The sequence below is a fragment of the Mycobacterium sp. genome, from assembly GCF_025933915.1.
Taxonomy (GTDB): Bacteria; Actinomycetota; Actinomycetes; order Mycobacteriales; family Mycobacteriaceae; genus Mycobacterium.
This window is the reverse complement of sequence record NZ_JAICZA010000002.1, coordinates 1-81,712: the sequence shown is the minus strand read 5'-3', so window position 1 is coordinate 81,712 and position 81,712 is coordinate 1. Positions and strand designations below refer to the sequence as shown.

59 protein-coding genes, 2 tRNA genes and 2 pseudogenes are annotated in these 81,712 nt (G+C 66.7%); 46 read left to right on the top strand and 17 right to left on the bottom strand.

Features of this window, described 5'->3' with window-relative positions:
- From Q0W90_RS00625 to Q0W90_RS00615, 3 genes are all read left to right on the top strand, one after another.
- On the top strand, nucleotides 1-2,598 hold a 2,598-nt coding region (locus Q0W90_RS00625), incomplete at its 5' end, for an NAD-glutamate dehydrogenase domain-containing protein (protein ID WP_297772627.1).
- The gene (locus Q0W90_RS00620; RefSeq protein WP_297592550.1) at nucleotides 2,595-3,008 is read left to right on the top strand and encodes a thioesterase family protein; all 414 of its coding nucleotides are present in this window, start codon (nucleotides 2,595-2,597) and stop codon (nucleotides 3,006-3,008) included. The genes Q0W90_RS00625 and Q0W90_RS00620, both read left to right, overlap by 4 nt.
- The gene (locus Q0W90_RS00615; RefSeq protein ID WP_297772624.1) at nucleotides 2,996-3,667 is read left to right on the top strand and encodes a hypothetical protein; all 672 of its coding nucleotides are present in this window, start codon (nucleotides 2,996-2,998) and stop codon (nucleotides 3,665-3,667) included. The genes Q0W90_RS00620 and Q0W90_RS00615 overlap by 13 nt, the downstream gene beginning before the upstream one ends.
- A gap of 22 nt (nucleotides 3,668-3,689) precedes the next feature.
- Here Q0W90_RS00615 and Q0W90_RS00610 read toward each other — a convergent pair whose 3' ends face one another.
- The 3 genes from Q0W90_RS00610 to Q0W90_RS00600 all read right to left on the bottom strand — a co-directional run bounded on the left by Q0W90_RS00610 (nucleotide 3,690) and on the right by Q0W90_RS00600 (nucleotide 6,792).
- Nucleotides 3,690-4,706: an FAD-dependent oxidoreductase gene (locus Q0W90_RS00610; protein WP_297772635.1), complete on the bottom strand. Its 1,017-nt coding sequence runs from the start codon at nucleotides 4,704-4,706 to the stop codon at nucleotides 3,690-3,692.
- 87 nt (nucleotides 4,707-4,793) lie between these two features.
- Nucleotides 4,794-6,359, bottom strand: a complete 1,566-nt coding sequence (locus Q0W90_RS00605) for a glycoside hydrolase family 13 protein (RefSeq protein WP_297592555.1) — start codon at nucleotides 6,357-6,359, stop codon at nucleotides 4,794-4,796.
- 37 nt (nucleotides 6,360-6,396) lie between these two features.
- Complete coding sequence (locus tag Q0W90_RS00600) at nucleotides 6,397-6,792, bottom strand: globin (RefSeq protein ID WP_297592557.1); 396 nt, start codon at nucleotides 6,790-6,792, stop codon at nucleotides 6,397-6,399.
- Between the two features lie 144 nt (nucleotides 6,793-6,936).
- On the opposite strand from Q0W90_RS00600, the gene Q0W90_RS00595 reads away from it, so the two are divergent.
- The 3 genes from Q0W90_RS00595 to Q0W90_RS00585 all read left to right on the top strand — a co-directional run bounded on the left by Q0W90_RS00595 (nucleotide 6,937) and on the right by Q0W90_RS00585 (nucleotide 8,342).
- Nucleotides 6,937-7,584, top strand: a complete 648-nt coding sequence (locus Q0W90_RS00595) for an HNH endonuclease (RefSeq protein ID WP_297592559.1) — start codon at nucleotides 6,937-6,939, stop codon at nucleotides 7,582-7,584.
- A gap of 67 nt (nucleotides 7,585-7,651) precedes the next feature.
- Entirely contained in the window at nucleotides 7,652-7,888 is a 237-nt protein-coding gene (locus Q0W90_RS00590; RefSeq protein ID WP_297697643.1) for a hypothetical protein, read from the top strand.
- Nucleotides 7,875-8,342: a DUF5130 domain-containing protein gene (locus tag Q0W90_RS00585; protein ID WP_297592561.1), complete on the top strand. Its 468-nt coding sequence runs from the start codon at nucleotides 7,875-7,877 to the stop codon at nucleotides 8,340-8,342. Before Q0W90_RS00590 ends, Q0W90_RS00585 begins: the two co-directional genes overlap by 14 nt.
- A gap of 66 nt (nucleotides 8,343-8,408) precedes the next feature.
- Here the strand turns inward: Q0W90_RS00585 and pepN are convergent, their stop codons facing one another.
- The gene (gene pepN / locus Q0W90_RS00580; protein WP_297772619.1) at nucleotides 8,409-11,012 is read right to left on the bottom strand and encodes an aminopeptidase N; all 2,604 of its coding nucleotides are present in this window, start codon (nucleotides 11,010-11,012) and stop codon (nucleotides 8,409-8,411) included.
- A gap of 91 nt (nucleotides 11,013-11,103) precedes the next feature.
- On the opposite strand from pepN, the gene Q0W90_RS00575 reads away from it, so the two are divergent.
- From Q0W90_RS00575 to Q0W90_RS00565, 3 genes are all read left to right on the top strand, one after another.
- Nucleotides 11,104-11,727 (top strand): DsbA family protein, encoded by a 624-nt coding sequence (locus Q0W90_RS00575; protein WP_297772616.1) that lies wholly within the window; start codon nucleotides 11,104-11,106, stop codon nucleotides 11,725-11,727.
- Nucleotides 11,728-11,788: 61 nt separating this feature from the next.
- Nucleotides 11,789-12,268, top strand: coding sequence for a ribose-5-phosphate isomerase (locus Q0W90_RS00570; RefSeq protein ID WP_297592567.1), 480 nt, complete (start codon nucleotides 11,789-11,791; stop codon nucleotides 12,266-12,268).
- An 18-nt stretch (nucleotides 12,269-12,286) separates the two neighbouring features.
- Nucleotides 12,287-13,093, top strand: a complete 807-nt coding sequence (locus tag Q0W90_RS00565) for an Fpg/Nei family DNA glycosylase (RefSeq protein ID WP_297772611.1) — start codon at nucleotides 12,287-12,289, stop codon at nucleotides 13,091-13,093.
- Nucleotides 13,094-13,459: 366 nt separating this feature from the next.
- On the opposite strand, the gene Q0W90_RS00560 is transcribed toward Q0W90_RS00565, so the two are convergent.
- Nucleotides 13,460-14,650: a serine hydrolase domain-containing protein gene (locus Q0W90_RS00560; RefSeq protein WP_297592571.1), complete on the bottom strand. Its 1,191-nt coding sequence runs from the start codon at nucleotides 14,648-14,650 to the stop codon at nucleotides 13,460-13,462.
- 32 nt (nucleotides 14,651-14,682) lie between these two features.
- Nucleotides 14,683-14,753, bottom strand: a tRNA-Gly gene (locus tag Q0W90_RS00555).
- A gap of 147 nt (nucleotides 14,754-14,900) precedes the next feature.
- Here Q0W90_RS00555 and Q0W90_RS00550 point away from each other — a divergent pair.
- The 19 genes from Q0W90_RS00550 to proB all read left to right on the top strand — a co-directional run bounded on the left by Q0W90_RS00550 (nucleotide 14,901) and on the right by proB (nucleotide 38,252).
- A tRNA-Pro gene (locus Q0W90_RS00550) sits at nucleotides 14,901-14,977 on the top strand.
- 65 nt (nucleotides 14,978-15,042) lie between these two features.
- Complete coding sequence (gene tig / locus Q0W90_RS00545; RefSeq protein WP_297592573.1) at nucleotides 15,043-16,500, top strand: trigger factor; 1,458 nt, start codon at nucleotides 15,043-15,045, stop codon at nucleotides 16,498-16,500.
- 126 nt (nucleotides 16,501-16,626) lie between these two features.
- Nucleotides 16,627-17,217, top strand: coding sequence for an ATP-dependent CLP protease proteolytic subunit ClpP1 (gene clpP1 / locus Q0W90_RS00540; RefSeq protein ID WP_297592592.1), 591 nt, complete (start codon nucleotides 16,627-16,629; stop codon nucleotides 17,215-17,217).
- A complete protein-coding gene (gene clpP2, locus Q0W90_RS00535) occupies nucleotides 17,214-17,849 on the top strand; it encodes an ATP-dependent CLP protease proteolytic subunit ClpP2 (protein ID WP_067171181.1) in 636 nt (211 codons plus the stop codon). Before clpP1 ends, clpP2 begins: the two co-directional genes overlap by 4 nt.
- A 511-nt stretch (nucleotides 17,850-18,360) precedes the next feature.
- Nucleotides 18,361-19,641: an ATP-dependent Clp protease ATP-binding subunit ClpX gene (clpX, locus tag Q0W90_RS00530; protein ID WP_297697631.1), complete on the top strand. Its 1,281-nt coding sequence runs from the start codon at nucleotides 18,361-18,363 to the stop codon at nucleotides 19,639-19,641.
- 359 nt (nucleotides 19,642-20,000) lie between these two features.
- Entirely contained in the window at nucleotides 20,001-21,956 is a 1,956-nt protein-coding gene (locus Q0W90_RS00525; RefSeq protein ID WP_297595405.1) for a 2-oxoacid:acceptor oxidoreductase subunit alpha, read from the top strand.
- A 49-nt stretch (nucleotides 21,957-22,005) separates the two neighbouring features.
- A complete protein-coding gene (locus tag Q0W90_RS00520; protein WP_297595399.1) occupies nucleotides 22,006-23,106 on the top strand; it encodes a 2-oxoacid:ferredoxin oxidoreductase subunit beta in 1,101 nt (366 codons plus the stop codon).
- A gap of 25 nt (nucleotides 23,107-23,131) precedes the next feature.
- A complete protein-coding gene (mobA, locus tag Q0W90_RS00515; RefSeq protein ID WP_297595403.1) occupies nucleotides 23,132-23,725 on the top strand; it encodes a molybdenum cofactor guanylyltransferase in 594 nt (197 codons plus the stop codon).
- 982 nt (nucleotides 23,726-24,707) lie between these two features.
- Entirely contained in the window at nucleotides 24,708-25,229 is a 522-nt protein-coding gene (locus tag Q0W90_RS00510) for a transglycosylase family protein (protein WP_297595397.1), read from the top strand.
- A 102-nt stretch (nucleotides 25,230-25,331) separates the two neighbouring features.
- Nucleotides 25,332-26,591 carry a trans-acting enoyl reductase family protein gene (locus Q0W90_RS00505; RefSeq protein WP_297595395.1) on the top strand — a complete coding sequence of 420 codons (1,260 nt, stop codon included), beginning with the start codon at nucleotides 25,332-25,334 and terminating at the stop codon, nucleotides 26,589-26,591.
- Nucleotides 26,592-26,649: 58 nt separating this feature from the next.
- A complete protein-coding gene (locus Q0W90_RS00500) occupies nucleotides 26,650-29,298 on the top strand; it encodes a valine--tRNA ligase (RefSeq protein WP_297772604.1) in 2,649 nt (882 codons plus the stop codon).
- On the top strand, nucleotides 29,295-30,740 hold the full coding sequence (locus Q0W90_RS00495) for a folylpolyglutamate synthase/dihydrofolate synthase family protein (RefSeq protein WP_297595389.1): 1,446 nt from the start codon (nucleotides 29,295-29,297) through the stop codon (nucleotides 30,738-30,740). Before Q0W90_RS00500 ends, Q0W90_RS00495 begins: the two co-directional genes overlap by 4 nt.
- Nucleotides 30,737-31,123 carry a DUF4233 domain-containing protein gene (locus Q0W90_RS00490; RefSeq protein ID WP_297595387.1) on the top strand — a complete coding sequence of 129 codons (387 nt, stop codon included), beginning with the start codon at nucleotides 30,737-30,739 and terminating at the stop codon, nucleotides 31,121-31,123. The genes Q0W90_RS00495 and Q0W90_RS00490 overlap by 4 nt, the downstream gene beginning before the upstream one ends.
- A 63-nt stretch (nucleotides 31,124-31,186) precedes the next feature.
- Nucleotides 31,187-31,597, top strand: coding sequence for a nucleoside-diphosphate kinase (gene ndk / locus Q0W90_RS00485; RefSeq protein ID WP_297595383.1), 411 nt, complete (start codon nucleotides 31,187-31,189; stop codon nucleotides 31,595-31,597).
- 343 nt (nucleotides 31,598-31,940) lie between these two features.
- Entirely contained in the window at nucleotides 31,941-34,808 is a 2,868-nt protein-coding gene (locus Q0W90_RS00480; RefSeq protein WP_297697623.1) for an Rne/Rng family ribonuclease, read from the top strand.
- Nucleotides 34,809-35,022: 214 nt separating this feature from the next.
- A complete protein-coding gene (gene rplU / locus Q0W90_RS00475) occupies nucleotides 35,023-35,334 on the top strand; it encodes a 50S ribosomal protein L21 (RefSeq protein ID WP_297595379.1) in 312 nt (103 codons plus the stop codon).
- Between the two features lie 13 nt (nucleotides 35,335-35,347).
- Nucleotides 35,348-35,614: a 50S ribosomal protein L27 gene (rpmA, locus tag Q0W90_RS00470; RefSeq protein ID WP_297595377.1), complete on the top strand. Its 267-nt coding sequence runs from the start codon at nucleotides 35,348-35,350 to the stop codon at nucleotides 35,612-35,614.
- 89 nt (nucleotides 35,615-35,703) lie between these two features.
- A complete protein-coding gene (gene obgE, locus Q0W90_RS00465; RefSeq protein WP_297595374.1) occupies nucleotides 35,704-37,152 on the top strand; it encodes a GTPase ObgE in 1,449 nt (482 codons plus the stop codon).
- Nucleotides 37,149-38,252: a glutamate 5-kinase gene (proB, locus tag Q0W90_RS00460; RefSeq protein ID WP_297595372.1), complete on the top strand. Its 1,104-nt coding sequence runs from the start codon at nucleotides 37,149-37,151 to the stop codon at nucleotides 38,250-38,252. The genes obgE and proB overlap by 4 nt, the downstream gene beginning before the upstream one ends.
- A 63-nt stretch (nucleotides 38,253-38,315) precedes the next feature.
- On the opposite strand, the gene Q0W90_RS00455 is transcribed toward proB, so the two are convergent.
- Nucleotides 38,316-38,972, bottom strand: a complete 657-nt coding sequence (locus tag Q0W90_RS00455) for a TetR/AcrR family transcriptional regulator (protein WP_297697619.1) — start codon at nucleotides 38,970-38,972, stop codon at nucleotides 38,316-38,318.
- A gap of 105 nt (nucleotides 38,973-39,077) precedes the next feature.
- On the opposite strand from Q0W90_RS00455, the gene Q0W90_RS00450 reads away from it, so the two are divergent.
- Entirely contained in the window at nucleotides 39,078-40,355 is a 1,278-nt protein-coding gene (locus Q0W90_RS00450; protein ID WP_297772595.1) for a cytochrome P450, read from the top strand.
- Here the strand turns inward: Q0W90_RS00450 and Q0W90_RS00445 are convergent.
- Together Q0W90_RS00445 and Q0W90_RS00440 are read right to left on the bottom strand one after the other, a co-directional pair.
- Nucleotides 40,352-41,185: an NAD-dependent protein deacetylase gene (locus tag Q0W90_RS00445; protein WP_297595401.1), complete on the bottom strand. Its 834-nt coding sequence runs from the start codon at nucleotides 41,183-41,185 to the stop codon at nucleotides 40,352-40,354. The genes Q0W90_RS00450 and Q0W90_RS00445 overlap by 4 nt on opposite strands.
- 110 nt (nucleotides 41,186-41,295) lie before the next feature.
- Entirely contained in the window at nucleotides 41,296-41,835 is a 540-nt protein-coding gene (locus tag Q0W90_RS00440) for an isochorismatase family cysteine hydrolase (RefSeq protein ID WP_297595367.1), read from the bottom strand.
- A gap of 59 nt (nucleotides 41,836-41,894) precedes the next feature.
- Here Q0W90_RS00440 and Q0W90_RS00435 point away from each other — a divergent pair, with 59 nt between their 5' ends.
- Nucleotides 41,895-43,943, top strand: a complete 2,049-nt coding sequence (locus tag Q0W90_RS00435; protein ID WP_297772591.1) for an NAD(+) synthase — start codon at nucleotides 41,895-41,897, stop codon at nucleotides 43,941-43,943.
- 16 nt (nucleotides 43,944-43,959) lie between these two features.
- On the opposite strand, the gene Q0W90_RS00430 is transcribed toward Q0W90_RS00435, so the two are convergent.
- On the bottom strand, nucleotides 43,960-44,838 hold the full coding sequence (locus Q0W90_RS00430; protein WP_297595365.1) for a ribokinase: 879 nt from the start codon (nucleotides 44,836-44,838) through the stop codon (nucleotides 43,960-43,962).
- 151 nt (nucleotides 44,839-44,989) lie between these two features.
- On the opposite strand from Q0W90_RS00430, the gene Q0W90_RS00425 reads away from it, so the two are divergent.
- The 10 genes from Q0W90_RS00425 to Q0W90_RS00380 all read left to right on the top strand — a co-directional run bounded on the left by Q0W90_RS00425 (nucleotide 44,990) and on the right by Q0W90_RS00380 (nucleotide 55,894).
- Nucleotides 44,990-47,179 carry an adenylate/guanylate cyclase domain-containing protein gene (locus tag Q0W90_RS00425; RefSeq protein ID WP_297595364.1) on the top strand — a complete coding sequence of 730 codons (2,190 nt, stop codon included), beginning with the start codon at nucleotides 44,990-44,992 and terminating at the stop codon, nucleotides 47,177-47,179.
- A complete protein-coding gene (locus tag Q0W90_RS00420) occupies nucleotides 47,179-48,582 on the top strand; it encodes a mechanosensitive ion channel family protein (protein WP_297595363.1) in 1,404 nt (467 codons plus the stop codon). The genes Q0W90_RS00425 and Q0W90_RS00420 overlap by 1 nt, the downstream gene beginning before the upstream one ends.
- A 94-nt stretch (nucleotides 48,583-48,676) precedes the next feature.
- Nucleotides 48,677-49,960 (top strand): glutamate-5-semialdehyde dehydrogenase, encoded by a 1,284-nt coding sequence (locus Q0W90_RS00415; RefSeq protein WP_297595362.1) that lies wholly within the window; start codon nucleotides 48,677-48,679, stop codon nucleotides 49,958-49,960.
- Nucleotides 49,961-49,994: 34 nt separating this feature from the next.
- A complete protein-coding gene (locus Q0W90_RS00410; RefSeq protein WP_297595361.1) occupies nucleotides 49,995-50,882 on the top strand; it encodes a MoxR family ATPase in 888 nt (295 codons plus the stop codon).
- A 10-nt stretch (nucleotides 50,883-50,892) separates the two neighbouring features.
- Nucleotides 50,893-52,341, top strand: coding sequence for a VWA domain-containing protein (locus tag Q0W90_RS00405; RefSeq protein WP_297595360.1), 1,449 nt, complete (start codon nucleotides 50,893-50,895; stop codon nucleotides 52,339-52,341).
- A 136-nt stretch (nucleotides 52,342-52,477) separates the two neighbouring features.
- Nucleotides 52,478-53,146: a nicotinate-nucleotide adenylyltransferase gene (gene nadD / locus Q0W90_RS00400; RefSeq protein ID WP_297595359.1), complete on the top strand. Its 669-nt coding sequence runs from the start codon at nucleotides 52,478-52,480 to the stop codon at nucleotides 53,144-53,146.
- On the top strand, nucleotides 53,143-53,538 hold the full coding sequence (gene rsfS / locus Q0W90_RS00395) for a ribosome silencing factor (RefSeq protein WP_297595358.1): 396 nt from the start codon (nucleotides 53,143-53,145) through the stop codon (nucleotides 53,536-53,538). Before nadD ends, rsfS begins: the two co-directional genes overlap by 4 nt.
- Nucleotides 53,535-54,209: a glucosyl-3-phosphoglycerate phosphatase gene (gpgP, locus tag Q0W90_RS00390; RefSeq protein ID WP_297772586.1), complete on the top strand. Its 675-nt coding sequence runs from the start codon at nucleotides 53,535-53,537 to the stop codon at nucleotides 54,207-54,209. The genes rsfS and gpgP overlap by 4 nt, the downstream gene beginning before the upstream one ends.
- Nucleotides 54,199-54,999, top strand: a complete 801-nt coding sequence (gene octT, locus Q0W90_RS00385; protein WP_297595354.1) for a diglucosylglycerate octanoyltransferase — start codon at nucleotides 54,199-54,201, stop codon at nucleotides 54,997-54,999. Before gpgP ends, octT begins: the two co-directional genes overlap by 11 nt.
- Before the next feature lie 58 nt (nucleotides 55,000-55,057).
- The gene (locus Q0W90_RS00380) at nucleotides 55,058-55,894 is read left to right on the top strand and encodes a DegV family protein (protein ID WP_297772584.1); all 837 of its coding nucleotides are present in this window, start codon (nucleotides 55,058-55,060) and stop codon (nucleotides 55,892-55,894) included.
- Here Q0W90_RS00380 and Q0W90_RS00375 read toward each other — a convergent pair.
- From Q0W90_RS00375 to Q0W90_RS00365, 3 genes are all read right to left on the bottom strand, one after another.
- A complete protein-coding gene (locus Q0W90_RS00375; RefSeq protein ID WP_297597737.1) occupies nucleotides 55,891-58,797 on the bottom strand; it encodes an MMPL family transporter in 2,907 nt (968 codons plus the stop codon). The two genes, Q0W90_RS00380 and Q0W90_RS00375, sit on opposite strands and share 4 nt — an antisense overlap.
- Nucleotides 58,794-59,258 carry an MmpS family transport accessory protein gene (locus Q0W90_RS00370; protein WP_297772582.1) on the bottom strand — a complete coding sequence of 155 codons (465 nt, stop codon included), beginning with the start codon at nucleotides 59,256-59,258 and terminating at the stop codon, nucleotides 58,794-58,796. The genes Q0W90_RS00375 and Q0W90_RS00370 overlap by 4 nt, the downstream gene beginning before the upstream one ends.
- Nucleotides 59,259-59,423: 165 nt before the next feature.
- A complete protein-coding gene (locus tag Q0W90_RS00365) occupies nucleotides 59,424-60,482 on the bottom strand; it encodes a dihydrodipicolinate reductase (RefSeq protein WP_297772580.1) in 1,059 nt (352 codons plus the stop codon).
- 578 nt (nucleotides 60,483-61,060) lie between these two features.
- Between Q0W90_RS00365 and Q0W90_RS24485 the strand changes: the two are divergent.
- Both Q0W90_RS24485 and Q0W90_RS00360 read left to right on the top strand, forming a co-directional pair.
- Nucleotides 61,061-61,354 (top strand): annotated as a pseudogene (locus Q0W90_RS24485) (ParB/RepB/Spo0J family partition protein); the annotation flags it as partial.
- A gap of 570 nt (nucleotides 61,355-61,924) precedes the next feature.
- Nucleotides 61,925-62,056, top strand: a complete 132-nt coding sequence (locus Q0W90_RS00360; RefSeq protein ID WP_297597745.1) for a hypothetical protein — start codon at nucleotides 61,925-61,927, stop codon at nucleotides 62,054-62,056.
- A 24-nt stretch (nucleotides 62,057-62,080) separates the two neighbouring features.
- Here the strand turns inward: Q0W90_RS00360 and Q0W90_RS00355 are convergent, their stop codons facing one another.
- Entirely contained in the window at nucleotides 62,081-63,172 is a 1,092-nt protein-coding gene (locus Q0W90_RS00355; protein ID WP_297597747.1) for a PE-PPE domain-containing protein, read from the bottom strand.
- Nucleotides 63,173-63,295: 123 nt separating this feature from the next.
- Nucleotides 63,296-64,702: a condensation domain-containing protein gene (locus tag Q0W90_RS00350; RefSeq protein WP_297597749.1), complete on the bottom strand. Its 1,407-nt coding sequence runs from the start codon at nucleotides 64,700-64,702 to the stop codon at nucleotides 63,296-63,298.
- Nucleotides 64,703-65,031: 329 nt separating this feature from the next.
- Between Q0W90_RS00350 and Q0W90_RS00345 the strand changes: the two genes are divergently transcribed.
- Entirely contained in the window at nucleotides 65,032-76,116 is an 11,085-nt protein-coding gene (locus tag Q0W90_RS00345; RefSeq protein ID WP_297772578.1) for a type I polyketide synthase, read from the top strand.
- Between the two features lie 87 nt (nucleotides 76,117-76,203).
- Here Q0W90_RS00345 and Q0W90_RS00340 read toward each other — a convergent pair whose 3' ends face one another.
- Complete coding sequence (locus Q0W90_RS00340) at nucleotides 76,204-77,310, bottom strand: acyl-CoA dehydrogenase (RefSeq protein WP_297772576.1); 1,107 nt, start codon at nucleotides 77,308-77,310, stop codon at nucleotides 76,204-76,206.
- Between the two features lie 7 nt (nucleotides 77,311-77,317).
- On the bottom strand, nucleotides 77,318-78,478 hold the full coding sequence (locus Q0W90_RS00335) for an acyl-CoA dehydrogenase family protein (protein ID WP_297601980.1): 1,161 nt from the start codon (nucleotides 78,476-78,478) through the stop codon (nucleotides 77,318-77,320).
- A gap of 199 nt (nucleotides 78,479-78,677) precedes the next feature.
- On the opposite strand from Q0W90_RS00335, the gene Q0W90_RS00330 reads away from it, so the two are divergent.
- The 3 genes and pseudogenes from Q0W90_RS00330 to Q0W90_RS00320 form a co-directional block, all read left to right on the top strand.
- Nucleotides 78,678-79,535, top strand: coding sequence for a ComEA family DNA-binding protein (locus Q0W90_RS00330; RefSeq protein ID WP_297601978.1), 858 nt, complete (start codon nucleotides 78,678-78,680; stop codon nucleotides 79,533-79,535).
- 50 nt (nucleotides 79,536-79,585) lie between these two features.
- Nucleotides 79,586-81,100, top strand: a complete 1,515-nt coding sequence (locus Q0W90_RS00325; RefSeq protein ID WP_297772630.1) for a ComEC/Rec2 family competence protein — start codon at nucleotides 79,586-79,588, stop codon at nucleotides 81,098-81,100.
- A 30-nt stretch (nucleotides 81,101-81,130) separates the two neighbouring features.
- Nucleotides 81,131-81,712 (top strand): annotated as a pseudogene (locus Q0W90_RS00320) (DNA polymerase III subunit delta); the annotation flags it as partial.

Genomic DNA, 81,712 nt, shown 5'->3' with positions numbered 1-81,712 from the left:
TTTGTCACGCACGAGGGCTCGGCCCGGGCCCGCAACGTGCTGGCCATCAAGCTGGACGCCCAGCTGGTCGACGAGCTGCCACTGCCGCGCCCCAAATACGAGATCTTCGTCTATTCGCCCCGGGTCGAAGGCGTGCACCTGAGGTTCGGCCCGGTGGCCCGCGGCGGCCTGCGCTGGTCGGACCGCCGCGACGACTTCCGCACCGAGATCCTGGGTCTTGTCAAGGCGCAAGCGGTCAAGAACGCCGTCATCGTGCCGGTCGGCGCCAAGGGCGGTTTCGTCCTCAAGCGCCCACCGCTGCCCACCGGGGATGCCGCCGCCGACCGCGACGCCACCCGCGACGAGGGTGTCGCCTGCTATCAGCTGTTCATCTCCGGGCTGCTCGACGTCACCGACAACGTCGACCACGCCACCGGGAACGTCAGCCCGCCGCCGCAGGTGATACGGCGCGACGGCGATGACGCGTACCTGGTGGTGGCGGCGGACAAGGGCACCGCCACGTTCTCCGACATCGCCAACGACGTCGCCAAGTCCTACGGGTTCTGGCTTGGCGACGCGTTCGCATCGGGCGGGTCGGTCGGCTACGACCACAAGGCCATGGGCATCACGGCCAAGGGCGCCTGGGAGGCCGTCAAACGGCACTTCCGGGAGATGGATGTCGACACCCAGACCGAGGACTTCACCGTGGTCGGCGTCGGCGACATGAGCGGGGACGTCTTCGGCAACGGCATGCTGCTGAGCAAGCACATCCGGCTGCTCGCCGCCTTCGACCACCGGCACATCTTCCTCGACCCCGACCCCGACGCGGCGGCCTCGTGGGAGGAGCGCCAGCGGATGTTCGACCTGCCGCGGTCCAGCTGGGACGACTACGACAAGTCGCTGATCAGCGAGGGCGGCGGGGCGTACAGCCGCGAGCACAAGTCCATTCCGGTCAGCCCCCAGGTCCGCGACGTGTTGGGCATCGACGGTGACGTCACCGAGATGACCCCGCCCAACCTGATCAAGGCGATCCTGCAGGCGCCGGTCGATCTGCTGTTCAACGGTGGGATCGGCACCTACATCAAGGCGGAGTCCGAATCCGACGCCGACGTCGGCGACCGCACCAACGATCCGGTGCGGGTCAACGGTTCTGCGGTGCGCGCCAAGGTGATCGGCGAAGGCGGCAACCTCGGCGTGACCGCGTTGGGCCGCGTCGAGTTCGATCTTGCGGGCGGCCGGATCAACACCGACGCGATGGACAACTCGGCCGGCGTGGACTGTTCGGACCACGAGGTCAACATCAAGATCTTGATCGACTCCCTGGTCACCGCCGGCAAGGTCAAGGCGGAGGAGCGCAAACCGTTGCTGGAGTCGATGACCGACGAGGTCGCCCAACTGGTGCTCACCGACAACGAGGACCAGAACGACCTGATCGGCACCAGCCGCGCGAACGCGGGAAGCCTGCTGCCGGTGCACGCCAGGCTGATCCAGTACCTGGTGGACGAGCGCGGCATGAACCGGGAGCTGGAAGCGCTGCCCTCGGAAAAGGAGATCCAGCGGCGGGCCGATGCAGGCATCGGGCTCACCTCACCGGAGATGTGCACCCTGATGGCGCACGTGAAGCTGGGCCTCAAAGAGGAGATGCTCGAGACCGAACTGACCGAACAGGATGTGTTCGCATCCCGGTTGCCGCTCTACTTCCCGAAACCGTTGCGGGAACGGTTCACTCCCGAGATCCGCACGCACCAGCTGCGCCGCGAGATCGTCACCACCATGCTGATCAACGACCTGGTGGACGCCGCCGGCATCAGCTACGCCTTCCGGATCGCCGAAGACGTCGGAGTCGGGTCGGTCGACGCGGTGCGCACCTATGTCGCCACCGACGCCATCTTCGGCGTGGGGGAGATCTGGCGGCGCATCCGCGCGGCGAATCTGCCGGTGCCGCTATCGGATCGGCTCACGCTGGACACCCGGCGGTTGGTCGACCGCGCCGGGCGTTGGCTGCTCAACTACCGTCCGCAGCCGCTGGCCGTCGGCGCCGAGATCAACCGGTTCGCCGCGAAGGTCAAGGCGCTGACGCCGCGCATGTCGGAATGGCTGCGCGGTGACGACAAGGCGATCGTCGAAAAAGAAGCCGCGGAATTCGCCTCCCAGGGCGCGCCCGAAGACCTGGCCTACACCGTGGCCGCCGGCCTGTACCACTTCAGCCTGCTCGACATCATCGACATCGGCGACATCAACGACATCGAAGCGGCCGAGGTCGCGGACACCTATTTCGCCCTGATGGACCGGCTCGGCACCGACGGCCTGCTGACGGCGGTATCCGAACTGCCCCGACGGGACCGGTGGCACTCGTTGGCGCGCTTGGCGATCCGTGACGACATCTACGCCTCGTTGCGGTCGCTGTGCTTCGACGTGCTTGCGGTCGGGGAGCCCGACGAAAGCGGTGAAGAGAAGATCGCCGAGTGGGAACACCTGTCCGCGTCCAGGGTCGAGCGGGCCCGCCGAACACTGATCGAGATCCAGGAAAACGGGGAGAAGGATCTCGCGACGCTGTCCGTCGCCGCGCGACAAATCCGTCGCATGACCCGCACGAGCGGAAGAGGATCATCGAGTTGAGCATCGGCTTCGTCGCGCCCGTGCTGGTGCGCTGGTCGGACATCGACATGTACCAGCACGTCAACCACGCCACCATGGTCACGATTCTCGAAGAGGCGCGGGTCCAGTTCCTGCGCGAGGCATTCGAGGTCGACATCAGAACCATCGGGTTGCTCATCGCCGAAGTCACGGTCACCTACAAGGGCCAACTGCGGCTGACGGACTCACCGCTGCAGGTGACGATCTGGACCAAGCGGTTGCGAGCAGTCGACTTCACCTTGGGCTACGAGGTGCGCTCGGTCAACGCGGATCCGGAGTCGAAGCCCGCCGTCATCGCCGAGTCGCAACTGGCCGCCGTCCATATCGAGGAGCAGCGGCTGGTGCGGCTCTCGCCGCAGCATCGGGAGTATCTGCAACGGTGGATCAGGTAGCCGACCGCGGCCTGTGGCTGGGGGCGCCGTCGAGGGCCGAGCACCGCAGGGATCTGGCCGCGTTCCTCGATCGCGCGCTGCGACTCGATGAGGCGGCGATCGTCCGCCTGCGGACGCGACCGCAGGGGCTTCTGACTGCCTGGTTCGCAACGGGTTTCGACGTTCTGGCCAGCAGGGTGGTGGCAGGTGAAGTCCGGCCCGGGGATCTGTCTGTGGGTGCGGACGCGCTGGCGCGTGGCCTGTCCGCGATGGACGACTCGGGCTACGTCGATCCCGGGTTCGCGATGGACTCGGCGTGGCGCGGCGCGTTGCCCCCGGAGTCCGGCTTCATCCACCTCGAGGACTTGCCGGCTCGGGTGGTGCTCGACCTGGCACAGCGCGGCGCGCGACTTGCCAAGGAGCACAGCAGTTCTCAGGGACCCCCGGTTTCGCTGCTCGACCAGGAGGTCATTCAGGTGAGCGCCGCCGATGTGCAAGTGGGGTTGCCCATGCGCTGCGTGTTCGCGCTGACCGCGATGGGTTTCCTGCCGCAGTCACCCGATGCCGTCGACGCCGACGAATTGATCCGGGTCCGCATCCTGCCGACGTGGCTGCGTCTGGACGCCCGCTTCGGTTCGGTGTATCGCCGCCGGGGCGATCCCGCGCTGCTGCTGGGCTGATGCGGGCGGCGCATCCGGTTGATCAGGGGCCATAGCGCAGCCACAGCGGGAGAACGGCATCCAGATGGTCCATGAATTTCTTCAGCCCCACCCGGAATTGCCCGTACCCGTACGGGTCTCGCGCATATTGAGGAAACGCAATGCCCACCCCGAACAGGCCGGGAGCAAGGATTCCATTGGTGCGGTTGCACTCCAGCCGGCCCCACTGCGGTGTCTCGGGCAGGCTTCTTCGTTCGAAGCCGACGGTATAAACCGCCCGGTCGCACCGGGCCAGTTGCTCGGAGAACTCCGGGCTCGATGTCCAGCACCTCTCCAGTCGTTCCGGAAGCACCCCGTCGATGTTCGCCCGCGCCCATTCCGCCGCCTGCCCCTTCAGGCCGGTGTCGTCAAAGAGAATCCAATCATCAAAATACACAGCGTATTTCAGTGGATTACGGTAAAAGTTGATCACTTGTTTGACCGGATGGCGCAGTAAATTCGGCAACACGATCATGGACGAGTGCGATGAGCCGAAGACGGCGATCGTCGCGCCCTGCAGCGGCTCCCGCGCGAGCTTCTCGGGATCGAGAGCGACCTCCACGGGAATCTCCTCCAGCCCGGGGTGGCACAGCTTCTTCGGAGCCGCGCCGACGGCCAGGATCACGTTTTTGGAGAGAATGTCGTCCCGCTCCGTGTGGATCCGCCACCGCCGGTTCTCCAGGTACAGCGCGGTGGCGGTCGTCGTGAACGTGACGACCTGCTCACGTAGTTGCCCGGTGATCCACACCAACGGTTCGGCTACCAGGCCCAGTGCGCAGGTCTCCCGGGGGTCGACTTCCCGCAGCGGCATGGGTGGCGCTTCGGCGAAGCGAAATGACTTGGAGCCGTTGAAGTATTCGAGGAAGAGCCCCACGTGGGTGTTGCTCGACACCGACCGCCACTTTTGGCCGATGTCTCCGCCGGCGAAGGCAGGATCGATCCAGGCGATGCGTGCGGCCGCGACTCCGTGATCCAGCAGCCTCCCCACCGCGGCGATGCCCGCCGGCCCGGCACCGATCACTGCCCACTCGTAGGAAGCCATGCTCAACTTATAGAGCAGTCAGCGGCGAAACGCCCACCGGGATTCAGCCGGTGGCGCCCGAGCCTGCTACGCCAGCCAGGCCGCGGCGTCCGGCGGGAGTTTCCCGTCGACCAGCGGCGCGCTGGCCAGGATGAGTTCTCCCGCCGGCAGCGTCGCCGGTTGTTCGCCGCTGTTGAGCGCGCACACCAGGCCGCCGGGACGCCGGAAGATCACCGCGTCGTCGGACGCCTCCAGCCACTCCACACCGTCGCCGTCGAACTCGGCTCGGCGCTTGCGCAATTCGAGCGCGCGACGGAAGAACGACAGCGTCGAGTCGGGATCGCCGCTCTGCTTTTCGACGGTCAGCGCCGCCCATTCCGTGGGCATCGGCAACCAGGTGTCGGCAGCGGACGAGAACCCGAACGGGGGATCGGAGCCAGACCAGGGGATCGGCACCCGGCATTTGTCGCGGCCGCGCTCGGTGTGCCCGGAACGTTCCCACGTCGGGTCCTGCAGCACCCCGTCGGGCAGCTCCACATCGGGCAGCCCCAGTTCCTCGCCGTTGTAGATGAACACCGCGCCCGGCAGGGCGAGCATCACCATCGCCATCGCGCGGGCGCGGCGCAGGCCGAGGTCGCCGCCCCCGTAGCGGGTGACCTCCCGGCCCACGTCGTGGTTGGACAGCGTCCAGGTCGGGATGGCGTCTTCGAGGGCGGTGGCGGCCAGCGAGTTCTGGATCGCGTCATGGATCTCGGCGGCGTCGAAGTCGATCCTGGTCAGCCGGAAATTGAACCCGAGGTGCAGTTCGTCGGGTCGCAGGTATTCCGCCCAGCGGGCGTTGTCGGTGACCCAGACCTCGCCGACGGTCACCGCCCCGGGGTAGTCGTTGATCACCCTGCGGATGTCGCGGTGGATGTCGTGCACGCTCGGGTTGTTGAAGCGCGGGTCGTCGTCGGTGTGGTGCAACACCTTGGACTCGACGTCGGGCGAATCGGGCAGGCCGGCCGGCTTGGCCATGCCGTGTGCGACGTCGATGCGGAAGCCGTCTACGCCGCGTTCCAGCCAGAAGCGCAGCGTCTTTTCGAAGTCGTCGAAGACGTCCGGGTGCTCCCAGTTCAGGTCCGGCTGCTCGGTGTCGAACAGATGCAGATACCACTGGCCGGCATTGCCGTCGGGTTCGACCACCCGGGTCCACGCCGGCCCGCCGAACACCGAGGTCCAGTTGTTGGGCGGCAGCTCCCCGTCCGTGCCGTGACCGTCGCGGAAGAAATACCGTTCCCGTGCCTCGGTGCCGGGGCCGGCGGCCAGCGCCGCCTGAAACCACCGATGGGCCGAACTGGTGTGGTTGGGCACCACGTCCATGGTGATCTTCATGCCCCGCCGGTGGGCCGCGCCGATCAGCCGTTCGATCGCGGCCATCCCGCCGAACAGCGGGTCGATGTCGCGCGGATCGGCGACGTCGTAGCCGTGGTCGGCCATCGGGGAGACCGTGACCGGATTGAGCCAGATCGCGTCCACGCCGAGTTGCTCGAGGTATTCCAGGCGGGCCGTCAGCCCGTCCAGATCGCCGACGCCGTCGCCGTCGCTGTCGGCGAAGGACCGCGGGTATACCTGATAAAACACCGCGCTCGACCACCACGCTGCGGGGCTCATACCGCTCCGTTCAGTTGCTGGGCATTTGGGCTAGAGATCAAAGAGGGGCGTTCACGAGGGAGTCTGCGGCCGCCTCCAGATAGGCGAGCAACTCGCGACGGTGCTCGTCGTCGAGCGTCCTCGAATCGATGGAGGCGATCGCCGTCTGCATGCACCGCAGCCACGCGTCGCGCGCCAGGGGAGTGATCCGGAACGGGACGTGACGCATCCGCAGGCGAGGATGTCCGCGCCGGTCAGAGTAGGTGCGCGGGCCGCCCCAATACTGCTCGAGGAACATCCGCAGGCGTTCTTCGGCGCCCTCGAGATCGTCCAGCGGATACAGCTCGCTCAGGATCTCGTCCTCGGGAACCTGAGCGTAAAAGCGCGACACGATCGCGTGGAAAGTCTCGGCACCGCCGACAGCGTCATAGAAGGACTGTCCTACCTCATCCATCGCGGTCCATTGTGGGGCATCGTCGCGGTGGCACGCGGAGGTGGCCCGATCCCGCTCCCGCTGTTCATCGGTTCGAGGCGGCGTTTCACCTGCCATAGGGGTGCGATTGGCGACGAATCATGGTGGACTGTTCGCGGAGGATTTATGGCGCAGGGCAAGAGACGCCGCAGCCACCGCAGTCAGGTGGCCGCGGCAGGGTTAACCGGGCCCACAACCGCGTCATCGTTGCACAGTGTTGACATCCATCCGCCGGCCCGCCCGGAGAGCGCTTCCATTTGGAGTCGCCGGCGGGTGCTGCTGCTGAACTCCACCTACGAGCCACTGACCGCGCTGCCGATGCGGCGCGCGATCGTCATGGTGATCTGCGGCAAGGCCGACGTGGTGCATCACGACCCGGCCGGCCCGGTTATCCACTCGGCGACCAGCTCGATCGTCGTTCCCTCGGTGATTCAATTGCGGTCTTACGTTCGCGTTCCTTACCGGGCGCGCGTCCCGATGACCCGCGCCGCGCTGATGCACCGAGATCGCTTCTGCTGCGCCTATTGCGGGTCGAAGGCGGATACCGTCGACCACGTGGTGCCACGCAGCCGCGGTGGCGATCATTCCTGGGAGAACTGCGTCGCCTGCTGCTCGACCTGCAACCACCACAAGGGCGACAAGCTGCTCAGCGAGCTCGGCTGGGCACTGCGCCGGCCGCCCATGCCGCCGACGGGGCAGCACTGGCGGCTCTTGTCGACGGTCAAGGAGCTCGACCCCGCGTGGGCCCGATACCTCGGTGAAGGTGCTGCCTGAGCAACAATCTGGTGTCCGGGCGCACCGGTAGATCGCTTGGTGGGATACGGTTTGCGTCGTGAGCCTTCTGCAAATCCACTTGTACTTCCTCGGAATACCCCTGCTGCTGGTGGTCGTGCTGTCGGTGCTGATCTGGTCCCACAAGGGGCCGCACCCGGCGACCTACAAGCTGGGGGAGAAGTGGGCGCATCCGCCGATCCTGTGGGCCGCCGTCGGTGAAGAGGTCGGCCACACCCATGGCGGGCATGGTGGACACGGCACGTCGGAATTCTCAGTGGGAGGTGGCGCCAGTGGCACGTGGTGAGGTAGCGACGAGGGAGCCCGCCGAGCTGTCGTACGGCTCGGTGATCACCACCAGCGGACGGATCTCCGCGGTCACCGAGCCCGGCGAATTGTCGGTGCATTTCCCGTTTCCCACCAAAGACCTCGTCGCCGTGGACGACGCGCTGAAATTCGGGTCGCGGTCCTCCAAGACGCGTTTCGCGATCTACCTGGGCGACCTGGGCAGCGACACCGCCGCGCGGGCCCGCGAAATTCTGGCCGACGTGCCGACACCGGACAACGCGGTGCTGCTGGCGGTCTCACCCGACCAGAAGGTCATCGAGGTGGTCTACGGTTCCGCGGTCCGCGGTCGCGGCGCCGAGTCGGCCGCACCGCTGGGTGTCGCCGCGGCTTCCTCGGCATTCGAGCGGGGCGATCTGGTGGACGGGCTGGTCAGCGCGATCCGCGTGCTGAGCGCCGGAATCTCCCCGGCTTAATCCGCGGGCGTGCGCAGTTGTACGTCAGCTGCGGCGTGTCGGTGCACAAACACGCACGCTCGCGCCCTATTCAACCGCGTCGAACCGGCGCGCGCGCAACGCACGCTTCACCCCGGCCTGGCCCTCCAGCACCAGGCGACGCAGCGCTGCCGGCACCTCGGGGTCGGACAAGAACTTGTCGGCCGCGGCGATGCCGTCGTCGCTGATGTCCCAGTGCGGGTACAGGCCGATCACGACCGTCTGGGCCACTTCGCTGGATCGGCGCGCCCACACGCCCGAGATCGCCTCGAAGTAGCGCGCGGTGAACGGCTTGAGCAGCTCGTGCTGCGCCGGCGGGGCGATGCCCGCGATGATCGCGCGGGCCGTGATGTTGGCCAGGGTGTCGTCCTCGACCACCGTCGTCCAGGCTTCCTCCTTGACCTTTAGCTGAGGTCGCGCCGTCGCGGCCTGGGCGCCGTGCCGCTTGCCGGCGGCGGTCGGGTCGCGCTGGACTTCGGCGTCGATGAACGGTGTGGCGGGTCCGTCGGCGTCGATGTCGCCCGCGGTGGCCAGCGCCGTCACGATCCGCCACCGCAGGTCCGTGTCGATCTCGAGGCCAGGCAATCCCAGATCCGCCGGGTCGCTGTCGGCCAGCGTCGCCAAAGTCTCCACGTGCCGCGCCGACAGCACCGAGGAGCACAGCGTGTTGACGAAGGCGAGCTGGTGATCCGATCCCGGCTGCGCGGCGCGCGCCAATTCCAGTAACCGGTCGGCGAACTGCGGCCAGCCGTACTCGTGTGCCCAGCCGGGTTCGGCGTAGGACGCCAGCGCCGTCTGCGCCTGCAGCAGCAGCCGCTGCGCCACCCCGACCTCGGTTTCGGCGTGCACGCCGCCTGCCACCAGGGCCACGAAATCGCGGGCCCGCAGTTCGGCCTCGCGCGTCATCTCCCAGGCCGCCGACCAGACCAGCGAGCGCGGCAACGGCTCGGCGATGTCGGCGATGCGCTGCAGCGCGGTGCGCAGCGACTCGGCGTCCAGCCGCAACGAGCAGTACGTCAGGTCGTCGTCATTGACCAGAACCAGTTGGCCCCGCGAAACACCAACCAACGCAGGAACTTCCGTCACCGGGCCCTCGATGTCGAGTTCCTCGCGGCGTACCCGGACCAGCTTTCCCGACCCGTCGGAAGCATCCAGGTCGTAGATGCCGATGGCCAGCCGGTGCACTCGGGTCTCGCCGGCACCCGGCGCGGCGCCGCTCTGGGTCACCGCGAAGCGGGTGAACTTGCCCTCGGCGCCCGGGCCGTCGACGTCGAAGTCGGGCCGCAGCGTGTTCAGCCCGGTCGTTTTCAGCCACTGCTGACCCCAGTCGGAAAGGTCGCGTCCCGACGCTTTCTCCAGCGCGGCGACCAGGTCGTCGAACGTGGCGTTGCCGAACGCGTGGGTGCGGAAGTAGTCGCGCAGCCCGGCGAGGAAATGCTCCAGCCCGACGTAGGCGACGAGCTGCTTGAGCACCGACGCGCCCTTCGCGTAGGTGATGCCATCGAAGTTCACCTCGACGGCTGCCAGGTCCGGAATATCGGCGGCGATCGGATGGGTCGAGGGCAACTGGTCCTGGCGGTAGGCCCACGACTTTTCGACCGTCGCGAACGTCGTCCAGGCCTCCGTGAATTCGGTTGCCTCGCTTTGGCACAACACCGAGGCGAAGGTCGCGAAGGACTCGTTCAGCCACAGGTCGTCCCACCAGGCCATCGTGACCAAATCCCCGAACCACATGTGCGCCATCTCATGCAGCACGGTCTCCGCGCGGCGCTCGTAGGAGGCCCGGGTGACCTTGCTGCGGAAGACGTAGTCCTCCAGGAAGGTCACCGCGCCCGCGTTTTCCATTGCGCCGGCGTTGAACTCGGGGACGAACAGCTGATCGTATTTTCCGAACGCGTAGGGCAAGCCAAAGTTCTTGTGGTAGAAGCCAAATCCCTGCTTCGTCTGGGCGAATAGCCGCTCGGCGTCCATGTGTTGCGCCAGCGACGCCCGGCAGTAGATGCCCAGCGGGATTTCCCCGTGTTCGTCGGTGTAGGCGTCCTTCCACTCGGCGTACGGACCGGCGATCAACGCGACCAGGTAGGTGCTCATCCGCGGGGTGGTGGTGAAGGTGTGGAGGCCGTCGCTCACCGACACCGTCGCGCCGTTGGAGATCACCTTCCAATGCGAGGGCGCGGTCACCCGCACGTCGAAGGTCGCCTTGAGGTCGGGCTGGTCGAAGCAGGCGAACATGCGCTTGGCGTCGGCGGTTTCGAATTGCGAGTACAGGTAGGTCTCGTTGTCGACCGGGTCGACGAACCGATGCAGACCCTCGCCGGTGTTGGAGTAGCGGCAATCCGCGTCGACCACGACGACGTTGCGGTCGGCCAGCCCGCGCAAGGCGACGCCGGTGGATTCGTCGTATCCGGAGACGTCGAGGTCGCGGCCGTTGAGCGTGGCGCCGCGCACGGTTTCGGCGGCGATGTCGATGACCGTGTCGGCGTCGGCGAGCGCCTCGAAAACCACCGTGGTGACCGAGCGGAAGGTCCGTTCGCCGGGAGGGCCACCGGGACCGGAACCGTCGGTGAGATCGAGGTCGATCTGGTAGCTGGCGACGGTGATCAGGGAGGCGCGCTCGACGGCTTGTTCACGGGTGAGGTTGGGGAGTGCCACGGGTCCAACTTACGGGTCGGGCGAACCGGGAACAGGAGCGAGAGGCCTACGGTTGTGCACATCAGACTTTCCACCGACGAGAGGACCCGCCATGGCTGACCAGGCGCCCGCGAAGAACAAAGCCGATTTCTGGTTCGATCCCCTGTGCCCGTGGGCGTGGATCACCTCGCGCTGGATCCTCGAGGTGGAAAAGGTGCGCGACATCGAGGTGAACTTCCACGTGATGAGCCTGGCGGTGCTCAACGAAAACCGCGAAGACCTGCCGGAGAACTACCGTGAGAACATGAAGCGGGCCTGGGGTCCGGTGCGGGTGGCGATCGCTGCCGAGCAGGCGCACGGCGCGGAGGTGCTGGGGCCGCTGTACACCGCGATGGGGACCCGAATCCACAACGAGGGCAACAAAGAGCTCGAGGAAGTGATCAAGCTCGCGCTGGATGACGCCGGACTGCCGGCGGACCTGGCCGCGGCGGCCGACAGCGATGCCTACGACGAAGCGGTGCGCACGAGCCACCACGCCGGGATGGACGCGGTCGGCGATGATGTCGGTACACCGACCATCCACGTCAACGATGTGGCGTTCTTCGGACCGGTGCTCTCCAAGATCCCGCGCGGCGAGGAAGCGGGCAAGTTGTGGGACGCGTCGGTGGCCTTCGCGTCCTACCCGCACTTCTTCGAGCTCAAGCGCAGCCGCACCGAAAAGCCCGAATTCGACTGAGCGGTAGGGCGGTGACCCGCCCCACCCGGCCGGGCCGCGCGCCTGTGTAAGGATTGCGGGCATGCGCGTCTACCTCGGCTCTGACCACGCCGGATTCGAGCTCAAGCAGCAGATCATCGAGCACCTCGAAAAGTCCGGCCACGAGCCGATCGACTGCGGCGCCTTCAGCTATGACGCCGACGACGACTACCCGACGTTCTGCATCGCCGCCGCGACCCGCACGGTGGCCGACCCGGACAGCTTGGGCATCGTGCTGGGCGGGTCGGGCAACGGCGAGCAGATCGCCGCCAACAAGGTTCCCGGCGCCCGGTGCGCGCTGGCCTGGAGCGTCGAAACCGCGGCGCTGGCCCGTGAACACAACAACGCCCAGCTGATCGGCATCGGCGGTCGCATGCACACCGTGGCGGAGGCGCTGGCCATCGTCGATGCTTTCGTGACCACGCCGTGGTCGAAAGCCGAACGCCACCAACGGCGTATCGACATCCTCGCCGAATACGAACGCACCCACCAAGCCCCGCCGGTACCCGGCGCGGCGGGTTGAGGCCGGAAGGGTCCGCACATGCCCGAAGGGCATACCCTGCACCGGCTGGCCCGGCTGCACCAACGCCGCTATGCCGGCACGCCCGTGGCGGTGTCCAGCCCGCAGGGCCGCTTCGCTGATTCCGCCGTGGCGGTCGACGGCCGGGTGCTGCAGCGCACGAGTGCCTGGGGTAAACACCTATTTCATCACTACGCCGGCGGCCCGATCGTGCACGTGCATCTCGGCCTGTACGGCGCCTTCACCGAATGGGAACGTCCCGGCGACGGGTCGTTTCCCGATGCGGTCGGGCAAGTGCGGATGCGCATGATCGGCGCCGACTACGGCACGGACCTGCGCGGCCCGACGGTGTGCGAAGTCATCGACGAAGGACGGGTCAGCGACGTTCTGGCCCGGCTGGGTCCCGACCCGTTGCGCGACGACGCCGATCCGTCATGGGCGTGGAAACGGATTGCCAAGTCTCGCAGACCTATTGGCGCGCTGTTGATGGATCAGACCGTCATGGCCGGCGTGGGCAACGTGTACCGCAGCGAGTTGCTGTTCCGCCACGGCATCGACCCGTTCCGCCCGGGCCGCGACGTCGGTGAGGCCGAGTTCGAGGGGGCCTGGACCGATCTGGTTGCGCTGATGAAGGTGGGCTTGCGCCGCGGCCAGATCGTCGTGATGCGGCCCGAACACGATCACGGCGCGCCGCCGTATCGCCCCGACCGGCCCCGCACCTACGCCTACCGGCGTGCCGGCGAACCCTGCCGCGTGTGCGGAGACCCGATCCGCACGACCGTGCTGGAGGGCCGCAACGTGTTCTGGTGCCCGACGTGCCAGAAATGACGGCGAAAGTGTCGGCGTCTCCGGTTTGAATTCAATCGGCGCGGGCATTGCTGTCTTCATGAGGACTTTCGCTCGATCAGCTGCAACGATTTCCGCGATAGCAGGCCTCGGTCTGGCAGGGCTGGGCTTCGCGTCCGACGCGCAGGCGCAGCCCGGCCCCTTCCCGCGATGGTGCCCTGGGGATTTCTGGGATCCCGGCTGGGGCGACAACTGGGACGCCGGGCACTGCCACGACAACTGGCGCGGACCCGGACCTAATCCGTACATCGGCCCGGGGGGATCCGGTGGACTGGGTGGACCCGGTGGGCCCGGTGGACCTGGCGGTGGCGGACACGGCGGCGGAGGCGGCGGCCACTGACGCCTTCGCTAGATGACACCGAGCACGGAGTAGACCTCGTTACTGAGGACCAGGCTGCGCGGGTCCGCGTTGGCCTTGGTGGGGTCGAAGTGATTCGCCACATAGGCATAGCCGATGCGGTGCTCGAGATCGACGAACCCGAACGAGCCGCCCAGCCCGCCGTGGCCGAAGATCTTCGGGTTGGGTCCGTTAACGCACCGCTGGTTGAGCATGTACCCGAGACCCCAGCCGTGGTCGGCGACCCGAGGCCCCAGTACCAGATCGGTGTCCAGCCCACCCTGACAGACCCGCACCAGGTCCATGTGCTCGCGGCTGAGCACCTTCTCCTGGGCGAGCGCGTTGTAGAACGTCGCCAGCCCCAGCGCCGACACCTGCCCGTTGGTGCCGGGGAACTCGAGTTCGCGCCACAGACTCAGGTCGTGTGAGCCGAGTTCGTCGTCGGGGGCGAACCCCATCGAGATGGACAGCCCCGCCTTCGGGTGCTCGGCCAGGCTGGTCGGGTAGCCGGGGGCCTTCGCGTCGGCCAGCAGGTCCCGCGCGTGCGGCTTGTTGATCCGCTCGGCGCAGCGGTGCTGTTCGGCCAGCGGCAACCCGATGTGGACGTCGGCGCCGAACGGTTCGGCGATCTCGGTGCGCAGGTACTGGCCGATCGTGCGGCCCGTGACCCGGCGGAACACCTCGCCCATGATGAAACCGAAGGTGGTCATGTGGTAGCCCTGGGCGGTGCCCGGCTCCCACCACGGCTCGGCGGCGGCCAGCTGTTCGCAGACGAAGTTCCAATCCGCGACCTGTTCCCAACGCATCCGGGTGCGCGGGCCGATCACGCCGGAGCGGTGGCTCATCACCATCGCGAGCGTGATGTCCTGTTTGCCCGCCTGGGCGAACTCGGGCCAGTAGTGGGCCACCGGGGCCTGCAGGTCCAGCTCGCCGCGGTCGGCCAGCTGATGCACGCAGGTGGCCGACAGGCCCTTGGTGCCGGACAACACCGTGGTGAGGGTGTTCTGCTGCCAGGGCCGGGTATGGGCGGCGTCGGCCCAACCACCCCACAGATTGACGACGAGAGACCCGTCCACCCACACCGCGACGGCCGCGCCGATTTCGTCGCCCAGCGTGAAATTGCGCTCGAACGCGTCGCGAACCCCGACGAAGTCCGACGCGCATGAGCCATGGATCGACGCGTCCGTCGTCAGGTCGCTCATGGCGCCTCTCTATCGAGCAGATAGCTAGCCCGAGCGGGCGACGGGAATCGAACCCGCGTAGCTAGTTTGGAAGACTAGGGCTCTACCATTGAGCTACGCCCGCATGTATTAGTCGAGCGTGACTGTAGCTGGCGACCAAGGTCAAATCTAATCGACGCGGCCTTGTGATCACTCCGTGAGGTCCGCGAGGTCGCTGCCAAGCCTGTGACGGACCCGGCTTTGCGGGGCCTTAGGATCATCGAGGTCAGCGCGGGGTGTAGCGCAGCTTGGTAGCGCATCCGCTTTGGGAGCGGAAGGCCGCAGGTTCAAATCCTGTCACCCCGACCAGCACGACCGGCCTGCGCTGCGCGCGGGCCACCGACCGCCAGGAACGAGTACCGAGGAGCGCATCCGTGAAGAGCACCGTCGAGCAGTTGAGCCCCACCCGGGTGCGCATCAATGTGGAGGTCCCCTTCTCAGAACTCGAGCCCGACTTCCAGCGTGCCTACAAAGAGTTGGCCAGGCAGGTGCGCCTGCCCGGCTTCCGGCCGGGCAAGGCGCCAGCGAAGTTGCTGGAGGCCCGTTTCGGCCGGGAGGCCATGCTCGATCAGGTCGTCAACGAGGCGCTGCCCGCGCGGTACGGACAGGCGGTCGCCGAGTCGGAGGTGCACCCGCTGGGCCAGCCCGAGATCGAGGTCACCAAGAAGGAGTACGGCGAGGAGCTGGCGTTCACCGCCGAGGTCGACATCCGCCCCAATCTCACCCTGCCCGACCCAGGCTCCCTGACCATCTCGGTGGATCCGATCGAGGTCAGCGACGACGACGTCGACGCCGAGCTGCAGTCTCTGCGCGCCCGATTCGGCACCCTGACCGGGGTGGAGCGCCCGGTCGCCGATGGCGACTTCGTCTCCATCGACTTGTCGGCCACGATCAACGGCGAAGAGGTTCCGGGTGCCGCCGCGCAGGGGCTGTCCCACGAGGTCGGCTCGGGCCGGCTCATCGCGGGCCTCGACGAGGCGCTGGCCGGTCTGTCGGTCGATGAATCCCGCGAGTTCACCGCGCAGTTGGCGACGGGCGAGCACGCGGGGCAAGACGCGCAGGTGACGGTCACGGTTAAGTCGGTCAAGCAGCGCGAGCTGCCCGAGCCCGACGACGAGTTCGCCCAATTGGCCAGCGAGTTCGACACCATCGAGGAGCTGCGGTCGAACCTGCGCGACCAGGTCGGGCAGACCAAGCGCGCTCAGCAAGCCGAAAGCGTTCGCGACGCGGCCATCGACACGTTGCTCGAGCAGGTCGACATCCCGCTGCCCGAAACGATCGTGAAGGCTCAGGTCGACAGCGCCATCCATAACGCGCTGCACGGCCTCGACCACGACGAATCCAAGCTCGAGGAAGTGCTTGCCGGGCAGGGAAAGTCTCGCGAGGAGTTCGAGACCGAGACCCGCACCGCCGCCGAGACGGACGTCAAAAGGCAGCTGCTGCTCGACGCGCTGGCCGACGAGCTGCAGGTCCAGGTCGGCCAGGACGACCTCACCGAGCGGCTGGTGGCGACGTCCCGCCAGTACGGCATCGAGCCCCAGCAGCTGTTGGCCTATCTTCAGGAGAACAACCAGCTGCCGGCCATGTTCGCCGATGTGCGCCGGGCGCTGGCCATCGCCGAGGTGATCCGAGCGGCGACGGTCACCGACACCGCCGGAAACACCGTCGACACCGACGAATTCTTCGGCAAGCGTGCGGAGGCTGACGCAGCCGAGCCGGCTGGCGAGGCGGAGGAGGCCGACAATTCGGCGCCGGAGGCTGACGCAGCCGAGCCGGCTGGCGAGGCGGAGGAGGCCGACAAATCGACGCCGGAGGCTGACGCCGAGGAGTGACCGCGCTATGACGCTGTGAGCGAACGCGCCCGTTTCAGGGGTGCGTGGCCGCGAAACGGCAAGCTCGGTTGGTTAGTGTCGGTGAAGACAGATCTCGAGAAAGCAGGTAACCCGGTCGTGACTGACATGCGTTCAAACTCGCAGGGTCTCAACCTCACGGACTCCGTCTATGAGCGCTTGCTGTCCGAGCGCATCATCTTCCTGGGTTCGGAGGTGAGCGACGAAATCGCCAATCGCTTGTGCGCGCAGATTCTGCTGCTCGCCGCCGAGGACGCCACCAGGGACATTTCGCTGTACATCAACTCGCCCGGTGGATCGATCAGCGCCGGAATGGCGATCTACGACACCATGGTCCTGGCGCCGTGCGACATCGCCACCTACGCGATGGGGATGGCCGCCTCGATGGGTGAGTTCTTGTTGGCGGCGGGCACCAAGGGCAAGCGTTACGCGCTGCCGCACGCCCGCATCCTGATGCACCAGCCGCTCGGCGGGGTGACCGGCAGCGCCGCCGACATCGCCATCCAGGCCGAGCAGTTCACGGTCATCAAGAAGGAGATGTTCCGGCTGAACGCCGAATTCACCGGCCAGTCGATCGAACGCATCGAGGCGGATTCCGACCGCGACCGCTGGTTCACCGCGCCGGAAGCCCTGGAATACGGCTTCGTCGACCACATCATCACCCGCGCCGCCCACATCACCAATGGAGAAGCCCAGTGAACCCCGAAACCCAGCCTCAGGCGCGCTACATCCTGCCGTCGTTCATCGAGCACTCCAGCTTTGGGATCAAGGAATCCAATCCCTACAACAAGTTGTTCGAGGAACGCATCATCTTCCTCGGCGTCCAGGTGGACGACGCGTCGGCGAACGACATCATGGCGCAGCTGCTGGTCCTCGAGTCGTTGGACCCCGACCGCGACATCACCATGTACATCAACTCGCCCGGTGGCGGATTCACCTCGCTGATGGCGATTTACGACACCATGCAATACGTGCGAGCCGACATTCAGACGGTGTGCCTGGGACAGGCCGCCTCGGCGGCGGCGGTGCTGTTGGCCGCCGGGACCCCCGGCAAGAGGATGGCACTGCCCAACGCTCGGGTGCTGATCCACCAGCCTTCGCTACAGGGCGTGATCCAGGGACAGTTCTCCGATCTGGAAATCCAGGCCGCCGAAATCGAGCGGATGCGCACCCTGATGGAGACCACGTTGGCGCGCCACACCGGTAAGGACGCCGCGACGGTCCGCAAGGACACCGACCGCGACAAGATCCTGACCGCCGAAGAGGCCAAGGACTACGGGATCATCGACACCGTGCTGGAGTACCGGAAGCTGTCGGCGCAATCCGCCTAGCCCCACAGGTCGTTCGCCGAACGTGCACTCACGGCGATTTTTCGCCGGCCTATTTTTCGCGCTGATTACCCGTTCGGCGCAGCAGGTTGCCCACCTCCGCGATATCGCCGGGGCCAAGCCGCCATCGAGCACCACGGCTGCGCCGGGCCGGGCAAAGCTCACGGCCGACCACGTGGCCACGGTAGGGTGATTTCTGGGGGTGCGCCCGGTCCTCGTGTGATCGTTCGGGTTGGGTCGACACCTCCACCGGAGGCAGGGTTTGACGGCCGCCAGACTCGATCGCATTACAACCGCGACACGCCAAAGACACGCAAAGCGCGTCGTTCGCGAGTGACGGGCACCGTCTGCCTATATCTTTCCTCCATAGGGAATGAGGCATGAGCTCCCGCAAATACCATGGGCGCGATTCGGCGTTTATGGTCGCGGCGGGCCCGATCAAGCGGGTAGCGTCGGTGAATACATGCGGGGACAGGGAAGACCAACGGCGAATAGGAAGTAGGCCCTCAGCACCATGGCGCGCATCGGAGACGGCGGGGACCTGCTGAAGTGCTCGTTCTGTGGGAAGAGCCAGAAGCAGGTGAAGAAGCTCATTGCCGGCCCCGGTGTGTACATCTGCGATGAGTGCATCGATCTCTGCAACGAGATCATCGAAGAGGAGCTCGCCGACGCCGACGACGTGAAACTCGACGAACTCCCCAAGCCGATGGAGATCCGGGAGTTCCTCGAGGGCTACGTCATCGGGCAGGACACCGCCAAGCGGACGCTGGCGGTGGCCGTCTACAACCACTACAAGCGGATTCAGGCCGGTGAAAAGGGCCGGGACTCACGGCACGAGCCGGTCGAGCTGACCAAGTCCAACATCTTGATGCTCGGACCGACCGGATGCGGCAAGACCTACCTGGCCCAGACGCTCGCCAAGATGCTCAACGTCCCGTTCGCCATCGCCGATGCCACCGCGCTGACCGAAGCCGGCTACGTGGGTGAGGACGTCGAGAACATCCTGCTCAAGCTGATCCAGGCCGCCGACTACGACGTCAAGCGCGCCGAGACGGGCATCATCTACATCGACGAGGTCGACAAGATCGCCCGCAAGAGCGAGAACCCGTCGATCACCCGCGACGTCTCCGGGGAGGGCGTGCAGCAGGCCCTGCTGAAGATCCTGGAGGGCACGCAGGCGTCGGTTCCCCCGCAGGGCGGCCGCAAGCACCCGCACCAAGAGTTCATCCAGATCGATACCACCAACGTGTTGTTCATCGTCGCCGGGGCGTTCGCCGGCCTGGAGAAGATCATCTACGAGCGCGTCGGCAAGCGGGGCCTGGGCTTCGGCGCTGAGGTGCACTCCAAGGCCGAGATCGACACCACCGATCAATTCGCCGACGTCATGCCCGAAGACTTGATCAAGTTCGGCCTGATCCCCGAGTTCATCGGCCGGCTGCCGGTGGTCGCCTCGGTCACCAATCTGGACCGCGAGTCGCTGGTCAAGATCCTGTCCGAGCCGAAGAACGCACTGGTCAAGCAGTACCTCCGGCTGTTCGAGATGGATGGTGTGGAGCTCGAGTTCACCGACGACGCGCTGGAAGCGATCGCCGATCAGGCGATCCACCGCGGCACCGGAGCTCGTGGCCTGCGCGCGATCATGGAAGAAGTCCTGCTGCCCGTGATGTATGACATCCCGAGCCGCGACGACGTCGCCAAGGTCGTGGTGACCAAGGAGACCGTGCAGGACAACGTGTTGCCGACGATCGTGCCGCGCAAGCCGTCGCGCACCGAGCGTCGCGACAAAAGCGCCTAACCAGATCCTGGAGCGCCCCAGCACGCCCGCGACGGCGTGACGTGATCCGCGGTTCGTCGGGACGCCGAAAATGTGGCAATCGGAGGCCGACTCGGTATCGGCAACAGTAGCTAACGTCCAAGACGTGACCAACAACACAGTTTCGTATGGTCTGAACGCCTGTCACCTGGCTGACTTGGACTTTTAGTAATTTTTTGCCCGCGTGTAACGGGGATGGGATGGCGATGCCCACCCAAAATCAGTGCCATAATTGGTACCGCCAGTGACATAAAACCGTGATGGCCGGAGGCTCCCTTCGCCGACGCGTAACGTGAAGCTGCGCGAACTGTCTGTCCGGTGAACAAATGGAGGGCAAAGACGTGGATCCGAACGGCAGCGGAGCCGGATCAGACTCACAGAACGGGACTTCCCCTAACGGATCTGCCCGTCAGCGCCTGGAACAAGTCGTCATTCGTTTCGCCGGTGACTCCGGTGACGGCATGCAGCTCACCGGTGACCGGTTCACTTCGGAGGCAGCGCTTTTCGGAAACGACTTGGCGACCCAGCCGAACTACCCCGCCGAGATTCGCGCCCCCGCAGGCACTCTGCCCGGCGTCTCGTCCTTCCAAATTCAGATCGCCGACTACGACATCTTGACCGCCGGCGACCGGCCCGACGTTCTCGTCGCGATGAATCCGGCTGCGCTCAAGTCCAATATCGGTGACTTGCCCCGCGGCGGCATGGTGATCGCGAACTCCGACGAGTTCACCAAGCGCAACCTGACGAAGGTGGGTTACGTAACCAACCCGCTCGAGACCGACGAATTGTCCGACTATGTCGTGCATTCCGTCGCGATGACCACGCTGACGCTCGGGGCCGTCGAAACGATCGGCGCGTCGAAGAAGGATGGCCAGCGCGCCAAGAACATGTTCGCGCTGGGGCTGCTGTCGTGGATGTACGGGCGGCCGATCGAAACCAGCGAAAAATTCATCCGGGAGAAGTTCGCCCGCAAGCCCGAGGTCGCCGAGACCAACGTGCTGGCGCTGAAGGCCGGCTGGAACTACGGCGAGACGACCGAGGCGTTCGGCACCACCTACGAGGTGTCCCGGGCGACCCTGCCGACGGGCGAATACCGCCAGATCTCGGGCAACACCGCACTGGCGTACGGCATCGTCGCCGCTGGTCAGCTGGCGGACATCCCGGTCCTGCTCGGCAGCTACCCGATCACCCCGGCCTCCGACATCCTGCACGAGCTGTCCAAGCACAAGAACTTCAACGTCATCACATTTCAAGCCGAAGACGAAATCGGCGGCATCTGCGCGGCGATCGGCGCCTCGTACGGCGGCGCGCTGGGAGTCACCACCACCTCCGGGCCGGGCATTTCGCTCAAGTCCGAGGCGCTCGGCCTGGCCGTCATGACCGAACTGCCGTTGCTCGTCGTCGACGTGCAGCGCGGCGGTCCGTCGACCGGGCTGCCCACCAAGACCGAACAGGCCGACCTGCTGCAGGCGTTGTACGGCCGCAACGGCGAGTCGCCGGTTGCGGTGATCGCGCCGCGGTCACCGTCCGACTGCTTTGAAACGGCGCTCGAGGCGGCGCGCATCGCGGTCTCCTACCACACGCCGGTGATCGTGTTGTCCGATGGCGCAATCGCCAACGGGTCTGAGCCGTGGCGCATTCCGGACATCAGCACGCTGCAGCGCATCACACACACCTTCGCCAAGTCCGACGAGCCGTTCCAGCCTTACGCCCGCGACCCGGAGACGCTGGCCCGGCAGTTCGCCGTCCCCGGCACCCCGGGACTTGAGCACCGTATCGGCGGTCTGGAAGCGGCGAACGGCTCGGGCGACATCTCCTACGAGCCGGTCAACCACGACCTCATGGTGCGGTTGCGCCAGGCCAAGATCGACGGCATCTCCGTTCCCGATCTGGAGGTCGACGATCCGACCGGCGATGCGGAGCTACTGCTGATCGGGTGGGGCAGCTCCTACGGTCCGATCGGCGAAGCCTGCCGGCGCGCGCGGCGCAAAGGCATCAAGGTGGCGCACGCCCACTTGCGTTATCTGAACCCCTTCCCGGCGAACCTGGGTGAGGTGCTGCGGCGCTACCCGCAGGTGGTGGCGCCCGAAATGAACTTGGGCCAACTGGCGTTCGTGCTGCGCGGCAAGTACCTGGTGGACGTGCAATCGGTCAGCAAGGTGCAGGGTGTCGCATTTTTGGCCGACGAGATCGGTCGCGTCATCCGCGCCGCGCTGGGCGGGACATTGGCCGAAATCGAGAACGACAAGACGATGGTCGCCAGGATGGCGGCGGCAACGGTTGGAGCCAGCGCATGATTCGCGCCGGTGCCAACGTAGAGCGAAGCGATGAGGAGGAGCGGCGCTCGTGACTGATCTGATCGGCAATTTGGCGGGCAAAGACCTCGGTGTGACCGCGAAGTTGACCAAGAACGACGGGGTCCCCACGTTGTCTGCTGAGGACCAGCCCCAGAAGTCCAAGGACTTCACCAGTGACCAGGAGGTGCGTTGGTGCCCGGGTTGCGGGGACTACGTCATCCTCAACACTATCCGCAACTTTCTGCCGGACCTCGGCTTGCGCCGCGAGAACATCGTATTCATCAGCGGTATCGGCTGCTCGAGCCGGTTCCCGTACTACCTCGAGACCTACGGGTTTCACTCGATCCACGGCCGCGCGCCCGCCATCGCCACCGGCCTGGCGCTGGCCCGCGAGGACCTGTCGGTGTGGGTGGTCACGGGTGACGGTGACGCGTTGTCCATCGGAGGCAACCACCTGATCCACACGCTGCGCCGCAACGTCAACATCACCATCCTGCTGTTCAACAACCGGATCTATGGGCTGACCAAGGGGCAGTACTCGCCGACCTCGGAGGTCGGCAAAATCACGAAGTCGACCCCGATGGGGTCGCTCGACCACCCCTTCAACCCGGTGTCGTTGGCCCTCGGCGCCGAGGCGACCTTCGTCGGCCGTGCGCTGGACTCCGACCGCAACGGCCTGACCGAGGTGCTGCGCGGCGCCGCTGGCCATCGGGGTGCCGCCGTCGTCGAAATCCTGCAAGACTGCCCCATCTTCAACGACGGGTCGTTCGACGCGCTGCGCAAGGAAGGCTCCGAGGAGCGGGTCATCAGCGTCCATCACGGCGAGCCAATTACGTTCGGCGCCAACGGCGAATACTGCGTGGTGAAGTCCGGCTTCGGCCTGGATGTGGCCAAGACCGCCGACGTGTCGGTTGACGAGATCGTGGTGCACGACGCGCACAGCGACAACTCGGCCTACGCCTTCGCCCTGTCGCGGTTGTCGGATCAGAACCTCGAGCACACGGTGCTGGGCATCTTCCGCGATGTCAGCCGGCCCACCTACGACGACGCGGCGCGCTCGCAGGTCCAGGCGGCCCAGTCGGCGAAGCCGTCCGACTCCGCGGCGCTGCAATCGCTGTTGCGTGGCCGCGACACCTGGACCGTCGACTGACGTGGACAAGCAGGTGCCCGACACAATGAAACAGGCCGGGTTGCTAGCGGGGATAGTGCTGGCCGGTGGCGAATCGCGGCGGATGGGCCGTGACAAGGCAACCTTGCCGGCGCCCGGCGGGGCCACCACGCTTCTCGAGTACGTCGCCGGCGTCGTCGCACAACGCTGCGACCCGGTCTTCGTGATGGCCGCGCCGGGGCAACCGCTACCCGAGGTGCAGGCGCATGTGATTCGCGACGAGGTGCGCGGCCAGGGGCCACTGCCGGCGACCGGAGGCGGCCTGCGTGCCGCCGCGGCGGCGGGCGCTCGGTTCGCCTTCGTCTGCGCCGTCGACATGCCGCTTCTGTCAACGGGATTGATCGACGACCTGGTGGCGCTGGCGACCGAGACCGACGCCGAAATCGTGCTGCCGTGGGACGGTCGCAGCCACTACCTCGCCGCGGTCTACCGGACCGATCTGGCGGAGCGGATCGACGGCCTGGTCGGCGCCGGCGCCCGCTCGATGCGCGCCTTGATCGATGCCTCCGACTCCCAGCAGATCGTGCTGCCGGAATCGCGTTTCCTGGCCAACGTCAACTCGGAGAGTGACCTGCGCGCTCTGGCGCAACTCCAGGCCTGAGGCCCGACGCTGCGCCGATCGGGTCCCTAATGGGCCCGCGTTGCCCATGGCGATCTGTTGAGTACTTTCGCAAAGGCCGACTGCGCCAAGGGACACCGTGATCTGTTGGCGCTGCGGCGATTTGAGGCTCCGTGAAGAGCCGCCCTGGTACGCGGCCGTGGTCTTCGTGGCAAATTTCGACTGCGTGAAACCCGAGGTGCGGATGAGCGCCGCCCATTGACGGGTTTAGAGTGGGCGCCGATGGGTTGTGATGCGTAGCCGGCCGATCATGAAATGCTTTGTCGCAGTGCGATGTTCAATGAAAGACATTGTCGGAAAAGGTAATACGCATCATCGAATCGGCCAACTCGGGGTTAGGCGAGTCTGTGCTTAGCTAATAATGTTGTGGGACACAATAATCCGTCGCAGAAATGATTGACGCTCGCTCATCTGGCGTGGCGACCTGAGAAACGGCTCGACTTGCGGTACCTTGCGCCGGCCCGATGGCAAGCGACGGCGGATCCGTTGTGGCTGCGGCGAATCGGCAATAACGCCCCAAATAAACGTGCGCCAGCTCACAAAATATGGGTGATTAGGCTCACCATTTGTTTGTGCGTGCGATCGGCGTGCCGTCGCCGAAAAGTCCGCGGTGACCTGCACGAATGGGGTCGCGATCGCGGCGTGATCGGCTCGTTACCGAAACGAGATACGCGATTTCCGAAGATGACGAATGGCTCGGCGTCTTCTACGGTCGGTCCGTGTTAGCCCGCAACGGGTTACGGAAGAGTAATCAAAAAAATTGAATCCACGGACCCGCGTGTGAGCGGCGCTACGGACGGCGAGAGCCCGACCGTGGACGGTGGGTGAAAACCCGCCGGGCAGACCTGGCCCGCCGCTGTCGTGCCTGACCCAGACGGCACGTTCCAAAGCAGGCATTCAACCAAACACCTTCAGCCCACCTGCGTGGGCTTGCTTTGGCGCGCGCACCGCGAAAGGAAAGATATTGAAGAACGTCCGTAAGACGCTCATGCTTGCCGCGGTTACGAGCACGCTTGTGACCATCCCGTCGGCCTCCGCCCACGCAGACGAAGCGGTCTTCGACCCGAACCTGCCGGCCGCCGGGCCCGCCCCGGACGCCCCGGCTCCGGAGGCGCCTCCGGCCCCGGACGCGCCGGCTCCGGACGCTCCTCCGCCTCCGGCCCCGGACGCTCCGCCGCCGGCACCCGTGGGTTTCGACCCGAACGTTCCGCCGCCCCCGGGCCCGGACGTTCCGCCGCCTCCGCCCGTTAGGGCGTACAGCGTGAACTGGGATGCCATCGCGCAGTGCGAGTCGGGTGGCAACTGGGGGATCAGCACCGGTAACGGCTTCTCCGGTGGTCTGCAGTTCACCCCGAGCACCTGGCATTCCAACGGCGGTAGTGGCTCCCCGTCCGGCGCGAGCCGCGAGGAGCAGATCCGGGTTGCCGAGAACGTGCTGCATTCGCAGGGCATCGGCGCTTGGCCGGTGTGCGGACGCCGCGGCTGATCGACGGCTTCGCAGACACACATAAAGGAGTGCCGGGCCGCTGTGCCCGGCACTCCTTAGCTCCAGCCGTCGCCGCCCCCGCCGTCGGGTAGCGTCAGGCTCGTGACCGCAACGCCGCGCGAATTCGACATTGTGCTGTACGGGGCGACCGGCTTCGTCGGCAAGCTCACTGCCGAATACCTGGCCAGCTCGGCACCTGACAAACGGGTCGCGCTGGCCGGCAGGTCGCCCGACCGATTGCGCGCCGTCCGCGACACGCTGGGCGAACCCGCGCAGTCGTGGCCCGTCCTGAACGCAGACGCCTCCTCGCCCTCGACGCTGAACGAGATGGCGGCGCGCACCCAAGTCGTCATCACCACGGTCGGGCCCTACACCCGCTACGGGTTGCCGCTGGTGGCCGCCTGCGCCGCCGCGGGAACCGACTACGCCGATCTGACCGGAGAGGCGATGTTCGTCCGCGACAGCATCGACCAATTCCACAAGCAGGCCGCGGACACCGGTGCCCGCATCGTGCACGCGTGCGGATTCGATTCCGTCCCTTCAGACCTCAGCGTGTATGGGCTCTACCGTGCTGCGCGTGACGACGGCGCCGGCGAGCTCGTCGACACCGACCTCGTGGTCCGTTCCTTCTCCGGCGGGGTTTCCGGTGGCACCGTCGCATCGATGCTGGAGGTGCTGGATAGCGCGTCGCGTGATCCCGAGGTCCGGCGCCAACTCGCCGACCCATACACGCTGAGCAGCGACCGCGGCGCCGAACCTGAAATCGGGGCGCAGCCCGACCTGCCGTGGCGTCGAGGTCGTCGGATCGCGCCGGAACTGAGTGGGCTGTGGACCGCGGGTTTCGTCATGGCGCCCTACAACACGCGGATCGTACGGCGCAGCAATGCATTGCTGGACTGGGCGTACGGGCGTGAATTGCGCTACAGCGAAAGCATGAGCCTGGGGTCCTCGCCGATCGCACCGGTGGCCTCCGCTGTGGTGGGCGGGGCTGCCGCCGCAACCTTCGGGTTGGGCAGCCGCTTTTTCCGGCTGCTGCCGCGCCGGCTGGTGGAGCGCATCGTGCCCAAACCCGGAACCGGCCCCAGCCCGGCCGCGCGGGAGCGCGGCTACTACCGGATCGAGACCTACACCACCACAACCACCGGCGCCCGGTACGTGGCGCGCATGGAGCAACGCGGCGACCCCGGCTACAAGGCGACGTCGGTGTTGCTGGGGGAGTGCGGCCTCGCGTTGGCATTCGACCGTGACAAGCTCCCAGACCTGCATGGCGTCCTCACGCCCGCGGCGGCGATGGGCGACGCTCTGCTGGACCGATTCCCCGCCGCGGGTGTGTCCTTGCAGGTTGACCGGCTGGCACAGTGACCCGGCTCACGGTTCGGGCACTTACATGGGGGTAAACAGCGCTCCCTAGAATTGACGGGTGACCGCCAGCCGCAGCCCCGCCACCGACCTGCCCAAGTCGTGGGACCCCGCTGCGGCCGAAAGCGCCATCTACCAGAAGTGGGTGGATGCCGGGTACTTCGCGGCGGACCCGGCCAGCCACAAGCCCGGCTACTCGATCGTGCTGCCGCCGCCGAACGTGACCGGCAGCCTGCACATGGGCCATGCGCTGGAGCACACCATGATGGACGCCCTGACCCGCCGCAAGCGGATGCAGGGATATGAGGTGTTGTGGCAGCCGGGCATGGACCACGCCGGTATCGCCACGCAGAGCGTGGTGGAAAAGCAGCTTGCGGTCGACGGTAAGGCCAAGGAGGACTTCGGTCGGGAGCTGTTCGTCGAGAAGGTGTGGGACTGGAAGCGCGAGTCCGGCGGGGCCATCGGTGGGCAGATGCGCCGGCTCGGCGACGGGGTGGACTGGAGCCGCGACCGGTTCACCATGGACGAGGGCCTGTCACGGGCGGTCCGCACGATCTTCAAGCGGCTCTACGTCGCCGGTTTGATCTATCAAGCGGAGCGGCTGGTCAACTGGTCGCCGATTCTCGAGACGGCGATCTCGGATCTCGAGGTCAACTACCTTGACGTCGAGGGCGAACTGGTGTCGTTCCGGTACGGCTCGATGGACGACTCACAACCGCACATCGTGGTCGCCACCACCCGGATGGAGACGATGCTCGGCGACACCGCGATCGCGGTGCACCCCGACGACGATCGCTACCGTCACCTGGTCGGCACCAGCCTGCCGCACCCGTTTGTGGACCGTCAGCTCGTCGTGGTCGCCGACGAGCATGTGGATCCCGAATTCGGCACCGGCGCAGTCAAAGTCACACCCGCGCATGACCCCAATGACTTCGAGATCGGCCTGCGTCATCAGCTGCCGATGATCTCGATCATGGACACCCGCGGGCGGATCACCGACACCGGAACGCAATTCGACGGCATGGACCGTTTTCAGGCCCGGGTCGCGGTGCGCGAAGCCCTGGCGGCCGAAGGTCGGATCGTCGAGGAGAAGCGACCCTACCTGCACAGCGTCGGACACTCCGAGCGCAGTGGTGAGCCGATCGAGCCGCGGCTGTCGCTGCAGTGGTGGGTCCGGGTGGAATCGCTGGCCAAGGCCGCCGGTGACGCGGTGCGCAACGGCGACACCGTGATTCACCCGGCCAGCCTGGAACCGCGGTGGTTCGCCTGGGTCGACGACATGCACGACTGGTGCATCTCCCGGCAGCTGTGGTGGGGCCATCGCATCCCGATCTGGTATGGGCCCGACGGCGAACAGCGCTGCGTGGGCCCCGACGAAACGCCGCCAGAAGGCTGGGAGCAGGACCCCGACGTCCTGGACACCTGGTTCTCCTCTGCGCTGTGGCCGTTTTCCACCTTGGGCTGGCCGGAGAAGACCCCAGAGCTCGAAAAGTTCTATCCGACAAGCGTTCTGGTCACCGGTTACGACATCTTGTTCTTCTGGGTGGCCAGGATGATGATGTTCGGGACCTTCGTCGGTGACGACGACGCCATCACCCTGGACGGTCAACGCGGCCCGCAGGTGCCGTTCACCGATGTCTTTTTGCACGGGCTGATCCGCGACGAGTCCGGCCGCAAGATGAGCAAGTCCAAGGGCAACGTCATCGACCCGCTGGACTGGGTGGAAATCTTCGGTGCCGATGCCCTGCGGTTCACGCTGGCCCGCGGCGCCAGCCCCGGTGGCGACCTGGCGATCGGTGAGGACCACGTCCGGGCGTCGCGCAATTTCTGCACCAAGCTGTTCAACGCCACCCGTTACGCACTCCTCAACGGCGCTCAGCTCGCGCCCGTGCCCCCGCCGACCGAGCTCACCGACGCCGACCGATGGATCCTCGGGCGCCTGGAAGAGGTTCGTGCGGAAGTCGATTCGGCGTTCGACAACTACGAATTCAGCCGCGCCTGCGAGGCGCTCTACCACTTCGCATGGGACGAATTCTGCGACTGGTACGTCGAATTGGCCAAGACGCAACTCGCCGAGGGGGTCGCGCACACCACGGCCGTGTTGGCGGCGACGCTGGACACGTTGCTGCGGCTGCTGCACCCGGTGATCCCGTTCATCACCGAGGCCCTGTGGCAGGCGCTGACCGGCAAGGAGACTTTGGTGATCGCCGACTGGCCCCAGTCGTCCGGGATAAGCCTGGATCAGGTTGCCGCACAGCGAGTTACCGATATGCAGAAATTGGTGACCGAGGTTCGCCGGTTCCGCAGCGATCAAGGCCTGGCGGACCGCCAGAAGGTGCCGGCCCGGATGACTGGTGTGGAGGAATCCGATCTGCGCACCCAGGTGAGTGCGGTGACGTCGCTGGCGTGGCTCACCGCCGCCGGGCCGCAATTCCGCCCGTCGGCATCCGTGGAAGTCAGGCTCAGCGGTGGCACCGTCGTCGTCGAACTGGACACCTCCGGCACCATCGACGTCGCCGCCGAGCGTCGCCGACTGGAAAAGGATCTGGCCGCTGCGCACAAGGAGCTGGCGTCGACCACCGCCAAATTGGCCAACGAGGACTTCTTGGGCAAGGCCCCGCAAAACGTCGTCGACAAGATCCGGGACCGTCAACGCCTGGCCCAAGAAGAAACCGAGCGGATCAACGCGCGGCTAGCCGGGATGCAATGACGGAGCCGCCCGAGTGGGCTGAGGATGCCGAAGTTCCCAGCGCGGTTCCCACCCCGGACGAGATCGCGTCCTTACTGCAGGTCGAGCATCTGCTGGACCAACGCTGGCCCGAGACCAAAATCGAGCCGAGCCTGACCCGCATCAGCGCGCTGATGGACCTTTTGGGTTCACCGCAACTCGCCTACCCGTCGATCCACGTCGCGGGCACCAACGGCAAGACCTCGGTGGCCCGCATGGTCGACGCGCTGATCACCGCGCTACAGCGTCGCACCGGGCGCACCACCAGCCCCCACCTGCAGTCGGCGGTCGAACGCATCTCGATCGATTCCACGCCGATCAGCCCGGCGCACTACGTGGCGACCTACCGCGAGATCGAGCCGTTCGTACAGATTGTCGACGCGCAATCGCACGCCGCCGGCGGTCCGTCGATGAGCAAGTTCGAGGTGCTGACCGCGATGGCGTTCGCCGCGTTCGCCGACGCCCCCGTCGACGTCGCCGTGGTCGAGGTGGGGATGGGTGGACGCTGGGATGCCACCAACGTCATCAACGCGCCGGTCGCGGTCATCACCCCGATCGCCATCGACCACGTCGAATACCTGGGCGACGATCTCGCCGGCATCGCCGGGGAGAAGGCCGGCATCATCACCCGGGCGCCGGAGGGCGCACCGGACACCGTCGCGGTCATCGCGCGCCAGGCGCCCGAAGTGATGGAAGTGTTGTTGGCCCAAACCGTGCAAGCCGATGCCGCGGTGGCCCGCGAGGACTCGGAGTTCGCCGTCCTGGGCCGCCAGGTCGCCATCGGCGGACAGGTGCTGACGCTGCAGGGACTCGGCGGCGTGTATTCCGATGTCTACCTGCCGCTGCACGGCGAACACCAGGCGCACAACGCCGCGCTGGCGCTGGCGGCGGTCGAGGCGTTCTTCGGCGCCGGCGCGCAGCGTCAGCTCGACGTCGAGGCCGTCCGCGCCGGATTCGCCGCCGTCGCCAGCCCCGGCCGGCTGGAGCGGATGCGTGGCGCGCCCACGGTGTTCATCGACGCCGCGCACAATCCCGCCGGTGCGGTCGCGCTGGCCCAGACGCTGGCCGGCGAGTTCGACTTCCGCTATCTCGTCGGGGTGCTCAGCGTGCTCGCCGACAAGGATGTCGACGGCATCCTCGCCGCCCTGCAGCCGGTGTTCGACGCCGTCGTCGTGACCCACAACGGGTCCCCGCGCGCGCTCGACGTCGAGTCGCTGGCCTTGGCGGCGCGCGAGCGGTTCGGACCCGACAGGGTGAGCACCGCCGAGAACCTGCGCGACGCCATCGACGTCGCGACCGCGCTGGTCGACGACGCCGCGCTCGACGGGCACGCCGAAGCCTTCTCCGGAACCGGCATCGTCATCACCGGTTCGGTCGTCACCGCCGGCGCGGCGCGCACCCTGTTCGGGCGTGATCCGCAATGACCCAACCGGACCCACCCCAGAACCCCGAGGAGCCGGGCCCGACGCCACCGGCCGACCCCTGGCGCAGCTTCGGCGCGGTGATGGCTCTGACGCTGATCCTCGAGGCCATCGTGGTGCTGCTGGCGATACCGGTGGTGGGCGCGGTCGGCGGCGGCCTGACGACGGCGTCGCTGACCTACCTGGTCGGCCTGGCCGTACTGCTGATCCTGATGGCCGGGGTGCAGCGCAAACCGTGGGCCATCTGGGCCAACCTGGGCGTGCAAGTGATCCTGCTCGCCGGCTTCGCCGTGTACCCCGGGGTGGGGTTCATCGGCGTGCTGTTCAGCGGGCTGTGGGCCCTGATCGCCTACTTCCGGGCCGAGGTTCGGCGCCGACAGGGGTAGGCCCGCGCAAGGACACGAGCACGGACCCGCCGCATTGCCACCTGGTTATGTACGCTGTCCGCCGTGACGGAACGGACATTGGTACTGATCAAGCCGGACGGCGTCCAGCGACAGCTGGTGGGGGAGATCATCGGCCGGATCGAGCGAAAAGGCCTCACCATCGCCGCGCTGGAACTCCGGCACGTCAGCCAAGACCTCGCCGCCCAGCATTACGCGGAACACGAGGGCAAGCCCTTCTTCGAGCCGTTGCTGGAGTTCATCACCTCGGGGCCGGTGGTGGCGGCCATCGTGGAGGGGCCGCGGGCGATCGCGGCGTTTCGGCAGCTCGCGGGCGGTACCGACCCGGTCGAGAAGGCGATCCCCGGCACGATCCGGGGCGATTTCGGGCTCGAGACCCAGTTCAATCTGGTGCATGGCTCGGATTCGATCGAGTCCGCGAAGCGAGAAATCGCGCTCTGGTTTCCCGGCGCCTAGAGCTGCGACGATCGGTCTCGTGGTGCCGCGCTGACCGGTGTTCGCCGCATCGGGCTGCATCAGGTGTGGGTTGGGCCGCGGCGTGATGTGGGATACTGATCTCGGGTGAACGTCGCCGGACCGGCTTCAGACACCCGAATGAAGACTTGGACAAGCGCGACCATAGCCCCGTCGCCTTGGTTCGCTGCATGTCAGGCCGTCATTCAGCACGGCGCCGAGTGGGTTCTAACCTGAGCCGCTCGGGGCGAGACCATCACAAGCCCGGGAGAAGTGACCCGGGCCCATAGCGAAGCCCTCGCGTGGCCGCGTCGCAAAGACGCGCCCGGGGGCTTGAGGAGAATACGTGGTAGACGGTGCACCAACTGCAGAGCCATCAGAAGAATCGACTCGGTCCGAGGACCTTCCCGATCGGTTGAGGGTTCATTCGCTGGCCCGAACGCTGGGAACCACCAGCAAGCGGGTGCTGGACGCGCTCAGCGCGCTCGATGGGCGGATTCGGAGCGCACATTCCACCGTGGACCGCGCCGACGCGGTGCGGGTGCGTGACCTGCTGGCCGCCCAGCCCCAGGAGAGCCCCGAGAACGCGGGCGGCAGCGAAGACACAGGTGCCGACGAGCCCGAATCGCGGCTGATGCTGGAGACTCCCGACAACGTCGCCGAGCGACCGCACTACATGCCGCTCTTCGTCGCACCGCAGCCGCTCGACGGCGAGGACGAGAGCGGTACCGCCGAGGGCGCCGACTCCGACGATTCCGACAGCGACGACGACGACGAGCAGGCCGATCGGCCGTCAAACCGCCGGCGCCGGCGCGGCCGTCGCGGTCGCGGCCGCGGTCGCGGCGAGCAGGGCGGGCCCGAGGGCCAAAACGACGGCGACGACGACGAGCCGCAGGGCCGGGGCACGAAAGGCGCCCAGTCCGACTCCGCCGATTCCGCCGATGCCGACGACGACGATTCCGACGACGACGACTCCGACGGCGGTGACGACGGTTCGCCGGATGGTGGCAATCGCCGCCGCCGCAGGCGCCGCCGCCGCAAGTCCGGATCGGGCGACGACAACGACGAGGTGCCATCGCCCGACGACCCGCCGAACACGGTGGTGCACGAGCGGCCGCCCCGCAATGGCAAGAACGGCGGCGACGGCTCCGGCAGCAGTGCGAGCAGCGAGATCAAGGGCATCGACGGCTCGACTCGGCTGGAGGCCAAGCGGCAACGGCGCCGAGACGGCCGCGACGCCGGGCGGCGCCGCCCCCCGGTGCTGACCGAGGCCGAATTCTTGGCGCGCCGCGAGGCCGTCGAACGCGTCATGGTCGTCCGCGACCGGGTCCGCAGCGAGCCGCCGCACCAAGGTTCGCGGTATACGCAGATCGCGGTGCTCGAGGACGGCATCGTCGTCGAGCACTTCGTCACCTCGGCCGCGTCGGCCTCCCTGGTGGGCAACATCTACCTCGGCATCGTGCAGAACGTGCTGCCCTCGATGGAGGCGGCCTTCGTCGACATCGGCCGCGGCCGCAACGGTGTGCTCTACGCCGGTGAGGTCAACTGGGAAGCCGCGGGGCTGGGCGGAGCCGAGCGCAAGATCGAAAAGGCCCTCAAGCCCGGCGACTACGTCGTCGTCCAGGTCAGCAAGGATCCGGTCGGACACAAGGGCGCGCGGCTCACCACGCAGGTGTCGCTGGCGGGCCGCTACCTGGTCTATGTGCCGGGCGCGTCGTCGACAGGGATCAGCCGCAAGTTGCCCGACACCGAACGCCAGCGTCTCAAGGAGATCCTGCGCGAGGTGGTGCCGTCCGACGCGGGGGTGATCATCCGGACCGCATCCGAGGGCGTCAAAGAAGACGACATCCGCGGTGACGTCACCCGCTTGCAGGAGCGGTGGAACGAGATCGACGGCAAGGCGACCGAGACCAAGAAGAAGGCCGCCGGCGCCGCGGTGGCTCTGTACGAAGAGCCCGACGTGCTGGTCAAGGTCATCCGCGATCTGTTCAACGAAGACTTCGCCGGCCTGATCGTCTCCGGTGACGAGGCCTGGAACACCATCAACGAATACGTGAATTCCGTTGCGCCCGACTTGGTTTCGAAGCTGAACAAGTACGAGCCGGCCGCCGGGCCGGACGGATCGGGCGGACCGGATGTGTTCGCGGTGCACCGGATCGACGAGCAGCTGGCCAAGGCGATGGACCGGAAGGTCTGGTTGCCATCGGGCGGCACGCTGGTGATCGACCGGACCGAGGCGATGACCGTGGTCGACGTCAACACCGGCAAGTTCACCGGGTCCGGGGGCAACCTCGAGCAGACGGTCACCAAGAACAACCTCGAGGCGGCCGAGGAGATCGTGCGCCAACTGCGGTTGCGCGACATCGGCGGCATCGTGGTCATCGACTTCATCGACATGGTGCTGGAGTCGAACCGTGATTTGGTCCTGCGCCGGCTCACCGAGGCACTGGCCCGCGACCGCACCCGTCATCAGGTGTCCGAGGTGACCTCGCTCGGTTTGGTCCAGCTGACCCGCAAGCGGTTGGGCACCGGGCTGGTCGAGGCCTTCTCGACGTCCTGCTCGAACTGTGGTGGTCGCGGGATCTTGCTGCACACCGACCCGGTGGATTCGGCCCCGTCGAACGGTCGCAAGTCCGAGTCGGGCGGCCGCCGCGGCCGGCGCAAGAAGAACAAGGCCGAGGAGCCGGTGGTGGCCAAGGTGCCGGCCCACTCGCCCGGCGAGCATCCGATGTTCAAGGCGATGGCCGCCGGCTCGTCCACGCAGGGGGCATCCGACGACGACGAGTCCGACGAGGCCACCGAGGAAGTCACCGACGAGTTCGACGAGACGAAGGCGGCCCGCGACGAGGACATCGCGGACACCGACCAGGAGGACTTCGACGACACCGACGACGAGGACTCGGACGACGATGAGGACTCGGACGACGATGAGGACTCGGACGACGATGACGACGATTCGGACGACGACGAGGACTCGGACGATGACGACGATTCGGACGACGACGACCTCGACGACGAGGAAGACCTGGGCGACGATGACGAGGATCTCGAGCTGGACGACGACGACCTGGACGACGAGGACTCCGACGAGTCCGACGACGGCGACGCTGGGCAGCGCTCTGCCGGGGCGGGCGCGGGTGGCTCGGTCTCCGGTCGCCCCCGGCGCCGACGCGCGGCCGGCCGGCCGGCCGGACCGCCGATCCACGGGGACTGAGCGCCGAAAACCCGGCCGTGTCCGGTTTGACCCTGTAGCCGCTGGTCACGTACCCTTGGACAGTTGTCGTCAGGCCGGGCGACTAAAGTTTGGCCGGCGGCAGCGGGACTCCCGGGGAATCGGCGCAGGCCCGCAACCCAGACCCACCACGTGCACCGCGGCTGGTTCGCGCGCGACGCGCTGAGCAGCGGCTAGGAGAAGGAGCAGAGCAACGATGGCGACCTACGCAATCGTCAAGACGGGCGGCAAGCAGTACAAGGTCGCCGTCGGGGACGTGGTCAAGGTCGAGAAGCTCGACTCTGAGCCGGGTTCGAACGTGTCGCTGCCCGTCGCCCTGGTGGTGGACGGCGCCAAGGTGACCACCGACGCGGCCGCGCTGGCCAAGGTCGCGGTCACCGGCGAGGTGCTCGAGCACACCAAGGGCCCCAAGATCCGTATCCACAAGTTCAAGAACAAGACCGGTTACCACAAGCGTCAGGGACACCGTCAGCAGCTGACGGTCCTGAAGGTCACCGGTATCAAGTAGCAAAGGCGAAGACATGGCACACAAGAAGGGCGCTTCCAGCTCGCGCAACGGTCGCGATTCCGCCGCGCAGCGGCTGGGTGTGAAGCGATTCGGCGGCCAGGTCGTCAAGGCCGGCGAGATCATCGTCCGGCAGCGCGGCACCAAGTTCCACCCGGGCGTCGGTGTCGGGCGCGGCGGCGACGACACGTTGTTCGCCAAGGAGTCCGGCGCCGTCGAGTTCGGGATCAAGCGCGGCCGCAAGACGGTCAACATCGTCGCGGCCGGGCAAACCACCGACTGAGCGCGCGAACGTGCACCCACTGCGATAATTCGAGGCAATTCTCGCGGTAGCCGCACGTTCGGCGAGCGAGTCGGGTGAGAGGACCCACGATGCCTCGGTTCGTCGACCGCGTCGTCATCCATGCGCGCGCCGGTTCCGGCGGTAACGGCTGCGCCTCGGTCCATCGCGAAAAGTTCAAGCCGCTGGGCGGCCCCGACGGCGGCAATGGCGGCCGCGGCGGCAGCATCGTCTTCGTCGTCGACCCGCAGGTCCACACCCTGCTGGACTTCCATTTCCACCCCCATGTCACCGCGCCGTCGGGCAAACAGGGGATGGGCAACAACCGCGACGGCGCCGCCGGCGCCGACCTGGAAGTCAAAGTGCCCGACGGAACCGTCGTCCTGGACGGAGCCGGCCGGCTGCTGGCCGACCTGGTCGGCGCGGGCACCCGCTTCGAAGCCGCCGCGGGTGGTCGCGGCGGTCTGGGCAACGCCGCGCTCGCCTCGCGCGCGCGCAAGGCTCCCGGCTTTGCGCTGCTGGGTGAGCAGGGCGAGACGCGCGACCTGACGCTGGAACTCAAGACCGTCGCCGATGCCGGCCTGATCGGTTTCCCCTCCGCCGGCAAATCGTCGTTGGTGTCCACGATCTCGGCGGCCAAACCCAAGATCGCCGACTACCCGTTCACCACGCTGGTGCCCAATCTCGGCGTCGTGTCGGCGGGCGAGCACACCTTTACCGTCGCCGATGTTCCCGGCCTGATCCCCGGTGCCTCGCAGGGCCGGGGCCTGGGCCTGGATTTCCTCCGGCACATCGAGCGATGCGCCGTGCTGGTGCATGTCATCGACTGTGCCACCGCGGAACCGGGCCGGGACCCGATCTCCGATATCGACGCATTGGAGGCCGAACTGGCCGCGTATACGCCGACCCTGCAAGGGGATGCGACATTGGGTGATCTCGCCGAACGGCCCCGCGCGGTGGTGCTCAACAAGATCGACGTTCCCGAGGCGCGCGAGCTCGCCGAATTCGTCCTTGACGACATCGCCGAGCGCGGCTGGCCGGTGTTTCTGGTGTCGGCGGTCGCGCGAGAAGGTTTGCAGCCATTGATCTTTGGGTTGTGGAAGATGATTGCGGACTACAACGCAGCCCGGCCGCAGATCGTGGCGCGGCGTCCGGTGATTCGCCCGGTTCCCGTCGACGACAGCGGCTTTCGCGTTGAGCCGGATCCCCAGCAGCCGGGCGGCTTCGTGGTCAGCGGTGCGCGACCCGAGCGCTGGGTGCGCCAGACCAACTTCGACAACGACGAGGCCGTGGGATATCTCGCCGACCGCCTGGCGCGCCTCGGGGTCGAAGAGGAACTGCTGCGGCTGGGTGCAAAGTCCGGCTGCGCGGTGACCATCGGAGCGATGACATTTGACTGGGAGCCGCAGACGCCGGCAGGAGTCGACGTCACTATGACCGGCCGCGGTACCGACGTGCGGCTGGAACGCAGCGATCGCGTCGGTGCCGACGAGCGCAAGGCCGCACGGCGTCGCCGACGCGAACCCGGTGAGGAGTCGTGAGCCCCCATCGCGACGTCATCCGCAATGCGCGCAGCCTGGTGGTCAAGGTGGGCACCAACGCGTTGACCACGCCGGCCGGGGTGTTCGACGCCGGTCGGTTGGCCGGGCTCGCCGATGCGATCGAGGCGCGGATGAAAGCGGGGACCGACGTCGTCATCGTGTCCTCCGGTGCCATCGCCGCCGGCATCGAACCGCTGGGATTGTCCCGTCGCCCCAGGGATTTGGCGACGAAGCAAGCCGCGGCCAGCGTCGGTCAGGTGGCGCTGGTGAATTCGTGGAGCGCCGCGTTCGGCCGCTACGGCCGCACGGTCGGACAGGTGCTGCTCAGCGCGCACGACATCTCGATGCGGGCCCAGCACACCAACGCTCAGCGCACGCTGGATCGGCTGCGTGCCCTGCATGCGGTGGCGATCGTCAACGAAAACGACACGGTGGCCACCAACGAGATCCGGTTCGGCGACAACGACCGGCTTTCGGCGCTGGTGGCGCACCTGGTCGGGGCCGAAGCCTTGGTGTTGTTGTCCGACATCGACGGGCTCTACGACTCCGATCCGCGCAAATCCGAAGCCGCGCGGTTCATCCCGGAGGTGGCGGACTCGGCGGATCTGGTCGGCGTGATCGCGGGGCCGGGCAGTGATTTGGGCACCGGCGGTATGGCCTCGAAGATGTCGTCGGCGCTACTGGCCGCCGACGCCGGTGTGCCGGTGCTGCTGGCGGCCGCGGGCGACGCCTCGACCGCGCTCACCGATGCGTCCGTCGGCACGGTGTTCGCCGCGCGGCCCGCCCGGATGTCGGCGCGGCGGTTCTGGGTGCGTTACGCCGCCGAGGCGGCCGGTGTGCTGACCCTTGACGACGGGGCGGTGCGTGCCGTGGTGGGGCAACGCCGCTCGCTGCTGCCCGCGGGGATCACCGCGGTGTCCGGCCGGTTCTATGGCGGCGATGTCGTCGAATTGCGCGGGCCGGACGCGGCGATGGTGGCCCGCGGCGTGGTCGCCTATGACGCGACGGAACTCGTCACCATGATGGGGCGCTCGACCAGCGAGCTGCCCGGCGAGCTGCGTAGGCCCGCCGTGCACGCCGACGACCTGGTGGCGGTGTAAGGGCGAGCAGACGCAGAATCGCATGATTTGTTCTTCGAGCATGCGATTCTGCGTCTGCTCGCGCTACTGTCGGCTCGCCGAAAGCGGCTTGAGATACAGTGCGCCCCAAACAATTTCGGCGAGGGTGGCGGCCAGCTCGGCGTCGTAGTCGGGCGGCCGCGCCGGTAGGTTCTGCTGGCAGGCACGCTCGACCATCCAGGTCAGCGCGCTGGCGGTCGTCAGCGCAGCCAGCTCGGGGCGGATCGAGCCGTCGGCCTGGCCCTCTTCGATGACGCGGGTGAGTTGCTCGGAGATGCCGGTCAGCAGATCGCGGTACGTTTCCCCCGTCGCCGGGTCGTAGGCGGCCATCTCGTTGAGTGCGACCAGCACCGCTTGATGGCCTCGATAGGTGGCGATGATGCTGCTCATCGCCGTGCGCACATCGTCGGGGTCATGGCGCCCGGCCACGGTCCACCAGCGCCGCGCGCCGTCGGTCAGATCACCGAACACCCGGCCCGCGAGGCGGCGAAGCAGGTGGCCTTTGTCCTCGAAGTAGATGTAGAAGCTGGCCCGGGAGATACCCGCTTCGCCGGACAGCCGATCCACGCTGAGCTCGGTGAAGCTCGCGCCGTCGCGCATCAGCCGCTCGGTGGCATCCAGCAGTCGGCGCTCCATCTGCTCGCGCCGCTGCTCGCGGCCCACGCCTCGGTGGCCCTGTGGCTTACGGGTGAGCGACGGCATGCGGCGAGCATAGCCGAGTCGTCGACATCTTGACTAGACATACCGTCTAGGCATAGCGTCGTGTGCAGTTTGTGACCGGGGTCATACGAGAGAGGATCGCCCACCATGGCTGTGCTGACGGGAACGCCGGGGGCCGAGACGCCCGGCCGCGCCTACGACGAGATCGACCTGTCCTCGCGGGCGTTTTGGTCCACGACCGCGGCGGATCGGGAACGCTCGTTCGCCGTGCTGCGCGCCGAGCGCCCCGTGAGCTGGCATCCACCGGTGGAAGAAGCCGCGCTGACGGAGCCCGACGATCCGGGCTTCTGGGCGATCACCCGGCACGCCGACATCGTCACGGTCAGCCGCACCCACGAGGTGTTCCTGTCCGGCAGGGGCGTGATGTTCGAGAGCTATCCCGAGGAGGTGCTCGAGTCGACGCAGTCCTTCCTGGCGATGGACGCGCCGCGGCACACCAAGCTGCGCAAGCTGGCGACCGCCGCGTTTACCCCGAGGCAGGTGCGCCGCATCGAAGACTCGATCAAGTCGAACGCCAAGACCATCGTCGAGGAGCTGAGGGCCGCTGGCAGCGGAGCCGATTTCGTCGAGCACTGCGCCAAGGAACTGCCGCTGCGAACGCTGTCGGACATGATGGGGATTCCGGACTCCGAGCGCGAGTCGGTCGCACACGCCGCCGACGCCCTGGTGTCGACAAATGACCCGGTCTATCTCGCCGGCCGCAACCCGATGGAAGTCATGTTCGAAAACGTGATGTATCTGCATCAAGTTGCGGGCGCGCTGGCCGCCCAGCGACGCGAGCACCCCCGCGACGACCTGTTCAGCAGCCTGGTGAACGCCGACGTCGACGGCGATCGACTGACCGACGCCGACGTGGCCGCATTTTTTGTGCTGCTCGCCGTGGCCGGCAACGACACCACCCGCCAAACCACCAGCCACGCGCTCAAAGCGCTCACCGATTTTCCGGAGCAACGAGCGTGGCTGGCCGAAGATTTCGATAGCCGCATCGGCATGGCGGTCGAGGAATTCATCCGCTACGCCACCCCGGTGATGACCTTCCGTCGAACCGCTGCAACGGATTTCGAGTTGGGCGGTCAGACCATCGGCGCGGGGGAGAAGGTGGTCATGTTCTATGCGTCCGGCAACTGGGACGATGCGGTGTTCAACCAACCGGATCGATTCGACCTGAGCCGAGACCCCAACCCGCACGTCGGTTTCGGTGGCGGCGGGCAGCATTACTGCCTGGGGACACATGTGGCCCGGGCGCAGCTGCGCGCCATCTTCGGTGAGTTGCTCCGACAGCTGCCCGATTTCGAGGCCGGTGATCCGGAGTACCTGGCGGGCAACTTCATCCACGGCATCCGCAGCATGCCCTGTACCTTCTAGGCCAGCTCGCCAACCAAAAGCGCCAGCAGTTCGGAGCACCCGCCGTCGACCTTGGCGGCGGCCAGGTCGTCGCCGCGGGTCCTGCCGCGGTTGACGATGGCGATCGGGATACCCAGCGCGGCGGCGTGCCGCACGAATCGATAGCCGGAGAACACGGTCAGCGACGACCCGGTGACCAGCAGCGCATCGGCCTGCTCGACCATCCTATACGCCCCTGCCACAACGTCTTTGGGAACGTTTTCGCCGAAATACACGATGTCGGGTTTGAGCATGCCGGCGCAGCGCACACAGTCGAGATAGCGGAACGACGCGGTATCGGCGACGACGGCGTCGGCGTCGGGAGCCACCGCCAGCCCGCCGATCGCTTCGGCGCGCTCGGTGAATCCGGGGTTGAGCGCCTCCAGCTGCTCGGCCAGCGCGGCGCGGCTCAGGGTGTGGCCGCAGGTCAGGCAGACCACCCGCGCGTAGGTGCCGTGCAGGTCGATGACGTTTCGGCTGCCCGCCTTGGTGTGCAGCAGATCGACGTTCTGGGTGATCACGCCGGTGACCACCGACGCGTCCTCGAGCGCGGCCAGCGCGCGATGGCCCGCGTTGGGCAGCGTGTCGTCTATGTGCCGCCAACCGACGTGGTTGCGCGCCCAGTACCGCTGCCGAAACGCCGCGTCGCCGGTGAACTGCCGGATGGTCATGGGATTGCTCGGCGGTGAATCGGGCCCGCGGTAGTCGGGGATGCCGGAATCGGTGGAGATGCCCGCGCCCGTCAGCACCGCGATCCTGCGCCCGGCCAGCAGCGTGACCAGTTCCGGGGATTCTGCGCAGGCGACGGCCACCCATCCGAGGGTACGGGCCATCGGTAGCCGGCCCTGCTGCGCGAGCGTGCGTGTTTGCACGCCAACACGCCGACGGAGCCGGCATTCTGCGCACCCTCGCGGCTGCGTCCCTAGCGGAGGCAGGCCGCCGCGGTCGTAAGCTCGGCGGACATGTTCTGCTCCATCATCTTGCACGCCGCCGCGCCCAGGTCGGGGTCGATGTGGGCGACCGCATCCGTCGGGATCACGACGGGAAAGTGCCGCACATACGCATCCAGGGCCGTGTAGAGGATGCATTGCTCGGTGACCTGGCCGGTGATGATCAATCGCTTGGTGTCCAGCCGCCCGAGCAGGTATGCCAGCGCCGTCGAATAGAAGGCACTGTGGCGGACCTTGGTCATCAGGCGGCTGCCTTGTGCGGGCATGATCGGCTTCACCAGATCAGGCCGCGCGCCGTCGAGCGCCGAGCGGACGATTCCGGAGAACTCCGCGCTGAAATCGCCATAGTTGTCGTTGACGTAGACCAGGTCGACGTCGTCGGATGTATGTGCCCACCGGACCAAATCGGTCAAAGGCTCGATGATCTTCTCGACATTGGGTATTAGATCTTCAGCATCGGGATGTTGATACGTATTCATCATGTCGACCACCAGGACAGCAGTGTCGCTCATGCTGTCGGGGATACCCGGGGGCGCGGAGTTGACACCATTGAGGCGACAATGGAAGGGCGATGGACTTTTACAACGCTTACAGCCAGGGCTTTGCCCGCGTCGCCGCGTGCACGCACCACACCGTCATCGGTGACCCGGCCGCGAATGCCGAGTCGGTCTTGCGGCTGGCCCGCGCGTGCCACGACGACGGCGTTGCGATGGCCGTGTTCCCGGAACTGACGCTGTCCGGGTATTCCATCGAAGACATCGTCTTGCAAGACCTGCTGCTCGACGACGTCGAAAGGGCCATCGCGGACATCGTCGCGTCCTCGGCCGATTTGGTGCCGGTCTTGGTCGTCGGTGCCCCGGTCCGCCACCGGCACCGCATCTACAACGCCGCCGTGGTCATCCACCGCGGCGTGGTGCTCGGGGTGGCGCCGAAGTCGTACCTGCCCACCTACCGCGAGTTCTACGAGCGCCGCCAAATCGCGCCGGGAGACGACGAGCGCGGCACCATCCGCCTCGGTGGCGTCGACGTCGAGGTACCTTTTGGCCCCGATCTGCTGTTCGCCGCCTCCGACCTGCCCGGCTTCGTGCTGCACGTGGAGATCTGCGAGGACATGTTCGTTCCGATTCCGCCCAGCGCGGAAGCCGCGTTGGCGGGAGCGACGGTGCTGGCCAACCTGTCGGGCAGCCCGATCACGATCGGCCGCGCCGAGGACCGCTGCCTGCTGGCCCGTTCGGCGTCGTCGCGCTGCCTGGCCGCCTACGTCTATTCGGCCGCAGGCGAAGGCGAATCGACGACCGACTTGGCCTGGGACGGCCAGACCATGGTGTTCGAAAACGGTGTGCTGCTGGCCATGTCCGAGCGCTTCCCCAAAGGGGAGCGGCGCAGCGTCGCCGACATCGACATCGAATTGCTTCGCGCGGAACGACTCCGGATGGGCACGTTTGACGACAACCGGCGTCACCACCGGACGACGGCGGAATCATTTCGGCGCATCGAGTTTCGGCTGGACCCGCCGGATGGCGATATCGGACTGCGGCGTGAGATCGAACGCTTCCCCTTCGTCCCCGCGGACCCACAGCGGCTGGAGCAGGATTGCTTCGAGGGTTACAACATCCAGGTCGCCGGCCTGGAACAGCGTTTGCGCGCTTTGGATTATCCGAAGGTCGTCATCGGGATATCCGGTGGCCTGGACTCGACGCACGCGTTGATCGTTGCCGCCCGCGCGATGGACCGCGAACATCGGCCGCGCAGCGACATTCTGGCGTTCACGCTGCCCGGCTTCGCGACCGGGGACCGCACCAAGCGCAATGCGATCGAGCTGTGTCGCGCATTGGGTGTGACGTTTTCCGAGATCGACATCCGCGAGACCGCGGCGCTGATGCTCAAGGAGATGGATCACCCCTTCTCGCGCGGCGAGAAGGTCTATGACGTCACCTTCGAAAACGTCCAGGCCGGTTTGCGCACCGACTACCTGTTCCGGCTGGCCAACCAGCGCGGCGGCATCGTGCTGGGTACCGGCGACCTCTCCGAACTGGGCCTTGGCTGGTCGACATACGGTGTCGGCGACCAGATGTCGCACTACAACGTCAATGGCGGCGTGCCCAAGACGCTGATTCAGCACCTGATCCGCTGGGTGATTTCCTCGGAGCAGTTCGAGCCCGAGGTCAGCGAGGTGCTGCAATCGGTGCTCGACACCGAGATCACGCCGGAGCTGGTTCCCAGCGGGGAAGAGGAAGAGCTGCAGAGCAGCGAGGCGAAGATCGGGCCGTTTGCGTTGCAGGATTTTTCGCTGTTCCACGTGTTGCGCTTTGGATTCCGGCCGTCGAAGATCGCGTTCCTGGCCTGGCATGCGTGGAGTGATCCCGAGCAGGGCAACTGGCCGCCGGGATTTCCGGACAACAAGCGACCGTCGTACTCGCTCAAGGAAATTCGACACTGGCTGCAGGTTTTCGTGCAGCGGTTTTACTCGTTCAGCCAATTCAAGCGCTCGGCATTGCCCAACGGTCCCAAGGTGTCGCACGGGGGTGCACTGTCGCCGCGGGGCGACTGGCGCGCCCCGTCGGACATGTCCGCGCGCATCTGGCTCGACGAGATCGAACGCGAAGTCCCCGAAGACTAGCGTTCGGGCCGCGTGGCTAGGACGCGTTGCGACGCGCCCTTTCGATCGCCTCGGCGTCCGGTGCGCAATCACCGGCGCCGGGAACCAGTGTCGCCAACGCGCCCGCCGCGCAGGCGCGGTGCAGCGCGAGGCGGCGCTGATCCGGCGAGCCGGGATTGGGTGGCCAGTTCGCCGCCAGCACACCGGCGAACACGTCGCCGGCCCCGGTGGTGTCCACCGCGTCCACCGCGGGGGAGTGCACCGAGTACTCGCCGTCGGCGCCGACGTACCGGGCCCCGCGCGAACCCAGGGTGACTACCAAATGTGTTGGTCGCCAAGGCCATTCGTCGGCTTCCTCTTCGTTGGTGATCACCACGTCGGTGGTGGCCGCCAACTCGCCCAACGAGCGGGGATCCTGACCGGCCGGTGAGGCGTTCACGACGACGACCGCTCCGGCCGAACGAGCTTGTTGCGCCGCTGCGACCGCCGTGTCGACCGGAATCTCTAGCTGGGTCAACATCACATCGCAGTTGGCGACCACATTGCGCGCGCGGTCGTCGGTCAGCGTGAAACGTCCATTGGCTCCCGGCGCGACCACGATGGTGTTCTCGGCGTTGGCATCGACGACAACAATGGCGGTACCGCTCGGCCCGGGGATTTCGACGGCCCCGTCGAGCCCGACGCCGTTGGTCAGCAGGTGGGCGCGCAACTGTCCGGCGGCAGCGTCGTCGCCGATCGCTCCGACGAATTGCACGCGCGCACCCGCGCGGGCCGCTGCCACCGCCTGATTGCCGCCCTTGCCCCCGGGGGCTTGTGTCAATGACGACGCCAACACCGTTTCGCCGGGCCGCGGAAGGGCGTCCACGCCCAGCGACAGATCGATGTTCACGCTGCCCACCACACATACCTCGGCCATGACGCCCGACGTTAGTCGCGTCGGGATGGCAATGCACACGTGGGCCACCAGCGCTTTCGATGCCCAATCGCGTCACGGCAAACGCTCAATATCTCGGTATTCGCACGCTAGTCTGCTAGGGGCGCTGGATCCCGAGAAGAGGGGCAGGCAATTGACGACGAGCGAGCTAACCGATGCCGCACCCCACAGCGACCCCGCCCCGGCTCACCAGTCCGCAATGCGTACCCGTACGCGGCGCAGCCGGTTCCGGTTCGGCATTCAATCCAAAATCCTGATCACTATGCTCCTTTCGAGCATCTTGGGCGTCGCGGTGATCGGCCTCATCGGAGCCGTGTCCGGCCGCACCGCGTTGCGCCAAGTCGAATCCGAACGGCTGATCGAGATGCGCGAGTCCCAGAAGCGGGCGGTGCAGGCACTGTTCAGGGAGCTGACGAATTCACTGATCGTGCAGAGCGGCGGTTTCGGTATCAACGAAGCAACGGCGAACCTCACCACCGCCTTTGCTCAATTGGCCAATGCGAACATCACGCCCGCCCAAGAGCAGACGCTGGTCAATTACTACGAAAACGACATGATCAAACCGATCAAAAAGGTCACCGGTAGCGCGATCGATCTCAAGGCCGTGTTGCCGAGTTCCAACGCACAGAAATACCTTCAGGCGTACTACACCGCGGCGCCCAGGCCCACCGCTGATTCGCCGCCCGCCGAGGACGCCGGCGACGGCAGCGCGTGGTCGGCCGCCAACGCCCACTTCGACTTTTTCATGCGCGGCATCGTCACCCGGTTCGATTACCGGGATGCGCTCCTGCTGGACATGCAGGGCAACGTCGTTTACAGCGTCATGAAGGGCCCAGATCTGGGCACCAACATCCTCACCGGCCCGTATCGCGGATCCAACCTGCGCGGTGCCTACCAAAAAGCCATGGCGTCCAACGATGTCGACTTCGTCTGGATCACCGACTTCCAGCAGTATCAGCCGCAACTCGACACCCCCACGGCCTGGGTGGTGTCGCCGGTCGGCATGAACGGAAAATTCGAAGGGGTCATGGCCCTGCCGGTGCCGGTCGGGAAGATCAACACGATCATGACCGCCAACAAACATTGGGATGCCGCGGGGATGGGACCGGCCACCGAGACCTATCTGGCGGGTCCGGACGACTTGATGCGTTCCGATTCAAGGGTATTCATCGAAGACCCGAAGCAATATCGGCACGAGGCCATCGAGGCCGGCACCCCGCCCGACGTTGTGGACCGGGCGCTTCGCCTGGGTGGCACCACGTTGGTGCAGCCGGTTCCGACGGCTGGACTGCGCGCTGCGCAACGTGGGGAGACCGGCGTCATCAGCGCCACCGATTACACGGGCAACAGAGAATTGGAAGCCTACGCCCCGTTGAACATACCCAACTCCGATCTGCACTGGTCGATCCTGGCCACCCGCGACAACTCCGATGCTTTTGCGCGGCTGGGCCGCTTCAGTAAGAACCTCGTCATTGCGGTCACGGCAATGATTTTCGCCATCTGTGTGGCCTCGATGTTCGTGGCCCAGGCGGCGGTACGCCCGGTCCGGCGCCTCGAGGAGGGCACCCGCAAGATCAGTTCCGGCGACTACGACATCAACATCCCGGTGCGGACACGCGACGAATTCGGCGATCTCACAGCGGCCTTCAATGAGATGAGCCGAAACCTCGCCATCAAGGAAGAGCTGCTCAACGAGCAGCGTCGCGAGAACGACCGCCTGATGCTGGCGTTGATGCCCGAGTCGGTCCTGCAACGTTATCGCGATGGCGAGGAAACCATCGCCCAAAGACATCAGGACGTCGCCATCATCTACGCCGACATCGTCGGCCTCGACGAACTCTTCACCGAGATGCCGGAAGCCGAATTGGTCGGCACCGTCGACGAACTCTTCCGGCAGTTTGATTCGGCCGCCGAATCCCTTGGCGTCGAACGCATCCGCACGTTCCACAACGGGTATCTCGCCAGCTGCGGGGTCGTCACCCCCCGGCTGGACAGCATCCACCGCGCCGTTGACTTCGCCCTCGAAATCGGTCGCATCATCGATCGGTTCAACAGCCAGGGCAGCCACCAGCTGGGCCTTCGCGTCGGCGTCAACACCGGCAACGTCGTCAGTGGCCTGGTGGGCCGGTCCGGCCTGGTCTATGACATGTGGGGCGGCGCGGTGAGTCTCGCCTACCAAATGCACAGCGGCTCACCGCAGGCCGGCATCTATGTCAGCTCGCAGGTGTATGAGGCGATGCGTGACGTCCGGCAGTTCACCGCGGCGGGCACGATTTCGGTCGGCGGGACCGACCAGGCGATCTACCGGTTGCTGGAGCGCTGATGAACGTCTTCGGCTCGACGTGGTTCTACTGGGCGGTCGGTATCGCGGTCGGATTACCGATCGGGATGATCCTGCTCACCGAACTGCACGACGCGTTGCTGCGCAGGCAAAGCCCGCTGGCCAGGCAGGTCGCACTGCTGCGCAATTACCTGCTGCCGCTCGCCGCGTTGTTGCTGCTCCTGGTGCAGGCCTCGGGGATTCCGGCCGGCGACATACCGGTGCGAATCCTGACCACCGTGTTCGGCCTGTTGGTGGTGGTGTTGCTGCTGTCCGGGCTCAACGCGACCGTGTTCGAAGGCGCACCCGAAAAGAGCTGGCGCAAAAGGCTTCCCACCATCTTCATCGATGTCACCCGAATAGCGTTAATCTGCATCGGGCTGGCGGTGATGTCGTCGTACATCTGGGGTGTGCGGATCGGCGGCGTGTTCACCGCGTTGGGTGTCACATCGGTCGTCATCGGTCTGATGCTGCAGAACTCCGTCGGCCAGATCGTCTCGGGCCTGTTCATGCTGTTCGAGCAGCCGTTCCGGATCGAGGACTGGCTGGACACCGGCACCGCGCGCGGACGTGTGGTCGAAGTGAACTGGCGTGCAGTGCATATCGACACCGGCAGCGGAATCCGGATCATGCCGAACGCGGCGCTGGCCACCACCTCGTTTACCAATCTCAGTCGGCCGCCCGGGCCGCACAAAGTGGCGATAACGACGACGTTCTCGACCGCCGATGCACCCGACCGGGTGTGCGCGATGTTGTCGCGGGTGGCGTGTGCGCTACCGCAGCTCACGCCCGGCAGCGTGCCCCGTTCGGTGCCCGTGGGCGCCGGCGACTACCGCACGGCGATCGGGTTGGACTCGCCCGCTGACGCCGGCGCCGCGACGGCCACGTTCCTGCGGTGGGCCTGGTACGCGGCGCGACGGGAGGGTTTGCACCTCGACGACGCCGACGACGACTTCTCAACGGTCGAACGCGTGGAGCATGCGTTGCACACGGTGGTGGCGCCGGCCCTGCGGCTCAGCACCGAAGAGCAGCGGTCGTTGCGCTTCTCGGCGCGGATCGTCCGGTATGGCGCCGAGGAAATCGTGGAGGACGTCGGGCAGGTGCCCGCGGCGATGACGTTCTTGGTCGCCGGCCGGGTGCAGCTCATCGCGACCGCCGACGACGGGACGATCCTGCCGATCAGCACCCTGGCCGAGGGAGCATTTCTAGGGCTGACGGCGCTGACCCGCCAACCCAACCTGGCCAGCGCGTATGCCCTGGAAGAGGTCACCGCCTTGGTGATCGATCGAGAACACATCGAGCATCTGGTGATGCGTGCACCGATGCTGCTGCAGAACTTCGGCCGCATCCTCGAAGAGCGGCGCAGCAAGGTGCGCAATGCGCGGCGCGGCGAACGGGTCGGCTAGCGGCGATCGCGAGCGCCGGGTGAAGCGGGTCGCCGCCATCGGGGCTTGAACGGGCCGCGTCACCCGGGCTTTCCCGGCCGGATACCCTGGTTCAATGAGTCTGCAGGCACCATTCCGCAGCGGAGCGGCTCAACAGCGGGAGCCTGACTTGCGCCGGGAGGTGCACGACGCCGCCCGCCGCGCCCGCGTCGCCTCCCGCGTCCTGGCGTTGTTGCCGACGGTCGCCAAAGACCAGGCGCTTCGCTCGGCGGCCGAAGCGATTGCCGCCCATGGCGAATTGATCCTGTCGGCCAACGCCGAAGACGTCGAGGCTGCCCGGGCCGCCGGCACTCCGACCGCGATGCTCGACCGATTGGCATTGGACACCAAGCGCGTTGAGGGCATCGCCGCCGGCCTGCACCAGGTCGCCGGGCTCCCCGACCCGGTCGGGGAGGTGTTGCGCGGCTACACGTTGCCGAATGGACTGCAGCTGCGCCAGCAGCGCGTTCCGCTCGGCGTCGTGGGAATGATCTACGAGGGCCGGCCCAATGTGACCGTCGACGCGTTCGGTTTGGCGCTGAAGTCCGGCAATGCCGTGCTGCTGCGCGGCAGCTCATCGGCGACTCGGTCCAACCAGGCGCTGGTCCAGGTGTTGCGGGCCTCGCTGGTCAGCGAGGACCTGCCCGCCGACGCGGTTCAGCTGCTTTCCTCGGACGACCGCGCCACGGTGACGCATCTGATCCAGGCCCGCGGCCTGGTCGACGTGGTGATTCCGCGCGGTGGGGCGAACCTGATCAACGCGGTCGTCCGCGACGCGCAGGTGCCTACCATCGAGACCGGGGTCGGCAACTGTCACGTGTACGTACACGACGGCGCCGATTTGGACGTGGCGGAGCGGGTCCTGCTGAATTCGAAGACGCGCCGGCCCAGCGTCTGCAACGCGGCCGAGACCCTGCTCATCGACGCCACCATCGCCGAGGAGGCGCTGCCGCGGCTGCTGACCGCCCTGCAAAACGCCGGTGTGACGGTGCACGGCGGTTTTTCCAAGGATGCGCACGAGGACGACCTGCGGCGCGAGTACTTGTCGATGGACATCGCGGTGGCGGTGGTCGACGGTATCGACGCCGCGATCGCCCACATCAACGAATACGGCACCGGCCACACCGAGGCCATCGTGACTACCAATATGGCTGCGGCACAACGATTTACCGACGGCGTCGACGCGGCCGCGGTGATGGTGAACGCGTCCACGGCCTTCACCGACGGGGAGCAGTTCGGTTTCGGCGCCGAAATCGGCATCTCCACCCAGAAATTGCATGCCCGCGGTCCCATGGGGCTGCCCGAACTGACCTCGACCAAATGGATTGCGTGGGGAGACGGCCAGACTCGTCCGGCCTGATACCCCGTTCGAAAGTGTTTTAGGAGAACCGATTGTGAGTGTGCCCGCCCGGTCAAAGCCGCTGTTCGAGGACATCGAGGACGTCTCGCGGCGGTTGGCCGAGACCGGCTACCTGCCCGACACCGCCACCGCTACGGCCGTGTTCCTGGCCGACCGGCTGGGCAAGCCGTTGTTGGTGGAAGGCCCTGCCGGCGTGGGCAAGACCGAATTGGCCCGCGCCGTCGCCCAGGCGACCGGGTCGGGCCTGGTCCGCCTGCAGTGCTACGAGGGGGTGGACGAGGCTCGCGCGCTCTACGAGTGGAACCACGCCAAGCAGATACTTCGTATTCAAACCAGCAACGCTGCCGGCCACGGGGACTGGGATCAGACCAAAGATGACGTGTTCAGTGAGGAATTCCTGCTGCAGCGTCCGCTGCTGACCGCCATCCGGCGCACCGAGCCCACGGTCCTGCTCATCGACGAAACCGACAAGGCCGACATCGAGATCGAGGGCCTGCTGCTGGAGGTGTTGTCCGACTTCGCGGTGACCGTCCCCGAACTGGGCACGATCACCGCCGAGCGCACGCCGCTGGTGGTGCTGACCTCCAACGCCACCCGCGAACTGTCCGAGGCGCTCAAGCGTCGCTGCCTGTTCCTGCACATCGACTTTCCCAGTCCCGACCTGGAACGCCGCATCCTGTTGTCGCGGGTCCCCGAGCTGCCCGCACATCTGGCCGAGGAGCTCGTTCGCATCATCGGCGTGTTGCGCGGGATGCAACTCAAGAAAGTCCCGTCCATCGCCGAGACCATCGACTGGGGCCGCACACTGCTCGCGCTGGGCCTGGACACCATCGACGACGCCGTCGTCGCCGCCACCCTGGGCGTGGTCCTCAAACATCAATCCGACCAGCAGCGCGCAACCGGCGAGCTGCGGCTGAACTAGGAAGACCGCCATGGCCGCCCGCCGCATCCGACCCTCCCGGCCGCTCGCCCCGCACGGGCTGCCCGGTCACCTGGTCGGCTTCGTGGAAGCGCTTCGCGGGGCGGGGATTTCGGTCGGCCCGTCGGAGACGGTGGATGCCGGCCGGGTGATGGCAACCCTGGGCCTGGGCAACCGCGAGGTACTGCGCGAGGGCATCGCATGCGCCGTGTTGCGCCGGCCGGATCACCGCGAGACGTATGACGCCATGTTCGACCTGTGGTTCCCGGCGGCGTTGGGCGCTCGCGTGGTGGTCACCGACGACGAGGCCAACGACCCGCAAGACGACAACGCTTTGCCCCCCGACGACGTCGAGGCGATGCGCCAGATGCTGCTGGATCTGCTGGCCGAAAACCCCGATCTCGCCAACATGGACGAGCGCCTGGTCGCGATGATCGCCAGGATCGTGGAGGCCTACGGGAAATACACTTCCAGCCGTGGCCCGTCCTTCTCGTCCTACCAGGCGCTCAAGGCGATGGCGCTGGACGAACTCGAGGGCAAGCTACTGGCGGGGCTGCTCGCGTCGTACGGCGACGAGCCCACTCCCACGCAGGAGGAGATCGCCAAAGCGCTTGCCGCACAGCGGATAACCCAGTTGCGCAAGATGGTCGACGCCGAGACCAAACGACGCACCGCGGAGCAGCTGGGCCGCGATCACGTTCAGATGTACGGCATTCCGCAGCTTTCCGAGAACGTTGAATTCCTGCGCGCCTCCGGTGAGCAGCTGCGCCAGATGCGCCGAGTGGTGGCGCCGCTGGCCCGAACACTGGCGACCCGGCTGGCCGCCCGCCGGCGACGCACCCGGGCCGGGACGATCGATCTTCGCAAGACGCTGCGCAAGTCGATGTCCACCGGCGGCGTGCCGATCGACGTGGTGCTGGCCAAGCCCCGGCCGGCGCGGCCGGAACTGGTGGTGCTGTGCGATGTCTCCGGCTCGGTAGCCGGGTTCAGTCATTTCACCCTGCTCTTGGTACATGCTCTGCGCCAACAGTTCTCGCGCGTTCGCGTATTCGCTTTCATCGACACCACCGACGAAGTGACCCACATGTTCGGCCCGGAAGCCGACCTCGCCGTGGCCATTCAGCGGATTACCCGGGAGTCGGGCGTCTTCAGTCGCGATGGCCATTCCGACTACGGCAACGCGTTTGCGTCGTTCATGCAGGCATTCCCCAACGTGCTCTCACCGCGCACCTCGCTGCTGGTGCTGGGGGATGGTCGCACCAACTACCGCAATCCGGAGACCGAGCTGCTGTCCCACATGGTGACCGCCAGCCGGCACGCGCACTGGCTGAACCCCGAGCCCAAGCATCTGTGGGGAAGCGGCGACTCGGCGGTGCCGCGCTATCAAGAGGTCATCGCGATGCACGAATGCCGGTCCGCCAAGCAGTTGGCCACGGTGATCGACCAGCTGCTGCCGGTGTGACGCCGGTTCGCGCGAGCGTGCGTGTTTGTCCGCCGACACGCCGCACTAGCGGTAAAACTATGCACGCTCGCGGGGCGCACGCCGGCGCGACCTGGGGAATCGGCCCGGATCGCCGGCTCAAGTAAGCTGGCACATCGTGCAAAAGCAGCTTCGCAGGTTAGGAGTGATGGGTGGGACGTTCGACCCCATCCATCACGGCCACCTGGTTGCCGCCAGTGAGGTCGCCGACCTGTTCGACCTCGATCAAGTCGTGTTCGTGCCCAGCGGTCAGCCCTGGCAGAAGGATCGGCACCCCTCCGCCGCCGAGGACCGGTATCTGATGACGGTGATCGCCACGGCGTCCAACCCCCGTTTCTCGGTCAGCCGGGTCGACATCGACCGCGCCGGCCCCACCTACACCAAGGACACGCTGCGCGACCTGCACGCCCTCAACCCGGACTCCGAGCTGTACTTCATCACCGGTGCCGACGCGCTGGCCTCCATCCTGTCGTGGCAGGGCTGGGAGACGCTGTTCGAGCTGGCGCACTTTATCGGGGTCAGCCGGCCCGGCTACGAGCTGCGGCGCGAACACATCACCGGCGTGCTGGGTGAGCTGCCCGACGACGCGCTGACCCTGGTCGAGATACCGGCACTGGCGATCTCGTCGACCGATTGTCGTCGGCGCGCGGCGGGGCGCCGGCCGCTGTGGTACCTGATGCCCGACGGCGTCGTGCAGTACGTCTCCAAGCGCCGGCTCTACCGCGACGACGCGGGACCGGCGGTGGCCGTGAACGAAACAAGCCTGACCCCAGGGGATCACCCGTGAGCGCCACCCCGGAAGCCATCGACATGGCGACGGTGGCCGCCGGCGCCGCCGCCTCGAAGCTCGCCGACGACGTCGTCGTCATCGACGTCTCCGCCCAGCTCGCCATCACCGACTGCTTCGTGATCGCCTCGGCGTCCAATGAGCGACAGGTCAATGCCATCGTCGACGAGGTCGAGGAGAAAATGCGTAAGGCGGGCTACAAACCCGCGCGCCGCGAGGGCACCCGCGAAGGGCGCTGGACGCTGCTGGACTATCGCGACATCGTCGTTCACATTCAGCACCAGGATGACCGCGACTTCTATGCCCTGGATCGGCTGTGGGGTGACTGCCCGGTGGTGCCGGTGGACCTTGACGGGGACGGCGTGAACTCCGAAGACTCGAGCCCGCGATGAAGATCCGTCGCCTGATCATGTTGCGGCACGGGCAAACCGAGTTCAACGCCGGCAGCCGGATGCAGGGCCAGCTCGATTCCGAGCTCAGCGAACTCGGGCGGGCACAGGCCGTCGCGGCCGCCGAGGTGCTGGGCAAGGTGCAGCCGTTGCTGATCGTATCGTCGGATCTGCATCGCGCCTACGACACGGCGGTCAGGCTGGGGGAGCGGACCGGCCTGGCGGTCCGGGTGGATCAGCGGCTGCGGGAGACTCATCTCGGCGACTGGCAGGGATTGACCCACACCGAGGTCGACGCGCAGGCCCCCGGCGCGCGACTGGCCTGGCGCGAAGATGCCACCTGGGCCCCGCACGGCGGGGAGAGTCGGGTGGACGTCGCGGCCCGCGGCGTGCCGTTGGTAGCCGAATTGGTGTCCGGCGAGCGGGAATGGGGTGATCCCCACGGGCCGGATCGCCCGGTGGTGCTGGTGGCCCACGGAGGGCTGATCGCCGCGCTCTCGGCCGCGTTGCTGAAGCTCCCGGTCGGCAACTGGCCGATTTTGGGCGGCATGGGCAACGCCAGCTGGGTGCAGCTTTCCGGCTATTCCGGCGATGACGGGCACGACTTCGAGAGCATCCGCTGGCGGCTGGATGTGTGGAACGCCTCGGCACAGGTGTCCAACGATGTCCTCTGAACAGAGGCCCAGGCCCACACTGCTGATTTTCGCCGACTCGCTGGCCTACTACGGGCCAACCGGGGGGCTACCCGCCGACGATCCCCGAATCTGGCCGAATATCGTTGCCGCCCAGCTGGGTTGGGATGTGGAGCTGATCGGCCGCATTGGATGGACGTGCCGGGACGTCTGGTGGGCGGCAACCCAGGACCCGCGGGCCTGGGCGGCGCTACCGCGGGCGGGCGCCGTCATCTTCGCCACCTGCGGCATGGATTCGCTGCCGTCGGTGCTGCCCACCGCGGTGCGCGAGCTGATCCGCTATGTGCGGCCGCCCGGGTTGAGGCGCTGGGTCCGCGATGGTTACGGGTGGCTGCAGCCCAGGCTCTCCCCGGTGGCCAGGCCCGCCCTGCCTCCGCACCTGAGTGCCGACTATCTCGAACAGACGCGTGGCGCAATCGATTTCAACCGTCCGGGTATCCCGATCGTGGCGTCGCTGCCGTCGGTGCACATCGCCGACACCTACGGTAGGGCTCACCACGGTCGGGCGGCGACCGTGGCCGCGATCACCGAATGGGCGCAAAACCACGACGTACCCCTGGTTGATCTCAAAGCCGCTGTCGCAGAACAGATTATGAGCGGCCGGGGAAACCCCGACGGCATTCACTGGAATTTCGAGGCCCACCAGGCGGTCGCCGAGCTGATGCTCAAGGCGCTCGCCGAGGCCGGCGTGGCGACGATGCAGAGCGCGCAGCGCGATGAGGAGGAGCCGCGCAATCAGGCCGGCGCGTCCCACGAGAAACCACGCGGGTAGCGCTCGTGACCCGCGTCGACGACGATGCAGAGCGAAGCGATGAGGAGGAGCGGCGCTCGTGACCGTCGTGGTGGTGACCGACTCGTCGGCGCGGCTGCCGGCCGACCTACTCGAAAAGTGGGGGATACGTGTCGTTCCCCTGCACATCTTGCTCGACGGGGCCGATCTACGCGACGGCGTGGACGACATTCCGGACGACATCCACCAGCTTGCGGCCACCACCGCGGCGGCGACCCCGGCCGAACTCGCCGACGTGTACCAGCAGGCGTTGGCCGACAGCGGCGCCGACGGTGTGGTGGCAGTGCACATTTCGTCGGCACTGTCGGGAACCTGCCGGGCCGCCGAACGCACCGCCGCCGACCTGGATCCCAACGTGCGGGTCGTCGACTCCAAATCGGCCGCGATGGGGATCGGCTTCGTCGCCCTGGCAGCCGCGCGGGCAGCGGCCGCGGGCGGTGACCTGGACGCCGTCACGGACGCCGCGCGCTCGGCCGTGGCACGCGGACACGCGTTCATCGTGGTGCATCGACTCGACAACCTGCGCCGCAGCGGGCGCATCGGTGGGGCGGCGGCGTGGCTGGGCACCGCGCTGGCGCTCAAACCGTTGCTGCGTATCGACGACGGGAAACTTGTTCTGGCCCAACGGGTGCGCACCGTCAGTCACGCGACGGAGGCGATGATCGATCGGGTCTGCGAGGCCGTCGGCGACGGCACGGCCGCCCTGGCGGTGCACCACGTCAACAACCCGGACGGCGCCGCCGAGGTGGCGACGGCGCTGGGCAAGCGGCTGCCGGCGTGCGAGCCGGCGATCGTCACCGAGCTGGGGCCGGTGCTCGCGCTTCACGTCGGCGCGGGCGCGGTCGCGGTGAGCGTGGCGAAACCACCGGTGGATTAGGCGCTCACCGGCCGGCGCGCGTTGTCGCCGCGCGGGTGGACAACCTGCGGCCACCAGAACCACCGTCCGAGCAAGGTGGCGATCGATGGCATCAGCAGCGTGCGCACGATCAGCGTGTCGAGCAGCAGACCGATGCACACCGTCGACCCGAACTGACCGAGCACCCGCAGATCGCTACCCAGCATGGATGCCATGGTGAAGGCGAACACGAGGCCGGCCGCCGTCACCACGCCGCCGGTGCCGGCCATCGACCGGATGATCCCCGTCTTGAGCCCCCGATGGATCTCCTCGCGGAACCGGGAGACCAGTAGCAGGTTGTAGTCGGATCCGACGGCCAGCAGGATGATGACCGACAGCGCCATCACTATCCAGTGGATTCTGATGCCGAACAGATCCTGCCAAATCAGCACGGACAGACCGAATGACGCCGCGATCGAGCTGGCCGCGGTGCCGACGATCACCAGCGCGGCCACCACGCTCCTGGTGAGCAGCAGCATGATCATGAAGATCAGCGTCAGGGCCGACACCACGGCGATCATCAGGTCGTATTTCTCGCCGTCGGCCATGTCCCTGAACGTCGCCGCGGTTCCGCCGAGATACACCCTGGCATCCGACAGCGAGGACTGCTTCAACGCCTCCTGCGCGGCGGTGCGCTCGGCGTCGACCTGGGCGATGCCCTCGGGCGACATCGGATCACCCTGGTGCGTGATGAAGAACCGCGCCGACTTACCGTCCGGCGACAAGAACATCCGAAGGCCCGTCTGGAAATCGGGGTTATCGAAGGCCTCCGGCGGGAGATAGAAGAAGTCGTCGTTCTTCGACGTGTCGAAGCTTTGGCCCATGACGATGGCGGTGTTGCTCATCGCCTCCATCTGGTCGATCATCGCCTTGAACGTCTGGTAGAGCGTCAGCGTGATGCCCCGGGTGGTCTTCAGCGTGGCGATCAGCGTGGGAAACAGCGTCATCAGTTCGTGGGTTGCGTCGGCCGTGTGCTGGATGTCGCCCGTGAGCACGTGGAACTGCTCGGCGAGCTGGTCGAAACCGTCCATCGTGTCCCACAGGGACCGTAATCCGTAGCACAGCGGAATGTCGTAGCAGTGCTTCTCCCAGTAGAAGTAGGTGCGCACCGGTCGGAAGGTGTCGTCGAAGTCCGCGAGGTGATCGCGCACGGAATCGGTGATCTCCGACGTGAGCGCCGTGGTCTTTGCGCTGTCGTCGGCGGCTTTGGCCAGATCCTTTGTCACCTCGTACTGGCGCTGCGTGGTGTCGATCTGGGTCTGCAGGTCGTCGGTCAACCTCAGGATGTCGGCGATGCGCTCCTTGAGGAAGCTCATGTTCTGCATCGTCGTCTGGCTTTGGACGCTGTTCTGGAACGGAATCGAGCTGTGCTGAATCGGAATGCCCAGCGGCCTGGTGATGTCCTGGACCATCGCGATGCCGAGCGTGCGCATCTCGTTCTTGGCCACTCGGTCCAACACCAGCATGTCGGCCGGGTTCCGCATGTCATGGTCGGATTCGACCATCAACAGGTCGGGGTTCATCCGCGCCTCGGAGAAATGCCGATTCGCGGCCTCTTGCCCTTGATTGGACGGGGCCGACAACGGCAGGTAATGGCGGTCGTTGTAGCTCGTGTGGAAGCTCGGTAGGGCGATCATGCCGACCAACACGACGGCGGCGCTGACGACCAAAACCGGTGCGGGCCAACGCACTACGGCGGTACCCACGCGGCGCCACAGCCGCCCACCCTTGGCCGCCCGCTTGGTTTCGAAGAGGTGGAAGCGGCTGCCGATGAAGACAACCGCGGGGCCTAACGTCAGGCCGGCCGCCACCACCACCAGCATGCCGATCGCCACCGGTGCGCCCATGGTGTTGAACCAGGGCAGCCGCGTGAAACTCAGGCAGTAGGTCGCCCCGGCGATAGTCAGCCCGGACCCCAGGACGACGGGGGCCACCCCTTTGAAGGTGGTGTAGTACGCGGTTTCTCGATCCTCGCCTTCGCGCAGCGCCTCTTGATAGCGGCCGACCAGGAAGATGCCGTAGTCCGTTCCGGCGGCGATCGCCAGCATGGTGAGGATGTTGGCGGCGAAGGTGGTGAGACCGAATGCGTTGTGGTACGCGAGAACCGCGACGACGCCCCGCGAACAGGCCAGCGCGACAAAGGTCATGAACAACTGGATCAATGTCGTGACGATGGACCGGTAGACCAGCAGCAACATGATCGCGATGGCGCCCAGGGTGAACAGCGTGATCTTGGCCAGGCTGGCGTTACCGATGATGTGCATGTCGTCCGACAGCGCCGCGGGACCGGTGACGTAGGCCTTCACGCCGGGTGGCGCCTTGTTCGCCTCGATCACCTTCCGCACGGCGTCCACGGACTCGTTCGCCTGCGTCGTGCCCTGGTTACCGGCGAGGTTCACCTGCACATAGGCGGCCTTGGCGTCGGCGCTCTGAGCGCCCGCGGCCGTCAACCGGTCGCCCCAGAAGTCCTGGATGTGCTGAATGTGCTTGGGGTCCTGGCGGAGTTGCCGAATCAGCTTGTCGTAGTACTGGTGCGCGTCCGGGCCGAGGGGGTGCTGACCCTCCAGGACGATCATCACAGTGCTGTTCGAATCGAATTCGTGGAAGTTATGGCCGAGGCGCAGCATCGCCTTCATCGACGGAGCGTCCAGCGGCGCCATCGGCGCCGAATGCGCCTCGCCGACGACTTCCAACGAGGGAACGATGACGTTCACCAACACCGTGACGGCCAGCCAGCCCAAAATGATCGGTATCGCGAAGATGCGGATCGCATGGGGAAGGTAGGGGCGGTGGCCGCGGTCGGCCATCGACCGGCCCCGGGTTGTGATCGGGCCGGTGTCGGCCGCGCTCAGGACGCGTTCGGTCTCGTTGTTCACATCGCTCATGCGGACTTCACCAGGCAGAAGGTCTGGGCGTTATGGCCGTCGGAGTTCTGGCGATCGCGGACGACGCCGTCCACGGTGATCGTGCAGCTGATCGTCCTGCCGTCGCTCTGCGCCATGATGTTGGCGCTCACCGACGGCAGCGTGGTCGAGATCGTGGTCGACCAGGGCAGCGGGGCGTTGTCGACCTGATGCGTGTTGGCGTTTTCGTCCCAGTAGTTGATGTTCGCCGTCGTGCCCGGGGAGCCGGAGATTTCGTAGACGACGACCTTCGGGTTGAACTGCACGATTTCGATCCCTTGGCCGGCGTTTGCGTTGAGATCTTCGGAGCCGAAGATCTTGTGTAGCCGCGACACGATCAGCGCCGAGACCGCCAGAACGACCACCAGCAGCAGCGGTATCCACCCGTGCTTCAGGACGCGGGTCACGACGCCGGGGCGAGGACCTGAGTGAGGACTACTCATCACCCGACCGCCTTTCGCCCACCGCTTCGGGCCTTGCCGCAAAGCTCACCAACCAGCGCCGACGACACCAATGTCAACGGAACGTTTGCTCAGCTAGGCATCCTAACCTTAGTGCACGCAAGCGTTCCTCCTGGGGGCCGCCGGGTGGGGCGAGCGGCATTGCCGCTAGCGCGCCAGGCGGCCGGTGACCGGCGGCAAATCGGCCAGCGTCATGATTCCCGGCCTGGCCGCCACCACCGCCGGGACGGCATTGGTAACCGGCATCGCGGTGTAGATCATTCCCAGCCCCATGAACCCGGGCTCGGTCCAGTCTTTGGGTGGCAGGCAGTGCAGAACGGTGCGCATGTTGGGCAGCCCGAACACCTGTATGACGTGCCCGTGCTCGAGCGGTTTGGGTGGGACGACGTGGCTGCCCATGGTCCAGTTGAATCCGACGCTGACGACGTTGCGATCGCCGACCCAGCCGCGGTGGTAGCCGTAGACGCTGCCGACCGTTCCGGCGGGAATCTTCATGAACCCCAGGTCGGAGTCACCGGTGGCCGGGGTGAAGGTGACGTCGAAGGTCATCTTGTCCAGCTTCGCCCCGATCGCGTCGGCCATCATCGCCGCCGATTCGGCGAAGACCTCGCTTTCCCGGCGCACGCTGTCGGCCAACCCCGGGGTGTCGGGGTCTTGCGAGAACCCCATGGCGGTTTGGGTCTCCGCCGATTCGTAGGTCGAGCAGTCCACGGACTCGGTGATCCGAATCTCGTCGACGCGCTCGCACGAGGCGGACAGCACCATGCCGACCATGTTGGTCATGCCCGGGTGCGCGCCGCTGCCGAAGATCGTCGAATTGCCCTTTTGGCAGGCCTCCTCGACGCGTTTGCGGTCCTGGGGCGTCTGCTTGCCGCCGGTGATCCAGGCCGCGCTGGTGCAGACGTTGACACCCGATTCCAGCAGCCGCACCAGCTCATCGATGTTGGGCCACAACGGGTTATAGCAACACGCGTCGGCGCCCAGGGCCAGCAGCGCGTCGACGTCGTTCGTCGCCCGCACCCCGGTCGGCTCAGGCCAGCCCGCCAGTTCGGCGGCGTCGACGCCGACCTTTTCCTCGCCGTGGGCATAAACCCCGACCAGTTCCATGTCCCCTCGCCCGATGATGGCGTGCAGTGACCGCCGCCCGATGTTGCCGGTCGTCCACTGGATCACCCGCAGCGGACGGTCTGTAGTTGCGTTGCTCATCGGGACTCCTTTGTGCCGGTGTGACGGAGTCATTATCGCCGAAAGAGCCAGGTGCGCGCGGGTGCGGGTCGATGCGCACGTCGGAATTCGCGATGATGCGAGCGACACGGCGAGCCGGCGCGGGCTATTGTCTGTTGCTACACCGATGGGCCGGCTCGGCGTCTGCAGAGCAGATTGACGAAGGCGATCCGCTATGGAAATTTGATACTCAACTGTGAGAGGTAGATTCTCGCCAATCGAGATTGCCGAAACGGAGTAGCGGATCGTGAACAAGCTGACCGCGGTGGCCTTGCTGCCGCGACGACCAGCGCGTCGAGAAGCTCCACTCGTGGCCGTCGATACCACCGCCCTCTCAGCCGGGCGGCTCGCGGCCTCGTCGGCGAACCTGGCAATTCCGATCGGGGCAGACAAACTCGCCGTGATGGGCGTGGGATGACAGACCGCTGGTTTCAGACTGGTCATGCCAAATCGAATACGGTGATCGCCGATCGACGCCGAAGGCAAATGAGAGCGACATACGAGTAACCACGACATAAATACGCGCTGCGGTTAGTGCACGGATACGATAGGGGGGCCGGATGCCGACGTGTCCGGTGGCGGAGTGGCTATCTCAAGAGAACTCTCTGCCGGTTGAGAATGTCTCCGTGGTGTTAATTCACAATTCACTCTCTCCTAGGGAGAACAAAGCGAACGAAGACCACATCAAGATCTTGGCACAATCACCGGTACCGTTGCCTCCCATAGTAATTCAGCGCACCTCGATGCGGGTGATCGATGGCGTGCACAGGCTACGCGCGACCCAGCTGCGGGGCGACGAGTCAATAGCAGCAAAGTTCTTCGAAGGCAGTGACGCCGAAGCATTCGCGCTCGCAGTACATTTGAATGTCACACACGGTCTACCCCTTACCCTTTCGGAACGAAAGACTGCGGCGCGACGCATCCTCTTGTTGAACCCCCATCGCTCGGATCGCTCTATCGGGCTGCTCGCAGGGGTGTCACACAAAACGGTAGCCACGTTGCGCAGGTGTACAACTGAGGAAGATTCCCAATTAGACGTTCGACTCGGGCGCGACGGAAAAACGCGACCGATCAGTCCGATCAACGGCCGGCGACGCGCCGCCGAATTCCTATCGATAAACCCCGACGCGTCATTGCGAGAGATAGCGCGCAATGCAGGCGTCTCTGTGAGCACTGCGCGCGACGTACGGGCGCGTTTCGAAAGAGGCGAAAATCCGCTACCCGATAGCCTTGGTAAGACATCGAACTCGTGCATCGAACCGGTGGGAGACGCTCCACAACCGACCGAGGATCCATCCGCCGGCGATCGGCACGACGCGCCTCCTGAGGTCCACGACCACGACCTTCTCCAACGACTCAGAAACGACCCCGCAGTGAGGTTCTCCGACAGGGGCCGCAGACTCCTGAGACTACTGTCGACGAACATGGCCGCAATCGGCGTCGTCAATGCGATCGTCGAAAATATTCCGATCCACTGCTCGGCCACGGTCGCCGAAATAGCCAGAAGGAATGCGTGCGCTTGGCAGGAAGTCGCGAATAAGTTCGAAACCGTTTAGACGGCAACTAATTTCGCGAAAGCGCTACAGCGGCGGGCCAGGTAAGCCGGGCGGGGGGAAGATCGCGCGAACCTGGGCGGCGAAGCTTTCGATGGAATCGCGCGCGGCGGGGCCCAGGATGCCCACCGGGTCCATGCCGTTGACCGGATCCACGGAGACGGGCCTGGAAAGCACGTCGTCGTTGCGTGAATAGCCCGCATCGATCTGCGGCTGCAATGCCGCATCGATCTGGCTTACCAGACCGTCGGACCAGCCGAGGTAGCGCAGCGGCAAGGTCAGCGGAAGATGGTTCACCGGAACGAGATACGTCGTCGTCTTGGCGCCTCGCGCATTGACTGTCGTCCTGATGTTCTGTGGTGGCACGTCGTCCGGCCTGGTGAACGCCGCGGGGGTGTGCACGATCGTCGAGGCGAGGATCGCGTTGGCGTCGGCCAGCAGGTTGTCTGGCCTATCGGGAAAATCTCCGAAACCGTCGTATGCGGCGACGATTCTGTTGGTGTCGTACTGGCTGTCGACCTGCTGAGGCATGGTGTAACCGACAATCGGAATGCGGTCACCGGGTTTGAAGATGCCGGACGCAAAACTCGCCCCGAACGCGTGCGTTCCCACCGGGTCACCGATGGTCGTGAACTGCAGTCTGTCTGGCGGTGGTGCCTTCGGGTCGTCGGCCAGCCGCGCCTGTTCCTGATCGAGCGCGAGGTTTCCTTGCGACAAACCGACGGCGGCGGCCGGCTCTGCTCCGTCCCGAATGGCCTGATCCAGACTGTTCGTGGCTTGTTGGATCGCCTGGCCGACGGTCATTTTGTCTCGGGGCCCAGGAAACAGCTCTTGCGGCACCCAGCCGTAGAGGGCTCCGGCGGGATACTCGATGACGTCGCGCTCAGCGTTCGGAAAGTATCCGGACCCGGCCCGGTTGGTGTACTCGTACCAGGGAATGCCCGGCGGTCGCGCACCGCCTACCCCATAGACGACTCTGGCGGTCGCCGCGTCGCCCACCGGAGACGGGGTCGACGGCGTCCATGGAAACCCAGGGTCACCGCCCGCGACCCAAGGTCCGAATCCGCCTCCCGGACCCGCCAGCCATGCCGCGAATGCCGCTGCGACCAGTCGTTTCATCCGTCCACCCCCGGATAGCCTGTACCCGCCGTCACATTACACGCTGTTTAATTCGTTTAGGCCCCTTGAAGACTCGCGATATCGACCCCCATGGGGGCACGGTGTATCCCGGTTAACAGGGCGTCACCAATTCCCATGATCGGCGACCCGCGTACACGCGGATTTCATCGCTTCCATATAACGGGTGACTGATTTTTGGGCTACCGGGTTGTCGGGAAGCATCACCGCCATCACCGTGCCCTCGCCATACCGGAATACGTAGATGGTCAGCTGATATGAATACCTGCCGTCGGAGTAGATCCCGATATTCTTGGCACCGCCCAACTCCGCGGTGAGCACCGCGTTGAGTGGGGCCGCGCCGCCATGTAGGAAATTCGTCACCGGAAAGTTTGGTCGAGGCCAGTCCAACCATGGTGCCAATTCCAACACGCGATAGTAGGGCACCTTCGCCAAACTCAGACCCGAATCGAAAGACGCCTGCGCCGCCCACGCGGCTTCGCCGAACGATGCTGCAGCTATTGGGACGGTGATCGGAACCATGCCGGTGAACCAGCCCTGAGTCATGAAGTTTTCCGACGTGCGGCGGGTATCCCTGGGAGTGAGTCCGTAATAGGTGACCGCACCGGTGAACTCGTGTTCCACCTGGGCGATGCAGGCGAACAAACCGCCGATGAAGCGGGCACCGGCCGCGGTGCAGGCTGATTCGAATCTCTCCGTCTGTTCCGTGTCCAGCAGGATTTCGGCGACCATGGCACTGTCATTGGGCTCCAATGGATTACCCAGCGGCAGCGGGAACTCGGGAAGGCTCCCATTGTTGTTCTCGGCGAAGTCAATCCATGCGCGAACTTCCGGTGAATCGACATTCAAAGTGGACGTGTATTCGCGCTCTTGCAGGCAGTGATCGTGATAACTGCCGGCATCGGGTAGCGCAAGGGGCCCATTGCCTGCCGCCAACGAGGTGTACATGGCATAAGACTCCAGCATCGTGATGCCGATCAGCGACGCGTCGCCATGGACGTGATCAATACTCGCGTAGAACGTGAAGTGGTCCTCGCCTTGGACAATTCCAAAGCTGAAGCAACCCCACTGCAATGGATCCGGTGTGGCCACCACATGGTCGTAGAGTTCTTCGATCGCCATTTCGCCGTGATCGGTTGGCGCAAATTCGATATCAGCGGGATCGCCGATAACGTGCCTGACGATATCTCCGGTACCGCGGTACTCGAACCAGCTGCGATATGTGTCGTGGCGCCGCAGGTATGCGTTGAGGGCGTAATTCATGACCTCAACATCGCAGTGACCCGGGATCTCACAGGTGGCGACCAGCAGCCGTGAGTAATCGAGGCCGGCGGCCGTTCGTTCGTGGTAACCGCGAAGGTGTTGGGACTGCATGTAGGTGACGGGTACCGAACTGACCGGTGCTTCCCGGGCCGTTTCAAGAGCCGTAGCCGTCGGGTGCCAGGAGGTGACCGCGCCGGGGCTCAACTCCCAGTCGTCAATTGAACCGATCGTGATTTTCCCGATGCGCAATGTTTTCTCCTCGGTGTGGATGACTGCGATTCCCGTCCCGCGGCGGCGAGATCAAGATAGCCTCTTGGATGATCACCATCGCCGACTTGCCGGGCTCCAGAAGCGATAGCCACGGGCGCGGCAGCCGGTTATGGTGATGGGCGCCCGGCGCGGGACGCAGTCCGGAATCCGGCGACACCACTTGCCGTCGAGACATGATTCTGCTGTACACCCGGCTGGTGTGGTGCAGTGAACGATCAACGTCTGGGTTTGAGCTAACGCGGTCCAGGCAGCAGCAGGCTGGCCCGGGGGGATCCACCTCTGCCGGCCATGGCAGAGAGGACATCCGCATGGCATCCGTCGAAGATCCGATGGCGCAGGCATCGGGTTTTGCGATTGTCGGCTACTCAATACGGGTACCGGGGGCTGGCGATGCGGACGAATTCTGGGATGTCTTGCGGCACGGGCGAGATGCCGTATCGGAGGTGCCCTCGGACCGATGGGATGTTGAGGCATTCTTCGACCCGGACCCCGGGGTGCCGGGGAAGATCGTGACACGCCGGGCCGGCTTCATCGATGACGTAGCGGGGTTCGACGCGGCCTTTTTCGGGGTGTCGGCGCGCGAGGCCAAGATGATCGACCCGCAGCACCGACTGCTACTCGAAACGGCATGGCAGGCGCTGGAGCATGCGGGCACTGCACCGCTGGCTTTGGCGAACACCAAGACCGGTGTGTACGTGGGTCTGTCCACCCATGACTACTTCGGAATGATCTCGGATGAGCTGGATTACGCTGGGCTCGAGGCATATACGGCAATCGGGACGTCGGGTGCCGCGGGAGCGGGCCGGATCAGTTACCGGCTGGGGCTGCAGGGCCCGGCGGTCACGGTCGATACAGCGTGCAGTTCCTCGCTGGTGGCAATCCATCAGGCGTGCCAGGCGCTGCGCCTAGGCGAATGCGATCTCGCGCTCGCCGGCGGCGCGAACGTCCTGATCAGCCCGGGAACCATGATCACCTTTTCCCAAGCGCGGATGTTGGCTCCGGACGGCCGCTGCAAGACGTTCGACGCGGCCGCGGACGGCTATGTGCGCGGCGAGGGTTGCGGCGTCATCGTGGTGAAGCGGCTGGACGACGCGATCCGCGACGGGGACCGGATTCGGGCCGTCATCCGGGGCAGCGCGATCAACCAGGATGGTGCATCGGGCGGCTTGACGGTACCGAACGGCGTTGCCCAGCAACGGGTTATCACCGAGGCGCTGGAGCGCGCCGGTGTCGCCGCCGGCGACGTCGGATACCTGGAGGCGCACGGAACCGGGACATCGCTGGGTGATCCGATCGAAGTCCAGGCCGCGGCCGCGGCGCTCGGCGGCGGGCGCGACGACGGCCGGCCGCTGCTGATCGGATCGGTGAAGACGAACATCGGGCATCTGGAAGCGGCGGCCGGAATCGCCGGTCTGATCAAGGTCATCCTCTCGCTCGAGCATGAGGAATTGCCGAAGCACCTGAACTTCCGCAACCCATCCCCGCACATTCCCTGGGACCGGCTGCCGGTGCGGGTCGTGGACGAGGCCCTCACCTGGGAACGCAACGGTCGGCGCCGCATCGCCGGGGTCAGTTCGTTCGGGTTCTCCGGGACCAACGCGCACATCATCGTCGAGGAAGCCCCCGCATTGGCGCGGGCTGCCGTGGCACCGGTCGAGCCTTCCGACGGCAGACGCTTCAGCGTGTTGCCGCTATCGGCGCGCACCCCGGAGGCCTTGGTGCAGCTCGCCGACGAGTACCGCAGCTGGCTGGCCGCGCATCCGGAGGCCACATTGGCGGACGTGTGCCTCACCGCCGGGGTGGGGCGCTCCCACCTCGAGCACCGCGCCGCCCTGGTGGTGAATTCGACCGACTCCGCACGCGAGTTGCTCGGTGCGCTCGCCGACGACCGCCCGGCGCCGGGCTTGGTGCGGGGAGTGTGCACGGACACGCCGAAGACGGCGTGGTTGTTTCCCGGTCAGGGGAGCCAGTTCGCCGGCATGGCGCGGGAGTTGTACGAGACCGAGCCGGTGTTCGCTGAGGCCATGAACCGGTGCTCAGCCGCGGTCGCCGATGTGCTCGAAAGACCTTTGCTGGACGTCATTTTCGATGCCGACGGCGAAGACACGCTGCGGCAGACGAGCTATGCCCAGCCCGCCCTGTTCGCGGTGGAGATGGGTCTGGCCCGGCTCTGGCAGTCGTGGGGATTCGAACCCGATGTGGTGCTGGGGCACAGCGTCGGACAGTATTCGGCTGCCTGCGTCGCCGGCGTGTTGAGTCTCGACGACGGAGCATTGTTGCTTGCCGAGCGCGGACGCCTTTTCGGCGGTTTGCCCGCCGGCGGCCGGATGGTGGCGGTGTTCGCCGCCGCCGAGCGGGTCGAGAGCTACACCGACGAGTATCCGCGGCTCTCGGTGGCCGCCTACAACGGCGCCAACACCGTGCTGTCGGGACCCGCGGAGGATCTGGACCGGGCGGTGGGCGCGCTGAGTGCCGACGGTGTCCGCTGCGACTGGCTAGAGACCAGCCACGCCTTCCATTCGGCACTGCTGGACCCGGCCCTCGACGAATTCGAGTCGTACGCCAGCCGGTTCGATTTCAGCTCGCCGCAACGGACTTTGGTGTGCAACCGTACGGGCGCCGCCCTCGGCAGAAACGCGAAACTGGACGGCCCGTATTGGCGCCGCCACGCGCGCCAGCCGATCGAATTCGCCAAGAGTGTCGCCACTTTGGCCGATCTTGGTTGCGCGGTGCTGCTCGAGGTCGGTCCACAACCGGTGCTCACCGCATCGGCCCTGCGGGCATGGCCCGACGCGGCGACCGCGCCACGGGCTATCGCGTCGTTGCGCCGAAACGGCACCGACCACCGTCAGATCACCGAAGCCGTTGCCAGCGCTTACATTGCCGGCCACCTGCCCCAGTTCAGCGCCATCCAGCAGGAACCGGCCCGCAAGCTCGACCTGCCCACCTATCCATTCCAGCGTCGCCAGTACTGGTTCCGCGATAAGCGGGTCCGGCCCGCCCAGCCCTCCGACCAAACCGCGGCCGCGCGCACCGAAGCCGTCCGGCTCCTCGAGGACGGCCGTATCGAGGAATTGGCCGCGCTGCTCGACGGTGGAAACGGCAATCAACATACGGCCGACGTGCTGACGAAGCTTGCCCTACAACATAATCGGCAGCGCAACGCCCAGTCCGTGGTGGACGCGCGCTACGAGATGCGCTGGGAAAAATCTGCTGCCGCGGTGACCGGGGTCGCAATCGCGGAATCCGGCGAGGGCACCGGTTGGCTCCTCATCGGCGATGATGCCGATGCGGTTCAGCCCTTGGTCGACGCGTTGGCCGCGCAGGGGCACCGGCACCGCATTCTCGGGTTGCCGGTCTCCGACGCGGACGAACAACGGCTCGAAGCCGCGTTACGGGCCGCGGCAGCGGAAGAACCGACGCTGCGCATCGTGCATTTCGCGGCCCTCGAGCCGGACCCGGAACCGTCGATGCGGTCGCTCCTGCGGATGCAACACCGCGTCCTGGGCGGAACACGGCGACTCTTCCGTGCCGCGGCCGCCGCCGAACTCCGCGCGCCCATCTGGTTGGTCACCCGCGGTGCGCAGCAAGTCGCCGACGCGGACACCGTGTCCCCGGTGCAGAGCTGCCTGTGGGGGTTCGGTCGCGCCGCCTCCCTGGAACATCCGCAAGTGTGGGGCGGACTCGCAGATCTACATGACGGTAGCGCCGACGAGTGGTCCCGGTTGATCAACCAAATGGCGGCGAAGCGCGGCCCGGCCGGTGGGGAAGACCAAGTTGCGCTGCGGGATCAAGCCGTCTATGTTCCCCGGCTGACTCGACGCGCTGGGCAACCGCTCGCCACGCCGCTGGTATTACGTGACGACGCAACATATCTGGTGACCGGAGGGATGGGTTCCGTCGGACTGGAAATCGCCGGGTACCTGGCCGGGCACGGTGCCCGACATCTGGTGCTGACCAGCCGGCGCTCACCAGGTGAGGCCGTGCAACGGCGCATAGATGCGCTCAGCGAACAGTACGGTTGCGAATTCCGGGCCATCGCCTCCGATGTCGCCGATCCGCACGACGTCGCCCGCCTGTTGGCCACCGTGCAGGCCGAGCTACCACCGCTGGCCGGCATCGTCCATGCGGCCGGCGAGATGGGTACTACACCGCTGAGCGCCCTGGACGACGCCGAAGTCGATCGAGTGTTCGCCGGAAAGGTCTGGGGTGCTTGGTATTTGAGCGAAGCTACCGCGGACATGCGACTGGACTTTTTCCTGAGCACCTCCTCGATCGCCTCGGTGTGGGGCAGCTTCGGTCAGACCGCGTACAGCGCGGCCAACGCCTTCCTGGACGGGTTGTCCTCCCGGCTGCGTGAGCAGGGGCACGTCAGCGTCAACTTCGGTCCGTGGTCGGCCGGTATGGCCGACGAGGACGCCCGTGCGCGACTGGATCAGCGCGGGGTCGTGACGTTGTCGCCCGCCGACGCGCTGGCCGGAATGGCTGATCTCATGGTGGCTGCTGCCTCATCGGGGGCGGCCCAGAGGCCCGCCCAAGGGGTGGTGGCCCGGATCGACTGGTCCCGTTTCCTGCCGCTCTATCAGCTTTCGGGGAAGCGGCCATTCCTGGCGGAGCTGGACCGGGAGGCACCCTCGTCGGTGCCCGCAGCGGTACCGTCCGGCACCACCCGATTGGTCGAGCGGCTCACCGTCGCACCGGTGCAGCAGCGGAAAAAGCTGGTGCTGGAACATCTGCGCGACGTCGTCGCGGAGGTGACGCGGATCGACGTCGCGGACATCCGCGAGGACGCCGGATTCTTTGATCTGGGCATGGATTCGCTGATGGCCGTCGAACTGCGCCGCAGGGTGGAGCACGCCGTGGGCAAGGAGCTGCCGGCGACTCTCGCGATGGACTACCCACGCCTGGTCGACGTGGCGGACTACCTACTCGGCGACGTGCTCGGTCTCAACGCGCAGGCTTCCGCCAAATCGGGCGCCGATTCAGGGGCCCAACCGGCCGCGGTGACGGCGTCACCCAAAACGGGCCGCACCGATGAGCCGATCGCCATCGTCGCGGTGGCCTGCCGCTTTCCGGGCGCGCCGGATCCCGACGCCTTTTGGGACATGCTGTCCGACGGTGTCGACGCGGTGCGGGAGATCCCCGAGGACCGTTTCGACATCGACGAGTTTTACGACCCGGATCAAGAGACGCCGGGCAAGATCTACACCCGCTGCGGCGGATACCTCGACGGCATCGACGGCTTCGATCCGGAATTCTTCGGTATTTCCCCACGCGAGGCCGTGTGGATCGATCCGCAGCAGCGGCTGATGCTGGAGATCGCGTGGGAGGGCCTGGAACGTGCCGGGTATTCGCCTGCGTCGTTGCGCGGCAGTCGAAGTGGCGTGTTCGTCGGTGTGGCTGCCAACGAGTATTCGCATCTGTTGTCCAGCGATTCGGTCGAGTCCATCGAAGCCCACTTCATCACCGGCAACGCGCTCAATGCCATCTCGGGTCGGGTTGCCTTCGCGCTCGGACTGGAAGGGCCGGCCGTCGCGGTCGATACCGCGTGCAGTTCGTCGCTCGTGGCCGTCCACCAGGCCTGCCAGGCGTTGCACTCCGGTGACTGCGATCTGGCGCTGGCCGGTGGGGTGAACGTCTTGTTGAGCCCGGCGTCCATCGTCGCCGCCTCGCGCGCCAGGATGCTGTCACCCGATGGTCGATGCAAGACCTTCGACGCCGCCGCCGACGGCTATGTGCGCAGCGAAGGATGCGGGATTCTGGTGCTCAAGCGGCTGAGCGACGCGCAGCGCGACGGCGACCGGATTCGCGCGGTCATCCGCGGCAGCGCAGTCAATCAGGACGGCGCTTCCAGCGGTTTGACGGTGCCCAACGGCGGTGCGCAGCAACGGCTTATCGCCGCGGCGCTGGCCCGTGCCGGTATCGGTGGCGCGGACATCGACTACCTCGAGGCGCACGGGACCGGCACCGCGCTGGGCGACCCGATCGAGGTGCAGGCGGCCGCCGCCGTCTACGGCGCCGATCGTGATCCGAACCGGCCGCTGCTGATGGGATCGGTCAAGACCAACATCGGACACCTCGAGTCGGCGGCCGGGGTCGCCGGTCTGGTGAAGGTCGTGTTGTCTCTGCAAAACGAAGTGCTCCCGAAGAATCTGCACTTTGAGAAACCGTCGCCGCATATTCCGTGGGACTCCCTCCCGGTGCAGGTTGTGGACAAGGCAACTCCGTGGCTGACCAATGGCAGGCCACGCCGCGCCGGCATCAGTTCGTTCGGGTTCACCGGCACGAACGCGCATGTGCTCATCGAGGAGGCGCCACGGCAATCGGCGGCCACGGACGAGACCTCGGCAGACACGGTCTCACCCGATGTCACCGCGGCACCGGAGTCGGACGCCCGAAGGGAATCGGTCAGCGTGTTGCCCTTGTCCGCGCGGTCAGCCGACGGGCTGGTGGCGTTGGCGCACCGATATGGTGCCTGGCTGGATGCGCACCCGGACGTCGACATCGCCGATGTGAGCTTCACTGCCGGCGTAGGGCGTTCGCATTTCGAACACCGGGGCGCGTTGGTCGTGGATTCGGTCGGGGGAGCGCGCGAGCTTCTCGCCGAGTTGGCCGAGAACCGGCTGCGCCCGGGCGTGGTACGTGGCGAGTGCACGGATCCGCCGACGACGGCATGGTTGTTCACCGGGCAGGGCAGCCAGTACGTCGGGATGGCGCGCGAATTGTTCGACACCGAGCCAGTGTTCGCCGACACCGTGACGCGGTGTGCCCAAGCCGTCGATCCGATACTGCCGCGCCCCTTGCTCGAGGTGCTGTTGGGCACCGACGGTGACAGCGCAGAAGCGCTGCGGCACACCTCTTTTGCGCAGCCCGCGCTCTTCGCCGTCGAGATGGGCCTGGCCCGGTTGTGGCAGTCGTGGGGCATCGAACCCGACGTGGTTCTGGGGCACAGCGTGGGTCAGTACGCCGCGGCGTGTGTGGCCGAAGTGTTCAGCCTCGAGGACGGGGCACGGTTGATCGCCGAACGTGGCCGACTGTTCGGCAGTCTGCCCGAGGGCGGCCGAATGGTGGCGGTATTCGCCGACGCCCAGCAGGTGGAGGACGCCGCCGACGAATTCCCGCGAGTTTCGGTCGCCGCCTACAACGGCCGCAACACCGTGTTGTCGGGCCCGGGGGAGGATCTGGACCGCATTGTCGCCACATTCAGTGACGACGGAATCCGCTGCACCTGGCTGGAAACCAGCCACGCCTTCCACTCAGAACTGCTGGAACCCGTGCTCGACGAATTCGAGTCGTGCGCAGCGCGGGTGCAGTTCGGCGTGCCGACCCGCCCGCTGATCTGCAACCGCACCGGAACGGTGCTCACATCGGAAACTCCGCTGAACGCCCAATATTGGCGGCGGCATTCGCGCCAGCCGGTGCAATTCGCCGAAAGCGTGCGCACCGCGGCGGCGCTGGGCTGCTCGGTGGTGATGGAGATCGGTCCGCAACCGGTTCTGACCGCCGCCGCGCTGCAAGCCTGGCCGGAATCCTCGGCCGCGCCCAGGGCGATCGTTTCCCTGCGCAAGGGCGTCGATGCCCGGCGGCAGACCGCAGAAGCGTTCGCCACGGCCTATATCGCCGGGCACCGGCCCGATTTCGCTGCGCGGCAACATCTGCCACGCCGCAGGGTCGAACTGCCCACGTATCCGTTCCAACGCCGTCGCTACTGGCCCAAGACTTCCGGGATCGCCGGCGTCGACGTCGGGGGCGCTGCCGTATCCGGAATCTTGGGTAGCGCAAAGGACCTCGCCTCCGGCGACGCCGTCTACACCAGTCGACTGTCGGTCAAGTCGCAGCCGTGGCTGTCAGATCACGTCATCTATGGCACGGTCGTCGTTCCGGGTGCGACCTACGCGGCGATGGCCCTTGCCGCGGTCGGGGCGCCGGCGCGGGTGCAGGATGTCTTCTTCTACGAACCAATAATCCTGAGCGACAAGAATTCCCGAGAAGTGCAGCTGACTCTGCATCCGTTTGAAGATGGCGGCGGCTGGACTTTCCGGGTGCACAGCCGCCCGTACGGTGTTCGCGACGCCGAGTGGTCGTTGAACGCCGACGGCACCGTCGTCGACGGTGTCGACGAAGAGCCGGCACTTGACCCGCCGGATTCGATCGAGGTGGCGATCGAGCGACTGAGCCGCACGCGTCCGCAACAGTTGTTCGACACCTTCACCGACATGGAACTAGCCTGGGGGCCCACCTGGTCGACCTCGCTGAAATCACTGTGGGTCGGTGATGGTGAGGCGATCGGTGACGTCGCCGTCGGTGACGAACTCGCCGAACAGCTCGGCAGTGAGCCTGTGCATCCGGTGCTGTTGGACCTGTGCACCGGAGTCGCTTTCCCGGCCTTCCCGGCGCTTCTGGCGGCGACCGAACAGGGTGCGGTTCCTGACCTGTTCCTGCCGCTGCGGTACGGGCGGGTAATGCTGAGCGAACGGATGCCGCGACGGTTCTATTGCCGCGCGCGGTGGCAGAACGGTGGTCTGGACAGCGAAACGCAGGTCTTCGATCTCGATTTCATAAGTCGGGATGGTCGGCACCTGGGTGGAATTCGCGAATTCACGGTGAAACGTGCGCCGCGCGAGGCGTTGCTGCGCGGGCTCGGCGGCGATGCCACTCGGTTGCTGTACACGCTGGGCTGGCAAGAGATGGCGCCCCTGGCGCCGGGTGACGCTGATGGGAGCGCGAACGGTACCTGGCTGATTGCCGGATACGACGAACTGGCAACCGAATTGCCCGCCTGCATCCGGTTTGCCCCGACCGCCGACCCGGAGCACTGGCAGCGGCTGTTCGCGCAGGCTTCCGAGGGCGCGCCGGTCGCCGGGATCGTTTGGCGCTGCACCAGACCACCGCACGCGGCGGAGTCGAGCGCCGAATTCACCGCGCGGCTGGAGACCGAGATCGCCAATCTGCTCGGTGCCGTGCACGCTGCGCTGGCGGACGAGGCGGTGAAACTGACCGGGGGACTGTGGATCATCACCGAACGCGCGGTGGCGACCGAATCCGGTGAACCGGTCGACCCGGCGCAGGCGGCGCTCTGGGGGCTCGGGCGCACGATCATCGCCGAGCAGCCGACCCTGCGTTGCCGTCTCGTCGACCACGACGGGGCGGACGACACCGTGCACTGGTTGGCCAAGTTGTGCGGCGCATCCGGCATGGCCCTCGAGGAACCCGAACTCGCGTTGCGGCAAGGCAAGTTCCTGGTGCCGCGGCTACTGCCGTGGGCGCGTAGCGGCCATCTTGCGATGCCGCGCGCGACCGACTACGTCCTGGCGCCGACCGAGCGCGGCGCGATCGACAATCTTCGTCTGACCGAGACGGAAGTGGCGCCGCCCGTCGAGGGCGAGGTGCAGGTTCGGGTGGAGGCCGCCGGCCTCAACTTCCGGGATGTGCTCAATGTGCTCGGTCTTTACCCGGGCGATCCGGGGCCGATCGGTGGTGACCTGTCCGGCATCGTCACCGAGTTGGGCGACGGCGTCAGCGAATTCGAGGTGGGCCAACGCCTCATGGGCTTCATGCCGGGAGCCTTCGCCAGCCGGGTCAATGTGCCGGCTCAGCTGCTGGCTCCGGTGCCGGACGGGGTGGGTGCGGTGGACGCGGCGACGATACCCGCCGCGGCACTTACGGCCCGGCTCGCATTCGACTGGGCCAAGCTGCGGGCCGGCGACCGGGTGCTCGTGCACGCCGCCAGCGGCGGCGTCGGGCTGGCCGCGGTCCAGTTGGCTCGGCAGTGTGGTGCGACGGTCTTCGCCACCGCCAGCAGCTACAAACGGGCGATGTTGCGCAACATGGGTGTGGAATACGTCTACGACTCGCGCAGCACGGATTTCGCGGACCAGATCCTCGCCGACACCGGGGGCGCCGGCGTCGACGTGGTGCTCAACAGCCTGACCAATGAGGGCTTCGTCGCCGCGACCGTGCGGGCGACCGCGCAGGGCGGCCGATTCGCCGAAATCGCCAAGCGGGACATCTGGACGCGCGAGCAGATGGCGGAGGCCCGTCCCGATATCGACTACGAGATCGTTGCGCTGGACGGAACCATCGTGGCCGACCCCGAGCGCATTCGGGGACTGCTGGCCGAGGTGTCGGACGCGTTGGCCGGCGGCGAGATCACGCCGGTGCCCGCCGAGATCTACCCACTGACGGAGGCGAAGAGCGCGTTCCGCCGCATGCAACAGGCGCGGCACATCGGCAAGATCGTGGTGCAGATGCCGAATCCGTTGCAGCCGCGCGGCGATCGAAGCTATCTGATCACCGGCGGCCTCGGTGCACTCGGCCTGCACACGGCGTCGTATCTGGCCCAACTCGGTGCGGGTGACATCGTGTTGAGCAGCCGGCACATGCCCGATGCGGACGCACAAGCGTCGATCGCCGACATCATGGAGCGCTACCGGTGTCGGATCCACACCTTCGCGGCCGACGTCGGCGACGAGCTCCAGGCCGCAGAGCTGTTGGAGCGGATCCGCGCGGAATTGCCGCCGCTCGCGGGGGTGGCACACCTGGCCGGCGTGCTCGACGATGGGCTGTTGCCCCAGCAGAGCCTGGATCGTTTCCGGACCACCTTGGCGCCCAAGGCGTTTGGTGCTTGGAACTTGCATGGGTTGACGAAAGACGACGGTCTTGATTTCTTCATCATGTACTCGTCGGCTTCTAGCGTGCTCGGTTCGCCCGGGCAGGCCAACTACGCGACCGCCAACGCGCTGCTCGACGGACTCGTTGCAGAACGCAAGGCCCGAGGCCTGCCGGCGGTCGCCGTCAACTTCGGCCCCTGGGCGAAGGGCGGCATGGCCACTTCGCACGCCGCGCGCGCCAATCTCGGTGCGCAAGGCATGATTCCGCTGGAGCCCGCGGCCGCGCTAAACGCACTCGGCGAGATTTTCGGCCACGGCACCGGGCAGGCGATCGTCATCAAAGCGAACTGGCAGCGCGCCGCGAAAATGCTCGGCGGCTCTCGGCCACCGCTTCTCGACCACGTACTGCCAAGCGCTGTGGAGGCGTCACAGGGTGACAGCGAGTTGCTCCGGCAACTGCACGAGGTACCCGACGCGCAGCGGGCCGATTTCCTCACCGAATTCCTACAGCGCGAAGTTCAGAGTTTCCTGAGGCTCGCGCAGCCCCCGGTGGCAACCAGCCGGTTCCTGGACCTGGGCACGGATTCGCTGATGGCGGTCGAACTCCGCAACCGGCTGTACGGCCAGTTCGGTGGCGCGTTCACGATCAGCGCTACCGCGGTGTTCGACTATCCGACGATCAGGTCACTCGCCGAGTACCTGGCCGATCAGGTACCGGACCTCGATTCACCGTCAGGCGCGCGGTCGGATGAGGTGGAATCCGTCGAGCCCCTCACAGCCTGACCGTCGGCGGCGACGCACCCCCGGCATCCCGGTACGCGCTCCGGCCGACAGGAACGAGACAACCCGTTCGAAGAGCTCGGCGATGCGCTAGAGGCGAGCCAGGTCGTAGTCGCCGAGGTGGTCGATCAGGTTGTGCAGGTGCTCACCCGAGGTACCCAGGGTGTGTTCGATCGCGGTGAGCCGGGCCGCGTAGTGGCTGATCGGGTATTCCGCGGTCACCCCGATGCCGCCGTGCAGTTGGATCGACTCCTGCGCGATGTGTCGGCCCGAACGGCCGATCTGCAGCTTGGCCCGCGAGGCGATCAGCGGATCGAGGATGCCGTCGGCGATCGACATCGCCGCGTACAGGCTCATGCTGCGGGCCAATTCCAGCGAGACGTACATGTCGGCGGCGCGCTGCGTGAGCGCCTGGAACTTGTTGAGCGTGACACCGAACTGCTTGCGGGTCTTGAGATAATCGGTGGTCAGGCGCAGCGATTCCTCCATCGCCCCGAGTGCTTCGGCGCACAACGCCGACTGGATGCGGACGACGGCGTCGCGGATGGCGCCCGAGGCGTCGGTCGCCTCACCCAACGGTTCAGCCGGGGTGGAGTCCAGATCGATCTGGGCGCCGCGCTGCCCGTCGAAGGTCCGGTACGGGTGCCGGCTCGCCGCGCCCGCGTCGACCAAGAACAGGCCGCTGCCGCCGTTCGGCAGGGCGGCGCTGACCACCAACGTGTCGGCGGAGTCCCCGGCGAGCACCGGGTTCTTCCGGCCGCTCACCGCCCACGAATCACCTTGCTGTACAGCCTTGGTGGTTACATCGGCAGACGGCTTGCGCCGGCCCGGCTCGAGGTGGGCGAACGCCAGCAGCCGCTGCCCGGACGCGACCTCGTCGAGCAGCTGTTTCTGCTCCTGGCTGCCCAGCTCGGCGATTAGCGCGCCGGGCCCCAGTGCGGCGTGCAGGACGGGTTCCGGGGCCAGCCGACGCCCGATCTCGGTGAGCACCACCGCGATCTCGATCTGGCCGGACTCGTCGGGCTCAAAGCCGAGGCCGAGAATCCCGGTGTCGGCGAGCTGGCTCCAGACGTCGCGGCTCCAGCCGAGATCGGAGCCGATGACCTTGTTGCGGCTCTCCGGGTCATAGGTGCGAGCCAGCAGGTCGCGGGTGGTGTCGCGGAGCAGGGACTGCTCGTCGCTCAACTGAAAGTCCATGGCTGCCTCACAATCCCAAAATGGTGGACGCGATGATGTTGCGCTGCACTTCGCTGCTGCCGCCATAGATCGATGTCTTGCGGTAGTTGAGGTAGTGCGGCGCGCTGTGTTGCGCCCAGGACGGCGACGAGATGTCTTCACCGTTGGCCGGCAGCGCATCCGGCCCGGCGACCTCGACGAGCAGTTCGGTGGCCGCCTGCTGCAATTGGCTGCCGCGTAGCTTGAGCACCGACGACGCGGGGTTGGGCTGTCCATTCGCGGAGTCGGTGACCACCCGAGACTGCGTGAGTTCCAGTGCGAGCAGTTCGTTTTCGGCCTCGGCCAGCCGCGCCGCGAACAACGGGTCCTCGAGGATCCCGGTTGCCGCGGCGTGCTTCTTCAGCTCGGCGAGGCGCACCTTGGTCCGGCCCACGCCGGCGATGCCGGTGCGCTCGTTGCCGAGCAGGAATTTCGCGTAGGTCCAGCCCTTATTTTCTTCTCCGACAAGCTGGTTGGCGGGCACGCGGACGTCTTCGAAGAAAACCTCGTTGACCTCGTGGCCGCCGTCGATCGTCTTGATGGGCCGAAGGGTGATGCCCGGGGTCTGCATGTCGAACAGCAGAAAAGAGATGCCGGCCTGACGCTTGGGCGCCTGCGGGTCGGTGCGCACCAGGCAGAAGATCCAGTCCGCGTACTGGCCGAGCGTCGTCCATGTCTTCTGGCCGTTGACGACATAGCTGTCGCCGTCGCGGACCGCGGTGGTGCGCAGCGACGCCAGGTCCGAACCGGCCTCCGGCTCGGAGAACCCCTGGCACCACCAGATGTCGAGGCTGGCGGTCGGCGGCAGGAAGCGCTGTTTGACGTCCTCCGAACCGAACTCGGCGATCACCGGGCCCACCATCTTGGTGTTGAAGTTCAGCGGCTCCGGGACGCACGCGAGCTGCATTTCGTCGGCCCAGATCTGGTGCTGGGTGGGCGTCCAGTCCTTGCCGCCCCACTCGACCGGCCAGTTCGGCACCGCCAGACCGTGCTCGTGCAGGATCTTGTGGCTGGCGACGATGTCGTCGCGGTTCACCTCTGCCGAGCCCTCTCGCACCCGATCGCGCATCTCCTGCGGAATCTTGGTCGTGTAGATGTTGCGGAGTTCGTCGCGGAACGCGGCTTCCTCCGGTGTGAGCGCCAGTTGCATGGCGGCCTCCTGTCGTTTCGGGGTGAACGTGACGACCACTCGCCCCGAGCTGATTTCTGGCGATGCTGGTCGTTCGCTCGACCTCCATCTTGACCCATCCCGTGCGGGCCCTGTGCACAGCCTCGGGTTAATGCACAGATCGGCCCGGCAGCGTCGTTGGCCGGGCGGTCGCGACGGCTGGCGGGCCTACGGTCGGCCCATGCGAACAGAAATTCCGGGCGAGCGCCTACAGCGACGGCTCCGCGCCGAACCGGATACCGATGCGCTCGCCGAGCCCGAGGACGCCGGGGCGGCCTCGCACGAGGACCCCCCGAACGACGACCAGAATTCGCTGCTGCCGCGGTGGCTTCCCGACTCGTCCCAGAACGGGGGCTGGGTGGCGAAAGTGCGTGCCGACCCGGGACGCGCCGGCGCCATCGGGTTGGCGATCGTGGCGGCGCTGGCGGTACTGGTCACGGTTTTCACGTTGGTGCGCGACCGGCCGGCGCCGGTGATGTCGGCAAAGCTGCCCCCGGTGGAGAAGGTGTCGACGGCGAGCCCCCGCTCGTCGGCGAGCCCGACCGCCGAACCCGACCACCCGGTGGTGGTCAGCGTGGTCGGGCTGGTGCACACCCCTGGCCTCGTGACGCTCCCACCGGGCGCGCGCATCGCCGACGCGCTGCAGGCCGCCGGCGGCGCGGTCAACGGAGCGGACACCATCGGACTGAACATGGCCCGACCGCTCGGCGATGGCGAACAGATCGTGGTCGGTCTGGCTCCGGGGGCGGGGCAGCCGACCGCGCTGGGCAGTTCGGTGGCCCCCGGATCGACGCCCACGTCGAAAGCGCCGCCACCGCGGCCCGGGTCGGTCAAGCCCAAAGCCGGCCAGGCCGTCGACCTCAACGCCGCGACGGTGCAGGAACTCGACGCGTTGCCCGGTGTCGGGCCGGTAACCGCCGCCGCGATCGTGGCGTGGCGGCAAGCCAACGGCAAGTTCACCAGTGTCGACCAGCTCGCCGATGTCGAGGGCATCGGGCCGGCGCGGCTGGAGAAGTTACGCGCCCTGGTCCGTGTCTGACCCGGGTGCACCATCCCGGGTTGGGTGTCTCGCCTTCGGGGCGCGTCGACGTGCGGCTGGCGCCGGCCGCGCTGACCTGCTGGGCGGTGACTGCCGGCGGAATCTGGTGGCCGATCGGCCGGACCCTCGCCTGGTGTTGCGTCGTGCTGATCGGCGCTTCCGGAGCGCTCGCGTGGCACGCGCTGCACCGGCCAGGAGCAGCTGCGCGGTTGCGGGCGATCAGCGCCGGGCTCGCGGCGATCGGTGTCGTGGGGGCGGGATTCGGGTTCGCCGTCGCCCTACGCGCCGATGCGGTCGGTCGCCACCCGATCACCGCGGCATTCGGCACGATCGCTCCGGTTACGGTCATCCCGAGCGAAAGCGCGCAGTCGGTGGGCTCGGGAAATCAGGGCCGATTGATGTTTCGGGCCTCCCTGCAACGCGTGCGCGACGCGCAAATCTCCGGCCGGGTCGTCGTTTTCGCGCGCGCCGCGGATTTCGGCGGGCTGATGGTGGGCCAGCCGCTGCGATTCAAGGCGCGCGTCAATCGCCCGACTCGGCGCGACCTGACGGTCGCGGTGCTCAACGCCTCGGGCCGACCGACCATGGGCGCCGCGGGTGCCGTGCAACGGGCCGCGCACGGCGTGCGCAGTCGATTCTCCGCGGCGGTCCGTGACACGGTGCCCGGTGAGCAGGCGGCGCTGCTGCCAGCGTTGGTGCTCGGCGACACCTCGGCGGTGCCAGGCGAAACGGGCCGTGACTTTCGCGCGGCCGGCATGACGCACCTGATGGCCGTGTCGGGCGCCAACGTGACGATCGTGTGCGCCGCCGTGCTGTTCTCGGCCCGATTGATCGGTCCCCGGACGGCAGTCGTGCTTGCCGCCCTGACCCTGGTGGCCTTCGTCATCGTCGTGCAGCCGACGGCAAGTGTGTTGCGGGCCGCCGTGATGGGCGCCATCGCGTTGGCGGGAATGCTGTCTTCGCGTCGGCGGCAAGCCATTCCGGCCCTCGCCGGGACGGTGCTGGTGTTGTTGGCCGTCGCCCCGCAGCTGGCCGTCGACGTGGGGTTCGCGCTGTCGGTGCTCGCCACGGCCGCGCTGATCGTCATCGCACCGGTCTGGTCGCGGCGGCTGGCGGGCAGGGGATGCCCCAAGCCGCTGGCCGACGCGCTGGCCGTCGCGTGGGCCGCACAGATCGTGACCGCCCCTCTGGTTGCCGCGATTTCCGGCCGGTTCAGCCTGGTCGCCGCCGCCGCCAACCTCGTGGTCGCCGCCGTGATCGCGCCGATCACGGTGCTGGGCACCGCGGCGGCCGCGCTCTGCACGGTATGGCCGGGCGCCGCGCGGCTGCTGATTCGTTTCACCGGCCCCGAGTTGTGGTGGGTGGGCGGCGTGGCCCGCTGGGCGGCCGGCATGCCCGGCGCGACGGTGCCGGTTCCGGACGGTATGCCCGGCATGCTGATCGTCGGCGGTGCCACGGTGCTGGTGGTCGTGCTGTGGCGGTGGCGACGGTTCCGACTCGTTTCGGGGGCGGCGGTGTTGGGCGTGCTGGCGTGGTCGCTGTCGGGGCTCGTCGGTCGGTCGTGACACCATCGTGGGGTGAACGAGGTTTCGCCGTTGCACCTGGTCCTGGGAGACGAGGAACTGCTGGTCGAGCGGGCGGTGGCCGACGTGCTGCAGTCGGCGCGGAAACGGGCCGGCACTGACGACGTTCCGGTCAACCGGATGCGGGCGGGCGACGTCAGTACCTTCGAGCTTGCCGAGCTGCTGAGCCCCTCGCTGTTCGCCGACGAGCGCATCGTCGTGCTGGAGGCCGCCAGTGAAGCGGGCAAAGACGCTGCCGCAGTGATTGTTTCGGCCGCAACCGACATGCCGGCGGGCGTCGTGCTGGTGATCGTGCACTCGGGCGGCGGCCGGGCCAAGGCGCTATCCACCGAGCTGCAGTCGCTCGGCGCCGAGGTGCACCCGTGCGCGCGGGTCACCAAACTCAGCGAACGCATCGATTTCATCCGCAAGGAGTTCCGCGGTCTGCGCGTCAAGGCCGACGAGGCGACGGTCACCGCGATGCTGGACGCGGTCGGCTCCGATCTGCGGGAGTTGGCGTCCGCCTGCTCTCAATTGGTCGCTGATACCGGCGGGGTGATCGACGCCGCCGCGGTGCGCCGTTATCACAGCGGCAAGGCTGAGGTGAAGGGCTTT

Bases quoted from the DNA above. Each gene is read 5' to 3' on its own strand.
- rpmA (WP_297595377.1), top strand. From the start codon at position 35,348: ATGGCACACAAGAAGGGCGCTTCCAGCTCGCGCAACGGTCGCGATTCC.
- obgE (WP_297595374.1), top strand. From the start codon at position 35,704: ATGCCTCGGTTCGTCGACCGCGTCGTCATCCATGCGCGCGCCGGTTCC.
- Q0W90_RS00600 (WP_297592557.1), bottom strand. From the start codon at position 6,792: ATGGATGAGGTAGGACAGTCCTTCTATGACGCTGTCGGCGGTGCCGAG.
- Q0W90_RS00450 (WP_297772595.1), top strand. From the start codon at position 39,078: ATGGCTGTGCTGACGGGAACGCCGGGGGCCGAGACGCCCGGCCGCGCC.
- Q0W90_RS00495 (WP_297595389.1), top strand. From the start codon at position 29,295: ATGACGGAGCCGCCCGAGTGGGCTGAGGATGCCGAAGTTCCCAGCGCG.
- Q0W90_RS00435 (WP_297772591.1), top strand. From the start codon at position 41,895: ATGGACTTTTACAACGCTTACAGCCAGGGCTTTGCCCGCGTCGCCGCG.
- Q0W90_RS00595 (WP_297592559.1), top strand. From the start codon at position 6,937: ATGGCGCAGGGCAAGAGACGCCGCAGCCACCGCAGTCAGGTGGCCGCG.
- Q0W90_RS00345 (WP_297772578.1), top strand. From the start codon at position 65,032: ATGGCATCCGTCGAAGATCCGATGGCGCAGGCATCGGGTTTTGCGATT.
- Q0W90_RS00365 (WP_297772580.1), bottom strand. From the start codon at position 60,482: ATGAGCAACGCAACTACAGACCGTCCGCTGCGGGTGATCCAGTGGACG.
- clpP1 (WP_297592592.1), top strand. From the start codon at position 16,627: ATGCGTTCAAACTCGCAGGGTCTCAACCTCACGGACTCCGTCTATGAG.
- Q0W90_RS00405 (WP_297595360.1), top strand. From the start codon at position 50,893: ATGGCCGCCCGCCGCATCCGACCCTCCCGGCCGCTCGCCCCGCACGGG.
- Q0W90_RS00370 (WP_297772582.1), bottom strand. From the start codon at position 59,258: ATGAGTAGTCCTCACTCAGGTCCTCGCCCCGGCGTCGTGACCCGCGTC.
- Q0W90_RS00360 (WP_297597745.1), top strand. From the start codon at position 61,925: ATGGCCGCAATCGGCGTCGTCAATGCGATCGTCGAAAATATTCCGATC.
- Q0W90_RS00570 (WP_297592567.1), top strand. From the start codon at position 11,789: ATGCGCGTCTACCTCGGCTCTGACCACGCCGGATTCGAGCTCAAGCAG.
- Q0W90_RS00560 (WP_297592571.1), bottom strand. From the start codon at position 14,650: ATGAGCGACCTGACGACGGACGCGTCGATCCATGGCTCATGCGCGTCG.
- Q0W90_RS00415 (WP_297595362.1), top strand. From the start codon at position 48,677: ATGAGTCTGCAGGCACCATTCCGCAGCGGAGCGGCTCAACAGCGGGAG.
- Q0W90_RS00490 (WP_297595387.1), top strand. From the start codon at position 30,737: ATGACCCAACCGGACCCACCCCAGAACCCCGAGGAGCCGGGCCCGACG.
- Q0W90_RS00605 (WP_297592555.1), bottom strand. From the start codon at position 6,359: ATGAGCCCCGCAGCGTGGTGGTCGAGCGCGGTGTTTTATCAGGTATAC.
- octT (WP_297595354.1), top strand. From the start codon at position 54,199: ATGTCCTCTGAACAGAGGCCCAGGCCCACACTGCTGATTTTCGCCGAC.
- Q0W90_RS00375 (WP_297597737.1), bottom strand. From the start codon at position 58,797: ATGAGCGATGTGAACAACGAGACCGAACGCGTCCTGAGCGCGGCCGAC.
- clpX (WP_297697631.1), top strand. From the start codon at position 18,361: ATGGCGCGCATCGGAGACGGCGGGGACCTGCTGAAGTGCTCGTTCTGT.
- Q0W90_RS00440 (WP_297595367.1), bottom strand. From the start codon at position 41,835: ATGAGCGACACTGCTGTCCTGGTGGTCGACATGATGAATACGTATCAA.
- Q0W90_RS00430 (WP_297595365.1), bottom strand. From the start codon at position 44,838: ATGGCCGAGGTATGTGTGGTGGGCAGCGTGAACATCGATCTGTCGCTG.
- Q0W90_RS00340 (WP_297772576.1), bottom strand. From the start codon at position 77,310: ATGGACTTTCAGTTGAGCGACGAGCAGTCCCTGCTCCGCGACACCACC.
- mobA (WP_297595403.1), top strand. From the start codon at position 23,132: ATGAAACAGGCCGGGTTGCTAGCGGGGATAGTGCTGGCCGGTGGCGAA.
- Q0W90_RS00565 (WP_297772611.1), top strand. From the start codon at position 12,287: ATGCCCGAAGGGCATACCCTGCACCGGCTGGCCCGGCTGCACCAACGC.
- Q0W90_RS00420 (WP_297595363.1), top strand. From the start codon at position 47,179: ATGAACGTCTTCGGCTCGACGTGGTTCTACTGGGCGGTCGGTATCGCG.
- Q0W90_RS00355 (WP_297597747.1), bottom strand. From the start codon at position 63,172: ATGAAACGACTGGTCGCAGCGGCATTCGCGGCATGGCTGGCGGGTCCG.
- Q0W90_RS00335 (WP_297601980.1), bottom strand. From the start codon at position 78,478: ATGCAACTGGCGCTCACACCGGAGGAAGCCGCGTTCCGCGACGAACTC.
- Q0W90_RS00455 (WP_297697619.1), bottom strand. From the start codon at position 38,972: ATGCCGTCGCTCACCCGTAAGCCACAGGGCCACCGAGGCGTGGGCCGC.
- Q0W90_RS00575 (WP_297772616.1), top strand. From the start codon at position 11,104: ATGGCTGACCAGGCGCCCGCGAAGAACAAAGCCGATTTCTGGTTCGAT.
- rplU (WP_297595379.1), top strand. From the start codon at position 35,023: ATGGCGACCTACGCAATCGTCAAGACGGGCGGCAAGCAGTACAAGGTC.
- gpgP (WP_297772586.1), top strand. From the start codon at position 53,535: ATGAAGATCCGTCGCCTGATCATGTTGCGGCACGGGCAAACCGAGTTC.
- Q0W90_RS00330 (WP_297601978.1), top strand. From the start codon at position 78,678: ATGCGAACAGAAATTCCGGGCGAGCGCCTACAGCGACGGCTCCGCGCC.